Annotated in this window: 103 protein-coding genes (2 of these 103 cut by a window edge); 49 read left to right on the top strand and 54 right to left on the bottom strand. The window is 66.7% G+C overall.

Translation table 11 applies throughout. From position 1 onward, the window contains the following. From ACOGI8_RS07460 to ACOGI8_RS07440, 5 genes are all read right to left on the bottom strand, one after another. A protein-coding gene (locus ACOGI8_RS07460) for an inositol monophosphatase family protein (protein WP_419856237.1) crosses the window boundary here: on the bottom strand, nt 1-392 show its 5' portion. Its footprint begins 430 nt before the window's first position; only the first 392 of its 822 coding nucleotides appear in the window; it begins with the start codon at nt 390-392; its stop codon lies beyond the left edge, outside the window. Beyond that, nucleotides 389-2,032, bottom strand: coding sequence for a cation:proton antiporter (locus ACOGI8_RS07455; RefSeq protein WP_419856236.1), 1,644 nt, complete (start codon nt 2,030-2,032; stop codon nt 389-391). Before ACOGI8_RS07455 ends, ACOGI8_RS07460 begins: the two co-directional genes overlap by 4 nt. A 78-nt stretch (nt 2,033-2,110) precedes the next feature. Then, nucleotides 2,111-2,917 carry an enoyl-CoA hydratase gene (locus tag ACOGI8_RS07450; RefSeq protein ID WP_419856235.1) on the bottom strand — a complete coding sequence of 269 codons (807 nt, stop codon included), beginning with the start codon at nt 2,915-2,917 and terminating at the stop codon, nt 2,111-2,113. A gap of 43 nt (nt 2,918-2,960) precedes the next feature. Continuing rightward, the gene (locus tag ACOGI8_RS07445; RefSeq protein ID WP_419856234.1) at nt 2,961-3,437 is read right to left on the bottom strand and encodes a peptidylprolyl isomerase; all 477 of its coding nucleotides are present in this window, start codon (nt 3,435-3,437) and stop codon (nt 2,961-2,963) included. 65 nt (nt 3,438-3,502) lie between these two features. Beyond that, nucleotides 3,503-5,221, bottom strand: a complete 1,719-nt coding sequence (locus tag ACOGI8_RS07440) for an N-acyl-D-amino-acid deacylase family protein (protein ID WP_419856233.1) — start codon at nt 5,219-5,221, stop codon at nt 3,503-3,505. A gap of 151 nt (nt 5,222-5,372) precedes the next feature. Between ACOGI8_RS07440 and ACOGI8_RS07435 the strand changes: the two genes are divergently transcribed. Then, nucleotides 5,373-6,074 (top strand): hypothetical protein, encoded by a 702-nt coding sequence (locus ACOGI8_RS07435; RefSeq protein ID WP_419856232.1) that lies wholly within the window; start codon nt 5,373-5,375, stop codon nt 6,072-6,074. A gap of 61 nt (nt 6,075-6,135) precedes the next feature. Here the strand turns inward: ACOGI8_RS07435 and ACOGI8_RS07430 are convergent, their stop codons facing one another. After that, the gene (locus ACOGI8_RS07430; RefSeq protein WP_419856231.1) at nt 6,136-7,500 is read right to left on the bottom strand and encodes a M20/M25/M40 family metallo-hydrolase; all 1,365 of its coding nucleotides are present in this window, start codon (nt 7,498-7,500) and stop codon (nt 6,136-6,138) included. 87 nt (nt 7,501-7,587) lie between these two features. On the opposite strand from ACOGI8_RS07430, the gene ACOGI8_RS07425 reads away from it, so the two are divergent. The 4 genes from ACOGI8_RS07425 (at nt 7,588) to ACOGI8_RS07410 (ending at nt 12,345) form a co-directional block, all read left to right on the top strand. Then, on the top strand, nt 7,588-8,736 hold the full coding sequence (locus ACOGI8_RS07425) for an acyl-CoA dehydrogenase family protein (RefSeq protein WP_419856230.1): 1,149 nt from the start codon (nt 7,588-7,590) through the stop codon (nt 8,734-8,736). A gap of 74 nt (nt 8,737-8,810) precedes the next feature. After that, complete coding sequence (locus ACOGI8_RS07420; RefSeq protein WP_419856229.1) at nt 8,811-10,133, top strand: cytochrome P450; 1,323 nt, start codon at nt 8,811-8,813, stop codon at nt 10,131-10,133. A 47-nt stretch (nt 10,134-10,180) separates the two neighbouring features. Next, nucleotides 10,181-11,464, top strand: coding sequence for an LLM class flavin-dependent oxidoreductase (locus tag ACOGI8_RS07415; RefSeq protein ID WP_419856228.1), 1,284 nt, complete (start codon nt 10,181-10,183; stop codon nt 11,462-11,464). Further along, a complete protein-coding gene (locus tag ACOGI8_RS07410) occupies nt 11,461-12,345 on the top strand; it encodes an alpha/beta fold hydrolase (RefSeq protein ID WP_419856227.1) in 885 nt (294 codons plus the stop codon). The genes ACOGI8_RS07415 and ACOGI8_RS07410 overlap by 4 nt, the downstream gene beginning before the upstream one ends. 24 nt (nt 12,346-12,369) lie before the next feature. On the opposite strand, the gene ACOGI8_RS07405 is transcribed toward ACOGI8_RS07410, so the two are convergent. From ACOGI8_RS07405 to ACOGI8_RS07385, 5 genes are all read right to left on the bottom strand, one after another. Continuing rightward, the gene (locus ACOGI8_RS07405; protein ID WP_419856226.1) at nt 12,370-12,795 is read right to left on the bottom strand and encodes a type II toxin-antitoxin system VapC family toxin; all 426 of its coding nucleotides are present in this window, start codon (nt 12,793-12,795) and stop codon (nt 12,370-12,372) included. Then, on the bottom strand, nt 12,795-13,037 hold the full coding sequence (locus ACOGI8_RS07400; protein ID WP_419856225.1) for a type II toxin-antitoxin system prevent-host-death family antitoxin: 243 nt from the start codon (nt 13,035-13,037) through the stop codon (nt 12,795-12,797). Before ACOGI8_RS07400 ends, ACOGI8_RS07405 begins: the two co-directional genes overlap by 1 nt. Nucleotides 13,038-13,081: 44 nt before the next feature. Further along, nucleotides 13,082-13,987 (bottom strand): alpha/beta hydrolase, encoded by a 906-nt coding sequence (locus ACOGI8_RS07395; RefSeq protein ID WP_419856224.1) that lies wholly within the window; start codon nt 13,985-13,987, stop codon nt 13,082-13,084. A gap of 48 nt (nt 13,988-14,035) precedes the next feature. Next, a complete protein-coding gene (locus ACOGI8_RS07390) occupies nt 14,036-16,321 on the bottom strand; it encodes a penicillin acylase family protein (RefSeq protein ID WP_419856223.1) in 2,286 nt (761 codons plus the stop codon). 123 nt (nt 16,322-16,444) lie between these two features. Then, nucleotides 16,445-17,368 (bottom strand): TIGR01777 family oxidoreductase, encoded by a 924-nt coding sequence (locus tag ACOGI8_RS07385; protein ID WP_419856222.1) that lies wholly within the window; start codon nt 17,366-17,368, stop codon nt 16,445-16,447. A 115-nt stretch (nt 17,369-17,483) separates the two neighbouring features. Between ACOGI8_RS07385 and ACOGI8_RS07380 the strand changes: the two genes are divergently transcribed. Continuing rightward, nucleotides 17,484-19,682 carry a beta-propeller domain-containing protein gene (locus ACOGI8_RS07380; protein WP_419856221.1) on the top strand — a complete coding sequence of 733 codons (2,199 nt, stop codon included), beginning with the start codon at nt 17,484-17,486 and terminating at the stop codon, nt 19,680-19,682. Nucleotides 19,683-19,752: 70 nt separating this feature from the next. Here the strand turns inward: ACOGI8_RS07380 and ACOGI8_RS07375 are convergent, their stop codons facing one another. Beyond that, nucleotides 19,753-20,535 (bottom strand): enoyl-CoA hydratase/isomerase family protein, encoded by a 783-nt coding sequence (locus ACOGI8_RS07375; protein ID WP_419856220.1) that lies wholly within the window; start codon nt 20,533-20,535, stop codon nt 19,753-19,755. 195 nt (nt 20,536-20,730) lie between these two features. Here ACOGI8_RS07375 and ACOGI8_RS07370 point away from each other — a divergent pair, with 195 nt between their 5' ends. Continuing rightward, entirely contained in the window at nt 20,731-21,498 is a 768-nt protein-coding gene (locus tag ACOGI8_RS07370) for a DUF169 domain-containing protein (protein ID WP_419856380.1), read from the top strand. A 27-nt stretch (nt 21,499-21,525) separates the two neighbouring features. Here ACOGI8_RS07370 and ACOGI8_RS07365 read toward each other — a convergent pair whose 3' ends face one another. Continuing rightward, nucleotides 21,526-23,271: a DUF262 domain-containing protein gene (locus tag ACOGI8_RS07365; protein WP_419856219.1), complete on the bottom strand. Its 1,746-nt coding sequence runs from the start codon at nt 23,269-23,271 to the stop codon at nt 21,526-21,528. 241 nt (nt 23,272-23,512) lie between these two features. Here ACOGI8_RS07365 and ACOGI8_RS07360 point away from each other — a divergent pair, with 241 nt between their 5' ends. The 3 genes from ACOGI8_RS07360 (at nt 23,513) to ACOGI8_RS07350 (ending at nt 25,244) form a co-directional block, all read left to right on the top strand. Further along, the gene (locus ACOGI8_RS07360) at nt 23,513-23,923 is read left to right on the top strand and encodes a VOC family protein (protein ID WP_419856218.1); all 411 of its coding nucleotides are present in this window, start codon (nt 23,513-23,515) and stop codon (nt 23,921-23,923) included. Between the two features lie 483 nt (nt 23,924-24,406). Next, on the top strand, nt 24,407-24,640 hold the full coding sequence (locus ACOGI8_RS07355) for a hypothetical protein (RefSeq protein ID WP_419856217.1): 234 nt from the start codon (nt 24,407-24,409) through the stop codon (nt 24,638-24,640). Nucleotides 24,641-24,800: 160 nt separating this feature from the next. Next, nucleotides 24,801-25,244 carry a rhodanese-like domain-containing protein gene (locus ACOGI8_RS07350; RefSeq protein ID WP_419856216.1) on the top strand — a complete coding sequence of 148 codons (444 nt, stop codon included), beginning with the start codon at nt 24,801-24,803 and terminating at the stop codon, nt 25,242-25,244. 42 nt (nt 25,245-25,286) lie between these two features. Here ACOGI8_RS07350 and ACOGI8_RS07345 read toward each other — a convergent pair whose 3' ends face one another. The 3 genes from ACOGI8_RS07345 to ACOGI8_RS07335 all read right to left on the bottom strand — a co-directional run bounded on the left by ACOGI8_RS07345 (nt 25,287) and on the right by ACOGI8_RS07335 (nt 26,567). Continuing rightward, complete coding sequence (locus tag ACOGI8_RS07345; protein WP_419856215.1) at nt 25,287-25,835, bottom strand: DsbA family oxidoreductase; 549 nt, start codon at nt 25,833-25,835, stop codon at nt 25,287-25,289. Nucleotides 25,836-25,923: 88 nt separating this feature from the next. Further along, nucleotides 25,924-26,226, bottom strand: a complete 303-nt coding sequence (locus ACOGI8_RS07340) for a helix-turn-helix domain-containing protein (protein WP_419856214.1) — start codon at nt 26,224-26,226, stop codon at nt 25,924-25,926. Beyond that, complete coding sequence (locus tag ACOGI8_RS07335; RefSeq protein ID WP_419856213.1) at nt 26,223-26,567, bottom strand: type II toxin-antitoxin system RelE/ParE family toxin; 345 nt, start codon at nt 26,565-26,567, stop codon at nt 26,223-26,225. Before ACOGI8_RS07335 ends, ACOGI8_RS07340 begins: the two co-directional genes overlap by 4 nt. Nucleotides 26,568-26,672: 105 nt before the next feature. Here ACOGI8_RS07335 and ACOGI8_RS07330 point away from each other — a divergent pair, with 105 nt between their 5' ends. Next, nucleotides 26,673-27,929, top strand: a complete 1,257-nt coding sequence (locus tag ACOGI8_RS07330; protein WP_419856212.1) for an acyl-CoA dehydrogenase family protein — start codon at nt 26,673-26,675, stop codon at nt 27,927-27,929. A gap of 94 nt (nt 27,930-28,023) precedes the next feature. Here the strand turns inward: ACOGI8_RS07330 and ACOGI8_RS07325 are convergent, their stop codons facing one another. From ACOGI8_RS07325 to ACOGI8_RS07300, 6 genes are all read right to left on the bottom strand, one after another. Next, the gene (locus ACOGI8_RS07325) at nt 28,024-28,446 is read right to left on the bottom strand and encodes a MaoC/PaaZ C-terminal domain-containing protein (RefSeq protein WP_419856211.1); all 423 of its coding nucleotides are present in this window, start codon (nt 28,444-28,446) and stop codon (nt 28,024-28,026) included. 53 nt (nt 28,447-28,499) lie between these two features. Beyond that, nucleotides 28,500-29,039, bottom strand: coding sequence for an FAS1-like dehydratase domain-containing protein (locus ACOGI8_RS07320; RefSeq protein WP_419856210.1), 540 nt, complete (start codon nt 29,037-29,039; stop codon nt 28,500-28,502). Between the two features lie 196 nt (nt 29,040-29,235). Further along, a complete protein-coding gene (locus ACOGI8_RS07315) occupies nt 29,236-30,066 on the bottom strand; it encodes an alpha/beta fold hydrolase (protein ID WP_419856209.1) in 831 nt (276 codons plus the stop codon). A 4-nt stretch (nt 30,067-30,070) separates the two neighbouring features. Beyond that, nucleotides 30,071-31,366 (bottom strand): O-acetylhomoserine aminocarboxypropyltransferase, encoded by a 1,296-nt coding sequence (locus tag ACOGI8_RS07310; RefSeq protein WP_419856208.1) that lies wholly within the window; start codon nt 31,364-31,366, stop codon nt 30,071-30,073. A 43-nt stretch (nt 31,367-31,409) separates the two neighbouring features. After that, nucleotides 31,410-33,758 (bottom strand): xanthine dehydrogenase family protein molybdopterin-binding subunit, encoded by a 2,349-nt coding sequence (locus ACOGI8_RS07305; RefSeq protein ID WP_419856207.1) that lies wholly within the window; start codon nt 33,756-33,758, stop codon nt 31,410-31,412. Nucleotides 33,759-33,808: 50 nt separating this feature from the next. Continuing rightward, nucleotides 33,809-36,052, bottom strand: coding sequence for a CoA transferase (locus ACOGI8_RS07300; RefSeq protein ID WP_419856206.1), 2,244 nt, complete (start codon nt 36,050-36,052; stop codon nt 33,809-33,811). A 135-nt stretch (nt 36,053-36,187) separates the two neighbouring features. Between ACOGI8_RS07300 and ACOGI8_RS07295 the strand changes: the two genes are divergently transcribed. Next, on the top strand, nt 36,188-36,982 hold the full coding sequence (locus ACOGI8_RS07295) for a class II aldolase/adducin family protein (RefSeq protein ID WP_419856205.1): 795 nt from the start codon (nt 36,188-36,190) through the stop codon (nt 36,980-36,982). Nucleotides 36,983-37,000: 18 nt separating this feature from the next. Here the strand turns inward: ACOGI8_RS07295 and ACOGI8_RS07290 are convergent, their stop codons facing one another. The 5 genes from ACOGI8_RS07290 to ACOGI8_RS07270 form a co-directional block, all read right to left on the bottom strand. After that, complete coding sequence (locus tag ACOGI8_RS07290) at nt 37,001-38,467, bottom strand: NAD-dependent succinate-semialdehyde dehydrogenase (protein ID WP_419856204.1); 1,467 nt, start codon at nt 38,465-38,467, stop codon at nt 37,001-37,003. A 117-nt stretch (nt 38,468-38,584) separates the two neighbouring features. Then, a complete protein-coding gene (locus tag ACOGI8_RS07285) occupies nt 38,585-39,574 on the bottom strand; it encodes a hypothetical protein (protein WP_419856203.1) in 990 nt (329 codons plus the stop codon). Next, the gene (locus tag ACOGI8_RS07280) at nt 39,574-40,059 is read right to left on the bottom strand and encodes an HIT family protein (protein ID WP_419856202.1); all 486 of its coding nucleotides are present in this window, start codon (nt 40,057-40,059) and stop codon (nt 39,574-39,576) included. The genes ACOGI8_RS07285 and ACOGI8_RS07280 overlap by 1 nt, the downstream gene beginning before the upstream one ends. A 30-nt stretch (nt 40,060-40,089) precedes the next feature. Next, entirely contained in the window at nt 40,090-43,359 is a 3,270-nt protein-coding gene (locus ACOGI8_RS07275; protein ID WP_419856201.1) for a DUF499 domain-containing protein, read from the bottom strand. 202 nt (nt 43,360-43,561) lie between these two features. Continuing rightward, entirely contained in the window at nt 43,562-43,738 is a 177-nt protein-coding gene (locus ACOGI8_RS07270) for a hypothetical protein (protein ID WP_419856200.1), read from the bottom strand. A 47-nt stretch (nt 43,739-43,785) separates the two neighbouring features. Here ACOGI8_RS07270 and ACOGI8_RS07265 point away from each other — a divergent pair, with 47 nt between their 5' ends. After that, nucleotides 43,786-44,079: a hypothetical protein gene (locus ACOGI8_RS07265; protein ID WP_419856199.1), complete on the top strand. Its 294-nt coding sequence runs from the start codon at nt 43,786-43,788 to the stop codon at nt 44,077-44,079. A gap of 87 nt (nt 44,080-44,166) precedes the next feature. On the opposite strand, the gene ACOGI8_RS07260 is transcribed toward ACOGI8_RS07265, so the two are convergent. Both ACOGI8_RS07260 and ACOGI8_RS07255 read right to left on the bottom strand, forming a co-directional pair. Next, complete coding sequence (locus tag ACOGI8_RS07260; RefSeq protein WP_419856198.1) at nt 44,167-44,448, bottom strand: hypothetical protein; 282 nt, start codon at nt 44,446-44,448, stop codon at nt 44,167-44,169. 233 nt (nt 44,449-44,681) lie between these two features. Beyond that, nucleotides 44,682-47,495 carry a DUF1156 domain-containing protein gene (locus ACOGI8_RS07255; protein WP_419856197.1) on the bottom strand — a complete coding sequence of 938 codons (2,814 nt, stop codon included), beginning with the start codon at nt 47,493-47,495 and terminating at the stop codon, nt 44,682-44,684. 380 nt (nt 47,496-47,875) lie between these two features. Here ACOGI8_RS07255 and ACOGI8_RS07250 point away from each other — a divergent pair, with 380 nt between their 5' ends. Beyond that, a complete protein-coding gene (locus ACOGI8_RS07250; protein WP_419856196.1) occupies nt 47,876-48,619 on the top strand; it encodes a DUF6338 family protein in 744 nt (247 codons plus the stop codon). Between the two features lie 133 nt (nt 48,620-48,752). Here ACOGI8_RS07250 and ACOGI8_RS07245 read toward each other — a convergent pair whose 3' ends face one another. Then, complete coding sequence (locus ACOGI8_RS07245) at nt 48,753-50,258, bottom strand: RNA-directed DNA polymerase (RefSeq protein ID WP_419856195.1); 1,506 nt, start codon at nt 50,256-50,258, stop codon at nt 48,753-48,755. Nucleotides 50,259-50,469: 211 nt separating this feature from the next. Between ACOGI8_RS07245 and ACOGI8_RS07240 the strand changes: the two genes are divergently transcribed. After that, nucleotides 50,470-50,715, top strand: coding sequence for a hypothetical protein (locus ACOGI8_RS07240; RefSeq protein ID WP_419856194.1), 246 nt, complete (start codon nt 50,470-50,472; stop codon nt 50,713-50,715). Beyond that, nucleotides 50,712-51,026 carry a hypothetical protein gene (locus ACOGI8_RS07235; protein WP_419856193.1) on the top strand — a complete coding sequence of 105 codons (315 nt, stop codon included), beginning with the start codon at nt 50,712-50,714 and terminating at the stop codon, nt 51,024-51,026. The genes ACOGI8_RS07240 and ACOGI8_RS07235 overlap by 4 nt, the downstream gene beginning before the upstream one ends. A 36-nt stretch (nt 51,027-51,062) precedes the next feature. Here the strand turns inward: ACOGI8_RS07235 and ACOGI8_RS07230 are convergent, their stop codons facing one another. Together ACOGI8_RS07230 and ACOGI8_RS07225 are read right to left on the bottom strand one after the other, a co-directional pair. Further along, the gene (locus ACOGI8_RS07230) at nt 51,063-54,632 is read right to left on the bottom strand and encodes a helicase-related protein (protein WP_419856192.1); all 3,570 of its coding nucleotides are present in this window, start codon (nt 54,630-54,632) and stop codon (nt 51,063-51,065) included. Nucleotides 54,633-54,735: 103 nt separating this feature from the next. Next, nucleotides 54,736-55,182: a hypothetical protein gene (locus ACOGI8_RS07225; protein WP_419856191.1), complete on the bottom strand. Its 447-nt coding sequence runs from the start codon at nt 55,180-55,182 to the stop codon at nt 54,736-54,738. A gap of 101 nt (nt 55,183-55,283) precedes the next feature. Here ACOGI8_RS07225 and ACOGI8_RS07220 point away from each other — a divergent pair, with 101 nt between their 5' ends. Then, nucleotides 55,284-55,883 carry an HhH-GPD-type base excision DNA repair protein gene (locus tag ACOGI8_RS07220; protein WP_419856190.1) on the top strand — a complete coding sequence of 200 codons (600 nt, stop codon included), beginning with the start codon at nt 55,284-55,286 and terminating at the stop codon, nt 55,881-55,883. Nucleotides 55,884-55,904: 21 nt separating this feature from the next. Here the strand turns inward: ACOGI8_RS07220 and ACOGI8_RS07215 are convergent, their stop codons facing one another. Next, complete coding sequence (locus ACOGI8_RS07215) at nt 55,905-57,527, bottom strand: AMP-binding protein (RefSeq protein WP_419856189.1); 1,623 nt, start codon at nt 57,525-57,527, stop codon at nt 55,905-55,907. Between the two features lie 109 nt (nt 57,528-57,636). Here ACOGI8_RS07215 and ACOGI8_RS07210 point away from each other — a divergent pair, with 109 nt between their 5' ends. Continuing rightward, nucleotides 57,637-58,557 (top strand): PfkB family carbohydrate kinase, encoded by a 921-nt coding sequence (locus ACOGI8_RS07210; protein WP_419856188.1) that lies wholly within the window; start codon nt 57,637-57,639, stop codon nt 58,555-58,557. Here the strand turns inward: ACOGI8_RS07210 and ACOGI8_RS07205 are convergent. Further along, nucleotides 58,550-59,416: a methyltransferase domain-containing protein gene (locus ACOGI8_RS07205; RefSeq protein ID WP_419856187.1), complete on the bottom strand. Its 867-nt coding sequence runs from the start codon at nt 59,414-59,416 to the stop codon at nt 58,550-58,552. The two genes, ACOGI8_RS07210 and ACOGI8_RS07205, sit on opposite strands and share 8 nt — an antisense overlap. Between ACOGI8_RS07205 and ACOGI8_RS07200 the strand changes: the two genes are divergently transcribed. The 4 genes from ACOGI8_RS07200 (at nt 59,415) to ACOGI8_RS07185 (ending at nt 65,157) form a co-directional block, all read left to right on the top strand. Beyond that, complete coding sequence (locus ACOGI8_RS07200) at nt 59,415-61,853, top strand: xanthine dehydrogenase family protein molybdopterin-binding subunit (RefSeq protein WP_419856186.1); 2,439 nt, start codon at nt 59,415-59,417, stop codon at nt 61,851-61,853. The two genes, ACOGI8_RS07205 and ACOGI8_RS07200, sit on opposite strands and share 2 nt — an antisense overlap. A 130-nt stretch (nt 61,854-61,983) precedes the next feature. Continuing rightward, nucleotides 61,984-63,219, top strand: coding sequence for a TauD/TfdA family dioxygenase (locus tag ACOGI8_RS07195; RefSeq protein WP_419856185.1), 1,236 nt, complete (start codon nt 61,984-61,986; stop codon nt 63,217-63,219). Beyond that, nucleotides 63,212-64,099: a 3-keto-5-aminohexanoate cleavage protein gene (locus ACOGI8_RS07190; protein WP_419856184.1), complete on the top strand. Its 888-nt coding sequence runs from the start codon at nt 63,212-63,214 to the stop codon at nt 64,097-64,099. The genes ACOGI8_RS07195 and ACOGI8_RS07190 overlap by 8 nt, the downstream gene beginning before the upstream one ends. Then, nucleotides 64,096-65,157: a 3-hydroxyacyl-CoA dehydrogenase NAD-binding domain-containing protein gene (locus tag ACOGI8_RS07185; protein ID WP_419856183.1), complete on the top strand. Its 1,062-nt coding sequence runs from the start codon at nt 64,096-64,098 to the stop codon at nt 65,155-65,157. Before ACOGI8_RS07190 ends, ACOGI8_RS07185 begins: the two co-directional genes overlap by 4 nt. 107 nt (nt 65,158-65,264) lie before the next feature. On the opposite strand, the gene ACOGI8_RS07180 is transcribed toward ACOGI8_RS07185, so the two are convergent. After that, nucleotides 65,265-65,465 carry a ferredoxin gene (locus ACOGI8_RS07180; protein WP_419856182.1) on the bottom strand — a complete coding sequence of 67 codons (201 nt, stop codon included), beginning with the start codon at nt 65,463-65,465 and terminating at the stop codon, nt 65,265-65,267. A 153-nt stretch (nt 65,466-65,618) separates the two neighbouring features. Here ACOGI8_RS07180 and ACOGI8_RS07175 point away from each other — a divergent pair, with 153 nt between their 5' ends. Both ACOGI8_RS07175 and ACOGI8_RS07170 read left to right on the top strand, forming a co-directional pair. Continuing rightward, nucleotides 65,619-67,997, top strand: coding sequence for a molybdopterin-dependent oxidoreductase (locus tag ACOGI8_RS07175; RefSeq protein WP_419856181.1), 2,379 nt, complete (start codon nt 65,619-65,621; stop codon nt 67,995-67,997). 50 nt (nt 67,998-68,047) lie between these two features. Further along, the gene (locus ACOGI8_RS07170) at nt 68,048-68,581 is read left to right on the top strand and encodes a hypothetical protein (RefSeq protein WP_419856180.1); all 534 of its coding nucleotides are present in this window, start codon (nt 68,048-68,050) and stop codon (nt 68,579-68,581) included. 235 nt (nt 68,582-68,816) lie between these two features. Here ACOGI8_RS07170 and ACOGI8_RS07165 read toward each other — a convergent pair whose 3' ends face one another. The 3 genes from ACOGI8_RS07165 to ACOGI8_RS07155 all read right to left on the bottom strand — a co-directional run bounded on the left by ACOGI8_RS07165 (nt 68,817) and on the right by ACOGI8_RS07155 (nt 72,572). After that, entirely contained in the window at nt 68,817-70,067 is a 1,251-nt protein-coding gene (locus ACOGI8_RS07165; protein ID WP_419856179.1) for a hypothetical protein, read from the bottom strand. 63 nt (nt 70,068-70,130) lie between these two features. After that, nucleotides 70,131-70,676 carry a hypothetical protein gene (locus ACOGI8_RS07160; RefSeq protein ID WP_419856178.1) on the bottom strand — a complete coding sequence of 182 codons (546 nt, stop codon included), beginning with the start codon at nt 70,674-70,676 and terminating at the stop codon, nt 70,131-70,133. 534 nt (nt 70,677-71,210) lie between these two features. Beyond that, a complete protein-coding gene (locus ACOGI8_RS07155; RefSeq protein WP_419856177.1) occupies nt 71,211-72,572 on the bottom strand; it encodes a hypothetical protein in 1,362 nt (453 codons plus the stop codon). A gap of 241 nt (nt 72,573-72,813) precedes the next feature. Between ACOGI8_RS07155 and ACOGI8_RS07150 the strand changes: the two genes are divergently transcribed. The 3 genes from ACOGI8_RS07150 (at nt 72,814) to ACOGI8_RS07140 (ending at nt 74,751) form a co-directional block, all read left to right on the top strand. Next, a complete protein-coding gene (locus ACOGI8_RS07150; RefSeq protein WP_419856176.1) occupies nt 72,814-73,860 on the top strand; it encodes an HNH endonuclease in 1,047 nt (348 codons plus the stop codon). A 196-nt stretch (nt 73,861-74,056) separates the two neighbouring features. Then, nucleotides 74,057-74,341, top strand: coding sequence for a hypothetical protein (locus ACOGI8_RS07145; protein ID WP_419856175.1), 285 nt, complete (start codon nt 74,057-74,059; stop codon nt 74,339-74,341). A gap of 17 nt (nt 74,342-74,358) precedes the next feature. Next, nucleotides 74,359-74,751, top strand: a complete 393-nt coding sequence (locus ACOGI8_RS07140; protein WP_419856174.1) for a type II toxin-antitoxin system VapC family toxin — start codon at nt 74,359-74,361, stop codon at nt 74,749-74,751. 28 nt (nt 74,752-74,779) lie between these two features. Here the strand turns inward: ACOGI8_RS07140 and ACOGI8_RS07135 are convergent, their stop codons facing one another. From ACOGI8_RS07135 to ilvD, 4 genes are all read right to left on the bottom strand, one after another. After that, entirely contained in the window at nt 74,780-75,532 is a 753-nt protein-coding gene (locus ACOGI8_RS07135) for a dihydropteroate synthase (RefSeq protein ID WP_419856173.1), read from the bottom strand. 119 nt (nt 75,533-75,651) lie between these two features. Continuing rightward, nucleotides 75,652-76,200, bottom strand: coding sequence for a thioesterase family protein (locus ACOGI8_RS07130; protein ID WP_419856172.1), 549 nt, complete (start codon nt 76,198-76,200; stop codon nt 75,652-75,654). A gap of 74 nt (nt 76,201-76,274) precedes the next feature. Then, entirely contained in the window at nt 76,275-77,774 is a 1,500-nt protein-coding gene (locus tag ACOGI8_RS07125) for an MFS transporter (protein WP_419856379.1), read from the bottom strand. An 88-nt stretch (nt 77,775-77,862) separates the two neighbouring features. Next, the gene (gene ilvD, locus ACOGI8_RS07120) at nt 77,863-79,698 is read right to left on the bottom strand and encodes a dihydroxy-acid dehydratase (RefSeq protein ID WP_419856171.1); all 1,836 of its coding nucleotides are present in this window, start codon (nt 79,696-79,698) and stop codon (nt 77,863-77,865) included. A gap of 159 nt (nt 79,699-79,857) precedes the next feature. On the opposite strand from ilvD, the gene serB reads away from it, so the two are divergent. From serB to ACOGI8_RS07075, 9 genes are all read left to right on the top strand, one after another. Further along, on the top strand, nt 79,858-81,138 hold the full coding sequence (gene serB, locus ACOGI8_RS07115) for a phosphoserine phosphatase SerB (protein ID WP_419856170.1): 1,281 nt from the start codon (nt 79,858-79,860) through the stop codon (nt 81,136-81,138). Nucleotides 81,139-81,320: 182 nt separating this feature from the next. Further along, on the top strand, nt 81,321-81,602 hold the full coding sequence (locus ACOGI8_RS07110) for an ArsC/Spx/MgsR family protein (RefSeq protein ID WP_419856169.1): 282 nt from the start codon (nt 81,321-81,323) through the stop codon (nt 81,600-81,602). A gap of 19 nt (nt 81,603-81,621) precedes the next feature. After that, nucleotides 81,622-82,764, top strand: coding sequence for a glycine cleavage system aminomethyltransferase GcvT (gene gcvT, locus ACOGI8_RS07105; RefSeq protein ID WP_419856168.1), 1,143 nt, complete (start codon nt 81,622-81,624; stop codon nt 82,762-82,764). Between the two features lie 69 nt (nt 82,765-82,833). Further along, a complete protein-coding gene (gcvP, locus tag ACOGI8_RS07100; protein WP_419856167.1) occupies nt 82,834-85,743 on the top strand; it encodes an aminomethyl-transferring glycine dehydrogenase in 2,910 nt (969 codons plus the stop codon). 86 nt (nt 85,744-85,829) lie between these two features. After that, a complete protein-coding gene (locus ACOGI8_RS07095; RefSeq protein ID WP_419856166.1) occupies nt 85,830-86,546 on the top strand; it encodes a hypothetical protein in 717 nt (238 codons plus the stop codon). 26 nt (nt 86,547-86,572) lie between these two features. Further along, nucleotides 86,573-87,499: a nucleoside hydrolase gene (locus ACOGI8_RS07090; protein WP_419856165.1), complete on the top strand. Its 927-nt coding sequence runs from the start codon at nt 86,573-86,575 to the stop codon at nt 87,497-87,499. Between the two features lie 63 nt (nt 87,500-87,562). Then, entirely contained in the window at nt 87,563-88,696 is a 1,134-nt protein-coding gene (gene selD, locus ACOGI8_RS07085; protein WP_419856164.1) for a selenide, water dikinase SelD, read from the top strand. Nucleotides 88,697-88,722: 26 nt separating this feature from the next. Beyond that, nucleotides 88,723-89,361 carry a hypothetical protein gene (locus ACOGI8_RS07080; protein ID WP_419856163.1) on the top strand — a complete coding sequence of 213 codons (639 nt, stop codon included), beginning with the start codon at nt 88,723-88,725 and terminating at the stop codon, nt 89,359-89,361. A gap of 8 nt (nt 89,362-89,369) precedes the next feature. After that, nucleotides 89,370-90,347, top strand: a complete 978-nt coding sequence (locus tag ACOGI8_RS07075; protein ID WP_419856162.1) for an isopenicillin N synthase family dioxygenase — start codon at nt 89,370-89,372, stop codon at nt 90,345-90,347. A 15-nt stretch (nt 90,348-90,362) separates the two neighbouring features. Here the strand turns inward: ACOGI8_RS07075 and ACOGI8_RS07070 are convergent, their stop codons facing one another. The 3 genes from ACOGI8_RS07070 to ACOGI8_RS07060 form a co-directional block, all read right to left on the bottom strand. Beyond that, the gene (locus tag ACOGI8_RS07070; RefSeq protein WP_419856161.1) at nt 90,363-91,799 is read right to left on the bottom strand and encodes a mycothione reductase; all 1,437 of its coding nucleotides are present in this window, start codon (nt 91,797-91,799) and stop codon (nt 90,363-90,365) included. 44 nt (nt 91,800-91,843) lie between these two features. Continuing rightward, complete coding sequence (locus ACOGI8_RS07065; RefSeq protein WP_419856160.1) at nt 91,844-93,148, bottom strand: serine hydrolase domain-containing protein; 1,305 nt, start codon at nt 93,146-93,148, stop codon at nt 91,844-91,846. Nucleotides 93,149-93,215: 67 nt separating this feature from the next. After that, a complete protein-coding gene (locus ACOGI8_RS07060; protein WP_419856159.1) occupies nt 93,216-93,857 on the bottom strand; it encodes a hypothetical protein in 642 nt (213 codons plus the stop codon). A 289-nt stretch (nt 93,858-94,146) separates the two neighbouring features. Here ACOGI8_RS07060 and ACOGI8_RS07055 point away from each other — a divergent pair, with 289 nt between their 5' ends. The 6 genes from ACOGI8_RS07055 (at nt 94,147) to ACOGI8_RS07030 (ending at nt 100,031) form a co-directional block, all read left to right on the top strand. Next, the gene (locus ACOGI8_RS07055; protein WP_419856158.1) at nt 94,147-94,530 is read left to right on the top strand and encodes a hypothetical protein; all 384 of its coding nucleotides are present in this window, start codon (nt 94,147-94,149) and stop codon (nt 94,528-94,530) included. Between the two features lie 73 nt (nt 94,531-94,603). Further along, nucleotides 94,604-95,284, top strand: coding sequence for a histidine phosphatase family protein (locus ACOGI8_RS07050; protein ID WP_419856157.1), 681 nt, complete (start codon nt 94,604-94,606; stop codon nt 95,282-95,284). 77 nt (nt 95,285-95,361) lie between these two features. Further along, on the top strand, nt 95,362-96,408 hold the full coding sequence (locus ACOGI8_RS07045) for a peptidase M29 (protein WP_419856156.1): 1,047 nt from the start codon (nt 95,362-95,364) through the stop codon (nt 96,406-96,408). 45 nt (nt 96,409-96,453) lie between these two features. Further along, on the top strand, nt 96,454-98,013 hold the full coding sequence (locus ACOGI8_RS07040; RefSeq protein ID WP_419856155.1) for a class I adenylate-forming enzyme family protein: 1,560 nt from the start codon (nt 96,454-96,456) through the stop codon (nt 98,011-98,013). Beyond that, nucleotides 97,991-98,884, top strand: coding sequence for an NAD(P)-dependent oxidoreductase (locus ACOGI8_RS07035; RefSeq protein ID WP_419856154.1), 894 nt, complete (start codon nt 97,991-97,993; stop codon nt 98,882-98,884). The genes ACOGI8_RS07040 and ACOGI8_RS07035 overlap by 23 nt, the downstream gene beginning before the upstream one ends. Nucleotides 98,885-98,948: 64 nt before the next feature. Continuing rightward, nucleotides 98,949-100,031 carry a pyridoxal-phosphate-dependent aminotransferase family protein gene (locus ACOGI8_RS07030; RefSeq protein ID WP_419856153.1) on the top strand — a complete coding sequence of 361 codons (1,083 nt, stop codon included), beginning with the start codon at nt 98,949-98,951 and terminating at the stop codon, nt 100,029-100,031. 33 nt (nt 100,032-100,064) lie between these two features. On the opposite strand, the gene ACOGI8_RS07025 is transcribed toward ACOGI8_RS07030, so the two are convergent. Both ACOGI8_RS07025 and ACOGI8_RS07020 read right to left on the bottom strand, forming a co-directional pair. Further along, complete coding sequence (locus ACOGI8_RS07025; RefSeq protein WP_419856152.1) at nt 100,065-101,243, bottom strand: aromatic ring-hydroxylating oxygenase subunit alpha; 1,179 nt, start codon at nt 101,241-101,243, stop codon at nt 100,065-100,067. Nucleotides 101,244-101,283: 40 nt separating this feature from the next. Continuing rightward, complete coding sequence (locus tag ACOGI8_RS07020) at nt 101,284-102,162, bottom strand: enoyl-CoA hydratase/isomerase family protein (RefSeq protein WP_419856151.1); 879 nt, start codon at nt 102,160-102,162, stop codon at nt 101,284-101,286. A gap of 108 nt (nt 102,163-102,270) precedes the next feature. Here ACOGI8_RS07020 and ACOGI8_RS07015 point away from each other — a divergent pair, with 108 nt between their 5' ends. The 3 genes from ACOGI8_RS07015 to msrB are packed head-to-tail and all read left to right on the top strand — an operon-like array spanning nt 102,271 to nt 104,221. Next, a complete protein-coding gene (locus tag ACOGI8_RS07015) occupies nt 102,271-102,666 on the top strand; it encodes a hypothetical protein (RefSeq protein ID WP_419856150.1) in 396 nt (131 codons plus the stop codon). Nucleotides 102,667-102,695: 29 nt separating this feature from the next. Further along, nucleotides 102,696-103,763 (top strand): LLM class flavin-dependent oxidoreductase, encoded by a 1,068-nt coding sequence (locus ACOGI8_RS07010; protein WP_419856149.1) that lies wholly within the window; start codon nt 102,696-102,698, stop codon nt 103,761-103,763. A 32-nt stretch (nt 103,764-103,795) separates the two neighbouring features. Further along, nucleotides 103,796-104,221: a peptide-methionine (R)-S-oxide reductase MsrB gene (msrB, locus tag ACOGI8_RS07005; protein ID WP_419856148.1), complete on the top strand. Its 426-nt coding sequence runs from the start codon at nt 103,796-103,798 to the stop codon at nt 104,219-104,221. 5 nt (nt 104,222-104,226) lie between these two features. Here msrB and ACOGI8_RS07000 read toward each other — a convergent pair whose 3' ends face one another. The 6 genes from ACOGI8_RS07000 to ACOGI8_RS06975 form a co-directional block, all read right to left on the bottom strand. Continuing rightward, the gene (locus ACOGI8_RS07000; protein ID WP_419856147.1) at nt 104,227-104,814 is read right to left on the bottom strand and encodes a MerR family transcriptional regulator; all 588 of its coding nucleotides are present in this window, start codon (nt 104,812-104,814) and stop codon (nt 104,227-104,229) included. A gap of 174 nt (nt 104,815-104,988) precedes the next feature. Beyond that, nucleotides 104,989-105,513 carry a bifunctional nuclease family protein gene (locus ACOGI8_RS06995; RefSeq protein ID WP_323673568.1) on the bottom strand — a complete coding sequence of 175 codons (525 nt, stop codon included), beginning with the start codon at nt 105,511-105,513 and terminating at the stop codon, nt 104,989-104,991. A 52-nt stretch (nt 105,514-105,565) separates the two neighbouring features. Then, nucleotides 105,566-106,561: a MerR family transcriptional regulator gene (locus ACOGI8_RS06990; RefSeq protein ID WP_419856146.1), complete on the bottom strand. Its 996-nt coding sequence runs from the start codon at nt 106,559-106,561 to the stop codon at nt 105,566-105,568. Beyond that, nucleotides 106,558-106,935, bottom strand: a complete 378-nt coding sequence (locus ACOGI8_RS06985; protein WP_419856145.1) for an FHA domain-containing protein — start codon at nt 106,933-106,935, stop codon at nt 106,558-106,560. The genes ACOGI8_RS06990 and ACOGI8_RS06985 overlap by 4 nt, the downstream gene beginning before the upstream one ends. 80 nt (nt 106,936-107,015) lie before the next feature. Beyond that, a complete protein-coding gene (gcvH, locus tag ACOGI8_RS06980) occupies nt 107,016-107,417 on the bottom strand; it encodes a glycine cleavage system protein GcvH (RefSeq protein WP_419856144.1) in 402 nt (133 codons plus the stop codon). A 37-nt stretch (nt 107,418-107,454) separates the two neighbouring features. Next, a complete protein-coding gene (locus tag ACOGI8_RS06975) occupies nt 107,455-108,069 on the bottom strand; it encodes a CDP-alcohol phosphatidyltransferase family protein (RefSeq protein WP_419856143.1) in 615 nt (204 codons plus the stop codon). Between the two features lie 50 nt (nt 108,070-108,119). On the opposite strand from ACOGI8_RS06975, the gene ACOGI8_RS06970 reads away from it, so the two are divergent. Beyond that, nucleotides 108,120-108,515 carry an HIT family protein gene (locus ACOGI8_RS06970; RefSeq protein WP_419856142.1) on the top strand — a complete coding sequence of 132 codons (396 nt, stop codon included), beginning with the start codon at nt 108,120-108,122 and terminating at the stop codon, nt 108,513-108,515. On the opposite strand, the gene ACOGI8_RS06965 is transcribed toward ACOGI8_RS06970, so the two are convergent. Next, a complete protein-coding gene (locus tag ACOGI8_RS06965) occupies nt 108,512-109,276 on the bottom strand; it encodes an SOS response-associated peptidase (protein WP_419856141.1) in 765 nt (254 codons plus the stop codon). The genes ACOGI8_RS06970 and ACOGI8_RS06965 overlap by 4 nt on opposite strands. 125 nt (nt 109,277-109,401) lie before the next feature. Between ACOGI8_RS06965 and ACOGI8_RS06960 the strand changes: the two genes are divergently transcribed. From ACOGI8_RS06960 to ACOGI8_RS06950, 3 genes are all read left to right on the top strand, one after another. Continuing rightward, nucleotides 109,402-109,602: a hypothetical protein gene (locus ACOGI8_RS06960; RefSeq protein WP_419856140.1), complete on the top strand. Its 201-nt coding sequence runs from the start codon at nt 109,402-109,404 to the stop codon at nt 109,600-109,602. A gap of 145 nt (nt 109,603-109,747) precedes the next feature. Next, nucleotides 109,748-114,400 carry a type ISP restriction/modification enzyme gene (locus tag ACOGI8_RS06955; protein WP_419856139.1) on the top strand — a complete coding sequence of 1,551 codons (4,653 nt, stop codon included), beginning with the start codon at nt 109,748-109,750 and terminating at the stop codon, nt 114,398-114,400. Next, nucleotides 114,397-114,502 carry the 5' portion of a type ISP restriction/modification enzyme gene (locus tag ACOGI8_RS06950; protein ID WP_419856138.1) on the top strand. The gene runs 734 nt beyond the window's last position, so the window shows 106 of its 840 coding nt (coding positions 1-106); the start codon lies at nt 114,397-114,399; its stop codon lies off the right edge, out of view. Before ACOGI8_RS06955 ends, ACOGI8_RS06950 begins: the two co-directional genes overlap by 4 nt.

Below are 114,502 nucleotides of genomic sequence, written 5' to 3'. Positions count from 1 at the left end.
TCGATGACTCCCACCAGCGGCCCGTGCGGATCCACCAGCGCTACGAGCGTCGCGTACAGAGGGACACCCCGCACGAAGCCCCGCGTCCCGTCGATGGGATCGACGATCCATGTCCGGCCCTCGGGCCGGATCGCACCGCCCTCCTCCTCGCCGAAGATCGCGTCATCGGGAAACTGCTCACCGATCCGGTCCCGGACGAGGCGTTCCGCCGCCCGGTCGGCTTCGGTCACCTCGGTGCCGTCCCGCTTCCAGGTGACGCCGAGATCGCGACGGCCGAACCATCGCAGCGTGAGCGCCCCCGCGTCCGCGGCGATCTCGCGTGCCGCCCCGACCAGCGCCTCAGTGGCGTCCGGTGGACCCGCTCCTGCCGGTTCGCCGGCTGGCTGGTTCACTCGCCCCGCCCCGGGCTCTGCCACGGCAGCCGGCGAGGCCGGGGCGGCTGGTCGTCCTCCGGCAAGTTCAGCGGGAAGGTGAGCACCGGCACCGGAAGCTGGCGCGCAATGCGCTCAGACGGCAGCAGCACGAGCCGGGAGGCGCCGGCCGGGGGGCGCGGGGCGAACAGGACGACGAGGTCCGCCTGGTGCTGGCTGCGCGAGCGCACCACCGCACCGGTGAAGCTCTCGTTTCGCAGCGAACGGAACTCGAAGTCGACATCGCGGCTCCCGCAGCGCTCCCCGATCTGTGCCGCGTGGGGCTCATCTCGCTCCCCTGGCATCAACACCACCAGCGACGAGCGCCACCGGGCCGCCTGGTCGATCAGCCATTCGGGCAGCTCCACCGGGACCGGAGCTGCCACCAGCACACGTGCGGGCAGCTCGAACTCTTCGGGAGCAGTGCCGGTGTCGTCCTCCTCGGACGACCAATCACGCAGGTCCCGCGCAACGAAGAGGGGCCCGATCAGCTCGAACAGCACCACGGCGCCGAGCACCACGGTGGCGGCCTCGACGCCGGCATCGGAACCGACGTCGCTCAAGCGCTCGGAAGCGAGGACCGCAAGGCCGACGGCCACACCCGCCTGAGGCGTCAGGTTGACCCCCAGCCGAAATGATCGCCGCCAGCCGAGGCCCCCGGTGAGGCCGCCGGCGAGGCCGCCGACGATCTTGGCCGCCACGCGCACGACGATGTAGGCGACGCCGACCAGCCCGACTTTGGGAACATCGGAGAGGTGGATGGACGCACCGGCCAGCGCGAAGAACAGCAGGTAGAGCGGCTGCTCGATGGTCTTGATCGTCCTGAACAGGCGCACCGAGAATGCCTGCGGTGACACCGTCGCCGCCGTGGCGCCTGCGACGAGCGCTGCCAGCGGCAGCGAGATCTCGGCGAATCCGGCAACGGTCCACGCGATCACGATGTGCACCAGCACAAACAGCAGCAGCTCGCCCGATGTCTCGATCTGGAATCCGAGCCGCGAGATGAACCAGCCCAGGATCAGTCCCAGCACCGCACCGCCGATACCCAGCTGGACGAAGTTCACCAGGGCGCCGCCGATATCAGCAGCTTCGTCTGACAGCAGCAGCGCAATCGGGAGCACCGCAGCGAAGGTGGTGGTTGCGAGCGCGTCCGACACTGCGTGGGTGCCGACAATGCCAGTGGGATAGCTGCCGCGGGCACGTACGGAGGTCACGATGTGCGCGATCGTCATCGGCGCGCCAGCACCGGCGAGCGCGCCGAGCACCAGCGCGACCGGACGGTCGGCACCGAGCCTGCTCGTCACCCAGAACACCGCGACGGCGCTCAGTGCGAACTGGATGACGCCGGTCGTGAGCGTCCATCTCGCGGCTCTCAGTGCCCGCACCGAGACTCGCTCGCCGATCACGAACATGAGCACCGCCAGCGCCACCTCGGTGACGGGGCGCAGCGCGATCAGCGACGGCTCGTCGATCAGCTGCATGAACGGCGGCCCCGACGGGCCCAGCAGCGCACCGACGATGAGGAAAGCGACCAACTCGGGCAGGTGATGTCGCGCCAGCAGCCGGCTGGCCAAGTACGCCAGCCAGGCCAGCACGGCGAACGCGACGAGCGTGTCGTTCACAGTCGTGTCACCGCCCCGGCAGGTGCCAGAACCATGTGGGCAGGGAGTCGATCAGCTCCCAGATGACTCAGACCCAGATCAATCAGAGGCAGCCGAGACCGGCTCGAAGTTGGGGTCGCGCTGCTCCACGAAGCTCTGGACGCCTTCCTTGAAGTCCGGTCGTGTGAGCGATTCCCGCATGAGCGCGTTGGACTCCTCCAGGGCGTCGCTGCGTGCCTCGTCGAGCTGTCCCCACACTTGGCGCTTGATCTGGGCCATCGACCACGGAGCGCTGAAACGTCCCAGGTCACGCGCGTAGCTGATGGCCTCGTCGAGCAGCTCGTCGGGCGGGAAGACTCTGCTGACCACGCCCATGTCCTTCGCCTCGTCGGCCAGGAAGACGCGGCCCGACATGAGAATGTCGAGAGCATTCGACGGACCGACCACGCGGGGCAGCATCCACGAGACGCCATGCTCGGCGATGAGGCCGCGGCGCACGAACGCACTCGTGAACTTGGCGCCCTGAGCCGCAAACCGGACATCGCACATCATGGCGTGCACAAAACCCAGCCCGGCGCATGCCCCGTTGACCGCCGCCACAACCGGCTTGGGGATGGACAGGGCGTAGTCGTGGCGCTCGTTGCGCAGGCGGGCCGGGGCCTCGTCGGAGCCTTCGCCTTGGCCGCTGCTGATTCCCTGCAGGTTGTCCATGTCGGCACCGGCGCAGAATCCCCGGCCCGCTCCGGTCACCACGATGGCGCGGACGTCAGGATCGGCGGCAGCCCGATCAAGGGCGTCGAAGTAGCCGGTACCCAGCTCGCCGGTCCAAGCATTCAAGCGCTCGGGACGGTTCAACGTGATGACCGCTACGCCGTCATCGGCCTCGTACAGCACTGTGTCATTCATCCGGCTTCTCCTTGCTGGTGCCGCCGCGGCCACGCTACTCGCGCTAGTTGCGAGGCATCTCTTCGACGGTCACCGTGTCCATCGTGTCGCCGACGGCGATGGAGAGGGCCACGTCCATTCCCTCGGTCACGTAGCCGAACAGGTTGTACGCGGGCTGCAGCTTGGCGCGGCAGTCGTCGATGCAGATGAAGAACTGACTGCCGTTGGTGTCCGGCCCGGCATTGGCCATCGCGACGGCGCCCAGCGTGTATTCCGCCTTCACGGGCTCGTCGGCGAAGCGATACCCAGGGCCCCCGCGTCCCGAGCCCTCCGGGCAGCCGCCCTGAATGACGAAGTCGGGCACGACTCGATGGAAGGTCAGCCCCGTGTAGTAGCCGTCCTGGGCCAGGTTGACGAAGTTGTTCACCGTCACCGGCGCAAGCTGGGGATCGAGGTCCATGACGATGCGGCCCTTGGACGTGTCGAGCGTGACACGCCAGATCGCATCGGTGTTGATGTTCATTGCAGGTGCAGAAGCCATGAAGCAGCGACGCTACCTGCGATGGCCCTTTTCGGGCGAACGCCGGCGAAGCTTCGGCGTTCGCACTAATCAGTGGAGCGCAGTGTCTTTCCGGTGAGCGCACCGGTGTGGGTGCCGTCGCGCATGAACATCTGCCCGTTCACGAGCGTGGCGTCGTAGCCGGCCCCCCGCTGGATGTAGCGGCCCGCACCGCCCGGAAAGTCGTACACGTACTCAGGACCCGACAGCGACAGGCCCTCGACGTCGATGACGTTGATGTCGGCGAACCGCCCGGCTTCGAGCCGCCCCCGGTCAACCAGCCCGAACAGGTCGGCGGTGTCGGAGGTGATCCGGCGTATGCCCTCGGGCAGCGAGAAGAACCCGTTGTCCCGCACCCAGTGACTCAAGAAGAACGTGGGCTGGCTGGAGTCCATGATCTGCCCGACGTGAGCCCCTGCGTCGGCGAGGCCCATCACGATGGAGTCGTGGCTGAGCATCCGCTCGATCGCGTCGAAGTCCTGGTTCAGCACCGGCAGGCTCAGCATCACGGTCCCGTCGGAGCGATCGGTCGCATCCAGGAACAGCTCCACCGGGGTCACACCGGCGGCCGCGGCCTGAGCCTCGAGCGTGCCGTCGGGCCCGATCCGGTAGTTCGGATTGACCGCATCAAGCAGGTACAGCCGGCTCAGGTCGACGAGGGAGTTCGCCATGCCCGTCGAGTTCTTGTCCGACGAGTTGGCCTCCGCCACCAGCGCCGCACGGGTCGCTGGATCGCGGATCGCCTCGAGGCGACCGGCCACGTCGAGGTCGCGCAGCGATCGCCACGTCTCGCCCGCCCGATCCCACGGAGTGCGGTGCTGGATGCCGAGCACGACGCCGATGGCACGGCAGGTGGTCTGCGGTCGCAGGTTCGCGCCGACGGCGTTCTGCTCGGTGACGTAGCCGAGCACCAGGTCGCTCATCTCGGGCTTGCGCGCCGAATACACCAAGCCGAATGTGCTGGGCTGGCCGCTGCGCCGAGTGATCTCGCCGAGCACCTCGATCTCGTGGCGGCCTCCGGCGAAGTCCGGCCCGGCAGCCTCGAAGCGAGGTGCCGACTCGAACACGCCGCGGCCATGGCGGCCCAGGACATCGCCGAAGGCGTACAGCTCGTTGTCATCGGCAAACGTGCCCGGGATCGGGCGTCCGTCAGGCGTGCGATGGAGCAGCGTGCGCGAGGTCGAGAAGCCCAGCGCGCCGGACCCCATCGCCTCGTCCACCAGCTCGCACATCGCTGCGATCTGGGATTCCGATGCGGGACGCTCGTCGAGGCTGTCAGGGCCCATCGTGTGCCAGCGGACGGCGACGTGGCCGACCATGCCGCCGACGTTGAGCCCCTTGGGCATGCCGTCCAAGAAGGCCAAATACTCGCCGTAGGAACGCCAGTCCCACGGAAGGCCCTGCATCATCGACTTCTTCGGGATGTCCTCGACGGACTCCATGACCTCGGCGATGTACTCGATGTCCTCGGTCTTCACGGGAGCGAACGTGACACCGCAGTTGCCCATCACCACTGAGGTCACACCGTGCCAGCACGAACTCGAGCCGATGGGGTCCCAGGCCAGCTGCGCGTCGAGGTGAGTGTGGATATCGACGAAGCCAGGCGTCACCACCTTGCCCGCGGCGTCGATCTCGGTGCGTCCGGCGTCGGGCACCTCTCCGACCGTCGTGATCCGCTCGCCGTCGATGGCGACATCGGCAACCTTGGCGTCGCTGCCGGTCCCATCGACCACTAGGCCGCCTCGAATGACCGTGTCGTGCGACATCGCGCGCTCCCCTGCTCGTCCCAGTTCGCGACAGCCGAGCTTAGAGCCGCATCGGGCCATCACGCTGTTGTCTCCCCCCTCGTGCGTGGGCTTCGGTACTCTGCATTGGATGCCGACTCCCCACCGGAGCGCAACTGGAAGGGCGAATGCCGTGCACCAACTCGACTCCCGCCTCGGAAACTTTGCCGCGCGCTGGCGTGTGCTGGCTGCAGCTGCGGCCATCGCGCTGCTGGTCAGCGCCTGCGGTCTGTTGAGCGACGACGAAACGGACGCGACGACGACCACTGCCGGTGAAGACGGGGCCATGACCGAGACAGAGGCCGACACCCCCACCATGGTCACTGCCGCTCCGACGACGACTGCGGCCGATGACGCGATGGCAGAAGACGAGCCTGACGGCCCCGATGTGACAGTCGAGTCGAAGCTCTCGACGGCCGGATTGGGCCCGGTGCAGATCGGCCATTCCCTCGATGACGCCCGCACCGCTGCTGGAGCACTGCTGATCGCCGTGCCCGGGGGCAGCGACGCGTGCCGTTACTACACAGTTCAGAACGGCCCCGAGGGCGTCCGGTTCTTGGCCGTCAACGCCGAGATTGTCCGGGTCGACATCGAAGCCGGTCCGATCACGACGATCTCGGGCTACGGCATCGGCTCCACCCGGAGCGAGATCGTCGAGGCCTTCGGTGACAGGATCGAAGACGGGCCCGGCCTCTCGGCGATCCAGTACGTACCGGTCGACGCCCCCGACATCGACAAGCGGGTGGTGTGGGAAGTGGATGAGGCTGGCGCGGTGATCTCGCTGCGAGCCGGACGGCTCCCCCACATTGAGCCAAGGGTGGCCTGCACCGGCTGATCGCAACAGGTCACAACAAGCTGACCGGAGCTGTTCCGGCTCGAGCTGGCTGGCTCGCGGCTCAACTGCTGACGGCGTCGCCCAGGTTCTTGACGACGTCGATCCATAGCTGCGTGGTGAGCGCCAGCGAATCGACATCGACGCGCTCGTCGTTGCCGTGGAACCGCAGCATGAAATCGTTGGAGTTCACCCGGTTGCTGAACAACCCCGCGCCATAGGCCACGGTGCCCTTCAGGCGAAAGAAACGGGCGTCGGTCGCGCCGACGATCAGCTGGGGGATCACCGGCGCACCTGGGTGAGCCTTCGCCATCAGCTCGCTCAGCAGCTGCCACATCGGCGTATTGGTCGGCGAGAAGCTGGCCGGGTCGTCGTGGAGGTGCTCGATCTCCACCTCGTCGAATAGCTCGCCGAGCGCCGCCTGCAGGTGCTCGTTCACGGCGACGGGATCGCCCGGGGCAGTGCGGATGTCCACCTCGATCTCGACCTTGTCGGGGATGATGTTGGTCTTGTTGCCGCCGCCTACGACATTCGGGCTGAACGTGGTGTGGCTGCACGCGTGCAGGTGGCGCGCCAGGCCCGGTGAGTCGATGCCTGCGACAGCGTCGTAGACGCGGCCCGGGTCGAGCAGCGCTTCGCGGGTCTCGTCGTCGACCCTCAGCGTCGAGACGTGGTGCTGCCACATCTCGGTGAGCTGAGGCGCCGGCCGGTACTCGGCGATGCGGCGCACGATCTCGGCTGCCTTGATGAGGGCGTTGTCGGTGCCGAACGGCATGGAGCCATGGCCGGGCGTGCCGCGCACGGTGAGCCGGCGCCAGCCGATCCCCTTCTCCCCCGCCGCCAACGTGATCTTGGTGCCCTGCGGCGTGTGATTCGGCATGCCGCCGAACTCGGTGAGCACGTAGTCGCACTCGATGGCGTCCCAGTGGTGCTCGGCCATCCACTTGGCGCCGTAGGTGCCGCCCGCTTCCTCATCGGCGACGCCGAAATAGATGACATCGCCCTTCGGCCGGTAACCGCTGCGCACGATGTGACGGAACGCCACTGCCATCGACGAGGTCAGGTTGAGCATGTCGACCGCGCCGCGTCCCCACACCTCGCCATCCACCAGCTCGCCGCCGAAAGGTTCACGGCTCCAGCCGTCGGCGTTCACCGGCACCACGTCGGTGTGGCCCATCAGGCACAGCTTGGGCGCCGACGGATCGGTGCCTGAGATGCGGGCCACCAGTGATCGGCGCCCCGGCTCGGACTCGAAGCTCTGCATGTCGACGCCAGGACCTTCCAGGTACGTCTCCAGCAGGTCGCTGTTGCGGACCTCCTCGCCCGATTCGACCCTCCCGTCGTTGACACAGGCATTGCGGATCATCTGCTGCAGCAGATCGATGGTCTGGTTGGTCAGCGCTGGATCGGTGTGGTCGAGGTCGCCCATATGGCGATGTTACGACTGCGCCTGCACACCAGATGGCGAGCCGTCGATCTTGGTCACAGGTGCACAGCCACGGCTACGGTGAACGTCATGAACGCGGCAACTGACACCTTCGCTGGCCCATCGACGGCGTCCGATCTGGAGACGTTCAGAGAGACGGCGGCTGCGTTCCTGCGCGACGCCGTCGAAGCGGGCGTGGCGTGTCCCGCGTACGGCGCCATCCTGGTGCCTGCGCTGCATGATCAGGCCCGTGTCTGGCAGCGCTACTGCTACGACCACGGCTGGGCCGGGCTGCATTGGCCGACCGAGCACGGCGGTCGTGGGCTGACCCGGGCGCATACCGGCGTGTGGATGGAGGAGTGCGAACGCGCGAGCGTTGCCCCCTACCTGAACCTGCAGGGGATCGTGCTGGCGGGCGAAGCCATCATGCGCACCGGCACCGAGCGCCAGCGTGAGCAATTCCTGCGTCCGATCCTGACGGGCGAGGTGCTGTGGTGCCAGCTGTTCAGCGAGCCCGGCAACGGCTCAGACTTGGGCGGGCTCACCAGCGCTGCAGTGCCCGACGGCAGCCATTTTGTGCTGAACGGCCAGAAGGTGTGGTCGTCGAACGCCCAGTTCGCCGAGTACGGCATCTTGATGGCCCGCACCGAGCCCGATGCCCCCAAGCACCGCGGCATCAGCTTCTTCCTGCTCGACATGACGCTGCCCGGCATCGAAGTGCGGCCGATCAAGCAAATGACCGGCGACAGCGAATTCTGCGAAGTCTTCTTCGACGACGTCGCTATGCCCGCGGATGCGCTGTTGGGCGAGCGCGGCGGCGGCTGGGGCGTCGCGATGGCAGTGCTGGAAGACGAGCGGGGCGGCGCCGGTTCCTCCGGGGTCATCAGCCTTCGCAAACGCCTCACCAAGATGATCGAAGCGGCAGGCGATGCGGGACCGCTGGGTCGGCAGTCGCTCGCTGAGCTGCACGCTCGGGGAAATGCCCTGGCGGCGCTGATGGAGCTGCACGGCGCCGATCCGCGCATGGCGCCAGTGGCCAAGCTGGCGAACAGCGAACTCGGTTACGACGAGGTCGCCATCGGCGCCAGCCTGCGCGGCGCAGACGCCATGTTGGCTTCAGACGAGACCGAGGCATTCCTGTACGCGCCGGGCATGCGCATCGCCGGGGGCACCAGCGAGATCCAGCGCAACATCATCGGCGAGCGGGTGCTGGGCCTGCCACGCGAACCCTCGCCGTAAAGTTGGCGGGCCGGTTGGCGTCACGCGGCCGGAACACAGCCCTGCGCAGAGCACAGAGTGGCGAGGGAGCCGGCATGGCGATTGCAACCGAGGCTGAACGGGAGGAATGGCGGGCCGGCAGCGCGGTGAATCCCGACCGAGAGCAAGCGCACTTCGGCGCGGGCGTCCCACCCGCCGCAGATCTCGCCATCGATGAGATCAACCCGCTGAACCCTCATCTGTTTCGCGAGGACCGCTGGCACGACCACTTCGCACGCCTGCGTCGGGAAGATCCCGTCCACCTCAACGAGCTGGGTTCGGCAGGACGTTATTGGTCAGTCACGAAATGGGCCGACGTCCGCGACGTGGAGAGCGACGACGAGACGTTCTGCTCGGCTCACGGCATCACCATCGGACCGCCCACAGACACTGATCTGCCTGCGACGCCACCGCTGAACTCGTTCATCACCATGGACGCGCCCGAGCACCGCCGCCAGCGCCGCACTGTCCAGCCGATGATGGCCCCGACCAACCTGCGAGACCTTGAGTCGCTCATCCGGGAACGCGCGACGAAGGTGCTCGACTCCCTGCCGGAGGGCGAGACGTTCGACTGGGTCGACACGGTGTCGGTCGAGCTGACCACGCTGATGCTGGCGACCCTGTTCGACTTCCCGCTGGAAGACCGCCGGAAACTCACCCGATGGTCCGACCTGGTCACCACCATCCCCGGCCCGGACGGGATCGTCGAGACCAGCGCCCAGCGGCGCGAGGAGTTCGCCGACTGCCTCCCGTACTTCGAGCGGCTCTGGGAAGAGCGGCGGACCAACCCCGGCAACGACATGATCTCGATGCTGGTCCACGGCGATGCCACCAGCCACCTTCCCGCCGCAGCCCACCTCGGCAATCTGATCCTGCTGATCGTGGGCGGCAACGACACCACACGCAACACCATGTCGGGCAGCGTGTATGCGCTCAACAAGTACCCCGATCAGTACGACAAGCTCATCGCGAATCCCGATCTCATCGCCAACTTCGTCCCGGAGATCATCCGCTGGCAGACACCGCTGTCGTACATGCGGCGCACTGCCACGAAGGACTGCGAGGTCGGCGGCAAGCAGATCCGCAAGGACGATCAGGTCCTGATGTGGTACGTGTCAGCCAATCGAGACGAGGACGTCTTCGGCGACAATGCCGACGACCTCGACATCGAGCGTCACAACGCCGCCAGCCATCTCTCGTTCGGCTACGGCTTCCACTATTGCCTCGGCAGCCGGCTGGCCGAACTGCAGCTGCGGGTGCTGTGGGAGGAGATCTTGCCGCGCTTCGGGCGCATCGAAGTCCAAGCCGAGCCCCAGCGCTCGCTCTCGTCGTTCATTCACGGCTACACCTACCTCCCCGTCCAAGTCACCCGGCGGTAGCCGCAACCGTTGCTTCGCCCGAGCCCAAGCCCCGAAGGAGTCCCCACATGACCGTGAAGTTCTGCTGGTTCAACCTGATGCCGTGGCCCGATCTGCCCGACGACTTCAAGACCGAGCATCGGTCGGTCTGGGTCGACATCGACGGCTCGCTGTTCGACCCCGAGCGCGCCAACGGCGTCTACCACGAGTACATGGATCAGCTCGAGTTCGCCGACGAGCTCGGCTTCGACGGCATCGGTGTCAACGAGCATCACCAGAACGGCTACGGCATCATGCCGAGCCCCAACATCATCGCTGCGGGCCTGGCCCGGCGGACCTCACAGGCGGCGATCTGCGTGATCGGCAACTCGATCGCCCTGTACAACCCGCCGCACCGCGTGGCTGAGGAGTTCGCCATGCTCGACTGCCTCAGCGGCGGCCGGCTGGTGGCGGGCTTCCCGGTGGGCACGCCGATGGACACCAACTTCACCTACGGGCAGATCCCCGCGCTGACCCGTGAGAAGTACTACGAGGCCCACGACCTGATCATGGAGGCATGGACCAACCCCGACGTATTCGCGTTCGACGGCAAGTACACCCAGCTGCGCTACGTGAACTGCTGGCCCAAGCCGATCCAGCAGCCGCACCCGCCGATCTACATCCCTGGCGGCGGCTCGATCGAGACGTGGGACTTCTGCTTGGAGAACGACTACAACTACTCCTACCTCAGCTTCAACGGCTATCTGGCGGGCCAGACGCTGATGGACGGGTACTGGAACCGTGTCGGCGAGCTCGACAAGTCCATGACGCCGGGGCGTGCGGGGTTCGCGCAGATCATCTGCACGGCGGCGACCGACGCCGAGGCCGAGGAGCTCTACAGCGAGCACATGCTGTATTTCTTCAACCGCTGCCTGCATGTGTTCCCCGGATTCGCCGACCCGCCCGGTTACCGGACGGTCAAGACCATCCAGGCGGGCAAGCTCGACCAGTTCCGCAAGGAGAACCAGGCGCTGTTCAAGCGGCTGACCTGGAAGGACTTGGTCGACGGCGGCTACGTCATTGCGGGCTCGCCCGACACCGTGCGCGAGCGCATGGAGGACATGATCAAGCGGCTGCGGGTGGGCACGGTGTTCTGCCTGCTGCACATGGGGAACATGCCCGACTGGAAGACCCGCTATTCGAGCCAGCTCTTCGCGGAGAAGGTGATGCCGGGCTTGCGCGGCATCTGGGGCGACGAGTTTGCCGACGCGGAGGACTGGTGGTGCAAGCCGATGGATGAGCGGGTGCGTCCCGAGGACACCATGACCGACGCCCGCCGCTACCCCGAGGCACCCCGGGGTCCGGCGGCATGAGCGCCACCGAGACGGCGCCTGCGCCGGCCTTCGAAGAGGTCGTCGTCACGACGCGGCGGGACGTGACGGCACCAGTGCGCGTCTACGAGCCAGCCGAGGTTGATGCGGCTGGGGCTGACGCCGCGACGGTCATGGCGCTTCACGGCGCAGGCGGCTGGCTGGGCGACGAACCGGTACTCGCAGGCCTAGCCGCTGCCGGGCTGCGCGTGGTGGCACCCGTGTGGCCCGCGTGGAGCGAGCACACCGACGAAGACCGCCTGTCCGACATGCTGGACTTCGCGCTGCACGGCTGGGACGTTGCGACCGAGATGGGCCTGCTGGATACCGGCGGCCCCAGCAACGGCGCCACGGGCGGCGGCCTGCACCTGATGGGCCACTCGATGGGCGGCATGATTGCCGCGGAGATGGCGGCGCTGGCGCCCCAGTCGGTGGCTCGGATGGCCCTGCTGTGCCCTGCGGGGATGTGGCTGGGCGACCACCCGATTCCCGACATCTTCGCGATGCTCCCCTACCAGCTTGCCGAGGTGCTCTTCGCTGATCCCAACGTCGGCGAAGAGGTGCTGACCGGCGGTGCCGACTTCTCCGACAACGCCACGCTGACGCGCTTCATGGTGGCGCGGGCCCGCCAGCAGGGCATGGCCGGCAAGATCCTGTTCCCGATTCCCAACCGGCGCTTCTCCGAGCGGGCCTACCGGGTGACGGTGCCCACGCTGCTGGTGTGGGGCCGCCAAGATCGGCTGATCCCGCCCGCCTATGCCGACGCATGGCAGGCGGCCCTGCCCGACGCGACCGTCGAGCTGGTCGACGGCGCCGGCCACATGCTCCCTTACGAGCAATCCGAAGCCGTCGTCGCGGCCGTTACGTCCCATTTGCACGGCTGAGCACCGAGTCCCGGCAGACGTGAACTAATCCTCGATCCAGGGGTTAAGCACGTCCAAGCCGTCGAAGCGGCTGAAGTCGCTGGTGTTGCGTGTGACGACGGTCATCGAATGCGCCATAGCGGTCGCCGCGATCAGGGCATCACTCACTGGCGCAGGGTCGGGAACGTGCAGTTGTGCTGCGATCCTCGCCACCTCGATGTCCACCGGGAGCGTGCGGCCCTCGAACGCAGCCCGCACATCGTCCTCCAGCCATCGCCGCAGGATCACGCCTGACGGCTCGTCGCGCCGCTCGACGAGTTGCACGCCGATCTCCAGTTCCATGAAGGTCACCACGGAGATGTACGTGAGCGCTGGTTCGACGCGTAAAGCCCACTGGATGACGCGTTGCTCGGCTCGTCCGGACGCGGCGCGGCGGATCTCCGACACCACGTTGGTGTCAAGCACGTACATCAGTCGAGTTCAGCCGGCTGAGCGAGCTCAGTCCGGTCGGGCAACCGAAGGTCGATGTCGCCGGCGCCAAGCGTCGTGCCCAGCAGGTCGACCAGCGACCGGCCGCCGCCGACGAGCAACCGGTAGTCCTCGTAGGTCACCAGCACATGGGTCGGCCGGCCGCGGTTGGTGACGAACACCGGCCCGCGGTGCGCGGCCGATTTGGCCTCACCGGTCGCCTGGTTGAATTCCCGGCTCGTCATCTGCCGCCCCGCCGCGTGTGAACTGCTCATAAGTAGCAATATTACTACATTTCTGCCGGGGTGAGTTGTGCTGCCAGGAAGGCAGCGGCTTCGGCGAGGGCTTGATCGGCCTCGGGCAGGTCGTGGTAGTGCCACGTGTGCCACATGTGCTCCCAGAGGTCGAGCGTGACGTCGACGCCCGCGGCCGCGGCCTTGCGCTGGAACTCGCGGGCTTGGGCCGCAAGCGGCTCATCGGCCCCTGCATGAACGAGCACGGGGGGCAATCCGCTGAGATCAGCGCGTAGCGGTGACAGACGAGGATCAGCAGGGTCGACGTCGCCGGCGTAGCAGTCGATGAGGCGGCGTCCCTCGTCGTCGGCGAGCGGGTTGCCGGGCACGGAAACGTGGTCCAGCAGAGGGCTGAACAGAGCGATCGCGGAGGGCCGCAGATCCTGACCTGTCGCAGTCACCGCGGCGCCGAGAGCGAGCGCTCCCCCGGATGAGTCACCGGCGAGCGCCACTGGGGTGTCTCCGGTGGCGAGCGCGAGGTAGACGGCCAGGACATCGTCGAGTGCCGCGGGAAACGGGTGCTCGGGCGGTTGGCGGTAGTCCACCGAGACCACGCGCAAGCCAGTGGCTGCGAGGCGTGCGGTGATCGGGATCGCCACAGCCGCGCTGCCCAGCACATAGCCACCGCCGTGTGCATAAACCAGGATCGGCGCGCCGGTGGGCGGGCCGGCCACTCGACAGGCGATGCCGCCGATGACCTCTCGGCCGTGAGGCACCGCTGGGTCGTCGTCGTCTCCCCACAGCGCATTGGTTTCGGCACGCCAGCGCTCCACCGCCGCATGGTCGGTCAGATCGGGCATCTGGATCGGCACCGACGGCTTGCGTCGGGCCTTGTAGGCGGAGGCCTCGGGAGACAATCGGTGCCGACGAAGGAAGGGCGCAGCGTCCCGGTTGGAGCTCACAACGACCCGATCGCAGCGCGCCTGCAGCGGCAGTGCTGGGACGCCGGATTAGAGCTCGTGCTCATGCACGGTGACTGAGGCCACTGCTTGCGGGCTGTACGACATCGGCAGCAGCTCGCAGTTCAGCCAAGCTTGACGCTGGTCGAGATCGTGGCCGCTGCCGCGCACGCCCGACACGCCATGTGGGACTACCCAACCGGAGCTGTCCCAGTCGCCGAGGTCGAATGCGTAGCGGGCAACCGAGCCGTGGATGGCCCGTTCGCCCGTCTCGGGCGCGGTGCCGCCTTGGCGGACCGTGTCGCCGTCGCCGGCGCAGCCGTCGACTGGCGGGTGCAGATCCCGCGCCGTCATGAGCGCTGACGCGAGCGGGTGCGGCGAGGCCATGCGATGCACCTTCCCCCACGTCCACGCGTGCGGATCGGGGCCGAGCCGCTGAGTCAGCTCGGCCGCGGTCTCGTCAACGCAGGCGCTGGTGGCCATGCGCCGACCGATGGGGTTGTCGAGCCCCGGGACCACGTCGAGGTTGCGCTCGCAGAGCATGCGCGTGGCGGCGCCCGCCGCCATCCGGCTGGCTTCTGCGGCGGGCGGCCATCCCGCCGCGCCCAGCTGGGCGCCGACGATGCCGAGTCGTTCGATGATTGCCTCGATGAGCCGCCGCTTGATGACCGCGTAGATCGTCGCCGGCGCCGAATCGGCGGTCATGCGCTGGTCCCAGTCGGCGAGCATGTCGAGCAGCGTGTGCGAGAGCTCGTGGCCGCATTCGACCGCGTACTCGGTGATCAGGCCGAGAACGTTGGAGGCCACCAGCGACGTCACATCGCCGTGGACGGCGCTCATGTCGGCCACCGTGGCACCCGTCATCGGCGTCACCAGCTCGCAGATGCGGTCGTGGCGGCTCGGGCCGGCGAAGTCCAGCGAGATGTACGGGCCGCCGTCGGCGGTGCGGTTGTTGGCTGTGACGAGGAAGCCGCGTTCGGGGTCGGTCCATTCCGGCAGGTCCTCGAACGGCACCGGTTCGAGGCCATCCCATGCGAACTCATCGGTGCCCGGCACCGGCGTCCAGCGGCTCGCCGGCTGGCGTTCGACCACACGTCCCCGGATCTTGAAAGCAATCGACCCGGCCCGGTCGGCCGCCAGCAGGTTGTTGACCGGCAGCACCCACGGCCTGACCGCCTCGATCAGCTCGGCCGTCGATCCCGAGACAAGCATCGGCCACAGGGCATCCAGCGTCGTGTCGGGGCCGAACATGCCGGTCCACTGCATCGACAGTGCAACGCCGTCGGCAGGATCGCCGAGCACCACTGGACCCCTCGGCGTGGAGCCGCACAGCACCTCGACGGTGCCCTCGCCCCGGATCTGGAGCTGCTCGATCCACCACGGCTCGCCCAGCGTCGAGCCAGGCTCGAAGCGCTCCACGAAGACGTCGGTGTCGTCGCACATGCCGTGCGTGATGCCCCACGCCACCTCCGCGTTGTGGCCGAAGTGGGGAAAGCCGGGCACGCCGGGAAAGCCCATCCCGATCGCGTCGAACTCGTCGCAGCGCAGGTGGCACTGGTGGTACACGTTCGGGAACTCGATGCCGCGGTGCGGATCGCCGGCCAGCAGCGGCCTGCCGCTGGCGGTGCGCTCCCCGCTGAGCGCCCATGAGTTGGACGCTCCGTCGGAGTCCATCGCTGCCGCCAGCCCCGCCATGTCGGCCGCGCACGCATCGAGCACGTTCGCTGCGTCGGCCAGCAGATCGGGGCGAGGTCCCTCTCCCGGCACCATCGCCGCATCGGCCTCGGTGTCGCCGACCGTGGCCATCACAGCTTCGGGGCCAGCCTGGGCCATGATCCGCCCCCGCCACAGCTTGCGGGTGAGGGTTCCCATGAAGATGTGGCGCAGCTTGTACACGGCCACGCAGTGCCACGGCTCCCAGGGCTCGGGCGGGGCCGGGTGGTGCTCGAATTCGGCCGGCAGCGCGTCCTCGTGTGTGGCGAGCCATCGGTTCACACCGCGCGCATAGTCCTCGCACATCGCCTGGGTGCGCCCGTCGAGCGCCGCGTAGTCGGCTTGGGAGATCGCGGCCAGCCCGAGCCGACGGAAGAAGGCGTCCTCACGGGCGCCGACCATCCCAACCACCTCGGCCCAGCGGCCCATGGCCCGGCGCCTATCCCACTCCATCTGCCAGATCCGGTCGTCGGCCGCCACCCATCCCTGCGCGGCGAACGCAGCCTCGGCCGACGACGCCTCGACATGAGCGATCCCCCACCGATCGCGCCGGACGGTCACGCCCAGCGCGCCAGCGGCGCCGTTGCCACCAGCATCGTTGCCAGGACCATCGCTCTGTGCCATGCCGGTCACGCTAGAAGCCCAAGCATCCCGCGTGACCGGCTGCGCACGATCAATCGAGCACACCGCGAGCGCTCGTACGAACCGGATGTGCTGCTCACGGCCATCGGCCAGCGCAGCGATCGGTCAGACAGCGGCGGCGAGAGCGCCTGCGAGGTCGAGGTGGCTGAACTCGAAGCCGTCCTCGGTGAGGGCGTCGGGCATGACCCGTGTCGAGTCGAGCAGTAGCGCTTGGCCCATCTCGCCGAGCGCTGCTCGGATCGCGAACTTCGGTGCCGACAGGAACGATGGGCGTCCTAGCGCCGCGCTCAGCGCACGCTGGAAGTCGCGCTGACGGACGGGATTGGGCGCTGTCAGGTTGTACGCCCCGCTGGCATCGCTGTCGATGAGATGACGGATAGCCCGCACCTCGTCTTCCAGGCTGATCCAGCTCCACCATTGGCGACCGGATCCCAGCGGGCCGCCGGCACCGAGCCGCGTGATCTTCGCCATCCGCTCAATGGCCTCGGCACCGGGCCCCACGACGAGACCGGTGCGGATACGCACCAATCGCACCCCGGCATCGGAGATCGGCACCGCGGCGCGCTCCCAGCGCATGCACACGTCGGCTAGGAAACCGTCGCCCGGCAGCGACCGTTCGGTCAGCTCCTCGTCGCCCCGGTTGCCATAGAAGCCGATCGCCGAGCCGCATACGAACACCGATGGCTTGACTTCGAGCTCACGGATGACCCCGGCAAGCAGCCGGGTGGAATCGACGCGGCTCGACATGATCGCTGCCTTGCGCGCAGCAGTCCACCGCCCGCCGATGCTCTCCCCCGCCAAGTGGACGATGGCGTCGAGCCCCTCAAGTGCAGATGCGTCGATGGTCCCCTCAGCCACGTCCCACGCGACCGTCGACTGGCCAGCCCCGTCGGCGGCGCTCGAAGCATCAACCGAGCCGGGCCGTCGCGAGATGCCGACCACCTCGTGACCGTCCGCGCGCAAACTCGCGGCGAGTGCGCCGCCGATTAGCCCTCGAATACCGGTGATCGCGACTCGCATGCTGTCCATAGCTCCCATGATGTCGCGCCCAGTGGCCGCCCTGAACACGATTCACAGGGCTGGCATGAGATCATGATGATTCAGCATCCCGGTTCGACCGGCACGGCGGCGGGGGACACACGACATGCGGCGTTTGCACCGGACCCCCATCGCTCTCGCCTGCGCGGTACTGCTCGCCACCGCGTGCACCGGGACGTCTGATCCCGGCAGCAGTCCTGATGATCCCGCCGGCGATCCCGATCTGCCGGTGGTCGTGCTCGGTGAGGACGACATCGTCCTCACGGCTGCGCTGGTGCACTTCGACGACTGCGGTGCACTGCTGGAGCACCTGCGTACTGAGTACGCAGCACGGGTCGGCCCGTGGGGCTTTGGCGGCGGCGGCTGGTTCGGCCTCGACGAGGACATGGCTGACGAGGAAATGGCCGATGGCGACAGCGGCGCCCTCTCTGCGACTGCACCGGTGGAGGGCGTCGACTTCTCGGGCACCAATGTGCAGGAACGAGGTGTCGACGAGGCCGATTTCGTCAAGACCGACGGTCGCCGTATCTTCACACTGTCAGGCGGCGAGCTCGTCGTCGTGGATGTCGCTCGGCGTCAGGTCATCGACACGATCACTGTGGCCGAGGGTTGGTCGCCGGAGCTATTCATCGACGGAGACAGCCTGCTGCTGATCGTGCGCTTCTTCGACGACGACTTTCACGTGCCCCAGACGGTGCTGCAGCGCATCGACCTCATCGACGGCCGGCTGTCGATCGTCGACACCATGCGAGTGGAGGGCGACTACCTCAGCGCTCGCAGCGTCGGCGGCATCGCACGCGTCATCATGCGCTACGACCCGCATCACAACTTCTCGTTCGTGTACCCGCAGAGCTCCCAAGGCGAGGACACCGCCGAGCGGGTGAACCGCAGGGCAGTGCTGAACTCGACGCTCGATGACTGGCTGCCCCGCTACGCCACCGGCAACGGCGAGGTCGCCGGGGGGCAGCAGCTCACCGACTGCGCCGATGTGCATGCCCCGTCGGTGTTCTCCGGCTTCGGCATCAGCACCGTGATGAGCGTGCCAGTCAGCGGCGACATCGACCCATCGTCGTCGACCGCTGTCACTGCCCCCGGCGACACGGTGTACGCGTCAGTGGATTCGCTGTACGTCGCGACGACCCGCTGGTTCGACCCCGAGCAGTTCGCCGACGACGAGGACGGCTGGAGGCGTGCCTGGCAGGAGCGCCGCACTGCCCTGCACCGGTTCGACATCTCCGGTGACGGCAGCGCCAGCTACGAGGCGTCGGGCGAGGTGACAGGAGAGATCCACAACCAGTTCTCGCTGTCCGAGCACGAGGGCTACCTGCGGGTGGTCACCACCGTGCGCAACCCGTGGGGCGACGAGTCGGAGTCGCATGTGCGGGTGCTCGAACAGCAGGGCGACGTGCTGGTCGAGATCGGCAGCGTGGGCGACATCGGCCGGGGCGAGAACGTCCAGTCGGTGCGCTTCGCCGGCGACATCGGCTACGTGGTCACGTTCCGCCAGATCGACCCCTTCTACACCGTCGACCTGTCGGTTCCGGCCGACCCGCGCGTGATCGGCGAGCTGAAGATTCCCGGGTTCTCCAGCTACCTGCATCCCATCAGCGACGATCTCGTGCTCGGCGTGGGCGCCGATGCGGATCTCGAAGGGCGCATCACCGGCGCGAAGGTGTCGCTGTTCGACGTCAGCAACCTCGCCGATCCCCGCGAGGTGTCGGTGTGGGCTGCACCCGACGGATGGCACGACGTCGGCTGGGACCACCGAGCGTTTCTGTGGTGGGCGCCAGAACGGCTCGCTGTGGTGCCGGTGACGGTGTGGCAGGACTTCTCCGGGGCGGTGGTGCTGCGTGTCGAGGACCGGTCCATCGAGGAGTTCGGCCGTGTGTCGCATGCTGATCCCGACGAGCGCCCCGGCATCACCGATTGCCGCAAGCTCACCGTCGACGACCTGCCGTCAGCCGAACGCAGCGAGTTCTCCTCCGACATCGAGTACCTGATCGTCGAGACCGGCAGCGGCGTGCTGGCCTGCGAGCCCGGCGAGGCGGGCATGACCGGCTTCGACTGCTACCACGATCCCTCCTTCGAAGGCGAGGCCGCGAGACTGGGTCTGCTGCGGGGCGACGAGTCGATCTCGGTCTGCTGGCCGAACCACGAGCCGCGGAGGATCGTGCGCAGCATCGTGATCGGCGACGAGCTGTGGACGCTGAGCTTCAAGGGCTGGGGGTTCGATGCGAGCCGTCGCGGCCGGCTCGAAGTCCACGACCTCGCCACCCTCACGCACCTCGCCGGAGTCGACTTGTAGCGAGCCCTCCTTCGGCCTAACGGCCCAGGGCCTATTGCTCGGCCTAGCGGCCCAGGGCCTATTGCTCGGCCTAGCGGCCGACGAAGTTGCCGGGGCGGCGTTCGCTGACGGCCTTCATGCCCTCGCGGGCGTCTTCGGTGCCCGACAGGCGCAGCTGTTCGGCTGCCTCGCGCTGGGTGACCTCGCGCACCTTGTCACCGAGACCGAGTCGAAGCGTGGCCTTGATGGCCCGCACCGCCAGCGGCGCATTGGTCGCGATCTCACGTGCCACTTCGATGGCACGGTCGCGCACCTGATCGGCGGGCACGCACTCGTCCGCCAAGCCCAGGTCCACCGCCTCGTCGCCCTTGTACCGCTTGGCGCCCAGCAGCACCTTCGCGGCACGCTCAGGCCCGAGCAGCAGCGGCATCGTCACGCTCATGCCGAAGCCTTGGTGGATGCCCAGCGAGGCGAAGTTGGCGCAGAACCGGGCCTCGGGGCACGTGATGCGGATGTCGGGCACCATCGCCAAGCCCAAGCCGCCGCCGATGGCGGGGCCATGAATCGCCCCGACGATGGGCAGCGTCACATCGAAGAGCCGGCCCGACCCTTGGTAGAGCTGCAGCGTGGCGCTGCCGCCGACCTTCTCTTCGGTACCGCCGCCGACGCCTTCGCCGCCCAAGTCGGCGCCAGCACAGAACGAGCGGCCCTCGGCGGCCAGCACGGCGCAGCCGATGCTCATGTCCTCTTCGAGTTCCACCATGGCGTCGGCAATGTCGTGCACCTGGCGGTAGCTCAGGAAGTTGTGCGGCGGGCGATCCATGATCACCAGCCCGACGCGCCCGTCCCGCTCGACCCTCAGTCCGTCTGCCATTGCCCCGTCTCCGATCACCCGATCTGCTGACCCGGTCTCTGCTCGCTCGGCGGCTCACGCTAGTGGTCGCCGAACTAGCGTGACCTCCCGAACACCGCAGCCGGAAACTCCGGGAACTTCATGGCTGCGGTGGACAAGGGGGAAGCCGTGACTCAGACCGACACCGCCGAGGCAAGCACCGAGACCGCAGCGCACGTGCGCACCGAGTCCATCGACTGGGACGAGCTGCTGGCGCGGCTGCAGGCCGTGCTGCGCATCCGCACGACACCCATCGGTATGAAGCTCTTCGAGACGGTCGAGGCGATGAACGAAGTGCCGCGGGTACGCCGCCCGAAGGCCATCCACACCACCGACCAGATCGTGGGGATGGCGTGCCGGCTGAATTGGACCGTCGGCATCACCATGGACGACCTTGTGGGCGCCCAGTGCGGGGCGGTCATCGGGCTGCACCCCCAGGACGACAAGTGGCTGTCGGGCGACCGCATGGCCGGGGTGTGGTACGAGACCCTGGAAGACGCCTCGGCGCACCAGCACGCTATGGATTTCGTGCCCTACGGCACCTATGAGGCGATGGTGGTCTCGCCGCTGTCGTCGAAGCGGCTTGACCCGCCCGATGTCTGCATGATCTACGCCACCCCGGCGCAGATGATCATCTTCATCAACGGCCTGCAGTGGCGGGAGTACAAGAAGCTGGAATGGGGCTGCGTCGGCGAATCGGCCTGCGCCGACTCGTGGGGCCGGGCACTGCGCACCGGCGAGCCCAGCGTGTCGCTGCCCTGCTTCGCCGAGCGGCGCTACGGCGGCGTGATGGAAGACGAGCTGCTGATAGCGCTCACGCCCGAGGACCTGGTGGTGGCAGTCGAGGGCATGGAGGCACTGGCGCGAAACGGCTTGCGCTACCCGATCCCGCCGTACGGCATCCAGACCGACGCCCGCGCCGGCCTCGGCGCCAGCTACGACTGACCACGCCGCCGACTCGGGTGCTGTGGGTCATCGACGGCCAAGCACCTCGATGATGCGCTCCTTGAGCCGTTCCCGTCGTTGCTCATAGAACAATTCGAATTCAGCGAGCGACGACGGTACGTCGCCGAGTAAATGTCGCATGCGGTACTCGCGGGCTTCGCTCGCTGCGAACCTTGAAGCCAACCACTCGTGGGGCATCGTTGCGCCCTTCTCACTGTTGATACGGCCCTGCAACAGCTGGAGATTCGCAAGACGATCGCATTTGCTCTGATACTCTGCGTGTAATTCCCAAGGGAGGCCCGCATCTCTCAGATTCTGTGAGCCAAATGCATGCTTCGGGAAGACATGGTCTAGGTGAAAATGGTCGTTGAGGTCCACGAAGGGAAAGATCAGCGAGAGTAAGGCGAACGTGAGCCGATCACTATAGCGAACATCGGCAAGATCCTCGATTTCTTCATCGACGAATGTCAGTGATTTGCCAAGCGAAGCCATAGCAGATTCCAGGTCTGCAACCGGAAACGAGGCATCGCTCGAATCTCTGATAACGTTTCGTAGTTGCGCCAATAGAGTGTCAACCGCGCTGCCCCATATCCCTGCCTTGAGCAAGCTTCTCATGAGCCATTCACGGATTGCCGTGCGATCGGCAGCGAAACTACCATGAGTTAGAAATGCATCGGCACCGTCTTTGCGGTGCAGGTAGTACGCAATAGGCAGGAGTGAGTTATGCGACGCTAGATTCTGCCCGTTGAACCCGAATGATTCAGCCAGCTGAATCGTTAGAGCAAGTGAGGACTTGATCTGATTCCAGGAATCTTCGAATGTAGCCATGTTCGATCGATTGAAATTGTTGACTTGAAATCGGAGGCTTCCAACATCGCTGAGCATCAGGCCCGCTTTGAGGACGAAGTCTTTGGAAAAGCGGAATCCAGTGCCAATTTGGTTGAGTTCATCTACTAAGTCATGAATTTCCTGTCGAGCATCATGGCGTTTCCATTGGGCAACAGCGATGGACAATAACAAATCAGAGAACGACAGTGGAGTCCCACCGTCATTCATCCGTATGAAAATCTGAAGCGCCTTGTCCAGATCTTGGTCAGTTTCCTCGTAATAGGCGATTAGAGGATTGCTGTGTACCACCTGATAGAGTTGAAACAGCACGCTATGCGCACGCGGCAGTTCATCTGGGGATACGCGATCCACTAGCCACGCTGTCATTGCGGGTCCAGGGTCTGCGATAGACAAAATTTCGCCCACGCGAAACCAACACGCTCGAGTTCGGCCGGATCCGGCCTGACGGTCGGTAAGGAAACTGAAGCGATAGTTGACTCCGACTTCCTCGTCGTCATCAGGTTGCCATAGCAGATCGATGTGGAGCCTCGTCTTGGGAAATGCGAGGGGATTGTTCCACCATAAGCGGGGTTGTTTGGTGGCCATCGAGCCATGCAGTCCGATATTCAGAGCAGTAAGACGTTGTTGGCCATCCAGCACGGCTGTCAGTCGACGGTTGTGCTGCTCGGGCAGTGGAGGGCAATGTGGATTGTCGCGTTGGTGATAGTCACGGACGAAGTCGAAGAACCGAAACTTACTACAGTTATCTGGTTCAACTCTCCAGTATAGAAAAGTGCCAAATGGATAGCCCTGCATGAGACTGTCAAAGAGTCGGCAGATCTGCTCCGGCTGCCAAACAAATTCCCGCTGAATGGCCGGTAGTACCAAATCGTGCCGATGTATCTCTTCCAGTGTCTTCTTGATCGTTTGCCCTGTTTGGAACACTTCACATCCCCCGGCGCCTGCTGAAGCTCGCGTGCAAGCAGTTGAGCGTAGCGATCATGGGCTCCAGCGATCGATGTGGTGCGCCTAGCAGCGCCGAGCGTTCGTGGGCACGACCAGGGACGGCCGGACTCTCATTGACGGCGACGATGCACTGTCACAGCGAGTCTTGCCATTTCGCCTAACGGGGTTGCATGCCCTACGCTCACTGCCTGAGATCACAGCCCGACGAGAGCGAGACAACGTGGCACTGCAACCGACCAAGGAGGGCTTCGACCTCGGCATCGTCACCACCAACGGCGACGAGATGCTCGCGTTCTACCGCGACGTGCTCGGACTGAAATTCGAGGCGACGCTCAACATGGAGCAGGTGGGCATCGCCCAGATGCACCGGCTGTGGGCAGACAAGAGCTTGCTCAAGCTGGTGGTGCCCGTGGCCGACGTGCCGACGGGGGCCACGGGCGGCATAACCGGTGCCACCGGGCTGCGCTACTTCACGTTCAACGTGGGCAACTTCGAGGAAGTCATGACCGCCTGCGAGGATGCCGGGGCCAACATCATCTGGCGACGGCTCGAAGCGCGGCCAGGCGTGGTGGTCGGCATGGTGGAAGACCCGGACGGCAACTGGGTGGAGTTCATCGACAACCCGGCCTGACTTCAGACATCGGCGTTACGGTGCTGTCTAACTACGATGCGGGATCGAGAAACTTGGTTCCCTCCTGTGGTCGGCCCGGTACCTGAAGGCACAGAACCCGACTTCCGCTAAGAGGACACCGCCATGTCAGACCCTTGGGCCGACTTCTGGCTTCAGGCGTTGCCGTTCGTGATGGTCGCGCTCTTCGTAGTGCTCTTCTTGGTGTTGCGGTCAAGGAGGACTGCGCAGGCCGGACGAAGAGAGCGCGAGCAAGAACGAAGGAGGGAGAGCGCAGCCGTGAAGGGCAAGGTGACAGCGGCAGTCACGCCTTGCCCTATCTGCGGATCGACGGCAGTGAAGTTCAGGCACTCCCGCGGGCGCAAGGTAGCGCTGACGTGGTGGCTCTGGGCCATGAACAAGAAGCCGTACTGCGCTCAGTGTGGAACGCTCAGAACGGTTTGACCTAGTTAGCGTTCGTCTCAGACGCACAAAGCGAGAGATGAGATGAGCGAAGAAGCGGACGCTCTGGTGCAGCGGCAGGCAGCGTTTCAGGACGGCTACGGGGACGGCGCGTTTGGCCCTCCGGTTGAAGGCCATGTGATGTGGGCCAGCAATCCCGAGTCGGCATTCTCCAAGGATGAGAATGGGATCGTGACTGACAACATTCACGATTACGTCGAAGGGTGGAAGGCCGGTTGCCGAGATCGCGAGCGACGGCGCCTCTTTGGCTCTCTGTAAGGCGCAGACAAGGCACAAACCGCCCTGGCCAGGCCCAAAGGCCCCAGCAACAATGCGCTTGTCAGGAACGCAGCTGTACATCGACGGCGGACCGGCGGGCCTTGGGGCGCGGCAGTGCGTCTTAGGATCGCTGGCAGAACGGCATGGGGAACTTTGAGCAGTGCCTGAACCTCAGCGCAAGACGATCAACCAACTGCTGGACGAGGCGCGCTCGGGACTGGAGCGTGTCGCTCCTGCTGAGCTAGCCGAGCTGATGGGTGCCGGGAGCGGCGACGGCGAGCCGCAACTGCGTGTCATCGACATACGGCCACGAGATGACAGGGAGAGGACCGGTGTCATCGAGGGCTCCGAGCACATCGGGCAGCTGGTGCTGGAGTGGCGCCTCGACCCGGACTCGGGCGCGTCGGAGGGAACCGCGGCGGATCTCGACGACCATCTGGTCATCGTCTGCAACCAGGGCTACAGCTCGAGCCTCGCCGCGGCCCAACTGCAGCAGCTGGGTTTCGCACGGGCCACCGATCTGGACGGCGGCATCGAGGGCTGGATCGGGCACGGCTTGCCCGTAGCGCCGCCGCCGGATGCCGGCGGCCGACACGGCGCCTAGCAGCGCAGCGCCCCACTCGGCATCGAGGCCGTCGAAGCAGTTTCAACCGGTGGGCGGCGCGGGTCGCTCGCGCAGCCGGGTGATCACATCCGCCATGAAGTCGTCGTCTTGCGCTCCGGGGATCACGAGGCGACCGTCGAACAGCCAGCTGGGTGTCGCGCTGATCCCCCACTCGTTCGCTCGAGCCATCGACGCCCGCAGCGCTGGCAGCAGCTCGTCGTTGGCGACCACGCGCCGCAGCACGTCTGGGTCGATGGCCACGTCTGCCGCCAGGGTGACCAGCACGTCAGGATCGGCGACGTCGAGCTCGTCTTCCCAGTAGGCCGCGTACAACCGGTCGTGGTAGCGCTCGGCAGCGTCGGAGTCGGCATGCTCGACTGCCAGCGCAGCTTGGTGCGCTTTGGCGCTGTTGCGCAGGCGCTTGGGCACCACAAACGTGATGCCCTCAGCCTCGGCCAACGAGGCAATTCGCTCGAAGCTCATGCGAACCTCGACGCCCTCGAGCGGCACCTCGGGATGGATCTCGTACGCCAGCCAGGTGATGTCGAGATCGTGCCGTTCAGCCAGGCGGACCGCCCGGGCCCGTGCCAAGTGGCACCACGGTCACAGGTAATCCGACCACACCAACACCGACATCTTCATTGCTGTTGCATCCTCCCGCGCGTCCACGCCCAGACCGCTAGCGCCGCACGGCGCCGAGCCGTTCCTGAATAATCCCGGGCTGCTGGTCAAGCAGTGCCAAGAGCACGCGAGCGGGCCCCTGGGGGCGACGGCGTCCCTGCTCCCAGTTTCTCAATGTGCTCGGCGCGACACCGATGCTGCGAGCGAACGCATCCTGCGAGAGCCCAGTTCTGGCACGGATCGCTCTGACATCTGGCTCGGCGACCACCACCTCGTGAGTCACGAAACCGCTTCGCTCGCCGTCCAGATACGCCTCAGCGTCACGGAGGCCAGCCTTGATCTTGTCAAATGCTGACTTCATTTCAGCCCCCCATCGCCAGCAGACAGGCGCCTGCCGATGTCGACGAGTGCTTGACGTTCCTTGGGCGTGAGGCCGGCCTTCTCATTCTTCCTAAACGCAGCTAGCAGGATGATCGGCATCTGGTCGCCTCCAAACAGGAACACGATCCGGGCGCCACCTCGCCTACCGCGTCCTGGCAGTTTGACGCGCATCTTGCGGATGCCCCCTCCGAGCGAAACCCCCTCAGTCGGGTTGGCAGCCACACGGTTGACAATTTCTTCACGCTCCGTCTCAGACAGAAATGCCGTGGCGTCCGCAAGATACGTAGGTGTTTCTACGACCGTGTACAGGCGTCCATCCATCGCCGATGGTATACGCCATTGGCGTAGTTACGCGCACATCGTTTTTTTGCGCGGGCGGCGCGCCGGGTCGGCGGGGGCCGCAGGCAGCCGGGTAGCTTGCCGCGCATGGACTTCACCATCCCCGGCGACATCGCCCAGCTGCTCGACGACCTGGACACGTTCATCGACGACGTCATCAAGCCCATCGAGAACGAAGACGACAACATCCGCTTTTTTGACCACCGGCGGGAGGACTCGCGCACCGACTGGGAGCGCGACGGCTTGCCCAATGCGGAATGGGAAGCCCTGCTGGTCCGCATGCGAAAGGAGGCCGACTCGGCGGGCTTCCTGCGCTGGCACCTGCCCGAGCGCTTCGGCGGCAGCAACGGCACCAACCTGGGCATGGCGATCATCCGCGAGCACCTGGCCCGCCGCGGCCTCGGGCTGCACAACGACCTGCAGAACGAGAACTCGATCATCGGCAACTTCCCGACCGTGCTGATGATGGAGCGCTACGGCTCACCGGCCCAGCAGGAGTACTGGATCCCCAAGATGCTGGAGGGCCAGGCGCGCATCGGCTTCGGCCTCACCGAGCCGCTGCACGGCTCCGATGCCACCTGGATGGAGACCACCGCCGTGCGCGACGGCGACGAGTGGGTGATCAACGGCGAGAAATACTGGAACACCGGGCTCCACCACGCCACCCACGACTACATCTTCGCCCGCACCTCGGGGAACCCCGGCGAGGGGCACGGCATCACCTGCTTCATCGTGCCGGTCGACACGCCCGGCTTCGCAGTCGAGAAGTTCATGTGGACCTTCAACATGCCCACCGACCACGCCCATGTGCGGCTGACCGACGTGCGGGTGAGCAACGACGACATCCTGGGCACCGAGGGCCGGGGCCTGCAGACAGCGCAGCTCTTCGTGCACGAGAACCGGATCCGCCAAGCGGCGTCATCGGTCGGCGCCGGCCTGCACTGCATCGACGTGGCGGTCGACTATGTGAAGAACCGCACCACGTTCGGCAAGCCGCTGGCGCAGAATCAGGCCATCCAGTTCCCGCTGGCGGAGCTGTACACCGAGGCCGAGATGGTGCGGGCGCTCATCTGGAAGACCGCCTGGGAGATGGACGAGGGCGTCGATCACATGGAGATCACCGACAAGGTGGCCATGTGCAACTACCGGGGCAACCGGTTCTGCTGTGACGCGGCAGATCGGGCCATGCAGAGCTGCGGCGGCAACGGCTACGGCCGCCACATGCCCTTCGAGCACATCTACCGGCACCACCGCCGCTACCGGATCACCGAGGGCTCAGAGGAGATCCAGATCCGCAAGGTCGCCGGCAAGCTGTTCGGCTTCGCCGGCCGCGCCAAGGGTTAACGCCGCTCCGGAAGGGCGAAGGGCTAGCGGCTTGCACCGCGTCCGACGGGCGAAGAGCCAACACGGCGCCCAATGGGCGAAGGGCTAGCGCCGCTCAGTCGTCGAGGCGGGCCGTGGCTTGGCCGGTGAGGACTGGCCGGTCGTCTTGGTTGGTGGTGGTGATGGTGAGATCGACCAGCTTCTGGCCGTCCTCGTCACGGATGTCGGCAACCTCGGCCTTGGCGGTGAGCGTGTCACCGGGCCACACCTGGCTGGTGAACCGCACGCCGTAATAGGTGAGGCGGCCGTCGCCGACGTAGTTGGTGACCATGCGCCCGGTCATGCCCATGGTGAGCATGCCGTGGGCAAACACCGTCGGGTAGCCGGCCACCTCGGTGACGAACTTCTCATCGGTGTGGACCGGGTTGTAGTCGCCTGACGCGCCGGCGTACTGGACGATCTGGGTGCGGGTGAGGTCGTCGACGATCTGCTCGGAGTAGCTGTCGCCGACGTTGAGCTGCGATGCGCTGAGTGCCATGTCTGTGTGCCTTCCTGGGTGGTGAGTGCTGCGTTCGTGGCCTTGGCGAACCGCTAGTTGTCAATGACCTTCTCGGTGACGACGCCGACGCCCTTGGCCGTGATGACCAGCTCGTCGTCCTCGTCGCGGTACTCGGTGACGGCCTCGGAGAACTTGAGGATGCCTGCCCGCTTGGACTGCTTCTCCCAGCGCTCGCCGTCGTAGGTGACCGTGTGCAGCACGTCGCCGGGCTTCAGATGCCGGTGATAGGTGAAATGCTGCTCGGCGTGCAGGCCGCCTGCCGCGGCGCCGGACTGCTTGTCGTCCTCACGCTCGTCGGCGACGTCGTCGCCGTCGGATTCGGACAGGTCGCGCACCAGGGTGCCCGAGGCGGTGCGGCCGCTGCCGAACCACTTCTTGTCGGGCTTGGGGCGCAGGAAGTAGTCGGGGTCGAATTGCGCGCTCGACTGCGCGAACGTCGGCGGCGCGATGATCGAGCCGACCTCGGTGCCGGCGGCGTACGCCGGGTCACTGTAGATCGGGTTCGTGTCGCCGATCGACCTCGCGAACATCAGGATGTGCGAGGCCTCGACGGGAAATCGCTCGACTGCCATGTCCGGCTCCTTCTGCGGCAGGTCGTGTCACATTGCCGCCGGCACATGATGGCAGCCGTGCGAGGGCCGCGCACAAACAGCACCGCGCGAAGCGCGCACGGCATGCACAGCGCGAACCGCAGATGCCGCAGCGACGAGCACGGCAACGAGCGCCGCAGGGCGCCGCACTCCCGAAGTTCGTCGATTCCGGCTGCCGTCAGGCGAGGGCAGCGGCCAGCGCTCGGCGCACCGCGGCGGGATCCTCGTTCATCATCATGTGGCCAGCCCCGGCGAGATGGATCACATCGCAGTCGGCGAAATCGGCGATCAGTGGCGCTGCAGCCCGCGGCGGGGTCATCTTGTCCTCGCTGCCCACGATCACCGTCACCGGGCACTTGACCCGGGCGGCGACATCACCGGCCTCGTAGGCCGCGCAGGCAGACAGGTCGGCGTGGATCACGCCGTCGTCGGCTCGTTCCAGCAGGGCCACGCTGCCGCCGAGCATCCACAGCCCGGGCGTGGGGTTGGTGGCGACATGCGCCCGGTTGCCGTGTCCCCATGCGGTCATGAGCTCCGGTGCCAGCAGCTCGTTCTTCTCCGCAGCGCCCAGCAGCGCCGGATGCACAGGCATTCCCGCTGCGGTGCCCATCAGCACCAGGCGAGCAATGCGATCACCGTCGGCGGCCGCCGTCTCGGTGCAGACCAGCGACCCCATCGAATGGCCGACAAGACGCACCTGGGCGCAATCCAGCCGCTCCCCCACGGCGGTGATGGCGTCGCCGAGCCAGTCGGCCATCTCGGCCACCGATCCGAGCGGCTCGCCCTCGCTGTTGCCGTGACCCGGCAAGTCGATGGCGAGCGGTGTGTAGCCGTGGTGCGCCAGCCAGCGGGTCTGCAGCTGCCACACCGTGCGGTTCATGCCTGCGCCGTGCACGAGCAGCACCACCGGCGCCTCGGCCGCCGACGCCGCATCGGGCACCACTCCCCCGGCGGCCACACCGACGGCATGGTCACGGACATCAAGCGAAAACGTCTCGGTCGCTGTCATCGGTTCAGCCCTTCTGCGATGCCCGCAGGGCGCGGGACAGGTCCGAGATGATGTCGCCCGGGTGCTCGAGGCCCACCGACAGCCGCACCAGGTCCTCGCCGACGCCGGCGGCGACCAGATCCTCAGCGCTCATCTGCTGGTGGGTGGTGCTGGCGGGATGGATCACGAGCGTCTTGGCGTCGCCCACGTTGGCCAGATGCGACGCCAGCCGCACTGCTTCGATGAACCGCCGCCCGGCCTCGCGCCCGCCTTCGACGCCGAAGCTCAGGATCGCGCCGGCGCCCCGCGGCAGCAGCCGCTTGGCCAGCTCGTGGTCGGGGTGCGACGGCACCGACGGGTGGCTCACCCAGCTCACGGCATCGTGAGAGGTGAGGAACTCGATCACGGCCTCGGTGTTGGCGACATGGCGGTCCATGCGCAGCGGGAGGGTCTCGACGCCCTGCAGCAGGTGGAACGCCACCGCCGGGCTCATGGCGGCGCCGAAGTCGCGCAGCCCCTCAGCTCGGGCCCGCATCGAAAGCGCCTGCGGCCCGTACTCGTCGGTGAAGGCGATGCCGTGGTAGCCCGCATAAGGCTCGCTGAGCGTCGGGAACTTGCCCGACGCGGCCCAGTCGAAGCGCCCGCCGTCCACCACGACGCCGCCGATAGCCACGCCGTGGCCGCCGAGGAACTTGGTGGCGCTGTGCATCACGATGTCTGCACCCAGCTCGATGGGCCGCATCAGGTGCGGCGTGGTGAACGTGGCGTCGAGCATCAGCGGCAGGTCGGCCTCGTGGGCCACCGCGGCGACGGCCGGCACGTCGAGCACCTCGATGTTGGGGTTGCCCAGCGTTTCGGCGAACAGCACCTTGGTGTTGGGCTGGATGGCATTGCGCCACGCGTCGAGATCGCGGGGATCGACGAATGTCGTGGTGATGCCGAAGCGGGGCAGCGTCAGGCTCAGGATGTTGTGGGTGCCGCCGTAGATGTTGCGGCTGGCCACGATGTGGTCGCCCGCTGAGGCGATCGTGGCGCATGCCAGGTGGAACGCCGCCATGCCGCTGGCCGTGCAGACCGCGCCGACGCCGCCCTCGAGCGCGGCGATCCGCTCCTCGAGCACGGCAACGGTGGGATTGGAGATGCGGCTGTAGATGTGGCCGGGGATCTCGAGGTTGAACAGGCTGGCCGCCTGCTCGGTGTCGGTGAAACTGAACGATGTGGTCTGGTAGATCGGCACGGCTCGCGCCCCGGTGGTCGGGTCGGGCCGCTGGCCGGCGTGCAGCGCCAGCGTATCGAAGTGCAGGAAATCCGGCTCGACCATGGGTGCCTCCGGGGTCGCTTGCCTGCATTCAAGCACTGCTTTGCTATTGAGCGGCTCGAATCGCTTCCCAGACGCGCTGGGGTGTGAGCGGGATGTCGATGTGGGTGACGCCGAGGTGGGCGACCGCGTCGATGACGGCGTTCTGCACGGCGGGTGGGGCGGCGATGGCCCCGTTCTCACCGATGCCGCGGGTACCGAGCTCGTTGCGCTCGGTCGGCGTGCCGAGCCGGGCAGTGTCGATGGAGGGCACATCGGCTGCGGCAGGGATCAGATAGTCGACGAGCGTGGTGGTGCGGGGGGTGCCGTCGGCGTCCCACTGCCCTGCCTCCATCAGCGCTTGGGAAATGCCGGCAACCGCGCCGCCGTGCTGCTGGCCCTCGACAGATGCCTCCGACAGCATCCGCCCGCAGTCGTCCACCGCGGCGAACGCCAGCAGCTCGACACGGCCTGTCTCCGCATCGACCTCGACGACCGCGGCGTGGGTGCCGTAGGGATGGGTCACCTCGGCGCTGCGCTCGGTGACGGTGGCGCTGATTCCCTCCGGTGCGGCTGCGGCAATGTCGGTCCAGCTCGTCAGCCGGGACGGCACGCCGGCTACGTGCGCACCGTCGGGGGTGAGGCTGATGTCTGCGGGGCTGGCCTCAAGCAGTTCTCCCGCCACTTCGCAGATGCGGGTACGCAGCTCGGTCGCGGCTTCGGCGATCTGGCTGCCCAGCACCGTCGCGGTGCGCGAACCGCCGGTCACCCCGCCGTAGGACGACGTCACCGAATCGGCGTCGTTCACCCGTACGGCGCCTTCGGCGATCCCGACCCGGGCGCTGGTGATCTGGGCCCACAGGCTGTGATGACCCTGGCCGTGGCCGTGACTGCCGCAAGTGACCAGCACGCTCCCGTCGGTGCCCAGCTCCAGCGAGGCGTAGTCAGGATCGTCGCCGCTGCCTGCGCTCTGGCTGTAGCAGCCGTACCCGATCCCGATCAGTGCCGAGCGACCGCCGGCTGCTCGGCGCTCGACTGCCAGCGCCTGCCAGCGTTCGGCGTCGATGAGCTCCTGGGCAGCATCGAGCGCGCGATGCGGGTCGCCGCTGTCGAGCACGATGCCGGTGCCCGTGTCGAACGGCAGCTCGTCAGCACGCAAGAGGTTCCGGCGGCGAACGTCGGCAGGATCTAGGCCGAGCCTGCGGGCGCCGGCGTCGATGGCCCGTTCGAGCGCTGCGTTCACCTCGGGCTGGCCGGCGCCGCGGTAGGCACCGGTGGGCGGGGCGTTCGTGACCGCGGAGCTGATGCGGTAGCGCAGCCGCGGCACGCGGTACAGGCCGGTGCTCTGGCGGTAGCTGGCCGCGGTCAGCATCGGTGCCATGTGCGGGTACGCACCGGCGTCGCACCACATGACCACGTCGATCCCGACGATGCGGCCGTCGGGGTCGAAACCCATCCGGATGCGGTGCCGCTGGCCCCGCCCGTAGGGCATGGAGACGAACTGCTCCTGGCGGCTCTGCACCCAGCGAACCGGGCGTTCGAGCAGCTGGGCGGCCCGGGCCACCACGAAGAACTCCGGCATGGGGTCGCCCCGGCCGCCGAACCCGCCGCCGACCTGCGGTTCGCGGAGCCGCACCGCGGTGACCGGGATGCCCAGCAAACGCCGGTACAGGTACGGCGCGCTGTGCACGCCCTGGCCGGTGCTCCAGATGTCCAGTTCGCAGTCAGACGAAGCACCCTGCGCCAGCGGCGTGCCCCGGAGCAGCTCGAAGGGCGTCGCGACGATGGCGCACGGCTCGATTGGCAGCGAGGTGAGCCGGTCGTTCTCGCAGACCAGCTCCACGACACACTGCGCGCCGTCGCAGGGATCCTCACCGGGTTCGGCAGGAGGTGCAGCTGCATCGTCAAGTTCGGTGGGCGGTGACAGGAAGCCGCCGCCGTCGGGCGGATCCAGCGGCCGCACTACGTTCGTTCCCGCATCGGGGAACAGCAGCACGTCGCCGGCTGCAGCCTGCTCGGCGTCGACGACCGCCGGCAGATCGTCTGTCTCGACAGCGACCAGTTCGGCGGCGTCGAGCGCGTGGCTGGGCGAGTCGGCCAGCACGACGGCAATCGGCTCACCGACGAACCGGACGCGCTCGGTGGCCAGCAGCGGCCGGGCCATCTGGCCGCCGAGCGTGGTGGCCCGGTAGTACTCCAGCGGCTCCAACCCCAGCCCAGCCGCTTCGAAGACGGCGACGACGCCTGGCGCCTGCTCGGCCTCGCGCAGATCGACGCTGCGCAGGTCGCCGTGGGCCACCGTCGAGCGCACGAACGCTGCGTGCAAGCAGCCCTCGGGCAACGGCAGATCGGCGGTGAAGGCTGCCGTGCCGCGCAGCATCGGCAGATCCTCGGAGGCAAGTCGCGCCATGGCCATGGGCTCACCGTAGTGACGCAGATTCCGCTGTTCGAGCCGAGTCGGAACCTTCAGTCGGCTGCCGCAGGCTGCGTGCCGGAGTCCCCGGGCGTGGCGAGCTCGGCGGTGATCTCTGCTCGGTGCTCGTCCAGGTAGGGGGCTCGGCGCATTGTCACGTCGATGCCGCCGACGAGGGAGCCGAGCTGGATCATCGGGCCCCACTCGGTCTCGGGCAGGTCGACGACGTGGCTGTTATCGACGGCGACTGCGGACCCCACGAAGCCGCGCCGCTCGACCGGCAGGTCGCTGGTGCCCTCGGGTGTCGTCTGGCGCCAGACCCACTCGGGACCGTCGGCATCGGGCACCTCGAGGTAGGTGCGCTCGGGGCCGGCGCCCCGGTAGTCCATGCCGCCCATCTCGGCAGGCGGCCGCCCTTCGTACTGCACGAACTCGGCTGCCTGTGCTGCCATGACCGTCTGGGTGAGAGACGTGCGCACCGTCCTTCCGTGGCCGTCGGCCTGCCGCCGGTACAGCGAGCACAGCACGCCGAACGCGGCGATCATCGGCGTGGCGGCGTCGTGCACCGGCACCGTCAGGAACACCGGCTCGTCATCGCCGCCCTGCGCCGCCATGATCCCGCCCAGAGCCTGCAGCAGCGGATCGAAGGCCGGCACGTCCGCCATTGACGAGTCGCGGCCGTAACCGGGGCTCTTCACCAGCACCGCATCGGGGCGGATGCGCCGCAGATCCTCATCGGCGACGCCGAGGCGTGCCGCGACGCCGGGGCGGAAGTTCTCCACGATGACGTCGGCGCCGGCCACGAGCTGCGCCATGACGACGTGATCGGCAGCGTCTTTGAGGTTGAGGCAGATCGAGTGCTTCGATTGGTTCCAGCCGTTGAAATACGGGCCGAGCACGCGGAACGGATCGCCGCCGGGCTGCTCGATCTTGATGACCTCGGCACCGAGCATCGCCAGATGGCGGGTGATGACCGGTCCGGCGATGAACGAGCTGAGGTCGACAGCGTTGACGCCGAGCAACGGTGCGGTACCCGGCACCCAGGGGTCCGATACCGCTTGGGCCGGCCATGCACCGGCTTCCAGCTCGGCTTCGACTGCGGCGGTGTGCTCGCCGAGGCGCGGTGCTGGCTGCAACGCAACCTCGTCGGTGCCGTCGATCCACATCGGCTGGGGCGGGGTGCGCACTGTCCCGAGTTCGGGGTGCTCAACCACAGTGTCGAGCCCGTTGACCTGCGCGAGCGCCGAGCCCACGAACTCGTCGCGGGTCTGGGTCGGCTGGCAGGGCACATCGTGCACTGCGAAGACCTCGAGCCACTCGGCAAGCGTGCGCTGGGCGAACGCCTCTTCGAGGATCGGCGTGATCTCCGCCAGCGGCTCGAGATCGAGCAGGCCCCACGGCGGGTCCGGGAACCGCTCATCGCCCAGCAGGTCTTCGCGGCCGAGGGCTCGCAGCATCGCCACGTAGAAGGGATAGGTGCCGCAGGCCACGAACATCCAGCGGTCGTCGGCGGCCCGGAACAGCCGGTACACGGGAAGCCGGCCGGCCGAGCCGAGCGGGCAGGAGCCGTCGCGGTCGAGGTCGGCCATCTCGGGCACTTCGAAGTCGCCGATCTGCATGGCACCCGAGCCGGACACCTCCGAAACGGTGTAGGTCGGTGCCGACCCGTGGGCTCGCCGTGCGTACAGGCCCGCTGCGGCTGCCATCGCCCCGAGCATTCCGGCCCCGTATGAGGCCAGCGGCACCACCAACTCGACGGGGCCTTCGGAGTAGCTGATCTGGTTCCAGCCGATGCCGGTCACGGCGGCCACCTGCGACGGGGTGCCTGCACGGGTCGCGTACGGTCCCCGGTCGCCCCAGGTCGGGCACGAGATGATCACCGCGCTCGGAGCATGTCTTCGAACGGCCGCAGCGGTGGGACCGTCGGGCACGAACACGACATCGGCGCCAGCGAGCAGTCCACCCAGCGGCGGCGTGGCCATCGACGACGACGCCGGCCGCAGGATGCCGGGCAGAGACGCCGGCGGTCCGTCGACATCGGCCGGGAGCGGGGCTCGTTCCCATTCGACGCCGTCGGGCACCGCCGAGCGCTTGTTGCGGCTGACCGCCTGGAAGCCCGGGTCGGACCGGTACGGGTCGCCGCCGGGCGGCTCCACCTTGACCACTTCCGCGCCCTGATCGGCCAGGAAGCGCGCCGCGTACGGCCCGGCGATGCCTGTGGTCAGCTCCACCACCCGTACGCCGCCAAGGCACCGCACGGGCGCGCCGCTCGCTGCACCAGCGTCGTCCCTGCTCACCGGGTGGACACTACGCGGGTGCAGTCGCAGTAGCCGAATCACGGCCGAAGTCACGACCGCGATGCCCGGCGTCCTTTGCGAAGACGCGGCACAGCTCCTCGGTCACGGCGGCCCGAGCGTCGTACGATGGCCCTCGTGACGACGACTACTGACTCCGCCGCCGACCCCTTCGCCGAGATCCCGATGCCGCAGGCGCCGACGTTCGACACGATCGAGGCCGAGCGGCAGCACCGTAAGGAGCGCCTCGCCTCGGTGTACCGGGCGTTCTCGCTGTTCGGCTTCGAGGAGGGCGTGGCCGGCCACGTCACGGCGCGCGACCCCGAATGGACCGACCATTTCTGGGTCAACCCGTTCGGCGTGGGTTTCGGCCAGATCAAGGTGTCCGACCTGCTGCTGGTGGATCACGACGGCAACATCGTGGAGGGGCGCTACCCGCTGAACCAGGCGGCCTTCGCCATTCACAGCGAAGTGCACAAGGCCCGGCCCGACGTGATCGCCGCCGCCCACACCCACTCGCTGTACGGCAAGACGTGGTCGAGCCTCGGCCGCCTGCTCGACCCGCTAACCCAGGACGCCTGCGCCTTCTACGAAGACCACGCCCTGTTCGACGACTTCACCGGCGTGGTGCTCGACACGTCCGAAGGCAAGCGCATTGGCCAGGCGCTCGGCAGCTGCAAGGCGGTGATCCTGCAGAACCACGGGCTGCTCACCGTCGGCAACACCGTCGACGAGGCTGCGTGGTGGTTCATCACCATGGAGCGCACCTGCCAGAGCCAGCTGCTGGCTGAAGCCGCCGGCACGCCGATCTCGATCCGCCACGAGTCCGCCAAGCTCACGGCGTCGCAGACGGGCAGCCCGCTGGCCGGCTGGTTCAGCTACCAGCCGATCTACGACAAGGTCGTCGAGCGAGATCCCAGCTTCCTCGACTGAGCGCCTGCGCCGAGCCGCTTACCACTCGGCGGCGATGTACTGGGTCTCGCAGAATTCGTAGATGCCCTCGCTGGCACCCTCGCGGCCTAGGCCCGACTGCTTCATGCCTCCGAAGGGAGCCGCCGGGTCAGACACAGCACCACGGTTGAGGCCGATCATGCCGGCCTCGATGCGCTCGCTGACTGCCAGGCCTTTGGCCAGGTCCTGCGTGTACACGTAGCCGATGAGGCCCATCTCGGTGTCGTTGGCGGCGGCGATCATGGCGTCGGTGTCAGTGAAGCTGGAGATGGGTGCGACGGGACCGAATATCTCCTCGCGGGTGATGGGCGCGCCAGGCTCCACGCCGCCGAGCACCGTCGGCTCGTAGAAGAAGCCCGGGCCGTCGATGGCCGCGCCGCCGGTGACAGCGGTGGCGCCCCCGTCGACTGCCGAGCGCACCAGCCGATCGATGTTCTGCACCGAGGCGCCGTTGATCATCGGGCCGCAGGTGACGTCGGGATCGCTGCCGTTGCCGACCTTCATCGCGCCCATCTCCGTCGCCAGCCGCTCGACGAACTCGTCGTGAACCGGTGCCTCCACGAAGAACCGGTTGGCTGCCGTGCAGGTCTCGGCTGAGTGGCGCATCTTGGCGACCATGGCGCCGGACGTGGCGGCTTCGAGGTCGGCGTCGGCGAACACGACGAACGGCGCGTTGCCGCCGAGCTCCATCACCACCTTGAGCACCCGGTCGGCGCAGCGCTTCAGCAGCACCCGGCCGACTTCGGTGGAGCCGGTGAACGACAGCATCCGCACCGCTCGGTGATCCACGACAGCGTCGAGCCAGGCGCCCGAGTTGGCCGTGGGCACGAGATTGACGACGCCCGGCGGCACCCCCGCCTCAGCCAGCAGCTCGGCGACCCGCAGCGAGGTCAGCGGGGCTTCCCGAGGCGGCTTGATGGCCACCGTGTTGCCGGCGGCCAGTGCCGGGGCGAGCTTGCGGGTGATCATGGCGGCCGGGAAGTTCCAGGGCGTGATCATGGCCACGACGCCGACAGGCGGGTGGCGGGTGATGATGCGGTTGGCACCCGAGGGCGCGACGCTGATCGAGCCGTGGATGCGCACGGCTTCCTCGGCGTTCCAGCGGAAGAACTCAGCGGCGTAGGCCACCTCGCCGACGGCGTCGGCGCGGGGCTTGCCGTTCTCCAGCGTGATGAGGTCGGCCAGTTCGTCGGTGTGCTCGATCAGGATGCGGTGGGAGTCGCGCAGGATCTCCGAGCGGACACGCGGTGCGGTGGCCGCCCACCCAGGCTGCGCTGCAGCAGCCGCGTCGCACGCGGCCACTGCATCGGCTGGTGTGCCTGCTGCGACGCCAGCGGCAACGTCGCCGGTGGCAGGATCGAGCACGTCGATCAGCTCGCCGCTAGCGGCGCCTCGCCAATCGCCTCCAATGAGCATCTGCGTTTGCATCGCGCCAGCATCGCAAATCGACCGGTCGCTGCGCGCCATCGCAACCGGGCCTCGACCCTGCGACCATTCACGCTTCGGCACTACCGCGGGGTTGCCGCTCAACCGATGGATCGCTCGCAGTGCCGCAACAACCGACGCCGCTGCGAGTTCGGCCGGTCAGTCGCCGTAGTGCAGCAGGCCCTTCTCGCCAGCGCGCATCTCTTCGACGGCACGCTGAGCGTCACCGATCGCGTTCTCCAACTCAGCGATGACGGCGTCGCGATCGGAGGTGAACTCCAGCTCGTCGATCAGGTGTGCCAAGCGATCCTTGCTCCGCCAGGCCGCGAACTTGGCCCACTCGGTCCACAGCACCTCTGGGTCGTCGATGCCGATCAGGTCGGACGTGCGACTCTGCTCGTCGACCGCGGCGCCAGTCGCCACGTAGCCGTTCACCATCGAGATGCGCTCGCACATCTCGTCGAGCGGGCCGGCGCGGTGCACCACCATGTCGCCGTGCAGCGCGACGGCATAACCGGGTCCGGGAAACTCGGGAGCGACCGACCGCTCAGCCGAAACCTGCTCGCCGGCATCGGCCAGCGCGGCGGCCTCGTGCTTGGTGCCCCCGAACCACTCGAAACGCCCGCCGGCAACCCGCGCGGGGTCGGTCACCGCCAGCACGTAGTCGAGCGGCAACGTGTCGTGATGCCACTTGTCGATGCCGACATCGATTTGCGACGGCTCGTAGTTGATGTGGCCGAGGTGCACCGGCATCGGGTGCGGGGCGATCTCGATGCCGTAGATCGCTTCGAGGTGCGCTGTCGCTTCGGGGCTGAGGCAGAGGTCACGCAGCCAGCGTGAGCGATAGCAGCCGCCGCGCACGGTCCGCTCGATGCGCTCCCCCGCCGGGCGGGTGAAGCAGCGCAGCCGCCGGGCGGTCTCCAGCATGATCGCCGAGCCCTCGTCGCTGAGCATCCGGAACGGCGACGACAGCGCCACCGGCGTGGCCTTCGTCGCAATCTCGGCTTCGTCGTAACCGAGATCGGCCAGCATCAGCACCTCGGCCGGATCCTCAAGCTGCAGATGCCGCTCGGCATCGAACGCCGGCTCGCCCTCCAGCCACTCGTAGCCCAGCGGCTGGGTGGCCGGAAACGGAACTGCTTCGCCCATCAACGCCTGCCCTGCGAGTTGATCTTGGCGGCAACCGCAGCCAAGTGTTCGTCGTCTGCCCGACTGGCCGCGATCTCGGTGGTCACATAGCCGGGATACGCCTCAAAGTACTGGTCACCACGAGCCGTCGTCCCCGACTCGGGACTCGGCTGCACTCCGGCCGTCCGATGCAGCGGGATGACCTTGGCGTGCAGGTGATCGATCATCATTCCCTCGAACACGATCGCGCAGCGATCCACGTCCTCGTACGCAGCAGCGATCTTGACGGCAACCCGGCGCGCAGCCTCAAACAGGCCCGCAGCAACATGGCCGTCTACTCGTGCGATGTCGCTAGGAAGACACTCCTTCGTCATCACCACGCTGAACGCCTCGGTATTCGGAAAGATGTCCAAGAAACCAAGATGGCGTTCGTCCTCATAGACGAGGTGGCACGGCTCAGCGCCAGCCACGATCCGACAGAAGACGCAGCTATCCACAAGCGGCATTCTGCCCGTCAAGGACCCGCAGTGATCCGGCTATTCGAATTCGGCGGCTTGGGCATTGAGGCTTTGGGCGTTCTCGCTGACCGTTCGGCGGGTGCCGTCGTCGTATCCGTCGGCGTTCCGAGCGCGTAGCTCAAGCTCGAGCTCAACGTCAGGCCCGAGGTGTGCGGCGATGTGTTCGAGGATGTCGCTGAGCTGCTGGATTCCTCGAAGGCTGTCGAGATGGAACTGGGCGTAGAACTGGGTGGGGCTGGGACGATCGTCGCCGCCAGGGTCCGGATCTTCTGCGCCTCCGCCCGGTGTCTTCCGACCGCCAGGTGGCGCCACGCCGCCGGGATCGGTCGGCTCGTCCTCGCCGGACTCCTCGGGTCGAGTTGGTTCAGGAGCAAAGTCAGGGTGAATGAGCAAGCCACCGGCCGACGGCACGATGTGCTGTGCAGTGCGGACGCCAACCCAGCTGTCGCCGTCGTGGGCCTCGGCATAGGCGAAGGTTTCTTGCTGCCAGTTCAACTCTGACACGCCCTTGCTGACTGCCTGTTCGAGCACATCGCGCGACATGAGGCGGGGCATGTACGGATAGCGGGCGTAGGCCTCCCACAGGGCTCCGAGAGAGACATCGCCGCGCTTGGTCCAGAGGCTGTGCTTGTCGAGGTCCATGCGAACTCGCACGCCGGCATAGCGGCCGATCAGCTTCTCCTCCGTTCCCAGCTTGCGGCTGATGCGCTCGCCGATGTCGCCCGTCGTGGAAGCCCGGGTGAATTGCCAGTCGATGTCGGCGGTACCGGGGGCCCGAGATGGCACCAGCACCTGCGTGAACGTCTCTGCAATCAGGCTGTCGACCTGCTTGGACGCATCTGCCAGCTTGGTGTCGGCCTGCTGCTTCTGCTGGGCGGTGAGATCTAACGGCACGTGTTCCGCAACTATCGATTTCCAAGCGAGGAACGACCGGACTGCGCCGCGCAACTCAGCGAGTCGATTCGCGGCCGCAGCCACGAAGACGAGCAGGTTCTGGTTCAACCTGGGGCCGGCGTCTCTCTGAGTGACGATGCGCTCGGCCAGCTTGACGGCCGGCGAGTTCTGGTCCCCAGCCGAGTGGGTGGCCTCGGGTTCGAGTACCACCAAATGGGTGCCGTCGTCGTTGTCGGGCACGTCCCCTGGTCCGGCAGCGAACGGGTGCACAGCCACGAAGTTGCCTCGGTCTCGTTGCGCTGCGATCCGTTCGCGAACTACGTCGTCGGCGTCGCGATCGCTGAAGTTGGACGCAGCCCTATCGGCAGCGATGCGCGTGACATTCGGAATCAGCGAGTACCAGTACTGCGAACCGTCGACGTAGAGGTGCGTCGCCTGATCTGACAACCGACGCAATGCGTCAGCGAACTGTCCCGTGGGCTCGCCGGGCTGAACGCAGCCCAACACCACCGACTTCACGTCAACGCCACGCTTGCCGTCAGGCCGTGGTGCCGAGCCCATGTAGACGGTGCGGGCCGCACGTCTGGTTGCCGACAACCGGCCGAAGTGCGAAAACGCTTTGTCAATGCTCAGCGGCAGCGCGTTAGGCCCGTCAACGTCCGATTTGATGACTGGGTCCCAGCCTTCCTCCAAGTACTTCTTCAACTCGCTCGCAACCCCAGCAGAGTCCATCGGCAGGTTGCCCGGCATGATCAGCAGCGACTGGTCGCCGCGCTGCCACAGCTGCGAGATGGCGATCGCCATCAGCCGCAACACCCCACGGGTCCGCTGGAACTTGTCGAGCGCCGACCAGTCCTCGAAGAGACGGTCGAAGAGCTCTGGATGGATCGGGTACGAGAGCTCCATGCGCCGCCGGTAGTCGGCTTCTCCCTTGCCAAGCGGGAACTCATCGGCGGCGCCGTGGTACATCTCGCTGAAGGCCCGGATGACGCCGTCGCGCACCCGCGCGTTCTCCGGCGAGATGGGGTCGAACAGCCGTCGCCTCACGATCTCGAAGGATTCGTCCGCTGAAGCCGGCTGCCACGGGGTTGCAGTGCGGTCGACGACGTTCTTCAGCCGTTCCATCGCCGTGTGGCCACGCGGTCCGCCGGTCTCGATGTCCGATGCGGGAATCGTCACCAACACCACGACGTTGTCGGACGCTGCCGCCGCCTCGGTGAGCGCCTGAGCGAAGGTGAACTGGGTGTCGAAGTCGCCTGCGGCCACGCGCCGACTGTCGGCGCCTGCGTCGGGCAACTGCCGGGCATACGCCACCCATTCGTCGATCAGCACCACCGCAGGGCCGTAACGCCGGAACAGCTCGCGCAGTTTCTCGCCTGGGTTGGTGCCGGCTTCGTCGTCGGTGCGTACCAGCTCGTAGCCCTCCTGGCCTCCGAGCTGGTAGGCGAGATTCCCCCACATCGTGTGCAATGCCGTGTCGGCGCTGACCCGTTTGGGGTCGGCCACCGACATGACCTGCCCCACGAGCACGGCCCGATTGACCTTCGGCGGCAGATCGACGTCGGCCTCAGCCAGCATCTCCGAGACGCCTGACAGCCTTGTTGCCGGCACACCTGACGCGAGATGGTGCAGCGCGATCATGCTGTGGGTCTTGCCGCCGCCGAAATTGGTCTGCAGCTCGATCACTGGCGTGCCGCCGTTGCCAGACAGACGCTGGGTGGCGCCGACCAGCAGTTCCCGCAATCCGACCGTGAGGTACGTGCGAGCGAAGAAGGCCTCAGGGTCCTGGTACTCGTGATCAGCGGTGCCTTGGGATACCTCGTACAGGTCCGCGGCGAATTCGGCTTGGTCGAACCGGCCTGTCTGCACGTCGCTGTGGGGTGTGATGACCTCTCGCCACGGTGTCAGCCCTGCTTGTGGCTGCCCCTCGGTGGGTTTGGCAGCGGTGCGGCGCCGCTCAGAGCGCGCTTCCTCGTCGAACATCTGCCGCATGAGGTCTCGGCGCGAGTTGCGAATCTGCTGACGCTGCTCGGTGTCGCCAAACGCCTCAAGGAGACGCTCCATCGAGTCGAGCGCCCGGACGGTGTCATCGGAGGAGAACTGCTGCTTGTGCGCCCAATTGTTGCGAGTCTCTCCAACTTCGAACACGAGCGACCTGATCGAGGGTGAGAAGCCATGCCCGAAAATCTCGTTCCAAGTGGCCTTCATGCCGCTCAGCAGGAAGGCAATATCGCTCACATCGCCGGAACTCTGGGGGCCGCGTAGCTGCCGCCGCAGTGCGGCCAGCCAGTCGTCCCCGTAGTAGCCCTGCCAGGTCTGCTCGCACTTGGGCCGCAGACCGTCGCTCAACAGGTCAAGCGCCTTCGAGACCCGCTCCACGTTCGCCATCACCATGGAATGCGCACCTCTCGACGACCGACAGCACAGACAGCCGCCACATCATTCCACCGGGCTGTGACATCTCGCGCCGCGACGATCAGAACATCTGGCCCGCGACAGCGTGCCTCCTGCGGGGAAAATAGCTGGCGTCGCGCACCTTGGGTTCGTACGTTGCACGCTGGTGAGCTGGCAAGCGACTCAGCCCGAAATCCGTCCGTCAGCTCACCGTCACGGCATCGGCGTTGCTGACATTCTGCATGCGTACCGTCGGCCGGATGTCGTGGTCCTCGAGAGGGAGAACTTCGACATGCTCGTCGGCCCAGGAGCCGACGGACTCCCCTTGGAAATAGGCGTGCTGTACGATCCGGAGCACGATGTCGACATCATCATTCACGCGATGCGCGCACGCCCGAAATACGCGCGACTCTGGCGGGTAGCACGATGAAGTGGACCCACGCTGACACCGTCGACCGGTGCGACGAGATCGCCGACCACATGGAGTCGTTCGATCCGTCCGAGGGAGAGGTCGTGCCGGGTGTGGAGTACCTGCTCATTCGCGCCGCTCGTCGCCGATCTGCCGACGCCGCTGAACTTGCCGAATCGGTAGCTGAAGCCCGAGCTGCGGGCACCACTTGGGCACGCATCGGCGAGATTCTCGGCATCGATGCAGCCGCAGCCGAGCAACGCTACGGACATCAGGACTCTCGGCATCAACCGGCATCGCACGCGCGCTAGCCGGGGCGACGACGGCGGCTAGCGACCTCAACTCGCGCTTGCAGTCAGAGCGCCTGGTCGGCGACGGGCACTGTGGCGCGGGCGGCTTCAGCGAAGTGGCTGATCGTTGGCAATCCTCAGGTCACCTGGTTCGACACGTTGCGAATGCAGAGGGACCACGTTGTCTGGGATGTCCTGCGGCTGGCCGCCGTCGGGGTCTCCGCCATCGGGATCATCATCGAAGAAATCGTATTCCTCGATGACCACGACATGAACCGGAGACCGCCGCGGATACTGAGGCTCGGCGAGCCATCGGCCGATGCTGGCGACGATGTACAACAGGCTGCCGCCGAGCGCGGCGAGCGTCACGAAGCCGATCACACCAGCCACGTTCAGCCCTTCTTGCGACACGGCATGCGAATTTGGCATCTCATGGTGTTGCGTTCCCCTTGAGCTGTGATCTCATGACGAAGATCCCACCAGGGGGGTGTCACAACGATGCCGGTGCCCTGTTTCGCCAGCACGACACGGAGCGACTTGGGCCAGCTGTCGCGTGGGCGATGGCTGCCGGTGTTTCTTGCGTGCGGGCTCGACGCCGGGATACCCGATGATCCGATCGGGCGTCAGAACATCTGACCCGCAAGCGGCGCCGCAGCACGGGCTGCCGCCACCAATGCTCCTTCGCACAGTCCGGGCCAGGCTGTGATGAGGGTGTTGTACGCATTGGCCTCGGCTGCCCAACCCCTGTCGTTCGCCTTCTGGTACAGCAGGTAAGCGAGCTGTCGAGCTCGGTCACCGTTGCCGCCGAGGGTGTGTAGCAGGTCGGCAGCCTCGCTCTCGGAACGCTCCAAGGCAGCGACGAGGTACTGCAGCGCCTCCCAGATCGTAAACCGATCATCTTCGGCCGGCACCCAATCGGGATCCAACTCGTCACGCTGATAGAGCCGAAACTTGCCGGCTCGGGCTTCGCCAATGCCCGACTCAGTGAGACCGCTGAGCGAAGTATTCTTGGCCTTGGCAACGCTTTCCGCATCGCCTGACGACCCGGGTTTGTACTCGTGTTCTGCAAACCACGTGAGTGCAAACCTCGTGTCACGGTCCAACTCGGCTTCTTCGCCATCTAAGACCTCGCCCAGCACGTCATTAATGATTGATAGCGCCGACGAAACACGCATCGCAGTACCGTCTGCCTCGACAACTCTGGCGTATCGAGAGAACACTTCGATCCCTGGTCCGATAGTGGATTGCGCCATGTCGACGGGTGCAATGTTGCCCGACTGCAAGAGCCGCATTGCCTCAGGTAATTCGTTTCGTAGGGTGGCGATAAATTCTCCGCGAGACGCCATCGGTGCATTCGCCGTCCGCGGCCTACATGCGATCACTATTGACGAAGCTAAGGAATTGATGCCAACCTTGAGGCCAGCAGTCAGTTCGGTGCGCATTGGCCAAGTGGCTGTCACTCTGAGTCCTGAATCAACGATTGCTTGCAGGAATGTATCCCAGCCGGTCGATCGGATCTCGCCATCGCGCGATTCAGTCGCCCGGTAGGCGTAGTAGATGGTCGCCGGGACATCTGAATGAGTGCGTACAGCTAGCCTACTCATGAATTCGGCCATTCCTGATTCGAAGTGGGCTTCAGCTGACTCCTTGGAACCAGTACGGTACCGATTTGCGATGAGTTCTTCAGCTTTCGGCGTTAGAACGGTCGAGCATTCATCTGGCCAGATATCAAAAAGGTTACGCCTCAACCACACGTAATAGAAGTCTGCCAAGTCGGCGTATGAGATGTTGTCGTAGTACGGTGGGTCTGTTGAAATTGCCGATATCGCGGCGCCATCTAAGCGGGCACGCGCATCCTCTTGAGATACTTCTGCGGGACCTCCGCGCGAAATTCCAATGCTCCTCAGTCCCCTAAGGGAGTTCGCAAGGCAAGTCATGAATGAGCCGGAACTTCGGCTAAAGGGGTTCGCTTCTGCAAAATCCCATGTCATCGGAATCGCTTGACGCCGAAAAATATCGCGAGGACATTGAGCGACTGGTTCCCAGACAACTAGGGTGTTTGAGAGCTCCGCGAGCTTGTCTATGGCAAATGCGAGATAGGTTACGACCGCATCTGAGTAGGCATCAGCGCCAGCACCTCCGTTACGCAGGCGCCTTCCGTCGCTGGCCATCCCCGCCGTTTTCGCATCAGATCGCACCATATCGGCCACTTCGGTGAGTAAGTCAGAGAATGTCGTAAGCGCCACGAGTTGTCGATCTGAGAAGTAATCCGCGAATTCGAAAAAGCCGTAGTAGCGACCTTGGGCATTGCCTCCGAACGTTCCCCTTGTTGTCCCGCGAGGCAGCTTCGAAATGTCGACTGAGGCCTTCGCTGAGGCCGCAACCTCAATGGCATCTAGTTGAACGCGATCGATGTCCAGATACTCTCGTCCTTTGAGACCCTCGACGGCTATCGCCATCGGAACGGCACCCATTAGGCCTTGCGAGGCCGCGTGGTCAATGCTTGAACCGGGAATCGCAGCGCCCGTCGCGAGACAAGTTCCATTTGCAGCTCTTACTGTGCGCTCATGTGAAGGCTCGCGGCCTTTTCGGACCTCGTAGCTGATAGTTTGTGTTTCGCGATCAATGATCGGTTCGACCCACACCTTGGGCTTCCCGGGCTTCTTCGACAACATCCACGAGGCGACCAGCGGCACACATCCAGACCAGCTCGGGTCGGGCGATTCGACCGTTCTCGCCCAGATCCATGCGATAGGCGTTCGCCGCTCACCATCAGCGCCTATCGCATCGGGGTACAGATGACCGATACGCCGCTCGGCTTCGTCGCGCATCCAGCGCCCATATGCCTCCACATCGGCTGCGATACCTAGCGTTTCTTCCCACGTTGTCAAGTCCTTGTCAATGCCGGGATGCACTGGCGCGCAGCCGCCAAATCGGGGCGGAATCTCGATCATCGCCTTGGTAATGAGCACCGCGACCGGGTTCAAATCCCCCGCTAGGGTCGTCAGACCGAGTCGCTGCGCCTCGAGTGGAATGGCCCCGCCGCCTGCAAACGGATCAAGGATCGGCGGCGGTCCCTCTGGGAATGCGCGGTCGATTTCGGCTCGAGCTGCCTCAAGCACGTCCACGTTGCTGGAGTTTTCCCGCTTGACCAATTGTTCCAAGACCCCGAATAGCCGTTGCCGCTCCGCTTCCTGCGCCTCCTCCGTCAGGAGCAGGTTGCCGGCTGGATCCCGGTACCCAACGGCAGAGGGATCGTCCACCAGCGACGCCCAGATCACCGCCCGCGCCGTCGCCAACGGCCTTCGTGCCCACCACTGATGAATGTTTGATGGATGCCCCGAACGGATCTTCTTTTCTTGCGCCGAGGCGGCGTTGATGGTCGCCAACGGCAACGCCACTTCGATCAGCTTTGGTCCTCGGCCGATTGCGTTCACGACGGGTGACCGTAGCCGCTCCCATTTGTTGGGCTGGCTCTCGCCGATCGAGGCCTGAGAGGGTTGAGTGCCGCGTCCTTCGCTGCCTCTCTGGCTACACAACTGTAGTTACAGAGAGGCAATTTCCAATTGACGCACGAGGTAGGATGCACAACCTCAGAAACCCGAGAAAGACCATCGGAGGTCAGAAACCTCATGACTCGACGCAAACCGCCACAGTCGCCGCGGCCACAACCCGCCCCGAGTACTCCGCAGGAGTTGCAGCGCGACTCTTCGAAAGTCCCCCAAGCGAAGCTGCCGACGCCTAAGCCCGTCGCTCCTGAACAACTCGGGGAGACACCACCTCCAAGCGACGCTCCGCCGCCTTCTGACTGAACCCCATGTTGGCGACGGCGCTAGTTGCCGCGGCCGTTGTCGCCGCCATCTCAGCACCAGGATTGGTCTACCGGCGAGTTGTACAGGTCCGGCTTCGAGTGCCTGCAAGCGTGCGGCATCGGGAGCCCAGCACCGCCGTTGTCTTGGCGATTGGCGCGGCCGCATCGGTATCAGCGGCATGGGTGTTCGCAGCCATTCGGGCCGCTACCCCAAGCCATACCCCAGACGTCGGCGGTCTCCTTGACGACCCAGGCGTGTATCTCCGCGCCGAACTGCCCTATGTCGCGGCCTGGATATGTCTGACCTATGGAATCGCGATCGCGGTTGCGGCGCTCATGGGCTACTTCGCGACAGCGGAGTGCTTCCGAGAGAAGGTCGACCGTGATGTCTCGGTGTGGTGGAGGGTGTTTCGCGAGGGCGTGGACGAGTCGCGGGCATCTTGGACCAGGCGGCTCGTGGCACGTGGCAAAGCCACCGACCCAAATGCGCTACCGCCGACGGTCCGGATTGAATTGCTCGGAGGGGGCTGCGTCGAAGGCGAACTCGTCTTTCACAACTCAAGTCATGAAGACCATCAGAATCGGGACCTAGCGTTGACGAGTCCTAGATACATCGTGCCGCCGCCGAATTGTGAGCCACTTGACGAGCCCGGGTACATCGTTGTCTCTGCATCGCAGATCAAACTGATGACCGTCACACACCGGACAGTGATCAAGAGCGCCCGCGACGCTGAAGAGCCCGCTACCTAGGTCGCCGCTCAAGTGCCGTCGGATTTGAGACCGATGGCCTACTCCGTGCGTAGCCTCCCACTAGACCAATCGTCCCGATCTCGGAATGCTCACCGCTTGCGACGAGGGCAAGTGCCGCGGCGCGACGTTGATGTCACAGCAGCCGTTGAGCAACCGGCTCGAGATCGGCGTCTGCGGCGAGCAACCTGCGTCGCCATTGAGAACGCTTCCGGGAGGTGGATGCGTCAGCGGGAATCGTGGCTGTGAAGGCACGACGCACAGAGAAATCTCCGAATTCGCATGCGTATTCGACGGCGCGACCAGGTCGGTGGGCACGGGATGAGCCCCAGGCGGTCGCGGCCCACGTTCGCAAAGGGACGTACCGCTGCAGGTCGGGGTCGGTCGCCAAGGACTCCATTTGTTTGCCGTGCGCCTTGCTCAGCTTGAGCCGGCTGGCTGCGCGGCAGGCCTGCAGCCGACCCGCTACCTCTCTTGGCCGACGGGGACCAGTCGCATGCTCTGTCAGCCAATCATGGTCGATCGAGCGACGTGCTTGCTTGTCGACAGCGAGTTCTCCGAGATATGCCCCAGCTTGCCTCGGCAATTCGCGCATCACTGCCGGGTTCTCGTAGATCGAGGCCAACGCGCCCGTGTGCCGGTGAAACCTTAGATTGCCCAGCAAGAAACCACATATCGCCCAGTCGGGCCGCTCAGATGCCACCCGATCGCGAAACTCCGCTGCGACCCAGTTAGGCGGACGGTAACCAGCTTCGCCCGACGTCAAGTAGGCGATGCGTTCGTGTTGCATCGCTCGTTCCGCTGATCCATCGGCCTTGGCGTGTATGCCCACTTTCGCGGTGTTGATGTCCAAGCCACACTGGGAAGCTGCTTCGCGATACTGCTCGAACACGGCTCGCCAATCGCCGATTGACCGCATGTACAGCCAGCTGTCGTCGGTGTACCGAACATGCCCGACGACCGAGAACGCAACAGCGTCGTCAACCGGAAGCATCGCTACGTTGCCGAGCAGCCCGGATGCCTCGGGGCCGATCGGCAGGCCCTTGGGTGCTCCCATGGTCTCAAGCTCACGCAGAAAACCCTCAAGGAGGCTCGCCGCGCCGGTCGGCGCGCAGATGTGCTCGAGAACTTCGGTGAGCAATTCCGGAGTGATCGAGGGGAAGTAGTTCCGTATATCGGTGACCATCAGCGCCGTGCAGTCGCGATTGGCGAGCAGTTCCGCGCCGCGCTCTGTTCGCAACCGGAATGCCTCTTTGATGTCACGACACGACCAGGCCGGTTGGTCACGTTCGAGTCGGTAGCTCATTACGTCTGGGCTCAGGGCCGCATCGATGGCTGCCGCGACACGTCCCGTGATAATGCGGAAGTAGAGAGCGTCGTAGACGTCCAAGAACGCCATGCGCCGCTGCTCGTCCTTGCCAAGTTTCGGGTACGGGAAGTCGCTGACCAGTGCAGGACACCGCCCCTCCCACAGCCGGGTCGAGAGGCGCTGATGCACCAGTTCCGGCGCAGCACAGAGATCGCGCCAGGCGAGATTGTCCGGAAGATCGCTACTGCCCGCAGCCGCCGCGCCGGCGCGCACGTTGGCTTGCACCTCGGTGAGTGTCGGGAGATGCGCTCCGAGTGGGCGAGCTGCCTTCATGGCTGCTTCCAAGGGTGTAACTACGGACTTGTAGGGAACAAGCATCGTACCCGACGCGCTCACATCGACTCCAACCAATTTGTCCTCCTAGCGCCCGGGCGCTGGTGCACTGGAAGGAACGCTCAAGTTGGGATGCCGGCCGGCCCGCAATATTGAAATTGACTGAAAATAACTTTTGGGCGAGATCTCCCGCCACTAGCTTCCGTCGGCGATGTCGGATGACGTTCCCATTCTCGACAGCGCCCGCAGACACGGGATTTCCGATGCCGACATCCACCACGCCTACCGGAATGCCATTGGGGCGTTCTACCTCGACAATGGATCAGAGATGATCGTCGGAGCCGACTACAGCGGCAGGTACCTCGAAGTCGCCCTCGGGTACTCTGATGATGACGAAGCCGAGGCCATCTTTCACGCCATGCCCGCAAGAGAGCAGTACCTCAGGAGAGTGCTATGAGGCTCACTCGCGAGCAGATCGTCGAGAGGTCAGAGGAGTTGGCGGACTACGCCGAGTCGTTCGATCCAGACAAAGCCGAGCAGGTGCCGATCGCCGAGTACCGCCTCTGGCGCGTGGTGCGCAATCGCTCTGCCGACGAGGCACTGATGCTCGACGCCATCGCTGAAGCTCGTGACGATGGCGTTTCGATTGACCGAATCGCCGAGATTGTCGGCGTGTCTGCCGACGCCGCAAGGGAGCTTTGCGGCAAGTCTGTCGACCAGCGCCGATCCCGAGAGTCGAAGCCCAGAAGCCGCGGCCTTGGGATCTAGAGGCGAGCTTCCTTGGCAGAGTGAAGCGCGGTCAGATCAGCGGGGAGGACCAGCGTCGGCGAGTAGCGCCGCCACCTTCAGCGCGACCTTCGTCATGGCAGTTGGCATCGTCGTGCCAGCGAAAGGCTTGACCAGGTAGCGAACCTGGGGCTCGGCGTCGGGGTTGTCGGGCACCGAGACCACGGCGAGCCGCCAGCGGTCTGGGTCGTTCTGGGCTTGGCGTACCTGGCGGGCGCTGACGTGAATCTCGTCGGTGCGAGGCAGGTGGCCCTTCACCTCGATGAAGTAGTGGTTGCCGGTCACAGGGTCGACAGACATGATGTCGAAGCCGGGATTCGCGTGTTCCTGTTCGGTCGGTTGACGGCCCAAGGAGCGCTCGGCGGCCATGACGGCTGCCACGGCTCGTCGATCGGTCTCCGCCTTGTCGGCCGCAGCAGTCGGGTCGGGTGCGGCCCCGGCCAGTTCTTCCAGCAAGCCTTGGGGCACGATCACCGCGGCGGCGACCACCGTTGGCGGGCTGCTGTGCAAATCGGCTTCGGATGCAAGTTCCGCACGGCGGCGCAGCAGCCGCGCGGCGAGCTCGTCGGCTCGCCTCCGGGCGAGGCCTGAATTCAGCTTGGGCTTGCCGCCCGCAATCTCCTGCGTCTTGATCTCGTTCGTGCGTCGGTCCCAGTAGCGGATCTCAGACTCCAGCCGAACCCGAACGGCGTCACTCACTCGCTCCACGCGGTCCTGCACCACCGCGGCAACCGACTCAAGGTGCGGCCCTGCCAGGTGCTCGATCGCCCAATCGCGGGCAACCGATTCGGCCGCGGGGCCTGCCCATGCGGTGTCCAGCTGTCCGGCCAGCAGCACCTGTTGCTCGGCAGTCAGTGACGCATATTCCAGGTACGGCTCGGCGCCCGGGTCGCTGGCAGTGCCTTGCTGGTCGACCTCCACGTACTGGAACCGGCGTGACACCACCTGACGGGCACCGTTCACCAATCGGCCGTCGGTCACCACGTGGTCCAGGTAGACGAGCAGTCGTGGTTCTGTCGAAGGGTCACTGCTGTCCACCAGCACGGCGCCGTTGTGCAGCGTGTGGCCGTGATCATCGAGCACCTTGCCGGCCACCGCCGACAGCAACGCACTGCCGGGTGAGATCAGCTCGGCCCTGTCGCCGGCTGGACCCGGGGTGCGAGTTGCTCCGGCTTCGGGCTGCATGTGGTCCTTGTCGAAGGTCACCCGCGCGTAGCGATCCTGCACGGGGCCGAGAGCGGGATCGGCAGTGGCTCTCACTGTCGCGGGCACTCGGGTGATCTCGTAGCGGCCTCGCTCCCGGCCCGAGATACGCCCGCCGTACAGCTGCAGCGCTTGGGTGAAGAAGTCGTGCACGAACCACGGCTGCAGCCGGCGAGCCCGGGCTTCCTCCATCCGGCGACGCACTTCGTCGTTGGCCGCGGGATCAGCCAGCCCTGCCACGAGCGCCCGTTCCTCGAGCACTTCGCGCAGCTGCTCTCCGATCTCGCCGTCGATGACGGTGTCCATCCACTCTGCATGCGCAGGGTCGGTGTCGGCCTGGATCGCCCGCATCAGCAGATCCCGCAGCGACACGTTGATCTGCGCGTCGCCGAGCACGTCGTACACCTGGTCGCCGTACACCTCGCGCTGCTGCTCGATCTTGGCGAACAGCCGCTCGAAGACTTGGCCTTCACGCGTCTCGTGCGCAACGAGGTTCCAGAGATGGCACGGCCTGCGCTGACCGATCCGGTGGATGCGTCCGAAGCGCTGCTCGATGCGGTTCGGGTTCCACGGCAGGTCGTAGTTGACCATCATGTTGGCGACCTGGAGGTTCACGCCCTCGCCGGCTGCGTCGGTGGCGACGAGCACGGACACGGTGGGATCGACACGGAACCGGTCTTGGGTGTCTCGGCGGTCCTGTCGCCGCATGCCGCCGTGGATGGTGACGACGGCATCTGGCCGGCCGAGTTCTGCGGTGATGCGACCTGCGACGTAGTCGAGGGTGTCTCGATGCTCGGAGAACACGATCAGTTTGCGGGCGCTGCCTCCGTCATCAGGGTCGGCGCCGAATTGCTCTGAACCGAATTGCTCCGCACGCAGCAGGTCTCGCAATCGGGTCCACTTGGCGTCCACGCCGCTGTTGCGAACGCCGTCGGCCAGTTCCACCAATCGGTCCAGGATTCGCACTTCGGCATCGAGTTCATCGGCCGTGGCGGCCGCCGTGGCGGCATCGACCGTCAGGCTCTCCAGCTCGGCAAGCTCCGATTCGTCGAAGTCGTCGAAGTCGAAGTCCTCCAGATCGGCGATGCGGACTCCCTTAGGCAGTTCGGGCACGGGTATGGGCGCGCCCGTGGCAGCGAGCTGCCGAAGTTCCGCTGCCTGGCCGGCCAAGCGATCGCGCCTGCGCCGCAGTGAGTGGTAGATCGCTGCCGGGGAAGACGCGAGCCGACGCTGCAAGCCAGCGAGCGCGAATCCGACGATCACACCGCGCTGGGCGTCGCCTTCGGCCGTCATGCGAGCGGCCCGGTTCATCTCGTCGCGGACGTAGGCCGTGACGGCTTCGTACAGCTCGTTCTCAGGTTCTGACAGCTCGAACTGCAGGCTCTGGGCGTAGCGCTTCGGGAACAGCGGCCTGCCTTCGAAGGTCCGCAGGTTCTCCTTCACCAGCCGACGCATCACGTCGCTGACGTCGGGCACTTCGCTGGGCCCGCCGCTGCCGTTCGTGGCTCGCAGGCGCCCCTCGAACCGCTCGGGGTCGATCAGCGTCATGAACGCCAGGAAGTCCTCGTTCTTGCCGTTGTGGGGCGTGGCCGTGAGCAGCAGGAAGTGGCGGGTGCACTCGCGGAGTACTTCGCCGACCTCGAAGCGCTTGGTGCGGCGCAACTCGTCGCCGTAGCGGTGAGCCGACATCTTGTGGGCTTCGTCGACGATCACGAGATCCCACTCGGACGCCGCGAGGCGGGCACGCAGTTCGTCTGATCTGGCCACCTGGTCGATGCGAGCGACCAGCAGGTTTCGCTCCACGAATGGATTGCCTGTGCGGGACGCCTCAACGCTCTCTCGCGACATCAGGTCGAAGCTGAGGCCGAACTTGTCCCACAGCTCGTCCTGCCACTGCTCGACGAGGCTGCCTGGGGCGACGATGAGGCATCGAGCCACGTCGCCGCGCAGCATCAGATCGCGGATGAGCAGCCCCGACATGATCGTCTTGCCGGCACCAGGGTCGTCGGCCAGCAGGAACCGCAACGGCTTGAGCGTCAGCAGGCGGTTGTAGACGGCGTCGATCTGGTGCGGGTAAGGGTCGATGTTCGACGTGTCCACCGCTGCAAACGGGTCGGCGAGGTGGGCCATCTGCATGCGCCGGGCTTCCGAGGCCAGCTTGAACATCGCCCCGTCCGCATCGAAGGACCAGTGGCTCTCCGCTACCTCGCTGACATCGGCGAGATCGGCCACCGTGATGAGCCGCTCACCGAGCTGGCCACCCGCGGTGCGGTAGGTCAGCGTGGCGGACACCGTCCCGTGCATCTGAACAGCCACGACGGTGACGTCGCTGCCCGCCACCACGCCTGTCAGCCGCGCCCCCGCCTCGATGTCACTGAGGTCCATCACCTTGCCTTCGCCCGTTGGCTAAGTGTCATTCGTTCTTCTGTGTCAAGACTGCGCGGCGGACCTCGATAAAGGCGTCGGGACCGTTCGGGCCAGTGGCTGTCTATGCGGTTGCGATGGATGCCTGCAGCACGTCCAGCCGGTTGACGATCGCTCTGACGTCTACACGCATCTCGTCGATGCGCCGGTCGATGCCGTCAATGCGCTTGTCCAGCCCCTCGAACCGGTGGTCCACCCCGTCGAACCGGTGATCCACCCCATCGAAGCGGGCATCCACGGACTCGAACCGGTGGTCGACCGCATCGAACCGGTGGTTGATTGCGTCGAACCGGACATCCACGGACTCGAAGCGGTGGTCGACCGCGTCGAAACGGGCATCAACCCGGTCGTTCTGGTCATCGAACCGGAAGTTGACGAGATCGACGACCCCATCGATGCGGTCCGTGACTCCCCCGAAGCCCCACTTGATCACGGCCCACACGCCACCGGCGAACGCGATGGCGATCGGAACGAACACCGTCAGCGTCGGCCCCACGTTCGACCACTCCATGCCCTGACCATACGCGGAACCGTGCGCGCCGCAAACTCATTTCCTGTTCCGGCGAACTCACCAACACCGTCGCCAGTTCCGTCGCAGTAGCGTGCGGCTCCATGGCGAGCAGCGCGGGTGACATCGGGGGGACGCTGGCGGTCACGGGCGATCCTGAGGCCGATCAGCTCGTGCGGGACGACCCGTTTGCACTGCTGCTGGGGATGATGCTCGACCAGCAGATCCCGATGGAATGGGCCTTCAAGGGCCCGATCCGGCTGGCCGAACGGCTGGGCGACCGCTTCTCGCCGGCCGCCATCGCCGAGATGGATCCCGACGAGCTCGAAGCCGCCTTCAAGACCAAGCCGGCCTTGCACCGCTTCCCCGGATCGATGGCGAAGCGCTGCGGCGAGCTGTCACGCCACATCGTCGAGCACTACGACGGCGATGCCGGCGCCATCTGGGCCGACGTTCGCAGCGGCAAGGCGCTGTATGACCGGCTCCGGGCACTGCCCGGGTATGGCGACGAGAAGGCCAAGATCTTCGTGGCGATCCTGGCAAAGCGCTTCGGCGTAGCACCCCGCGGCTGGAAGGCTGTGGCCGGCCCGTTCGCCGACCGTCAGCCGCGTTCAGTGGCCGACATCGACGGCCCTGATGCGCTCGCCGAGGTCCGCATCTGGAAGAAAAACCAGAAGGCCGCCGGCAAGTCCAAGCAGGATTGAGCGGCTGGACCGACCGGACACTCAGCCAGCCAGCTCCGCGCCCAGACGTTCGGCGGCCAGCTCGCGCAGGTCGGTCTTGAGCACCTTGTTCGACGGGTTCAGCGGCAGCGCCTCCACATTCCAGAAGTGGCGAGGCACCTTGTAGTTGGCCATCTGCTCGCGGCACCAAGCCCGCAACGCATCGGCTTCAGGAGCGCCAGCCGGCGACGGCACCACGAATGCGGCGCCGACCTCGCCGAGCCGCTCGTCGGGCACGCCGATGACCGCCACTTGACCGATCAGCGGATGCTCGGACATCACGTTCTCCACCTCGGCGGGGTACACGTTGAAGCCGCCGTTGATGTACATGTCCTTCTTGCGGTCGGTGATGTCGATGTAGCCGAGCTCGTTCATCACGCAGATGTCGCCCGTGTGCAGCCAGCCATCGGAGTCGATGGTCTTGGCGGTCTGCTCGGGATCGTCGAGGTAGCCCGTGGTGACGCAGTAGCCGCGCACCAGCAGCTCCCCCGGCTCGCCAGCAGTCACGTCGTGACCGTCGTCATCCACCACTCGCAGCTCGATGCCTGCCAGCGCCTTCCCGCTCGTGGACGCCACCAGCTCCGGCGGGTCGCCGGCCGAGCAGATCGTGGCCAGACCGTGCGTCTCGGTCATGCCGAACGCGGTGATGACCGTCTCGAAACCGAGCCGTTCGCGCATCGCCACCACCGTCTCCACGGGAATCGCCGCCGCTCCGGTGATCGCCGAGCGCAGGCTGGAGGTGTCGTACCGGTCGAGGCCCGCTGAATTGACCATCGACTGGAAGATTGCTGGCGGGCCCGGCAGCACGGTCACCCGTTCGGACTGGATCCGCTCCAGCACGGCCTCAACCTCGAATACGGGATGGGGCAGGATCGTGGCCCCCTTCACGATGCACGGCGTGATCGAGCCGCAGAATCCGAATGCGTGAAAGAACGGGTTGATCACCAGCATCCGATCGCCGGCGCGCATGCCCAGCTCGTCGGCGTACTGGCTGAAGCTGCGGATGATCGACGCCGGTCGGATCATGACCCCCTTGGGCAGCCCGGTCGTGCCGGAAGTGAACATCACCAGGCCGAGGTCGTCGCCCGCGGCAGCGGCTGCGCGCCTCGCAGCTTCTGCGAAGCCGTCGGGAGTGGCTGCGGCCACGAACTCGTCGAACGAGGTGGTGCCCGGCGGCGTGTCGCCGCGCAGGATCACTGTGCGCTCGAGCGAATCAATGGTGTGACCGTCTGAGGAGGCGGCCTCGAGGTCAGCCACGTAGTCGTACCCGAGGAAGCCGACCACGGTGAAGAGCAGCTTGACCCTCGCCCGCGACAGCACATACGCGGCCTCGCGACCCCGGAACCGGGTGTTGACCGGCACGATGACACCGCCGGCGCGCAGCGTGCCCATGGCTGCGACCACCCACTCCCATGCGTTGGGCGCCCACAACCCGACTGCATCGCCAGGTTGGAGACCATTCGCCACCAGCGCTGCCGCGCACGCCTCGGAGCGCTCCGCCAGTTCTGCGAAGGTCATCGACATGTCGCCGTCGCGGATTGCCTCGGAACCGCCGAACAGTCGGGCCGCCCGGTCGACGAGAGCGGGATAGTTGTCGGGAACGGCAACCGGCGTCGCAGCAGACATGGCCGACAGTCTTGCGGGCGCAGCGCCGAGTCGTCATCTGGCTGCGCCCGCGGGCGAGACTGCCGTAGTGGGGGCGTTGGCATGACGGCGGCGCGGTGAGGGCAGCCGGATGATCGTCTGCTGCGGCGAGGCGCTGGTGGACGTGCTGGGCGGTGACGAGCCCGTCTCGGTGCCCGGCGGTGGGCCGATGAACGCGGCGATCGCCGCAGCCCGGCTGGGTGCGCCGAGTGCATTCATCGGACGGGTGTCGACCGATGCCGACGGCGAGCTCATCTGGAAGCACCTTGAGCGCAACCGGGTCGACCTGCGCGCAGCCGAACGAGGTCCCGAGCCCACGGCACGCGCCATCATCAGCCTGACGCCGAGCCCATCGTTCCGATTCGAGGGAACCGACACCGCCGACACCGCGCTCGGATCGGCCGACCTGTCGCCGATCGGGGCCGGCCCGCACATCGTGCACGGCGGGACGCTCGGCATGTTCCGCGGGCGCACGGCCGATGTCCTGGCCCGGCTCGCGGAACGTCACGACGGCATCGTCTCGCTGGATCCCAACGTCCGACCGGCGGTCATCTCAAGCCGGCAGCGCTGGGACCACTTCCATCAGTGGTGGCTGCAGGCCACCGACCTCTACCGGGCCTCCGACGAGGACATCGAGTGGATCTGGCCCGGACGCTCCGCTGAGAGCTGCGCCGGGGAACTGCTCGACGGGAGAGCCGCCGCGGTGATCATCACCCGCGGCGCCGAGGGAGCTGCGGTGTATACCGCCGCCGGCGCCACCGATGTGGCGGCGCCGGCCGTCGACATCGTCGACACGGTCGGCGCCGGAGACTCGTTCGTGGGCGCTGTGCTGGCTTCGCTGTGGGAACTGCTCGGCGCCGACCGGGCTGCGTTCGCCGCGCTCGACTTGCGGCAATGGCGAGCAATCGCCGAACGTGCGGCCGCAGCCGCCGCAATCACCTGCACCCGTCCGGGCGCAGACCCGCCCGACGACGCCGAGCTAGAGACTGTCCTGGCCGAGTCGCTCAGGTGACCTGCGCCAGCGCCTCGCTGTGAATGAAGTGGAAATAGCCGTCGGGATCGTCGGCCCATGCTCGCCAACCGGCGGCGATCTGTTCCATCTCGTCTGATGTGGCATAGCCGTATTCGACGGCTTGACGAGCGAAGCTCGTGTGCAGGCAGCGATCCGCCCACGAGTAGCCCCAGTTGCGGCGCGTCTCGGGAGTCCAGAACTGCCACACCGACGCCGACATCTGTACATCGGGCAGCCCGGCAGCACGGAACCACGCATACATGTGGCGGCCGGCGTCGGGCTCGGCGTCGTTGTGGCGGCAGACCTGCCGGTACACCTCTCGCCAGCGGGTGATCTCGGTGCTCGAGGGGTAGCCCCGCATGGTCGAGTAGTCGGAGTCGCGCACGGCCACCCAGCCGCCGGGGCGCACCACCCGAGCCATCTCGGAGATCGCGGCCACTGGATCGGACAGGTGCTGGCAGACCTGATGCGCGTACGCCACGTCGAACGTGCCGTCGTCATAGGGCAGCTCGTACACCGACTCGTTGGCCAGCGTCACGTTGCCGACGCCAGCCTCTGCCACCGTGGCTGCCGCGGTCGCCAGGATCTCATCGGTGACTTCGATGCCGGTGACGTGACCTCGTTCCGCCCAGCGGGCGAGGCCGACGGTGATCGACGCCGGTCCGCAGCCGACATCGAGGATCCGGGCATCGGGCTCGATCACGTGCCGCGCAAAAGCCGCACAGTCCTCAGCGGTACGCCGCGCGTGCTGTGCCACCACCGCAGGCTGATGGCCGTGGGTGTACACGTCGCCGCCGGTCACGGCGGCAGCGTAACGAGCCGGATGGCGCAGCGGCCCGTCGCTAGCCTCGCCGCCCATGGCCGGATCGATCCTGGGCAACGAAGTCCGACGCAGCGAAGACCCCGAGCTGCTCACCGCCGGCGGGCGCTACGTGTACGACCACTCGGCGGCCGGCATGTGCCACGCGGTGTTCGTCCGCTCCCCCGTTGCCCATGCACGCATCGGGGGCATCGACACCGGCGAGGCACAGCAGGCACCGGGCGTGATCGAGGTGCTCACCGCAGCGGAGCTCGGCGTGGCGCCGCACCATGGCTTCGTCGCTGTGGCCGACGAGTTCGCCCGTCCCCCGCTGGCGGTCGGCAAGGTGCGCTTCGTGGGCGAGGCGGTCACCGTCGTGGTGGCCGAAACCCTGGTGCAAGCAGTCGATGCCGCCGAGCTGGTTGCCGTCGACTACGAACCGCTGCCCGCAGCACCCGATGCCGAGGCGGCGCTGGCCCCTGGCGCTCCAGCTCTCTTCGACGAGCGGCCCAACAACGTGGCCACAGAGATCACCGACCCGCCCGGCACCGATCCGCTCGACGGCGCCGATCACATCGTGCGGGGCCGCTACGTGAACCAGAAGATCGCGGCGGTGCCGCTCGAGCCGAATTCGTGCGCCGCTGTGCCCGGCGACGACGGCCGGATGACCGTGTATTGCGCCACCCAGATGCCGCACCTCACGAAGATGCAGCTCGCCGACGCACTCGGCTGGGACGCCGGGCGGCTGCGCGTCATCGCCCCGCACGTCGGCGGCGGCTTCGGCGCCAAGGCCGGCCTGTATCACGAGCACACCGTGGTGGCGGCGTTGGCGGATCGGCTGGGTCGACCGGTCACCTGGACGCCGGGACGCAGCGAGGACATGACCACGCTGGCGCACAGCCGCGCGCAAGTGCAGTACGTCGAGCTCGGCGTGCGGCACGACGGCACGTTCACCGGGCTGCGCGTGCGTCTGGTGGGCGACACCGGCGCCTACCCCAACATCGGAACGATGCTGCCGGCAGGCACCAAGCGCATGTCCAACGGCACGTATGCCTTTCCGTCCATTCGGTTCGACGTGGCCACGGCAGTCACCAACACGACGCCCACCGGCGCATACCGGGGTGCTGGGCGACCCGAGGCAGCTGCCCTGCTCGAACGGCTGGTCGATCAGGCCGCCATCGAGACCGGCATCGATCCCATCGAGATCCGGCTGCGCAACTTCATCTCGCCCGACGCCTTCCCCTTCGACACGCTCACCGGCGTCACCTATGACAGCGGCGATTACGCCCTGCCCCTGCGGCGTGCCGTCGAGCTCGCCGGCTACGACGATCTGCGGGCCGATCAGCGCGCCCGGCGCGAGCGCGGCGACGTGCGCCAGCTCGGCATCGGCATCGCCAGCTTCGTCGAGATCACCGCCGGCGGTCTGACCAGCGAGTTCGCTGCGGTACGCATCGAGCCCGACGGCGGTGCCACTATCCGCGTCGGCACCAGCGCCCACGGGCAAGGTCATCACACGACCTTCGCCCAGATCGTCTCGGCCCGCACCGGCATCGATGTGGAGCGCATCGGCTTCATCCAGTCCGACACCGACCTCGTGCCCCGCGGCGGCGGCACCGGCGGCTCCCGGTCGGTTCAGGTGGGCGGCTCGGCCGTTGCCAACGCCACCGACGTGCTCATCGATCGAGCCCAGCGGTTAGCGGCGCACCTGCTCGAAGCCAGCGTCGACGACATCGTGCTCGACGCTGCGGTGGGCACGTTCAGCGTGGCTGGTGTGCCGGCTCGATCCGTCGACTGGGCACAGCTGGCCACGGCGGTCGACGATGCACCGGACGGGCTGCTCGGTGACCCGACCGAAGCCGAGAGCACTGCGGCCGAACGGGGCGAGCCCATCGACCCGGGGCTCGCAGCGCAGCTCGACTTCGACCAGGGCGAGGCCAGCTTCCCGTTCGGCGCGCACATTGCAGTCGTAGAGGTCGACACCGACACGGGAGAAATCCACTACCTGCGACACATCGCGGTCGACGACGCGGGCACGGTGATCAACCCGCTGCTTTTGCAGGGCCAGCAGCACGGCGGCATCGCCCAAGGCGCTGCGCAGACGCTGTACGAGGAAGTGGTCTTCGACGACGACGCCAACCCGCAGACCGGCACGCTGATGACCTACCTGTTCCCGTCGGCCGCCGAGTTCCCCAGTTTCGAGGTGCACAGCACCCAGACGCCCTCGCCGCTCAATCCGCTGGGAGCGAAAGGCATCGGCGAGGCCAGCACCATCGGGTCGACACCGGCGCTGCAGAACGCCGTCATCGATGCCGTGGCGCATATGGGCGTGCGGCATATCGACATGCCGATGAGCCCCCAGCGCGTGTGGGAGGCCATCGAGGCGGCCAGAGCCGGCAGCCTGGCTGATCCTTGGCAGGAACCGCCCGAGATCTTTGCCGCCATGGTGGCCGGCCAGGACGTCGACCCGGAAGGTCTCGCAGCCGCCGAAGGGATCTAGGCAGGCCGCACGCCCAGTTTCCCGACGTCTCGCTGGCACGCCGGATAGCACGTGCACCGTGCACCGGCAGCGGCCAAGACGGCCTTCGGATGTGCCGGGATACAACCGAGGCTGTGAGACAATCTGCCCAGTGACCGAGCGGGTTCATGCCCATCCGCCCACGCTGGATTGCCCCGCTGCGGACTGCCCCACTCCGGACTACTACACGTACCCGTGGGCGGCACTCGCTTCGGCCTGCCTCACCGCGAGTGGCACCGCGGCGCTGGAATGGCCCGACGGGACCACGCTCGAGTGCCATCCGAAGTGGTTGCGCGAGAACGCGCCCGGTGCCGGCGGCATCGACCCGGTGACCCGCGAGTGCGAGCTCGACCCCGCCCATATCGATGCTCACCTGTGCCTCGGCCGGATCGACCTGGACGGCGGGGCGCTCGCGGTGACCTTCGAGCCCGAGCATCGCGACGCCACGTTCCATCCGGGCTGGCTGCGCCATGTCGCGGACCAGATGCACCGACCCTTCGCGGTCGTTCCCGCTCCCGTGCCGTGGACTGCGGCTGAGCACAGTGAACCGGTCACTCACGACGGTCCAACTGTGCTCTGTGACGACAGCGCGCTCGCTGCGGCACTGTGCGATCTTGCGTGCTACGGGCTCATTCGCCTTGCCGACTGCGGGACCGGTCCCGACACGGTTGCACAGACGGCGGGACTCATCGGCGCCATGCGCGACTCCAACTTCGGACTGACCTGGCACGTCGATGTCGACATCACGCCGACCTCGCTGGCCAACACCGGGCAGCGGCTGGCGCCCCACACCGACTTGCCGACCCGGGAGGTTCCGCCGGGACTGCAGCTGCTGCACTGCGTGGAGAACAGCGTGGAGGGCGGACGGTCGACCATGGCCGACGGCCTGGCCATCGCCGAGCACCTGCGGGCGGTTGAGCCCGATGCCTTCGAGGCGCTCACCACGCTGGAGTGGGTGTTCTTCAACCGTTCGCCCGAGCACGACCATCGCTGGCAGGGCCCAGTCATCGACACCGGCGACGGCAGGGTTCCGTACACCTACCGGGCGTTCCACCCGGTGAGGGCTTTTCCGGCCATGCCGACCGCCGAAGTGAACCGTGCGTACGCAGCGATGCGCTTGCTGAGCGAGACGGCCGGCTCAGAGCTATTTCAGATGCGGTACCCGTTCCGGCCCGGTGACATCGTGGTGTTCGACAACCGGCGTGTGCTGCACGGGAGAGATGCCTTCGAACCGCATCCGGGGACGCGCCGGCGGCTCATCGGCACCTACATGGACACCGACGAGTTCTATTCGCGGCTGCGCGTACTGCTGCGCCGCGCTGCAAGGGAGGATCCCGCTGATGCCTGATGTCTTCATCACCTGTGCTGTCACCGGTGCGGGTGACACGGTCGACAAGTCCGACAAGGTGCCTTACACGCCTGCCGACATCGCCCAGAACGTGATCGACGCCGCCGAAGCAGGCGCTGCGATCTGCCATGTGCACGTGCGCGATCCGATCACCGGCGACGCAGGCCGCGACGTCGACTGCTACCGCGAAGTGGTGGAGCGGGTGCGGGCATCGAGCACCGACGTGGTGCTCAACCTCACAGCCGGCATGGGCGGCGATTTCGTGATCGGCTCCGTGGAGCAACCGCTGCCGCCCGACCCGCTGCGCTCCGACATGGCCGGCGCCACCGAGCGTCTGGCCCACGTTCGCGAGCTGCGGCCGGAGATCTGCACGCTCGACTGCGGCACGATGAACTTCGGCGAGGGCAACTACGTGGCCACCAACACGCACGACACGCTGATGGAGATGGCCCGCCAGATCCAGGCGCTGGGCGTGCGGCCCGAGATCGAGGCCTTCGACACCGGTCAGCTCTGGGAGGCCAGATCACTGGTGGAAGCCGGGGTGATCGAGGCGCCAGTGATGGTGCAGCTCTGCATGGGCATCCGCTGGGGCGCTCCGCCGGACCTGAACACCTTCATGGCGATGGTGAACAACGTGCCCGACGACTGGACGTTCTCGGCGTTCGCACTGGGGCGCGACCAACTGCCGTACGTGGCCTTGGCAGCGGTTGCCGGCGGCAATGCCCGGGTCGGCCTCGAAGACAACCTGTATCTCGAACGCGGGCGTCTGGCCACCAATGCCGATCTGACGGCGCGGGCCAAGCAGATCCTCGAAGCCATGAACTACCGGGTCATCGGCCCCGAAGAAGTCCGCGACAAGCTCGAGCTGAAGCGGTCTTGACTGACCCGTGCCCCACCGGCCACGCGGACGCTGCCGACGGCGAACTCCCCGGCAGCGTCGCGGTCGTGGGTGCGGGAGTGATAGGCGCGGCGTGGGCTGCTCGCTGGGCGCTCTGCGGCGTCGACGTGGAGGTCTACGACCCGTTGCCAACTGCGTCACGTCAGGTCGAGTCCACCCTTGAAGCGGCGCGAGCCGCCTGGGAACGCTTGGGGCTGCTGAGTCGCGAGACCGGCGAGCGAAGCGAGCGAGCGCACGCCGTAGCGCTAGGCGAGGTCATTCTCACCAGTGAGGTCGGCGACGCCGTGATCGACGCTGTTCTGATCCACGAGTGCGTGCCAGAGCGAGTGAAGATCAAGCAGGCCGTCTATGCCGAGGTCGAGGCCGCTGCTGCGCCGGATGCCGTCATCGCGTCCTCCACTTCGGGCATCCGCCCGAGCGAGCTGCAGGCGGAAATGCAGCACCCGGAACGGCTAGTCGTCGGCCACCCGTTCAATCCCGTGTACCTGCTGCCGCTTGTCGAAGTTGTGGGAGGCAGCCAAACTTCCGAGCTGACGATCGAAAGGGCGATGGGCTGGTTCAACGCGGCAGGGATGGCGCCGCTGCGGGTGCGCTCTGAGGTCGACGGCTTTGTAGCCGATCGGCTGCTCGAAGCCCTGTGGCGGGAGGCGCTGTGGCTCGTCCACGACGGCGTCGCCACCGTCGCCGAGATCGACGACGCCATGCGCCTCGGGTTCGGGCTGCGCTGGGCGCAGATGGGGGTGTTCCAGACTTACGCCACCGCAGGCGGCGAGGGCGGCTTCCGGCACTTCATCGAGCACTTCGGCCCGGCCTTGCAGCAGCCGTGGACCAAGCTCACCGACGTGCCCGAACTGACCCCCGAGTTCATCGCCACGCTGATCACCCAATCCGACGAGCAGTCAGGCGATCAACCAGTCGCTGAGCTGTGCGCGGCACGAGACCGCAACCTCGTCGACCTGCTCCTGGCACTGGAGGCCAACGATTGGGGCGCTGGCCGCAGCCTGGCCGCCCTGCGTCGACGCATGTCAGCAGCCGGCTAGATGGCACTGCGGCGTTGGCCGCGATCAGCACCGAGGTTGCTGCCCGGGACGCACACCGAGTCGGCGCAGCCCGCCCACCCCTGCTCGTGTCGGCCAAGCTCGCGGGGCTACTCCTCGATCAGCACCGCGTACTCCGGGCAGTTGGCAGCAGCAAGGCGAGCCTTGTCTTCCATGCCTGCGGGCACCTCGCCGTCGCCGGCCGCGGTGGCGTAGCCGTAGTCGTCCACATCGAACAGTTCCGGCGCCAGCGAGTAGCAGCGGTTGTGGCCCTGGCACTTGTCGGCATCCACACTGATCCGCACGGGCATTCCTTCCTGCAGGCCGCTGGGGCCAAATATTGGCGGGGCGCGGCGGTGCCCCGGATGGCCCGAAGCTAGCGCGGACGCGCGCTCGACCCGGCGAGCGGGCCACGGCGTCGCCTCGGTTCCCGGCAGCGGGCCCGGTCGCGCCGTAGCCTTGTCGTGTCCACGCCGCCTGCCGCCGAAGGAAACACCATGTCCGATGCCAACGCCCGACTTGCAGCACTTCGAGCCAAGCGCACAGGCGCTCCAGCCGCCGCTGCGGCGACCAACGACACCGAGGAGGACCCCACCAAGGTCTGGCACAAGACCGCCTGCGTGCTGTGCTCCAACAACTGCGGCATCGAGGTGCGGCTCGACGGTCGCAAGATCACCCGTGTGCGCGGCGACAAGGAGCACCCCGCCTCGAAGGGCTACACGTGCGAGAAGGCCCTACGGATCGACTACTACCAGAATGGGCGCGACCGCCTCACTACCCCGCTGCGCCGCAACGACGACGGCACCTTCGAAGAGGTGTCGTGGGATGTTGCGATCGCCGAAGTCGCCGAGCGTCTGACCGGCATCCGCGACTCGGTCGGCGGCGACAAGATCCTTTACTACGGCGGCGGCGGGCAGGGCAACCACTTCCCCGGTGCGTATGCCCGCGGCGTGCTGCAGACGCTGGGCGTCAAGTACCGCTCGAATGCGCTCGCCCAAGAAAAGACCGGCATGTTCTGGGCGCAGGGCAAGATGTTCGGCAAGCAGAACCTCGGTGCCATGGGCGACTTCGAGCACACCGACTGCGCGGTGTTCATCGGCAAGAACCCCTGGCAGAGCCACGGTTTCCCCGAGTCGCGCAACGAGCTCAACAAGATCCGCAACGACGACAAGCGCAAGCTCGTAGTGATGGACCCGCGGGTGTCCGAGACGGCGGCGATGGCTGATCATCACCTGCGCGTCCGCCCCGGCACCGATGCGTGGGCCTTGGCGGCTCTGCTGGCGATCATGGTTGAGGAGGGGCTGACCGACGAGAAGTTCCTCGCGGAGCAGTGCACCGGCTGGGACGAGCTGCGCGACCTGATTTCGGGCGCCGACATCGCCGACTGTGCTCGCAAGTGCGGCATCGACGAGGCCGAGCTGCGTGCCGCCGCACGCACCATGGGCACCGCCAAGTCGCTGTCCACCGAGGAGGACCTCGGCATCGAGATGGCGCCCCACTCCACGCTGAACAGCTGGCTGCAGCGGCTGCTGTACCTGGTGACCGGCAACTTCGCCAAGCCGGGCGGCATGAACCTGCCGCTGCGGCTCGCTCCGATCTGCGGCCACTCTGGCGAGGGCGAGGTCGATCCCGTCACCGGCAACGCCATGCTCTCGGGCCTCGTTGCCTGCGCGGCGATTCCCGACTGCATCGATACCGATCACCCGAACCGCTTCCGGGGCATGATCGTGGAGTCGGCGAACCCGCTGCACACGCTGCCCGACTCGAAGCGGTTCCGCGAGGCCTTCGCCAAGCTGGAGTGCCTGGTGGTGATCGACGTGGCGATGACCGAGACGGCTCGGGCGGCCGACTACGTGCTGCCGGCCTGCTCGCAGTACGAGAAGCCCGAGGCGACGTTCTTCGCCGGCGAGATGCCTGCGAACTACTTCCAGGTGCGACACCCGATCCTCGAGCCGCTGGGCGAGTCGCTGCCCGAGGCCGAGATCCACAGCCGGCTGGTGGCTGCTATGGGCGGACGCCCCGCAGGCACCGATGGGCTGGCCGATGCGGCGCAGCAGGGCCGTGAGGCGTTCATCGAGGTGCTGGGACAGGCGTCGTCGTCGGATCCTGATGTGGGGGCCAAGCTGCCGGTCGTTCTCTACGACTCGCTGGGGCCGACGCTGGGCAACATGGCGCCCGCGGCGATCATGTTCGGCTCTGCCATGCAGGCTTCGATGCGCTATCCCGACGAGGTGCGGGCCGCGGGCGTCGAGGGCGAGGGGCTGGAACTGGCCAGCAACCTGTTCGACAAGCTCGTCAACTCGCCGTCGGGGATGATCTACAGCGTCAGCGAGTACTCCCAGACGTGGGACCGGATCGCGCACCCCGACGGCAAGATCCACCTGTACATCGAGGAGCTCGAGGACGAGTTCCGGTCGCTGGCCGACGAGGAGCCGGCCATCGGGCAGGACCGCTTCCCGTTCGTGCTCTCGGCGGGCGAGCGCCGGTCGTCCAACGCCAACGATGTGATCCGTGATCCCGAGTGGCGCAAGAAGGACAAGGCCGGCTCTCTGCGGATCAACCCCGACGACGCCACCACGCTCGGCGTGGTGGACGGCGACCGGGTGCGGATCGTCTCCAAGCGCGGCGAAGCCGAAGCACCCGCCGAGGTCACCGACACGGTCATGGCCGGCCACGTGACACTCCCCCACGGGTTCGGCACCGAATATCCCGACGAAGACGGCGAGCACAAGATCCACGGCGTGGCCGTCAACGAGCTCACCGACATCGAAGACCGTGACTGGCTCTCACTCACCCCCCACCACAAGCACGTCCGGGTAGCCCTAGAACCCGTCGCCGGCTGACCCAGCTCCTGCCCTCCACCGATACGCCACGACTTCACTAGGGAACCGTGGTGCAAAAGTTCGCGGCCAGCCTCGTAGCTCTGCTGATGCTCGCCAGCTGTGGCAGCGACCCCATCCAAGCCGAGGCGGACAGGACCGCGTCGGAGGTGCCCGCTTCTAGTGAGGCAGATGTTTCCGTTGCCGTCACGACGACTTTGACCACGACCGCTTCGACGACAACTACGGAGACAGCAACTTCGACGATGACAATCGCTCCGACCACGAGTACCGCAGCCCCCACGACTACGACCGAAGCTCCAGGAGTGACTCTTGAGCAGTGCCTCAAGATGTTGGCCACCTTGCTGCCCTCCGGTGTCGACCCTGCCCGTTTCGCAGATGCAAACGAAGAACGGTGCCGCAGGGCCATGGCGGTTCCCTGCCCTGAGGCAAAGGAGAACTACAGGAAGACGATGTCCGAGGCAGCGAAGACGGCTGAGGAAGACGAGCAATTCAAGGAGTTCTTGCCCGCTACCCAGAGAGGCGCTTCTGTGGCTCTGGATGTTTCCTGCGGCGTCGGCACAGCAGCGACGATGGCTGAGCGCTAGTTGGCCTGGTTACTCAGATGGCCACTGCGCCAATACGACGGTCAACGTGGACAATCAGTGGATCTAGAAGACAATCGGCCTCGAAGAGCGCGATAGTTGCCGGCGCATCTGACGGGGACCGCAACCGGCGCTCACTCACCCCACACCACAATCACGCCCAGATAGCCCTCGAACCTGCTGGCGACTGGCCTCTGCCGCTGACCAAAGCGCCAAACCACCGGAGAACCGCCGAGGCCTAAGGGAGCGGTTTAACGTCGGCCTCCCAGGTCAATCCCGCGACTTCGGTCATCCGCCTCATCTCTTCCAGCTTGGCAGCGTTATTCAGATTGGTGAGTATCCACCAATCCTCATATGCACGCAGTGGCGTGAACCACGCCTGACTCTTCTCGCTGCGCAGCAGCTCGTGGCCGGAGCGAACGGCACGCGGTCGTTTGAGCCTGCCACTCGGGTTGTAGGCGGCCCATCGTTCAAGGAAGTGAGGGTCCGCAGCCGCCAGTGTCTCGACGAGGCGCACCAATGTTGCGCTGCCGTTTGGTGCTGCGAAGGTCTCTCCGCGGAACACGAAACCTCTGAGACTCGTCTGCGAAGTCGATGTTGCCGGAGGCGTCGAGGGCATGTCGAATGCCTCGTCCAGTACAGCGCCTATCGCCGGGCCCTTTCCGCGAGTTGCTGCCGAGCGCCGTCGACGAGCTTCAGCGCGCCCGGATGTCGATCCCGTATCCGGCTTGGGCGGAGACGCTGATGAGCCGAGCCGGTCAGCCAACCCTGCGAGAAACGCATCGACATCCTCGGCCCATGGACGCGAACCAGTGCGTTCCTCGACCCGGTCGATCAACAGCTCACGCAGAAGATCATCGCCTTCCTGCAGGAGCGACAACCACCCCGAAGCCAGTCCCCGTTTGCCCTTGAGGCGGTCATTCACCTCTGCAAGCCGTTGCTGTGCTGCAAAGTTCGCCTGCTGATTCACCACGGCGTCGCGCTGCAGGAATCTTGAGAGGTCTTCGGCGATCGTGGCCATGTCGCCGCTTTGGGTCAGTTCAACATGCGCGAAGCGACGCTCATGGGGTTCGCCAGCTGCCATGGCCAAGTACAGATCCCAAGTGTCTCCATCGGTCAACACCAGCATTGGGACGCCTTGCTTGGCTGCGTAGTCGAAGAGCTGCTCTTCAGCCTTCGCGCTCAGGTTGCCGTGCTTCTTGGCTTCCACGAACACCAGCGGCATACCCGAATCGCTCTTCAACGCATCGTCAACCCGACCGCTCGGTACCGGCATTTCCGGAACCCACTGCTTTGGATCGGCAGGGTCCCACCCGAGCGCCGTCAGCACTGGCACGATCACCGCGAGCCGGACCGCAGCCTCGCTGTGAAGATCACCCGATTCGAGTGTGGCCCGCGCCTTGACGAGCGCTTCCTCCAGTCCCACGAATCCTCCCTGGTTACCGACGAGCGCACGACGGTTGGGAGGATCGTAGATCAGGGCCGGCACGACACGGCCATGTCGAGTTGACTTGCTTGCGTTGGTGGCCGCGGACGAACTTGATGCTGTGCCTCAGTCGAGCCAGTCGGTGTTCACGCTGAGAGACAGATCGACAAGCAGCGTGACAATCTGGCCTGCCACTGCTCGATTCTCGGCCCAGTCGCTGCGGCGCACTGGGAAGCCGTTCTGCTGCATCCGCGGACCCCGTATCAACAACAAATCGGGCAGCGCTTCGAATTCGCCCGTGTAGGCAAACGTGCAGTCTGGCTGTTGCTCGACCACCGGGAACAGAATGCCGATGATGTTGTTGGTTTGATCGACCAGTGAGTAGGTAGCGCTCGGCACGTTGTCGAAGCTCTTGCCGGGATCGGTCGCTCTACTGCACTGACGGTCGCTGAGAGGACGGAAGCGCTCTTCGTCGAACAGGGTGACAGTCAGCGCGTAGGTGGTCGTGGACGGCACGGTCGTGGTAGGAGCCACCGTGGTGGTCGGCATTGTCATTGTGGTGGGAGCCTCTGTCGTGTCCGGCTCGGTGCTCGAGGCATCTGCCTCGCGGTCGGTATTGGCACAACTGACGAGCAGCATCATGGCAACCGCGGCGGCGATGATTCTCGGCATGGTGGGTCCCTCCGGTGGAGAAGTCTGTGTGTCACGCACGGGCTCATCACGCCCGAAGGGACCCGGCTGGGCCTCTCCACTGGTGATGAACCGCCCCAAGGCATGGGGCTATGTGCGTGACAACCGTGACCGTAGCCGAGCCTGCGAGTGCCGCCAACGGCTTGTGCGAGGCGACGCTGCTGCGAAGCGGCAAGTACAAGCCGGCCGCAACCGGACCGCAGGAGCCATGCCGTCTTGCACGAGAGGCCGGTCGTGAGGGTGCCTATGCGGCGAACCGACTGCTTCCGTGTGCGTCGGCCGTCGGCGTCGCATGGCCCAGTGAGAGGCGGCGCAGTGACTTGCAACTAGCCGGTATCGCGCTTGGCCACTGACCTCGTCGCTGCGGCGCGTGGCGTCCTCCTTGAAGACCCCGGAACCGTCCCTGCTACGGCAAACAGCCGGGGTTACGGCTTTTCGCCGGTCGTGCTTTCCGTCGCCCCTCTCGACGGGGCGTTGCGTGCCGGCGACATTCAGCGGGAGCGGTGCCTGCGCCCGTCAGAACCAGTCGAGGCACTCGACCAGTGCTTCTACGAGGTCCTGCTTGCTTCGGCCGCCTGGCCGGACCTGAAGACGCTTCGCGAATTGTCGAAGTTCCGCCATCGGCATGGCTTCGAGATACGTCTGCTCATCGTCGTGTTCCTCGGCGGCTTCACGGATCTCATTGGCAGCAGTCGCCCAACCGTCGTGGGTGCGCTGTGCAGCCAGCACGAATTCAACGACCTGGCTCGAATCATCCGAGGCCGAATCGGACTCTGCGGGCTCGTCCAGCCCCCACTCGGCCCACCATTCGATGACGTCGGACATCTCTTCTGGCGATAGGTGGTCGAGTTCGTCCTGGGTGTAATCCGTTCGGGGCAGGTCGTCTGGGAACAATTCGTCGTAGGTGTACGGCCGCAGTGAGGCTGGTGTCGGGTCGTCTTTCGGCAGCGCATGCGCGCTCTGTTGACGAAGAAAGTCGGTGAGTTCAGCAGCCGGGGGCCGTTTGCCGATTTCTCGTTCGACCCTGTCGGCGATCAACGACCGCAGAGACTTGTCGCCCGCCTCCAGCAACCTCTGCCACGCGGCCGCGATGTCGCGTCGCCTCTTGCCGCGTGCCGTCTCTCGCTTCAACCGCGCACGGGCGGCACGTAGGGAGTCGCCTTGGAGCATGGCGTCCCGACTGAGATATGTGCGGAGATCGGAAGCCGCTTGCTCGATATCGACGGGCTCTGTCAGGGTCAGCCGCAGGAAGCGACGCTCTGCCGGCGGTCCTGGAGCCCGGCGGAGGTAGAAGTCCCACGTCTCGCCATCGGTGAGCAGCAGGATCGGCACCTCTCGATACCTGGCGTAGCGAAAGATCTGCCTCAGCGCCTTGTAGTGGCGGGTCACATCCTTCAGGTGACCTTGCTTCTTGGCCTCGACGAAAACCAACGGGCTGCCAAACTCGTCGAGAAGTGCTTCATCGACGCGGCCGTATTCAGTCTTGAACTCGGCTCGTAGATGCGAAGAATCAGCATCGTCCCATCCCAAGCTGCGCAGGATGGGGCGCACCACCTTGACTTGCACGTTCGTCTCGAGCCCCAGATTTCCGGGCGACAACTCGGTGCGCGCCTTGGCAAGTACGTCTTCCAACCCCACTGATCCTCCCGGAGACCCGCCGACCACGCGGCACGTCGGAGGATCGTAGGTCAGGCCACGATCGGTGCAGCGCTGTCGGGTTGGGGTAAGCGTCGTGACCCTGTCACACCCCCCTCGTACGGTTGTTCCCATGTTAAGGAACGGCGTCGAGACCAATTCGGGGCACAGCGGCGCACCCGCGACAGCCGCCCTGCCGGTTGCGATCCCAGCGGGCGTCGCCGGGTCCGGCTCAACGGGCAAGGGCGCTCAAGCCGGGGCCACAGCCTCCGCCGCTGCACCGTTCCACGATGCCAAGACTGCCTCAGAGCGCGAGGGTGCTCTCTCGGGAGCCGCGGCCTCTGCTGCCGCTGCGTCCGGTGAGAGCGGAGCGGGTTCTGGGGCTGAGGGTGCGTTGGGCGGGGTGTGTGTGGTCGGGCTGTGCGGGTCGGATCTGCGTGCCCGTTTGGGTGAGATCACTCGGGCAGAATCGCGTCTGGCAGCGATGAAAGCCGACGCGCTGGGCGAGATCGCTCGCCGCAGCGGCGACGGCGCTGCTGCGCATGCTGCTACCCACGAGATGGCGGTTTCGGGTCGCAGAGCGCGCGGCGAGGTCCGCGACGCTGTGCGGCTGGGCGATCTGCACGCCACACGGGCCGGGCTCGCCGCGGGATCGGTGCCGGTGGGTCACGCGCAGCTGATCGCCCGCACCGCCGGCGACGCCCCGATCGACGAGGCGATGCTGGCCGCGCGGGCGCAGCGGGAGGGCTATGACGAGTTCCGCCGCACCGTCGCACGCCATGTCGCCGACGTGTCCTGTGACCACGGCGCATCGGTGCTCGAGCGGCAGCGCCAAGCACGCACTGGCACGATCCTGACTCGTCACAGCGACGGCATGACCGTCGTGCACCTCGAAGTCGACCCCCTCACCGGCGCACAACTCGGCACCGCCATCGCCGCCGCCGAGCGGCGGCTGTTCCGCAACGAAGACCGCGCCAAACGGCGCACTCCCCCACAACGCACCGCGGACGCCATCACCGAGCTCATGTTGGACCCCGACGCGAAGCGTCCTGCGGGCGCGTCGCTGATCGTGGTGGCCGACTATGACACCCTCAACCGCCGGCTCGCGAATGGGCGGCTGGCTGACGGCACCCCGATCCCGATCGGGGAGATCGCCAAGATCGCCGTCGACGCCCAACTGCTGCCCACGATCTTCGAAGCCGCCACCGGTGATCTGCGCATGGGACGCACCAGCCGCAGCGCCACCGACATGCAGCGCGCAGCCCTCGCGCTCAGGGACAAGGGCTGCGTCGGCTGCGGCATTCCGCCCGAACGCTGCCAGCACCACCACATCGACCACTGGCAACACGACGGACGAACCGACTACGACAACCTCGTCACCGTCTGCCCCGACTGCCACAACGACAAGATCCACCAACAGGGCTTCACCGTCGAATGGAACCCCGACACCCCCGGCTTCGCACTCCAACCGCCGACCACGCCCCTGGGGCCCACCAATGGCCAATCCGAGGCCCGAGCGTCACCGCACTGATCCACTGGGGGCAACCCGGTAACGGCACCACGGTCTTGCCCCTCTGCCGGTAGTCGATTGTGTGGGCTCGTGGGGACGGCACTCGGGTCACGTGCAGGTCACCCGGGGCGTCATGTGATGGCTTGCGGTGGCCGCGACAACAGGGACCGATCCGGCTTCGAATTGTGCGCTGGGCGGTTGTATGTATATTGGGCGTATGCCCCGGATGCAGGTGTATCTCTCCGACGAGCTCTACAACATTGTCAAGTCGCAAGGACTCTCGGCGTCGGGCCTGTTGCAGGATGCCGTGCGAGCACACTGCGAACGCCAAGAGAAGATCCGTGCGGCGCAGGAGTACGTCGAAGAGGTCTTCGCCGAGTTGGGGCCACCCACCGCCGAGGAAACTGAGTGGGCTGAGAACAAGGCTCGGGAGATCATCGAGTCGCTGCGTGCCGGTGCGGAAGCTGTTGCGGCGCGGCAGGCCAGCCTTCCTGAGGACTGACGGCTTCGGCGAGCATCATGACGTCGTTGGTCTTGGACTCGGGCGGGTTGAGCCGCCTGGCCGAATCTGGGCGCAGGCGTCAGAGCGCAGAACTGATCGACTTCCTGATGCAGGGTTCTACCTGGCCACCAATCGTTCCGACCGTCGTGCTGGCCGAGTCGCTGAGCGGAAGGCCGCAAACCGATGCAGCGGTCAATCGCTTGCTGAAGTCATGCACCGTGGTGGAAGAAGTCTCTGAGCCGCTGGCACGCCGGGCCGGTGTGCTGCGAGCGTTCGCCCGGCGCGGCTCAGCAGTGGACGCTCTGGTGGTGGCGACGGCCGAACCCGGCGGCACCGTGCTCACCGGCGACATCGACGACCTCAGCGCGCTCGCCGACTACGCCGACAACGTCACCGTCACGCGAGTCTGACAACGACACTGCCGTATGGGACGCGGCCCTAGCTGGTGGTGGTGAGAGCTGCGTGGTGTTCGCGGACTTGGGCGGGGCGGTGGGCTCGTACGTAGTCGGGCTCTTGGGAGAGCGCCAGGTCGAGCAGTTCTAGGCGGTCGGGTGTCTGCAGCCAAGGCACGGGCACGTACAGGGGCAGGTCGAAGCGGCGAAGTTCGCCTAGGCCGCTGTAGATGGCGTGCTGGTACGCCGCCCGTTCGGGCCAGTCCATGTCGTGCGGGCCGAAGCCCACGCCGCAGTCGAGCAGCAGCTGCTGTTTCACGCCCGCCTCGCGCAAGCGTTCAATCCGCGAGGCGAACCACTCGACCATGACCGTCACCGGGTCACCGCGCACATCGCGGACGCTTCGGAAGTCACGCCCCAGCATGAACGGCAGCACCACGGTGACCTCGCGCTCGGCGGCGAGCTCGATCATCTCGGGTGACTGCAAAGCGTCGCCCGCGTTCAGCACGGTTGCGCCGGCGTCGAGGGCTCGGCGCGCCACCTCGGGCTTGCGGGTGTCGATCGCCACGTCCGCGCCCAGCGACAGCAGCCCTCGCAGCGGCCCTTCGACCCGCTGCCACTCATCGTCGGGGCTGACCTCGTCGCTGCCTGGCGTGGAACCTTCGCCGCCGAGGTCGAAATGATCGGCGCCCTCCGCCAGCAGCTCGGCCCCGCGGGCGGCAGCTTCGGCGCAGCCCTCTACGACGGAGAATTTGGCCTTCGAGTCTGGAGAGGCGTTCACCACGCCGAAGATCTCCACGGCCGCAACATAGTCAGGGCGCCGCGGGCCGCACCGAGGCTGTTGCGGGACTGGGCGGCGCGACGAGGCAGACGCCAGCACACTCCACGCGATGCCGCTGCTTCGGTCGTGTGCGGGCCTCAGGCGAGGTCGGGGTGCAGCGAGGCCTCGTCCGAGGGCCGGATGTTGATCACGTGACCGACCTGAGGCGGCAGTGGCAGATGCTGGTGCACCTCCCAGATCTCGCCGAGCCGACGGTAGGGCTCGTCGGCCATCAGCCCCACACGCCGGGTCGGGCCGTCGATGTGCAGCGACATGACCTCGCAGGTGGCGACGAGGTAGTCGTCGCGAGTCTGGGTCATGACCTGGAATGCGTGCACTCGCTTGCGGTCGAAGCCCAGCAGCTGGACCGAGATCACATACGGCTCATCGGGTCCGATCTCGCGCACATAGGTGATGTGGTTCTCCGCGGAGAACGTCGTGATGTCACGCACCTCACGATGGGCGGTGCCCATGCCGATGTAATCCATCCACGGCGCGATGGCGTCGTCGAAGGCCACGAGGTAATAGCCGGCGTTGAGGTGGCCGTTGTAGTCGATCCACCCCTCCTGCACGGTGCCTCTCAGCACGGGGACCGGAGCTCGGGACACAGCGTCGGTCGGCTGCGGTTCCAGTGGTCGGTCGCTCACGCCGTTCGTCTCCGAGGTCATCGCGTCTGCTGTATCTGCCAGTTCGTGCCGAGCAAGTGAACCAGCGATCCAGCTCAATTGCTGCGGGCCAGGTCCGCCACGGCCACCGGTGCAGTTGCGCCGTTCTGTTCGCTTGCGCCCTCAACCAGCGTCGGCCAGAACACCTCGGGCGGAGCGCCGCGTAGCGCAGCCGAGAGCGGCAGCGATTGTGCGGCCGTCAGCGGGTCAGCGACCGGCCTGATCATCGGCGCGACGGTTTCCCCATTCGGCCCGCGCATGACCGACTGCGGCGGCACCAGCGGCCGGGGAGGCGAGGCAGCGAGCGGAGCGGGACGCGGCGGCGACACACCGGGTGGTCCCACATACGTCGGCAGCGGAACCGGGTGGCGCGTCATGGGCAGCAGTACCGCAACCCCCACTGCCGCGATGAGGCCAGCGATGACGATCGGCAGACCGATGCCGCCGGTGGCATCTGCTGTGAATCCCATCAGCGGCGGACCGAAGAGCGCGCCGGTGCCGGAGCTGAAGAACAACATGCCCATGACCGCACCGAGGCCCGCCAAGCCGAATAGGTGAGCGGTGACGTCGCCGAGCAGCGCCACGAAGCCGCCGTAGGACACCCCAAGGATCGATGCGAACACGATCAAAAGGACGAACTTCGCCTCCAGCCCACCGACTCGTGTCGTAAAGAACCAAACCGTGTATGCGATGGGCAATCCGAAAAAGGCGATCTTGAGCAGCCGGACCGAACCCAGCGGCCTGGCCAGGCTGGTGAGCGCCATGCGCCCCACGATGCTTGCGAAGCCGATGATGGTGAACAGCGCTACCGCCGCTCGTGCCGGAAGGCCATCGTCTTGGGCAAACGTGACCACGGAGCCCAACGAACCGATGACCGCCACCGTGAAGAAGATGCCTGCGATTGCCATCTGCCAGAAAGGTGCGGAACGCACGACGAGCGCAACATGACGAGCGGCATCACCCATTTCCATCTTTGGCGGCCGCTTGATCATGAACAGCGCCGTCACAAAGATCCCGGCTGCCACAATCGCGAGCACCCTCATGCCGCCACGCCATCCATGGATCTCCAGCAACCACTGCGCCAGCGGCGCGAAGAGCATCGTTCCCAATCCCGAACCGGTGGCGACGAGCCCTTGGGCCACAGCTCGATGACGAGCGAACCACATCGCCGTCAGCGCGAACAACGGTGCATTGAAGAGACCGCCGCCGAAGCCCAAGCCGACGCCGAACAGCACGTATCCGTGCCACAGCACCGATACGTGCGACATAGCGAAGAGGCCGCCGCAGAACATCGACCCGCCTATAACCAGGAGGGGCGCGATACCGAAGCGGTCATACAAGCGACCGGAAACCACAGCACTGCCGAAGAACAAGAACACCGTGATGCCGAATACAAGGCTGATCGGTCCGTGGCCGGTACCGAACTCGGTCGCCATGCTCTTGGCGAATGCGTTGAAACTGTAGATGGTCCCGAACGCCGCCATGACGCTGAGGGCCGCGCCACAGGCCGTGACCCAGCCGCGCGCCGAGTCGAGATGTGTCGGGCCGCCGGCCATCACGCGTGCGAGGTTACGGCGACAGCATCGGCTCTGCGGAGGGAACCCTCAAGCGGGTCCCTGGCAACGCCGACCTTCAGCGTTAGTTTCAGCCCAGCAGGGACAGGTCGCGCACTGCGCCCCTGTCGGCGCTGGTGGCCATTGCCGCGTAGGCCCGCAGTGCGGTGCTGACCTGGCGTGGGCGCGGCTCGGCCGGCTGCCAGCCCGCCTCGTCCTGCTCGGCACGACGCTGCTCCAGCTCGGCATCGTCAACTGCGAGATTGATGGTGCGATTCGGGATGTCGATCTCGATGATGTCGCCACTGCGCACGAGCCCGATGAGCCCGCCTGCTGCCGCTTCGGGCGAGACATGGCCGATCGACAGGCCCGACGTGCCGCCCGAGAAGCGCCCGTCGGTGACCAGGGCACACGCCTTGCCGAGACCCTTGGACTTCAGGTACGACGTCGGGTACAGCATCTCCTGCATGCCAGGGCCGCCTCGCGGACCCTCGTAGCGAACAACCACCACATCCCCGGCGACGACCTCGCCCTCGAGAATGTGCTCGACCGCTTCGTCCTGGCTCTCGACCACATGGGCCGGGCCGGAGAACACCCAGATCGACTCGTCGACCCCGGCGGTCTTCACGACGCAGCCGTCGGGGGCGAGGTTGCCGTAGAGGATCGCCAGCCCACCGTCGGCGGAGTACGCGCAGTCGACCGAGCGGATGCAGCCCCGCTCGCGGTCGAGATCCAGCGTGCGATAGCGCTCGGACTGGCTGAACGCGACCTGGGTCGGGATGCCCGCCGGGCCCGCCCGGAAAAACTCGGCAAGCGACGCGTCGTCGTTGGTGGCCACATCCCAGCTGGAGATGGCATCGAACATGGTCGGCGAATGCACCGTCGGCACCTGGTTGGCGATGAGGCCCGCCCGGTTCAGCTCGGCCATGATCCCCATGACGCCCCCGGCGCGATGCACATCCTCGACGTGGAAGAACTCCGACGCAGGCGCCACCTTGCAGATGTTGGGCACCTTGCGCGACAGCCGATCGATGTCGGCCATGGTGAAGTCGAGCTCTGCCTCCTGGGCCGCGGCCAGCAGGTGCAGGATCGTGTTGGTGGACCCGCCCATTGCAATGTCGAGCGTCATGGCGTTCTCGAACGCCTCGAAGCTGCCGATCGAGCGCGGCAGCACCGATGCGTCGTCTTCCTGGTAGTAGCGGCGGCACAGCTCGACCACCAGCCGCCCCGCCTCGAGGAACAGCTCACGGCGGTCTGCGTGGGTCGCCACCACCGTCCCGTTGCCGGGCAGCGACAGGCCCAATGCCTCGGTGAGGCAGTTCATGGAGTTGGCCGTGAACATGCCCGAGCACGAACCGCACGTGGGGCAGCCCGACCGCTCCATCTCGGCGACGTCCTCGTCGCTGACCGAGTCGTCGGCGGCCACCACCATCACGTTGATGAGGTCGACCTTCTGGGTGGCCAGCTTGGTCTTGCCGGCTTCCATGGGACCGCCGGAAACGAACACGGTCGGAATGTTCAGCCGCATCGCGGCGTTGAGCATCCCCGGGGTGATCTTGTCGCAGTTGGAGATGCACACCAGCGCATCGGCGCAGTGCGCATTCACCATGTACTCGACCGCGTCGGCGATGAGGTCTCGCGACGGCAGGCTGTAGAGCATCCCGTCGTGGCCCATGGCGATGCCGTCGTCGACGGCGATGGTGTTGAACTCCTTCGCCACGCCCCCGGCGGCTTCGATCTCGCGGGCGACGAGCTGGCCGAGGTCTTTCAGATGGACATGGCCGGGCACGAACTGGGTGAACGAGTTGGAGATGGCGATGATCGGCTTGCCGAAGTCGTCGTCGGTCATGCCGGTGGCACGCCACAAGGCTCGAGCCCCGGCCTGATTTCGGCCTGCTGTAGAGGTGACAGATCGGTAGCTCGGCATACGTTCAGCCTACGCCCCGGTGGTCTGCTCGCTTCACCCGGAGGCACGAATCGGACTCAATGTCCCACGACAACACCGTGACACGTGGTCGGCGTTCATGATCTGCATTCAAGGCTCGATCCTGGCCCGATTCGAAGGCCAAGTAGCCTGCGCGATCCGATGGCCCCACAGGACGATGCTGCCGACGAAGCCGCGGACGATGCCTTGGACGATGCAACCGGCGCCGCGTCCAGGGACACGATCCTCATCCGGGTGACCGGCCCCGACGGCCCGGGCATCACCACCGACCTGCTGGCGCTGCTCTCCAATGCCGGCGCGGAAGTGCAGGACATGGAGCAGGTAGTCGTGCGCCGCCAGCTCACGCTCGGGCTCGCGATCACGGTTCCCGCAGGCCGGGACCTGGTCAAAGAGGTGCTGCTGTTCGGCTACGAGCGGGGCTTGGAGATGAACTTCGAGGTTGTCGACGCCACGCCGACCAAGCACGCGGAGCGCCTCGTGGTCACCGCATTGGCGCCCGAACTGAAGCCGGCGGACCTGTCGGTCGTGACCGGGGCCATCGCCACCAGCGGTGGGAACATCGACCGCATTCACCGGCTCTCCCGCTTCCCGGTGTGGAGCTACGAATTCCTGGTCGAGGGCGCGGAGAGCGACAAGCTGCGCACCGACCTGATCGAGGTGGCCGCTGAGCGCCGGATCGACATCGCCGTCCAGCCTCACGGCTTGTCACGGCGCTCGACCCGCATGATCGTGATGGATGTCGACTCGACCCTCATCCGCAACGAGGTGATCGACCTGCTGGCCGCCGAGGCCGGCCACGAGGCTCGTTCGGCGGAGCTGACCGCCGCCGCCATGGCCGGCGAGATCGACTTCGAAACATCACTGCGCAAGCGGGTGCGGCTGCTGACCGGCCAGCCCGTCTCGATCATCGACACGGCCATCGTGCACATGAATCTCACAAGGGGCGCCCGCACCTTCGCCCGCACGCTGAAGCGGCTGGGTTACAAGGTGGCGATCATCTCCGGCGGATTCACGCACTTCACCGATCACCTGGCGACGCGGTTCAAGTTCGATCACGCCTACGCCAACGAGCTGGAGATCCGCGACGGCCGCCTGACCGGCGAGGTGGTCGGCGAGGTCATCGACGCCGAAGCCAAGGCGCGGCTGCTGCGACAGCTCGCCTACATCGAGGGCGTGCCGCTAGAGCAGATCGTGGCGGTGGGCGACGGCGCCAACGATCTCCCCATGCTGACGGCGGCGGGGCTGGGCATCGCCTTCAACGCCAAGCCGGTGGTGGCCGATGCGGCAGACACCACCGTGAACGTGCCGTACCTGGACGCGATCCTGTTCATGCTGGGCGTCACACGCGAGGAAGTCGAAGCCGCCGACGCCTCGGCCACGCCGCTGGGCGCTGAGCGGCCGCTGTCGACGCTGCTGCCCTGATCCCCGGCTGGCCGATGGGCTGGCTGACCGGCTGGCTGACTGGCCGGCAGACTCCCAGGCCGCCTGTCCAGACTTGGGCGTCTCGCGCAGGTAACTTCGGCCTCATGGCCGAGGTGACGATCTACCACAACCCGCATTGAAACTCTTCCCGGAACGCCTTGGCGGTCGCCGAGGAAGCTGGAGTGGAGGCCGATGTCGTCCTCTACATGAAGGCGCCGCCCGACCGGGACACGCTCGAACACTTGGTGTCGATACTGGAGGACCCCGTCGAAGACCTGGTGCGTAAGGACTCGCAGTTCAAGAAGCTGAACCTGAACGCAGACGACTACGTCGACAATCCCGACGCAGTGGTGGAGCTGCTGAGCCAGCGCAAGGCGCTCATGCAGCGCCCGGTGATCGTACGCGGCAACCGCGCCATTGTCGGACGTCCGAAGGGTCGCATCGCCGAGCTCTTGGCCGACTGAAGCTGAGCCGGACCGGTTGATGACTGACGCCAACGGCGGCGTACGTACCCCGCTGTTCGACCTGCACACCGAACTCGGCGGCCGGATGGTCAACTTCGGCGGTCATGCGCTGCCCATGCGCTACGGCGACGGCACTGTTGCCGAGCATCGCGCCACACGCACGATGGCGGGGCTGTTCGACGTCAGCCACATGGGCATTGTCGAGCTGCGCCCCGCGGCCGGAGACGACGTGCCCGATGTGGCGGCCTGGCTGGAACGCCGCGTACCGGGCGCTATCACGAGCCTCGCACCGGGACGGATGAGGTACACGCAGTTCACGACGGCTGCAGGCGGCGTGCTCGATGACCTGATCGTGTCGTGTCATGCCGATCGTCTGCGCATTGTGGTCAATGCGGTACGCACCGACGCCGACCTGTCGATGCTGCGGGAAGCCAACGGCGGCGCCGACGACGGCCGTGTGCGCATCGAAGTCCGCACCGATCTGGCGCTCATTGCGCTGCAGGGGCCCGCAGCCGTCGATGTGCTGGATCGCTGGGCGCCGGCAGCCGCAGACCTAGCGTTCATGTCGACATCCACGCTGCCGATCGACGGGGTCGAGTGCGAGGTGTCGCGCTGCGGGTACACCGGCGAGGACGGGTTCGAAGTCGCCATGCCTGCGAGCGAGGCGACCCATATCGCACGGCTGCTGTTGGGAAGCGACGAAGTGTCGCCGGCAGGGCTCGGCGCCCGCGACACGCTGCGACTCGAGGCGGGCCTGCCACTGGTCGGCCACGAACTCACCGAGGCGGCGACCCCGGCCGAGGCCGGACTGGGCTGGTCGATCCCGAAGCGCCGGCGCGCCGAGTCCAGCTTCCCCGGCGCGGAGATCATCACTGCGCAGCTACGTGACGGGCCGCCGCGCCAGCGGGTCGGCATCGCAGCCGACGGCCGTCGGCCGATTCGCGACGGCGCCGCTCTGAGCACCTCCGACGGCACCAGCGTCGGCATGGTCACCAGCGGCGGCTTCGGCCCTACCGTCGAAGCACCGATCGCCATGGCCTACGTAGCGGCCGAGCACTCGGCAGACGGCACAGAGCTGTTCGCCCAGGGCCGCAAGGGTCCTGAGCCGTGCCAGGTCGCCCCACTGCCGTTCGCGGAGCACCGCTACTGGCGACCGTCGTGATGACAGACGGAGCTATGGCACTGACGATGAACGAGACCGCACGAGGCCCCTTGCACGGAGGCATGGCGCATGAGTGAACCCCCGGTACCTACGAGCGCAGAAGGGGCATTTGCAGCACGTCACATCGGCCTGCAGCCCGACGACGTCGCCGTGATGCTCAAGCGGCTCGGGTTCGGCTCGCTCAGCGACCTCATCGATGCCGCCGTACCTGCCGAGATCCGGATCGACGAGCCGATCGTGCTCGACGGCGTCGACCGGCCCCTCACCGAGACGGAAGCCACCGCCGCGATGCGCTGGCTGGCCAACGCCAACACGCAGGTGCACTCGTTGATCGGGCTGGGCTACTACGGCACGCTCACGCCCGCCGTCATCCGGCGCGGCGTGCTGGAAGACCCGTCGTGGTACACGGCGTACACGCCGTACCAGCCCGAGATCTCCCAAGGGCGGCTCGAAGCGCTGCTCAACTACCAGACGATGGTGTGCGACCTGGTGGGAATGGAGATCGCCAACTCATCGCTGCTGTGCGAGGGCACCGCGGCTGCTGAGGCGATGGCCATGGCGCGGCGCATCACACGCAGCGGGCCGGACTGCTTCTTCGTCGATGCCGACTGCCATCCCCAGGTCATCGACGTGGTTCGCACGCGTGCGCAGCCGCTCGGCATCGACATCGTGGTGGGCGACCCGGCAAACGATCTGGCGCCTGCCGAGGTGTACGGCGCGTTGCTGGCCTACCCCGGCAGCAGCGGCGCCGTCCGCAACCTTCAACCGGTGATCGAAGCTCTGCACAGCACGGGCGCCGTTGCGGCCGTCACCGCCGACCTGCTGGCGTGCTGCGTGCTGCAGCCGCCCGGTGAGCAGGGAGCCGACATTGTGGTGGGCAGCTCGCAGCGATTTGGTGTGCCGCTCGGTTTCGGCGGTCCGCACGCGGCGTTCCTGGCAACCAGCGAGAAGCACCGCCGCTCGATGCCGGGGCGGCTCGTGGGCGTCTCGGTGGATGCGGCCGGCAGGACCGCGTACCGGCTGGCACTGCAGACCCGTGAGCAGCACATACGGCGCGAGAAGGCCACCAGCAACATCTGCACCGCGCAGGTGCTGCTTGCGGTGATGGCCTCGATGTATGCGGTCTGGCACGGCCCCGACGGCCTGACCGGCATCGCTGAGCGTGTGCACCGGCTGACCGCAGCGCTCGCCGCCGGCCTACGCAACTTGGGCTCGCGCGTACGCAACGACACGTTCTTCGACACGCTGACGGTGGAGGTCTCCGGTGGTGCCGACGACGTGCTGGCCGCAGCACTCAGCGCCGGCATCAACCTGCACCGCATCGACGGCGACACCGTCGGCATCTCACTCGACGAGACCTGCGACGAGGGCACGGTCGCCGCGGTGCTGGATGCGTTCGGGACTCTGGGGGGCAGCGAGACGCACGACAGCGAATCGGTCGGAGCACTGGCGGCTTCGGCGCCGTCGGGCATCACGGGCGAGCTGCGGCGCACCAGCGAGTTCCTCACGCACCCCACCTTCGGTTCGTATCGCTCCGAGACCGAGATGATGCGCTACCTGCGCCGTCTGGCTTCCTACGACGTGGCGCTCGACCGGTCGATGATCCCGCTGGGCAGCTGCACGATGAAGCTCAACGCCGCAGCGGAGATGACCCCGGTGACCTGGCCGCAGTTCGCCGACATCCACCCGTTCGCGCCACCCGAGCAGTGGGAGGGCTACCGCCAGATCATCGCCGACCTCGAACGGTGGCTGGCGGCGATCACCGGCTACGACGCCGTGTCGTTGCAGCCCAATGCCGGGTCGCAGGGCGAACTGGCAGGGCTGCTCGCCATCCGGGGCTACCACGACGACCGCGGCGACACCCACCGCACCGTGTGCCTCATCCCCTCCTCCGCGCACGGCACCAACGCTGCGTCTGCGGTGATGGCCGGCATGCGGGTGGTGGTGGTGGGCTGCACCGACGACGGCGATGTCGACCTCGACGACCTCGACGCCAAGATCGCCGAGCACGGCGATCAGCTCGCCGCGTTCATGGCCACCTATCCCTCCACCCACGGCGTCTACGAGGACGGCATCCGGCAGGTCTGTCTCAAGGTGCACGAAGCAGGCGGGCAGGTGTACGTGGACGGTGCCAACCTCAACGCCCTGGTCGGCCTCGCCGCACCGGGCACCTTCGGCGCGGATGTCAGCCATCTCAACCTGCACAAGACGTTCTGCATTCCCCACGGCGGCGGCGGGCCGGGCATCGGGCCGGTGGCATGCCGCCTGCACCTGGCCAAGTACCTGCCCAACCACCCGCTGGCGCCCGACGCCGGCCCCGACACCGGGCCGGGTGCGATCTCATCGGCGCCGTGGGGCTCTGCGGGCATCCTGCCGATCCCGTGGATGTACATCGCCATGATGGGCACCGAGGGGCTCACCCAAGCCACACAGACGGCGATCCTGTCGGCCAACTACCTCGCCTCGCGACTCGGCGAGCACTTCCCGATCCTGTACCAGGGCCGCTACGGGCTGGTCGCGCACGAGTGCATCGTGGACCTGCGGCCATACTCGGAGTGGGCCAGCGTGGACGACGTGGCCAAGCGGCTCATCGACTTCGGATTCCACGCCCCGACGATGTCGTTCCCGGTTGCGGGGACGCTGATGATCGAGCCCACCGAGAGCGAATCGCTGGCGGAGATCGACCGGTTCTGCGATGCGATGGCAACGATCCGATCCGAGATCGACAAGGTTGCGGGCGGCGAGTGGCCCGCCGACGACAACCCGCTCGCCAACGCACCCCACACAGCGATCGACGTGCTGGCCGACGAGTGGGAGCACCCCTACTCGCGCACCGAGGCCGCGTACCCGGCGGGCACCAAGGTGCCGACGCTCGTGGCCGACAAGTACTGGCCGCCGGTGAGCCGCATCGACGGGGCCTACGGCGACCGCAACCTCATGTGCGCCTGCCCCGACCCTCGCGCCTTCGAAACTGACTGACCTCGGACTGGCTGGTGCCGAGCCCCGCCGACCCGGTGCGGTCCAGCACCCCGGCTCGACGGTGGGCAGATCGCTAGCGTTCGGGCATGGCACGAGTCGATCCTTCAGTGCTGGAGATGCCGGCCGACGACGCGGCCGGCACGATGCCGTACTTCTCCCACATCGACCTGTGGCTGCGCGCCGAGGTCGACGGGCTGAGCGATGCGCAGATCGACCTCGACGACCAGTCCCCCGACCGCGAGCTGATGTGGTGGTCGATCCGGCGGCAGGTCAGCCACATCGCCTGGGTGTCGCTGATCTTCGCGAAGCGGCGTTGCGGGATGCTACTGTGGCCCGACGGCGACATTCCCGAACCGATCGTGTGGGCCGAGCATCACCAGGGGCGCAACAACAAGCACGGGCTGCGGCTGGATCCTGAGCTGTTCTGGGACGTGCCCGATCTGCTCGACAAGCTGGACCTGGGCCTGAGCTGGATGCGCTACGTGGTCGCGTCCCATCCGATCGAGACGTTCCGCGAGATGGTGGAATCACGTCACAGCACGCTCTTCTGGGATGACGCCATCACGGTGCTTCCCCGGGGTGCTTGGCATGATCCCGACGACGAGCGCATGATCGTGAACACGCTCGAGTGCGCGATCTGGATGCTGTTCTACGAGATGGCCTCGCACATCCGCTCCATCCAGCGGATCAAGGAGATCCAAGGGCTGCCATCGGCCATCGAGCTGACGCGCTTCGGCTACCTGCGTCTCCCCCACTACTGGGGCGAGACCGACGCCCCCGCGCCCAGCATCACCAAGCTGTAGCCCGCGCAGACCCCGAAGCAGTCGATATGGCGACACCGAAGATCATTCTCGACTGCGACCCAGGCCACGACGACGCGGTGGCGATCCTGCTGGCAGCCCGACAGTGCGACGTGCTGGCCATCACCACGGTGTCAGGAAATGCCCCGCTCGAGATGACTACGGCAAACGCGCTGCTGATGTGCCAGCTCGCCGGGCTCGACCTTCCGGTGCATGCGGGCGCGGACCGGCCGCTGCTGGTGCCCGCAGCCCATGCGCCGCGTGCCCATGGGGCAACCGGACTCGACGGGCCGCCGCGCCCCGACGTACACCTCGAGGCAGCGAGCAACGACGCAGTCGACGTCATCATCAACACAGCGCGAGCCCACGACGATGTGTGGCTCGTGCCAGTCGGGCCGCTCACCAACGTTGCGCTGGCCATCCGCCAGGCACCCGACATCGTCGAGCGGGTGGCCGGAATCTCGCTCATGGGCGGCGCTGTCGGCCCCGGCAATGTGACGCCGACCGCCGAGTTCAACATCTGGGCAGATCCCCATGCCGCCCAGATCGTGTTCGCCACCGGGGCGCCGCTGGTGCGCATGGCAGGGCTCAACCTCACCCACCAGCTGTGCGTCGGGCCCAGCGAAACCGCCGCTCTGCGGGCGCAGGGCGGCATCGTGCCCGAGTTCGTCGCGGGCCTGTTCGACTTCTACCTCGCCGGCTACCGCGAGCGCGCCGGGCTGGATGCAGCGCCCATGCACGACCCGTGTGCGGTGCTTGCCGTGACCCACCCTGAGCTGTTCACCTTCGGCGCCCGACATGTCGAAGTGGAGACGAGTGGCGACGTGACCCGAGGAATGACCGTCGCCGACGAGCGGCCAGGCACCGACGCCACGCCCAACTGCGAGGTGGCCTACAGCATCGACGCCGCGACCGCGCTCGAACTCATCGTCGACGCCATCCGCAGCTATGGCTAGATTCCGTCGCTCGAGACGGCAACGAGACACACCATCGGGGACGATCTCGGTACCGTTGCCGCTGTGCCGACCGACAGCACTGCGAACAGCCCGGCGTTCCGGCTGAGCCAGTACAGCCACGGTGCGGGCTGAGCGTGCAAGCTCGGACCCTCCGAGCTGGCGCAGGCTCTGCGCCATCTGACCCCCCCATCGCACCCGGACCTGGTGGTCGGCACCGACACCAGCGACGATGCCGCCGTGTGGCGGCTCGACAGCGACCGGCTGCTGGTGACGTCGACCGACTTCTTCGCGCCGATCGTCGACGACGCGCGCACATGGGGGCGCATCGCTGCCGCGAATGCGGCCAGCGACATCTACGCCATGGGTGCCAGCCCGCTGTTCGCCCTCAACCTGGCGGCCTGGCCCCGCGATGTGCTCCCGCTGGACCTGCTGGGCGAGGTGCTCGCCGGCGGCGCGGATGCCGCGGCAGACGGCGGCTGGGTGGTGGCCGGCGGTCACACGATCGACGGGCCCGAACCGGTCTATGGCATGTCGGTGACTGGCACCATCGCTGCTAACGCTGGGGAAGCGGGCCTGCTCACCAATGCTGGCGGGCACGCGGGCCAGGCGCTCGTGCTGACCAAACCGCTCGGCACCGGCTTGCTCGCAACCGCGCTGAAGCGTTCCGGCCCTGAGGCCACCGAGCCGGGCGGCGATCTGCACGCGGCCTACGAGGCCGGCGTGGCCGAGATGTGCCGGCTCAACGACGCAGCCGCCGCCGCAGCCATCAGGGCAGGAGCCACCGCGGCCACCGATGTCACCGGGTTCGGACTGCTGGGACACCTCGCGGAGCTCGCCGCAGCCAGCGAGGCGAGGGCCGTGGTGGATGCCGGCGCAGTGCCGCTGCTGCCCGATGTGGTCGGGCTCGCCACCGGCGGCTTCGTGCCCGGAGGTACCGGCCGCAACCTGGATCACCTCGCCGAGCGCCTCGACGGCGGCGACGACCTCACCCGCACCGTGCTCGGCGATCCGCAAACCTCGGGCGGCCTGCTGTTCAGCTGCGATCCCGCACGCGCCCACGACGCCGTGCGCGAGCTGCGCAACCACGGCCACGACGCCGCAGTGATCGGCGAACTCGCCGACGGCAGCAGCGGCACGGCGGGATCGATCGCGATCGCCGGTGCCGTCGCCGGAGACACCGCAACAGACGCAGGCTGAGGTTCGCAGTGGTCGCTTCGCAGGGCATGGCCGGCGACTCCGCAGCGACAGCGACCTCGGCGGCAGGATCATCATCGTCGCCGGCACGTGCGCGGCGGCGGGGGGTGTTTCCCGGCTCGTTCAACCCGCCCACCACCGCCCATCTGGCCATCAGCGAGGCCGTGGTCGGTCAGCATCGCCTCGATGTGCTGGTGTGGTCGGTCAGCCGGGTGGCACTCGCGAAGGAGGACGTACAGCGCCCGCGGCTCGCCGACCGGATCGCCGTGCTCGAAGAGGTCGCCGCGCCGATCGACTGGCTGGAGATCGATGTCACCGACGCGCAGCTGCTGTCGGACATCGCAGCCGGCTTTGACGTGATCGTGATGGGCGCCGACAAGTGGCAGCAGATCCACGACCCGGTGTTCTACGGCAACGACCCAGCACAGCGGGACGCGTCGATCGCTGCACTGCCGGCGGTGGCGATTGCCGCTCGCCCGCCGCACGATTGCCCTGCCGCACTGGTACTCGACCTGCCCGACTGGGTGGGCGCCGTGTCGAGCACTCAAGCCCGCACCACCGACCAGGCACTGATGGCGCCCGAGGCAGCGCTCTTCGACGCAGCGACCGGCGCATGGACCGACCCCGCTCGCTACGAGACCTGGCTGGCGCGCCAGCGAGAAGACTGAAGGGCGCTATGGACGAGATCCTCGACGTGGACCTGCTGGCCTTCGAGCACGGTTCGGCGGCGCAGCGCAGGGCGGTGACCGAGGGCGTCATGGCCAGCCTCCGAACCGGCTTCGTCTACACGGCGCACGATCTCTCGGGCGGCCTGCTCGACGACGCCTACGGCGTGCTCAACGGGTTCTTCGCGCTCGAACCCGACGCCAAGATGCACTACGTCGACGCGGAGTCGTTCGGCGCCCGCGGTTACACCGGTCCGCTCACCGAGACCGCCGCCATCTCCGACCTTCCCGACTGGAAGGAGATGTTCAACTGGAGCGATCAGCCCCCTGCCGGCCACCCGCTCACCGTTCAGTACGGCCGCTGGTACCGTCCGTCGATCTTTCCCGATGACGACATCGACGGCGCCGGTGCAATTCTCACCGAGTTCCACCGGCGGCTCGTCGAACTGCAGCGACGCTTCCTGCGCGTCATCGCGGAGGGTATCGGCGCCCACGAGACCTACTTCGACAGGATGACCACCTACGGCACGCACCTGTCGCGGGCCATTCACTACCCGCCGATGTCACATGCCCCAGGCGGCGGCAGCGAAGGCCACATCTGGGCCGACGAGCACACCGACATCAACCTCATCACGGCCCTGCCCCGAGCGACCGACCGCGGCCTGCAGGTGCGCATCGACGGCGAGTGGGTCGATGCCGCTCCGCCGCACGATCACGTCATCGTCAACTCGGGCATCATGCTGGAGCACGTCACCAATGGTCTGATCGGGGCCGGCTGGCACCGTGTCAAGGCCGACCCAGGCCAGCACACCAGCCGGCTCAGCGTGGTGCAGTTCTGCCACCCACGCCCGTCCACGGTCCTGGTGCCGGCGCCCTCCACAGTCACGCCTGAGCGACCGTGCCGCTACGAGGCGGTCTCCGCCGAGGATCGACTCGAAGAGGTGATCTGGGAGATCAACCTGATTCCCGACGCCCGCCGCGTGGACTGAACGCGTCTGAGCCGCCTACAGCTCAAGCAGCGCGTTCTCGATGACCTCGGTGAGCGCGGGGTGGATGTAGAACTGGTCGCGGGCCATCTGGTCGACGGTCTGTCCGAAGGCCATGCCTTGGATCAACTGCTGGATCAGGGTGGATGCCTGGGGCCCGATGATGTGGGCGCCGAGCAGCTCGCGGGTCTCGGCGTGTGCGATGAGCTTGGCGAAGCTGGCGGTGTCCTCCATCGCCCAGCCGTACGCCGTGTGGCCGAAGGGCTTGTTGGCCACCGAGATCGGCAGTCCCGCGGCCCGGGCATCTCGCTCGGTGAGACCGACCGAGGCGACCTGTGGGTGCGAAAACACCGCATGGGGAACCAGGTCTTCCCGGACTGTGCGCATAGGACCGTCCGCCTGGCCCTCGGCCACGAGCAGGTTGTGCCTGAGCGCCCGTACCTGCGCGTTGGCGAGATGCTTGAGCTGAGTCTCGCTCGACAGGTCGCCGAAGGCCCAGACGCCCGGCACCGAGGTGCGGTAGAACTCATCGGTCAGCACACGGCCGTCTTCGTCGTCCACGCCTGCGAGGTCAAGGGCGAGCTGATCGCCGTTGGGCACCCGCCCGGTGGCCACCAGCAGCACATCGGCGCTCACGGACTCGGCATGACCGCCACGAGTGAACTCGACCGTGTAGGAGTTGCCATGGGCACTGGGCGAGCCGTCGGCGGCGTACACAAACTCCGCGGCTGCACCCCCTACTGACGTCACCGTCGAGCCGAGGCGCAAGTCGAAGTGGCGCTGCGCCGCTGCCGTGAATGCCGTAGACACATCGTCGTCCTCGGCTCGCAGCAGCCGCTCACCCCGGTTGACCACTGTGACGTTGGTTCCCAGCGCCGAGAACACGTAGCCCAGCTCGCAGGCGATGTACCCGCCGCCAAGCACGATCATCGACTCCGGCAGCGAATCCAGCCGCATCACCGTGTCAGAGGTGTGGAACGGCACGGTGCCCAGGCCGCGGTACGGCGGCAGGAACGCCCGAGCGCCGGCGCCGAGCACCACGTGGCGCCCGGACACCGATTCAGTGCTGCCATCGGCCATACGCACCGCCAGGCGCCGATCGCTCACGAAGCGGGCATCGCCCTCGAACACGGTGATGTTGGGGCATTCGACGCCGGAGCGGTAGTCGCGGCCCCCGCTGGCGATGGGATCGATGCGGCCGAAGACGCGATCCCGGATGGCAGGCCAATCGGCGCTGTCAAAGCTGGCAGCGATGCCGTAGTGGCCTGCCGTCGCAATGGTGTCGGCCACATCGGCCGCGTACACGAACATCTTGGAGGGAATGCAGCCCACGTTCAGGCAGGTGCCGCCGAACGTGCCGCGCTCGACGATCGCAATCGACCAGTCGTCGAACTCGGGGCCGGGAATGGAATTGGCCGAGCCGGTGCCGACAATGACCAAGTCGAAATCTGCCATGTGCGCAGTCAATCAGCGCTCCTCGCGAAGAGCAGCGAACCGCCTCACGCCAGCGCCTGGTAGACGAGGGCCTTGAGCTCTGGGCGGATCGGGTGGACGCTGGAGGGCAGCAGCTGCGTCAAGAAGACGAGCGTGATGTCTTCGACCGGGTCCACCCAGAATGCTGTCGACGCAGCCCCGCCCCAGGCGAACTCGCCCTTGCTGGACACGACCTTGGCCTTGGCAGGATCGAGCACGACCGAGAAACCCAGCCCGAAGCCGACACCGTCGAAGGCCGCCTCGGAGAACAATGCCCGGCCACACTCGGTGAGATCGGTGCCGCCAGGCAGGTGATTGCTGGCCATGAACTCGAGGGTTCGCCGGCCGATGACGCGGGCGCCGTCGAGCTCGCCCCGGTTGCGCAGCATCTGGGTGAAGCGGTGGTAGTCGCCCATGGTCGACACCAGGCCACCGCCGCCGGAAAGGATCTTGGGCGGTCCCAGATAGGCCGACGTGCGCGGGTCATCCATCAGCGTGCGCGCCAGGCCCGGGTCGTCGGGCCGGTAAGCCGGGGGCGCCGGCCCCGTGTTGCCCGGTGCCTCGCGTGCCGCCAGCGTGGCTGTTGTGTAGTTGGCCGCAAAGCGCTCGACGTCGGCGGGTGGCACCTGAAAGCCTGTGTCGGTCATGCCGAGCGGCCCGGTCACGTGGTCGACGAGGTACTCGTCGAGCGACTGACCCGAGACGACCTCGACGACACGGCCCAGAACATCGGTGGAGTAGCTGTAGTTCCACTCGGTGCCCGGATCGAACAGCAGCGGGAGCGATGCGAGCGCTTCGCAGGTTTCCTCGAGGTTGCCGGGGGCACCCCAGTTGAAGCCATTGGCCCGGTACAGCGCGTCGACCTCGTTGGCGAAGTGGAAGTCGTAGGTGAGGCCGGAGGTATGGGTCAGCAGGCTGTGGACGGTCACTTCGCTCGCCGGTTCTCGCGTCTGGTACTGCATCACGTTGCCGCCGGCGAAGACGCGTGCGTTCGCAAACTCCGGGATCCAACGCGAGACCGGATCCTTCAACTGGAAGCACCCTTGCTCGTACAGCTGCATCGCGGCGATCGACACGATGGGCTTGGTCATCGAGTAGATGCGATAGATGGTGTCGGCGGTGACCGGCAGCGACCGCTCACAGTCACGCTGGCCGTAGCGGTGTGTGTAGGCGGTCTGGCCGCCGCGCGTCAGCAGCACGGACACGCCCGGCAGGCGCCCGTCGTCGACATACCGATCCAGATGAGCGGCAATGCGCTCCAGCCGACCGGCGTCGAAGCCCACCTCGGCCGGATCGACGGTTGGCTCGATGTCTGAGGTGATCGATCCCATCACAACCTCCGGTGTTCGCTACTCGCCGTCCTGCAGGCTACGGCTCGGGAATCGGCCGAAGGCTCTGTCAGCGGCGCTCGGAAAGGTTCAGGACGCAGCAGCTGACGGTGGCCGCGGCCGGGAGCTGTTCAGTGGTCGCGATGCCACGCTCGACGACCGCCTCGGCGAGATCGGGGTCGGACCAGCTTGCGACAGTCTGGAAGCCTCGCTCCTCGTAGACCTCGACGGGTTGACCGCCCATGAAGCCCATCACCGGCCTCAACGACGGCGACGCCTTCGCGACCACGGCCGCCGCGCCGGTGGCGGACGCCCACTCCAGCATGCGGTCGAGCAGCCCGGCCCCGATGCCCCGACCGAAGTAGCGGCTATCGCGGTCGTCGGTGTCGTCAAGCTGGCCGACGTGATAGCAGAAGACGCTGATCGTGCCGGGGGGAAGGGTCGGTGCCCGGCCGTCGAAGTCCATCCAGTACACCGGATCCCAGATGTTGTTGGGGCTTCGCTGTCCGGGGATGTACCTCCGGAACTGCAGCTGCCCGACGTGGCGGTCTCCCTCGAATGCCAGGATCGCAGCGGATCCAAGGCTGGCGATCCGCTCTGCCAGTTCGTCGGGTTCGCCCATGCACCCCACAGGAACCGAGCCGACGTCGGAGGCCACCATCGCTCGATAGGCGATGTGCTGCGGCGTTGACATCCCCGTGTCACCTGTCATCGGGCCGCATGCTACGGCCCAGGCACTTTCCGGTCGCGTCGGCGCGGCGCTCCAGACTGTCCCGCTAGCGAATGCACGCCCGCTACGGCGTGCGGGCCGGCGGCCACCCCGAACAGATTGCCAGAGACAGATTCCTAAACTACACGGAAAATATGGAAATTATTTGAAACTAAAGCTCTTGACGGTAGATAAGCAATCGCTACTAGAGTGCCGCAGACCGGCCGGACGCTTGGCCATGCGACCACGGCTTCCGGCATCAAGCGATGCAGCGAGAGGTAACGCGCCTGTGATGACCACGCATGAATTCTGTTTGTTTGTCGACGGCGCCGACCTAACCGTTGCTTCGACGGTCGAGCGGCTGGAAGGCGCCGGCTACTCCCGCCCGGCTGCAGCGGCCCACGACGGCGTCCAGGCGCTTGTGTTCTCGCGTCAATCGGGTTGCCTGGCCGACGCGGTTGCCGATGCGGTCGCGGCGGCCGAGCACATTCCCGGCACGCATGTCGCTCGCGAGGCGCGCAGTGGAGCGGTGGCAGTCTTCGACCCTTGCTCTCTCAAGTTCACCGCCCTGCACGACGTGGCCCCGTCGGCCGATGCCGCAGACGCCCCGCGGAAGCGCACGTCACGCGGGGCGGACGGCTCGCAACACCGCAGTTCGACAGCCACGGTGAGCTAGCACAGTGCCGCTCACCGGGCCGCTCGGGCTCAGCACCTAGAGTCTTCCGGTGTGGATGTCGGCAGCAGGCGATATGGCTGACGAGCAACTGCTCTCGCGGCTGCTGATCGTCCGGCACGGCGAATCCGTCGCCATGGCCGAAGGAATCGTCGGCGGACCCCAGGGGTGTCGGGGCCTCACCGACCGGGGCCGCGCTCAAGCGGCGGCGCTGCGCGACCGGTTCGCTGGCGGCCGCGAACCCGAGGTGCACGTCGTCTACTCCTCGCCGCTGCCCAGGGCCCGCGAGACCACCGACATCGTGCTGCCAGTACTCGGCAGCGGGCCCGAGCGCGGGAATCTCGACGTCCATCTCCACGATGACCTCGAGGAAATGCGGCTCGGACCTGCCGACGGCATGACCTGGGAGGCGGCGCGCGAGCGCTTCGGGTTCATCCAGCCGATGGACCAGCCATACGCGCCCGTGGTGGACGGCGGTGAGAGCCGCGCAGGCTTCCGCCACCGAGTTGCACAGGCGCTCAACGACATCGCCGCAGCCCATGCGGGAAAGACGATCTTTGTGGGGTGCCACGGCGGCATCGCCTCTGCGGCCATGGCGATGGCCTTCGGCATCCCGCCCAGTCATCGGGGCGTCGGCGTGGTCACCTCGGTGACCGCCATCACCGAGCTGGAGCTGCTCGATTTCAACGGGCGGCGCCTCTGGCAGGTACGACGGTTCAACGACGCCGCCCACCTCGCCGCCGTCGAAGCAGCCTGACACCCAACGGCCGCGGCGCTCCGCACAGCCTCTAACTTGGCGCATAGTCAGCAGACTGCGGGAATCTGGAGGACCAGATGCTGGTCGAGCGAATCGAAGCGAAGTGGATCGACGCCTTCTCGTCGGTTTTCGAGATGTGCGGCGTCGAACCGCCCCAGACAGCAGCGATCCTGTCCGAGAGCCAGAGCAGGGCCGTGAACGTGAACCTGGCCGAACTGGCCCTGGACCGGCTCGGCACGCCGCCGGTCCACGTCGTGGTGCCGACGCCTCGCCAGTCGGCGCCGGTGCCGGTGAGGTCGACGGGCGCGTCCGACGCCATCGCCGGCTCAGCGGCAGTGCTCGCGGCCCTCGGTGCGGTGGATTTCGTGGTCGACTGCACGGTGGAAGGGCTGCTGCACGCTCCGGAACTCCCGAAGATCCTGGGCGAGGGAACCCGGATCCTGATGGTGTCCAATGAGCACCCGGAGGCTCTCGAGCGTCTTTCGCCAGAGCCGGACCTCGAGCCGAAAGTCAAGGTCGGTATCAAGAAGCTGATCGCAGCTTCGCAGATGCACGTCACCTCGGCAGCGGGCACCGATCTGGTCGTCGACGTCGACGGAGCGCCGTGCGGCGGCGGATGGGGCTACACCGCCCGGCCGGGCACGATCAGTCACTGGCCTGGCGGGCTCTGCCTGGCCTTCCCCAAAGCCAACACTGTGAACGGCACGATTGTGATGGACCGTGGCGACATGAACCTCACCTTCAAGCGGTACATCGAGTCGCCGGTCACGCTGAGAATCGAGGACGACTATGTCGTGGACGTCGAGGGAGTCGGCACCGACGCGGCGCTGTTCCGCAGTTACACCGATGCCTGGGGCGACCGCGAGGCGTACGCGACCAGCCACGTGGGTTGGGGCATGAACCCCGGCGCTCGGTGGGACACCCTGTCGATGTACGACCGGAGCCAGACCAACGGCACCGAGCAGCGAGCCTTCGCCGGCAACTTCCTCTACTCGACGGGCGCCAACGAGCACGCCGGGCGCCACACGCTGGGGCACTTCGACCTGCCCATGCGCAATCACAGCGTGTTCCTCGACAGGGAGGCTGTAGTGATCGAAGGCGCCCTGCAGGGCGACCTGGCCTGAGCCAGCTAGCCCGCAGCCGGCACCCATCCACATCTTGCAGGCACCGTGAGCGATCCCGGACCACTGTCCGCTGGGGCCGATCTTGCCGCGCGTGTCGAGCGGTGGGCCGACCGGCAGCCGTCTGCGACCGCCGTCGCGTTCGAAGGCGTCGAGCACACGTACCGCGCATTCGCAGACCAGATCGCCGCGACGGCCGGCTGGCTGGCCGGTGCCGGCGTGGGCGAGGGCGACCGTGTGGCGTGGCTCGGCCCGAACCGGCCGGCCGCGCTGCGGCTGATGCTCGGATGCTCCTGGCTCGGCGCCATCTACTTGCCGTTGAACTCGCGCCTGGCGCCGCCCGAGCACCGGTGGATCCTCGACCACGCTGGACCCAGCCTGCTGGTGGTGGATTCGACGTTCGAGCGGCATGCCGAATCGATCGGTGCGGGGTGCGAGATCCGGGTGCTGCCTGACGAGCCCGAGTGCCCCAGTGCCACGAGCGCCGTACCGCCACGTCGGGGCACCCCCGCCCATCCGGTGCTGCTGGCCTACACCTCGGGCACGACGGGGCATCCCAAGGGGGCTGTGCTGGACCAAGCGGCGATGGCTGCGAACGCCGTCAACTCAACCCACGCTCATGACCTCACGAGCCGCGACCGGGTGCTCACCACGATCCCGCTGTTCCACGTCGGCGGGCTGAACATCCAGACGCTCCCTGCTGTGCTGGGAGGTGCGGCGGCGCTCATCGAGCGGGCCTTCGACGCCGGGCAGTTCCTCGACGACGTGGAGCAGTGGCAGCCGACGTGGACCGTGCTGGTGCCCGCCGCCTTGACCGCCGTTGCCGCCCACCCGCGATTCGCCACCGCCGATCTCGGCTCGCTGCACGGGATCATGACCGGGTCGTCGCCCGTGCCGGCGGCTGCCACCCGGCCCTTCTTCGATCGGGGTGTGCCGGTTGGGCAGATCTACGGTTCCACGGAGACCGCCCCGATAGCGGTGCACCTGCGCTGCGACGAAGCAGCAACCCGTCCGGGCTCGTGCGGCAAGCCCTCGACCATGTGCGAAGTGCGCATCGTCACCGATGACGGCAGGGACGCGGCGCCGGGCGAGCGCGGCGAGCTGTGGGTGCGGGGGCCGAGCGTGCTGCGGGAGTACTGGCGCGATGCCGAGGCCACTGCCGAGGCGCTCAGCGACGGGTGGTTCCGCACCGGCGATGTCGGGCACGCGGATGACGAGGGCTGGATCTTCATCGACGACCGGCGCAAGGACATGATCATCTCGGGAGGCGAGAACATCTACCCCGCGGAGCTCGAGGAGGTGCTGGCCCGCAGCGATCTGGTCGCCGAAGCAACCGTCGTGGGCGTGCCCGACGAGCGATGGGGCGAGGTGCCCGTCATCGTGGCCGTGCGGGCAACCGGGCCGGCGGCCGCTCCTAGCGTCGCGGACGACACCGAGATCGAGGACGCCGATCTCCTGCGGCTGTTCGACGGGCAGCTCGCACGCTTCAAGCATCCCAAGGCAGTGTTCTGGACCGATCAGCTCCCCCGAACGGCGCTCGGCAAAGTACGCAAACACGAGGTACGAGCAATGCTCAACGAGAACCATGGAGTCCACCGTGCCGGTTGATGTCGGATTCATCGGGCTCGGCGTCATGGGCTTCCCCATGGCGGGCCACCTCGCTGCAGCGGGCCACCGCGTGGCCGTCTTCAACCGAACCGCGAGCGTCGCGCAACGGTGGTCAGGCGAGCACCAAGGTCGGGTGGCTGCAACGCCGGCAGACGCCGCCGATGGCGCAGCCATCGTGTTCATGTGCGTCGGCGCCGACGACGACGTGCGCGCGGTGACCTACGGCGACGACGGCGCGCTGGCGGCAATGGTCGAGGGCTCGGTCCTCGTGGATCACACCACTGCTTCGGCCGACATGGCCCGTGAGCTGGCCACTGCGTGTTCCGAGCAAGGGATCGGCTTCGTGGATGCACCCGTGTCCGGCGGCGAGGCGGGCGCGCAGAACGGCGTGCTGACCGTCATGTGCGGCGGCGCTGCCGAGCACTTCGAGCGGGCGCGACCGGTCATGGACTCCTACGCGCGGGCGGTCACGCTGATCGGCCCAGCCGGCGCGGGACAGCTCACCAAGATGGTCAACCAGATCTGCATTGCCGGTCTCGTCCAGGCACTGTCGGAGGGACTCGAGTTCGGTCGCCGTGCCGGTCTCGATCTCGACGCCGTGCTCGACACCATCTCTCAGGGCGCGGCGGGGTCGTGGCAGATGTCGAACCGCGGCACAACGATGGCCGCCGACGAGTTCGATTTCGGTTTTGCCGTGGACTGGATGCGCAAGGACCTCGGCATCGTGCTGTCGGAAGCGCAACGCAACGGTGCTCCCCTGCCGGTCACCGCCCTCGTGGACCAGTTCTACAAACGCATTCAGGAGCTCGGTGGTGGCCGCTGGGACACCTCCAGCCTTATCGCCCTGCTGCGGCCCCTCGAATCGCGCTGACGTCATCTGCACCGACGCTGCGGAACCGAACGTCATCGACATGCGGCCGGTACCGTGCGGGCCCGTGACCCGCAGCGACCGCATCCTGATGGGGCCGGGACCCTCCAATCCCTACCCCGAAGTCATCGAAGCCTTCACCCGGCCCGTGCTGGGCCACCTCGATCCCGAGTTCATCGCCCTGCTGGACGAGATCAATGAACGCCTGCGCGCTGTCTGGCAGACCCAGAACCTGCTGACCTTCCCCGTCAGCGCTACCGGCTCGGCAGGCATGGAAGCTGCGTTCTGCAATTTCGTCGAACCCGGCGACACGGTGGTCATCGGTGTCAACGGCGTCTTCGGCACACGCATGTGCGACGTGGCAGCCCGGTGCGGTGCAGACGTCGTGGCGGTGAACGAGGACTGGGGCAGTGCCATCGATCCGCAGCGACTGATCGACGCCCACCCCTCGCCGAAGCTCATCGCCGTCGTGCATGCGGAGACATCCACCGGCGTGCGCAACGACATCGCGCCGCTCGGCCAGGGCAAGGGCGATGCCCTGCTGCTCGTCGACTGTGTGACGTCGCTGGGGGGCATCGATGTCGACATCGACGGCTGGGCCGTCGACATCGCCTACAGCGGCACGCAGAAATGCCTCGGTGTGCCCCCCGGCCTCGCGCCCCTCACAGTCAGCGATCGGGCACTGGAATCGCTCGTCGAACGGCCCCAGAGCTGGTACCTCGACCTGAACATGATCCGGGCGTACGTCGTGGGCGAGGGCGCCCGCGCCTATCACCACACCGCGCCGATCTCGATGCTCTATGCGCTGCACGCCGGCCTCGGCGCCGTGCTCGACGAGGGACTCCAGAACGCCTGGGCTCGCCACCAGGCCTGCGGCGACGAACTGCACGCGCGCCTGCCCGAGCTCGGTTTCGAGCTGTGGGCCCAAGAGGGCCACCGCCTGCCCGAGCTCACCACTGTCACGCTGCCGGACGGCCTCGACGACGCTGCCGGGCGCCGTGCTCTGCTGGAGCGCTACGGCATCGAGGTGGGCGGCGGGCTCGGACCCGTCGCCGGCAAGGTGTGGCGCATCGGCTGCATGGGGCACACGGCCCGGATGCGCAACGTCAGGATGCTGCTGGGAGCGCTCGAAGAACTTGTGAGCGGCTGAGCGCCCGGCGGCCTGTTGGGCCGCGACACCCGCTCAAGGGGTCGAGTGCAGTGGCAGCAGTTCCTGGCCCAGCGCAGCCCGGTAGGTGTTGTGGAAGTGATGCAACGCCGGCTCGTTGCGGCCGAACACCACGTGTTCGAGCGCGCCGCCATTGGCTGAACGCTGCTGGCTGGCGCTCATCACGTAGTCCTCGTCGCGGATGACGTTGCTGAATGCACGCGACGCCTCAGCCATGAAGTCGAACTCGGCGTCGTCGCGAGCAATGCCGGGCCGCAGGTAGAAGGAGATCTGGCTCGTGTGACGGCCGGGCTCGGTCGGGTGGGGATAGGCCCGCACCAGGAACAGCACCTCGCGCGACGGGATGAGCTGCACGTTCGGGAACAGCCAGTACACCGGCAGCCCGTAGCGGGCGATGTCCCACTCCGACGGCGGCCGCTCGCGTGCGTCCTCGATGGAGCGACGGCACAGGATCAGCCGGTGATGGCGCCCGAACTCGTCGTAGCACTGCACGTTGCCGTAGAAATCATTCGACAGCGTGTCGGAGTGCAGCACGGGGAAGTGGTAGGTCTCGCCGAACGTGTCCATGGCGAGCTTCCAGTTGCAGCCGACCTCGTAGGTGTCACAGCCCAGCCACTGCAGCTTGCCGAAGTCCCAGCCCGCGAAGTCGGCGGCAAGCTCGTCACCCAGCAGCGCATCGGGGTCGAGCGCGCCACCGGGCCGCGGATGCACCCACAGCAGGCCGTGGCGCTCGACTGCCGGCAGCTCCACCAGCCCTAGGTCGTCGCGGTCGAGCTCGCCGAAGTGATCCGACTTGGGCAGGCCGACCAGCGCACCGTCGGCGTCGTAGGTCCAGTTGTGAAACGGGCAGGCGAAGCGGCGCTTGCGACCGCGCGGCTCGGTCTCGACGACCACGCCGCGATGGCGGCAGGAATTCACGAACGCCCGGAACCGGCCGCTCGGCGATCGCACGAGCAGCATCGGCGTGCCGAGATCATCTTGGGTCATGAACGAGCCCGGTTCGGGTAAGTCGCCCGACAGACCCACCATCTGGGGGTGAGTGTCGAAGAACTCCCGCCGCTCGATCTGTGCGAGTTCGCGGTCGGTATAGGAGGACGTGGGGTTGTAGCGCACGCCGCCGGCATCCACGTTGGTGCCGGAGTCGAGCCGCGCCAGCAGTGTCTTGATGTGGCTGACCTGTTCAGCGTGCTCCACGGCGGAAGTATGCCACCACCCGCAGCGCGGGCAACGGCGCTCAGCGAAGCCAGTCGTTGAACTCGGGCTGCCGCTTGGACAGGAAGGCCGAGACGCCCTCAGCAGCATCGGGCAAGTGATCGGTGATCGCCGTCTTGGAAGCGATCTCGTCGAGCGACTGCTCCCACGTCATCTCGGCAGCCAGCAGGATCGATCGCTTGAGCATGCGCATGGCCACCTGCGGTCCGTCGGCCATTTCGGCTGCGAGTTCGGCGGCCGCAGCGGGAAGCTGCTCGTCGTCGACCACCTCGTGCACCAGCCCGAGCTCGTGTGCGGTGTCGGCGTCCACGATCCGCTTGCGCATCATGAAATCGGTCGCCCTGGCGACGCCGAGGTGCTGCACCAGCAGCCACTGGCCGCCCTCGTCGGGCAGCAGGCCGAAGCGAAGCGTCGCCGATCCCATCCGGGCTGATCGTGCCGCGATCCGGAAATCGCAAGCAAGGGCGAAGCTGAAACCCGTCTGGATGGCGAAGCCGTTGATGACCGCGACCGTCAGCTTGTCCAGACGGCGCACTGCGGTGTTGACGGCCTGGGAGATCGTCCGCAGGCTGTTGTACGTGCCAGCGGCGTTGTGGTGCCCGCCGAAGATCTCCGGCGTGGCCGAGGGATGTTCCGCCTCGTAGCTGCCCAGGTTGTCTCCGGCCCAGAACGCCCGGCCCTGACCGGTGAACAGCAGTACCCGCACAGCGTCATCCATCTGAGCCTGGGTGATCAGCTCGATCAGGTCGCGCTTCATCGAGTGGGTGGAAGCGTTCATTGATTCGGGCCGGTTGAACGTCACCGTCAGCACTCCGTTCGAGCCCAGCGCCTGCTCGAATCCGAAGTACTCGGTGTCCAAGTAGCCAGCTTGCTCGCTTGACCGGGCTTGTTCGCTTGACATGGTTCGTTACCCCCTGCGCCAGGTGATCCGCTCCGAGGCGGGTCGCATGCTGAACCTAGTGAAAAGGCGGACCGATGCGCCGATCTGCCGCTCGGTACGCTGCCCGCCGTGGTTCCCGAGTCCGCCGAAGCAGGCGAGGCGCCGCTTGCGCCCATTGCCCCGTTCGCTCCGTTTGACGGCGTGCTCATGCTGCGACTCGACACCGAGACGCCTGCAGGCGACCGCACCTACTACGTCACACCGTTTGTCACCGATGGCGGCCGGCTGTTCGTGTTCGACGAGCCGGGTGATCGGAGCGATGCCCTCGAAGAACTGCTCGTGGGTAATCGCACGATCATCAGTTCCGCCTCCACCGGCGAGTTGAGCATCGGCGCCGTCGGGCGCTCCCCGACGTCGGATGAGGAGGCATGGGCGCGTGACGCATGCTCAGCGCGCTTCTTCTACGACCAGGCCTTGCAGGACCTCGCGCAACTCGGCGGGCTGGTGACCCTGCACCCCGCCTGAGCCTCCACTAGCGATCTAGGGTTCCGAGCGTGCGCACAGCCATCGGATTCGGAGGACCGGCGTCGGGAAAGCGGCGCGACTGGGACGAACAGGTCGAGTTCCTGCGAGAGGCCGACCGCCTCGGCGTGGACATCCTGTGGTCTGCCGAGGCATGGGGCATGGACGGCGTCAGCACGCTCGCCTACCTCGCTGCGGTGACCGAACGCTGCCAGCTCGGCACGGGCATTTTGCAGATCTCGGCCCGCGCTCCGGTGATGACCGCGATGACCGCGCTCTCGCTGGCGGCCATGACCGGAGACCGGTTCATCCTGGGGCTCGGCGTCAGCGGGCCGCAAGTGGTCGAGGGGTTGCACGGTGTGCGCTTCGCCGATCCGCTGGGCCGGCTGCGCGAGACGGTCGACATCTGCCGCCAAGCCTTCGCCGGCGAGAAGATCGCCTACGACGGCCGCCACCATGTGCTTCCCCTGCCCGACGGGCAGGGCAAGTCGCTGCGCCTCGCGCAGCCCGCCAACGACTCGATCGAGATCTGGCTGGCCACGCTCGGGCCGCGCTCGCTGCGGTACACTGGTGAGGCCGCCGACGGCTGGGTGGGCGTGTGCTTCGTGCCGAGCTGCCCGGAGGCCACCTGGGGTCACGTGGCAGACGCCGCAGCAGCGGCCGGCCGCCCGCCGGGCTCGGTCGCCTGCCAGGTCGGGGGCGCCGTCGAGTTCGGCGACGACCTCGAGGCTCTCATCGCGCCCCGACGGCCCGGCATCGCCTTCACGCTGGGCGCGATGGGGTCGGCGACTGCCAACTTCTACAACGATGCCTACCGCCGCGGCGGCTTCGAGGAAGAATGCCGCGACGTGCAGCGTCTGTGGCTGGACGCCGACCGGGCCGCAGCAGCGGCCGCAGTTCCGGATCGACTCGTCACCGAGACCAACTTCTTGGGCACCCACGAACAGGTCATGAACCAGGTGCGGGCGTACCGAGACGCCGGCGTGGACGTCCTGCGCCTGCAACCCGAAGGGCCGACCGCCGCAGCCCGGCTGGACACGCTGGCGGCGATGATCGACATCGTCCACGCCGTCAACGCCGAGCCCGCCGGGGCGACCTGACTCGGGCCGGCCGTGTCACTACCGTGGTGCCCATGGCTGGGCAATCTGAGACAGCACGCGCTGTCACGTTCACCGAGTCCGAGCTGCGCGGGCGGCTGACGCCGATGCAGTACCACGTCACCCAGGAGGCAGGAACCGAGCGCCCCTTCTCGGGCGACACCTGGGACAACCACGACGTCGGCGCGTACCACTGCATCGTGTGCGGTGCCGAGCTGTTCGACTCAGCGACGAAGTTCGAGAGCGGTTCGGGCTGGCCCAGCTTCACCCAGCCTGTTTCCGGCGAGGCAGTGGACACCGAGGTCGATCGCTCGTACGGCATGATCCGCACCGAGGTGATGTGCAAGGCCTGCGGGGCGCACCTCGGCCACGTGTTCCCAGACGGTCCCCGTCCGACCGGTGACCGGTTCTGCATGAACTCGGCGTCGCTGCAGTTCGCGCCCGCCGAAGACCCGGGCTGAGTTCGCTATTCCAAGTCGAGGCTGAGCTGGGTGGCGATGGGCTCGTCGGGCAGCAGCTTCACGACGTCCGCGTCGAGTTCACGTCGAACGCCCGCCACCGGCAGCACGGTCAGCATCGCCGCCTGACCCTGGCGCAGCAGGCTGAGCACCCGGTCGTCGTCAGCCCACAACACGTCGCTGCCGCTGATGACGATGTTCGCCGAGGCAACCTCGCCGCCGAGTTGGTTGCGCAGATAGTCGAACGCTCGGGCAATCGACTTCAGGTCGATGCCTTGGTCGCGCATCTTCTTCGCGATCTTGAACTCGACGAGGTCGTTGTAGGAATACCGGCGCCGAGAGCCGCTGCCCTCGGCCTGGGCGACTGATGGTTGCACTAGGCCCTTGCGGGCCCAGTGATCGAGCTGGCGGTAGCTGATCCCGACGATCTTCTCAGCCTGCTTGCTGGAGAATCCCTCGACAATGGCTCCTGCCACCTCCGGCGCGGCCTCGCCAGACACGTCGGCACTCGCCGAGGTGGCGGCAGGCTGTGACGGCGCATCGGCTTCTTGCGACGTCGTCGGCACAGGGTCGGAAGCTGGTTGCTGGCCTGCCATCGGTATCTCCTCTCCTGCGTGGGTCACGCGTAGCAAATCACACCCTGCGAACTACCGGGTTGTGATCTGCACGTTCACAAAGCGTACGGGGACCAGTCGCGCCAGCGCAAGAGGCCCCTCAGGACGAGCATCGAACAATCGATCGGGCCGCAGCGGCGGTGGGGCCGCCGTGCCTCACTCTTTTTCGCCGGCCTCCGCCGCAGGACCGAAATCGTCGGGCTGCACGTCGTCCAAGAACTGCTTGAACTCGTCGAGGAGCTCATCGGGGTCGACATCGTCGGGGGGATCCGCGGGGAGCTCGATGATCTGCCCCGCTTCGTCCAGCACCGACTCGCTGGCGAAGATGGGCGTGTCGGCCCGCACGGCCAGTGCGACGGCATCGCTCGGCCGGGCGGAGATCGTGTGGGTGTCCGAGCCGATGGTGACCTCCATCTCGGCGAAGAAGGTGCGATCGCGCAGGTCGGTGACTGTCACCTTGACCAGCGTCGCTCCGAGGACGTCCAAGATGGCCGCCATGAGGTCGTGCGTGAGGGGCCTCGGCACGCGGATCTGCTCGATGCCGCGATAGATCGCCTGGGCCTCGGGCGTATCGATGACCACCGGCAGCACCCGCTGAGAACCGCCGGTCTCACGCAGCAACAAGAGCGGGCTCTGCGAGGGCATCTCCACCTGCACGCCAAGAAGCTCCATCTCGACCATGCCCGCACACTACTTCGGCCCCTGCGAGCACCGAGCCCGGAGTGACCTGGTGCTATTGCCGGTAACGGCGCAACGCCTCCCCCATCACCACCGACCGCAAGCGCTCGCACAGCGCCGTCAAACGGCCCAAGGACCGCAGCGCGTCGAGCTCCGCCGACGCACCGCCGGCATGCAGTATCGGCTGGATGCCCTGCTCGAACATGGAAGCATCCCGCGCCGCGGCATTACGGATGACACGCAGGTGGCGAGCCTGCAGGCCGTAGGTGGCGAACTCACGCGAGATGCGAGCGATGAGCAGCGCACTGCTGCCGTAGCGCGGCTCGGGCGGTTCTAGGCCCAACGAGGCCTGCACTGGGTCGGATGGTGTTGCACCGGGCTGTGGCCGCAGTAGCCGTGTCGCGTCGTCGTCGGCGAGCGGCACGAGCAACCCGAAGTCGGTCAGCTCAGCGATCTCGTCAAGGGTGAGCCCGGTCTCGGCACTCAGGTCGGCTGCGCTATAGGTGCGGGTGTCGTCCTCTGCAGCCCACGGCAGTCCAGCGCCACCAGGAGTCGGTACCTCAGCCGGTTCGCTTGCCCGGACGACGGGCTCTCGGTTGTCGAGGTCTTGGTTGTCGAGGTCTTGGTCGCCAGCATCTGGGTCGACGGCGCCGTCGTCAGCCGGCGTCCCGCCAGTCAGACCAGCTGCGTGTCCGCCAGCTTCTTCAGACTCAGGCGCTGTCTCAGCGGCGGCTGGCAACTCGACGGCGTCGGTGATCCCTATGCCCCAGATGTCCGCCAGATGCTCGCCCCGATCGATCCGTTCGCCGATGATGCTGAGCGGCAGGTACTGATCGCGTTGACGGGTGAGGATCCAGCGCAGCACTTCGATGTCGTGGGGTCCGAAGCTGCGGTAGCCCCCCGGCGTGCGGGCCGGCGAGATGAGCTTGCGATCTTCGAGGAACCGGATCTTGGAATCGGTCAGATCGCTGAACTCGGGCCGCAGCAGCGCAACGACCTCGCCGATCGACAGTCGTGCTCCAGGTGAGGAAGGTTCGGACTGGGCGCTCACAGCCCGACCGAGGCAACCAGGTAGAGCAGTTTGAACTTGCCCACCTGCAGCTCGTCGCCGCTGTGCAAGATGACCTCGCCATCGGTGCGAACGCCATTGATATAGGTGCCGTTCAGCGAGCCCACGTCGTACAGGATGTGGCCCCCATGGCCGAGCTCGAGCACCACGTGACGGCGTGACACGGTGATGTCGTCGAGGAACACATCGCTGTCGGGGTGCCGACCCACAGTGACGCGGTCGCCGGCCAATTCGAACCGAGTTCCCGAACGGTGCCCGGAAGTGACCACAAGTTCCGCCTGGCCGCTGTACGGCGGGACCTCGGTGACGCCGACAGGCGAGAGCACTTCGGTGGGTGCATCAGCCGTAGCGTCCAAGCGCGCCCCGCAGCTGGAACAGAACCGGGCGTCATCGGCACTCGACTTCCCACACACGGCGCAGACGATGGCCATGACGATCAGATGTCCTCGGCGATCAGCGCGGCATAGCCATCGGCATCGAGCAGCGCCTCCATCTCGGCCGACGCTTGAGCCGCTTCGCCGGTCGGGGCGATGACGCAGATCCACCCGTCGCCGTACGGCGATTCGTTGACCAGCTGCGGCTCATCCTCAAGGGTGACATTCACCTCGACCACCTCGCCCGAGACCGGGGCAAAGATGTCCGAAACCGACTTGGTGGACTCGATTTCGCACATTGGCTCATCGGCGGTGACCTGAGCACCGATCTCGGGCAACTCCACATACACGACATCACCGAGCGCATCCTGTGCGAAATCGGTGATGCCCACCTGCACCCCGCCATCGGCAGGGCGCACCCATTCGTGATCGCTCGAGTAGCGAAGCTCGGCGGGTATCTCCATGCTCGCGAACCTACCGGATAGCTGTCACACCGATAGCTCAGCCGCTGGCGCTGCCGGTGCGCCCTTCGCGCACTGCATCGAAGGCCTGGGGGATGTAGCCCACCGCCGACCAGTAATGGATCGGCAGGCCGGTCGCCACGAATATCCAGGCTGCCACTCCGAAGGCCTCCGCCACGCCGATGTCGCTGTGGGAAGCCAGGAAGCACGGCACGGCGAACATCATGAGAAACGTGCCGGTCTTGCCCCACCAGGTCACGTCGATCTTGCGAGCGCCGAGGGCCCCCAGCACCAGCGCCGCCACAGCGACCACTGCTTCGCGGAACAGTGCCAGCACCGCGATCCACAGCGGCAGCGAGCCGTCGGCGATCATCACGACGAGCGCGACCAGCAGCAGCAGCCGATCGGCAGTGGGATCCAGGATCTTGCCGAGCTCGGAGACCTGGTTGAAGCGACGCGCCACCCAACCGTCGACCCAGTCAGTGGCACCGAGAGCGCCGAGCAGCAGTGCGGCAAACCAGCGGTCCTCGGCACCGAACACCAGCCACACGAACCACGGCAGGCAACACAGACGAGCCAGGCTGATCAGGTTCGGCACGGTGAATGGCCGCCACCCAGGGTCGGGGACCGGCGGCGCATCGGAGGCCTCGCTCACGCGGCTCACAGTACTGAGATGCAGTCGGCTCAGCCTCTTAGGCTGCGCGCATGAGCACGATCTTCACGCGGATCATCGAAGGCGAGCTGCCCGGGACGTTCGTGTGGCGCGACGACCGCTGTGTTGCATTCCTGTCCATCAATCCGCTGTCGCCGGGTCACACGCTGGTCGTGCCGATCGCCGAGATTGACCACTGGCTGGATGTCCCGGCGGACCTGCAGGCGCACCTGTTCGATGTGTCGAGACGCATCGGCCAGGCACAGATGCGGGCCTTGAGACCCGAACGCATCGGGCTGGTGGTCGCCGGATTCGAAGTGCCTCACTGCCACATTCATGTGTGCCCGGTGAACTCGATGGCCGACATGAACTTCGCCCGACCGCTGCCCATGGCCTCGGCCGAGGAGCTGAGCGGGCCCGCCGAAGCCATCCGCGCCGCGCTGGTTTAGAAAAGCCGGTCTGGCGCCGCTTCGGTGGGGTCCGCGGGTTCGATGAGACTGGCATCGCTGTTGCGGACGTTGCCGACGGCGCGGCCGACTTGATGCGAGTGCAGAATGCCCTCGGCAGCAGGAGCGCACATGGCCGACAGCACCTCGACATCGTCGTTGGCAGGGTCGAGCCACGTCTCCCACTGCGAGCGTTCCAGCAGCACCGGCATACGGTCGTGAATCGGTGCCATGAAGCTGTTCGCGGCGGTGGTCAGCACCGTTGCCGAGTGCAGGGCCTGGCGTGGACCGGTGGGGGCATCTGCGTCCGCTCCGTCGTTTGCATCGCCGGCTGGAGGGGGTGACCAGCGTTCCCACATGCCCGCCATCGCGAGCATGGCGCCGTCAGCGCGGGTGATGTAGTGCGGCAGGGGCCGGTCATCTCGAGACGTGCCCTTCGGTGCCCGGGGCCACTCGTAAAAGCCGTCGGCGGGCACGATGCAGCGGCGCCGTTTGAACGCGCTGCGAAAGGAGTTCTTCGTCGCCGCAGTCTCAGATCGGGCATTGAACAGCGGCGGGCCCTTCGCGGGGTCCTTGGACCATTGCGGCACGAGGCCCCAGCGGAACGTCTCGATTTGGCGGGCGTGGTCGTCGGCCACCACGGCCACGATGTCGGTAGTGGGTGCCACGTTGTAGCTGCGGGGTGCGTCGAAACCCGGCAGCGGGGTGTCGAAGTGCGCTGCTATCTGCTCGAGACTGGCTGCTGAGACAAACCGTCCGCACATGCGCCGAGCGTAGAACGACGGTGGATTCCAAGTCCGCTCCGCATCAGCTCACGCGAACTCGATGAACTCAGTTGTACCTGAAAACCATTTGAACATCATGAATTTTACTTGAATGATGTCATCTCGTGGGATTCGTCGACGATCTCTGGGCCGTGCTGCTGTCCGGCGACGAAGCCGAAGAGCAGGAAGCGCTCGACCGCCTCGTCGAAGACGATGTGACGGCAGATATTGCGTTTGCCGCACTCTCGGCCGGTGGCGCAGCCACCTACCGGCAGGAATCCCGCACAAGTCCCCCGGAGGCCGATTCCGACCGCAGGCAACAGTGACATGCTGCCCCCGGCTTGCCCCACGATGAAACGCTCGTCCAGACTCCCGTCAACGGCGCGGAGGCCGCTCGCCGTGGCTGCTCGCCGGACAGGCCGGTACTGTGCGGCACGTGGGTGCAGGATCGCGAGTGGCGTGAATCGGTCGATGGCATCGACTCGAACGGCAACGACGGAGCAAGCCGATCTCTTGGCAATGCTCAGCGAGCGTTATGACACGCCTCAGGCCCGCGGCAGCGCGTTCGAGAGGCTGATGCAAGCTGCTCTGGCACGACACCCGGACCTCTATGGCCCCCGGCGCTTCAAGCACGTTTGGCGCTGGATGGAATGGCCCGACCGCGAGGCCCACGGCTACGGGGCCGATGTCGGCATCGACCTCGTCGCCGAGCAGACCCCCGAGGCAGGCGGAGGACTGTGCGCTATCCAAACCAAAGCGCACATCGAAGGTCGAATCAGCAAGGCCGAGGTCGACTCCTTCATCTCGGCATCGTCGGGCTCGGCGTTCTCCGCACGCCTGCTCGTGCTGACGTCGCCGATGACCGCGCAAGCGCGGACGATGGTCGAACAGGCATCGCCGCGGTGCGAGGTGCTGCACCGCAGCGACCTCGAGTCGTGGCCGATCAACTGGGACGAGTGCCTTGACGACCCGACCGAGTTGCGCTTCACGCCCCAGCCGCGCCATACGCCCAAGCCGTTTCAGGTTGAGGCGATAGCGAAGGTGCTCGACGGGCTCGCCGCGGGAGACCGCGGACGACTCGTACTGCCCTGCGGAACGGGCAAATCGGTCGTCTCGCTGTGGATTGCCGAACAGCAGGCCGGCGTCGGCGGGCGGGTCCTGTACTTGGTGCCCTCAATCGCCCTGATGAACCAGACGATGCGCGAATGGGCACGCCAGCGAAATCCCGACATTGCGCATCGTTACATCGGCGTGTGCTCCGATACTCGCGCCGGACACGCAGCCGAGGATGCGCCGCTGGCCGAGTTGGCAATGCCGGTCACCACTGATCCGCAGCGCATCGCAGCGCAGCTAGCCATGAGCGATTCGGACGCGATGACCGTCGTGTTCTGCACCTACCAATCGCTCAGCCTCATCGCTGACGCGCAGGCTGGAGACGGCACGGACACCCAAGTTCCCCCCTTCGATCTCGTGCTCTGCGACGAGGCCCACCGCACCACCGGCATCGAGGACACGAAGGCGCCGAAGAAGGGCAAGGCAGACAGTCGAACGATCACCCCGTACTCCTTCATTCACAACCCTGAGCGCGTGCGAGCCCACAAGCGCCTCTACATGACGGCGACACCTCGCGTGTACACCGAGGCAGCCAGGCGCCGAGCCGACGAACACGAGCGCGACTTCGACGTCTTCTCGATGGACGATCCGAGCATCTACGGCCCGGAGCTGTACCGCATGTCGTTCGGCGACGCCGTCGAGGGCGGCCACCTCACCGACTACAAGGTGCTGGTCATCGCGGTGGCCGAGAACCCGGTGCTCGATGCCTACGACAGCATCGTGATCGACGACGATCGGCCATTCAGCATCCACGACGCAGTTCGCTTCGCCGGCTGCTGGGACGGCTTGGCCGATCCCACTACCACCACCGCTGAGGGCCGTGTCACGGGCGCCGTCAACCCGCAGGACGCTGCCCAGCGAGTCATCGCCTTCACCAACCGGATCCGCAACTCCCAACTGGTGGAGAGGTATTGGAACCCCGTCGTCGAGGCAGTGGCTGCAGCGGTGCATGGTCGGACGGCGACAGGCGATAGGGCCGAACTGCTCGGCTGCGACGTACGCCACGTCGACGGCTCGAAGAACGCTCTCGAACGGGCCGACACGATTGCATGGCTGCGACAAGGCGATCCCGGCGGCGCCTGCCGCATTGTGACCAACGCCCGCTGCCTCACTGAGGGCATCGACGTGCCGGCATTGGACGCCGTGATCTTCCTCGAACCGAAGCAGTCACAGATCGACGTCATACAGGCCGTCGGCCGCGTGATGCGGCGCGCCGAACACAAAGATGTCGGCTACGTGATCCTGCCGGTGGTGGTTCCCTCCGGCGCAAGCCTGCTCGACGACCAAGTCTTGTCGGGCTCCGACTTCAAGGCCGTTTGGAAGGTCCTCAAAGCCCTGCGCTCACACGACGAACGCCTAGACGTCGCGATCAACACAGCCGACCTGACAGGACGGCTGCCCATCAGCATCCTGCCGAGCGGCGTATGCAGCACATGCGGTCGGGCCGACGCCGAGTGTGAATGCGAGCAAGACGGCGGCGACATCGACGGCAAGGTGACCCAGCAGCGTCTGCCCTTCGAGCACGCCATTGCGTCACGGCTGGTGGCCGCCTGCGGGGATCGCCAGTACTGGGACCGCTGGGGCCGTGAGGTGGCACGGATCACCGGCACCATTACTGAGCATGTGCGGACCGCTGTCGGGGCCAACCCTGACTTGGCCGCCAAGTTCGAGCGCTTCGGCGACCAGATGGAAGCCACCATCGGCGGAAGTTTGCCGTCTGGCGACCTTGCGGTGCTCGTCGCCCAGCATGTGGTCACGATGCCGGTCTTCGATGCGCTGTTCGCAGGCAGCGGTTTCGCCGACCGCAACCCGATCTCCGCCGCCTTGAACGAGTTGCTTGACGAGTTCAAGGCTGCCGACATCCGGCTTCGTGACGAGACGGTCGCATTGGACCGGTTCTACGACAGCGTCCGCAACCGCCTCTCTGGCGCGGCCGACTCTGACGCCCGGCTCAAGATCATGCTGGAGGTGTACGAGTCGTTCTTCAAGGAGGCGATGCCCGCCGAGATCACTCGGCTGGGGATCGTTTACACGCCTGTGGAACTGGTGGACTTCATGCTGCGGTCGGTCGACGCTGTGCTGCGCCAAGAGTTCGGACGAGGATTGACCTCGAAAGATGTCCACATCTTGGACCCCTTCACGGGCACGGGCACGTTCATCAACCGTCTGCTCACCCAGAAGAACAGCGACGGCGAGCCGCTGATCGCAGACGAAGACTTGGAGCGCAAGTTCGTCAACACGCACAACCCGCTGGTGCCGGGCGGCAGTGTCCAAGAGATCCACGCCAACGAGATCGTGCTCCTCGCCTACTACTTGGCCGCCATCAAGATCGAAGAGGGCTACCGGGACCGCACGGGAAGCTACGAACCATTCAGCGGCATCGTGCTCACCGACACGTTCTCGCACGACCCCGCAAGCTTGCCCGGAACGGGAACGATTGGTTACAACTCGGCCCGCGCCCGACAGCAGAACGAACTCCCCATCCAAGTCATCATCGGCAATCCCCCATGGTCGGCCGGCCAGAAGTCGGCAGGCGACGACAACCCGAACGTCGAGCATCCTCACATCGAACAACGCGTCCGCGACACCTACGGCCGCAGGCACCGCGAAGTCACCGGCCGCGGCGCCGGGCCGTCCTCGGGAAACCTGTACGTGGAGGCATTCCGCTGGGCGTGCGACCGTCTCGACACCCCAGAAGGCACTGGAGATCGCCCTGGTGTCATCGCCATGGTGCATCCGAACTCGCTCTCGAATGCACCCTCCCTTGCAGGAATGCGTGCGTCGTTGCGAGACGAGTTCACCGACATCTACGTCGTGAACCTGCTCGGTGACGCGATGAAGTCGGGCGATGAGTACCGGCGAGAGGGCGACAAGATATTCGGCCAAGGCTCCCGCAACGGCGTGCAACTCACCGTGCTCGTTCGCAACCCGAGCAGTGGCCCAAGTCCCGCCACGCTGCATTACGTCGGAGCGCCCGAGTACTCGACTCGTGACGCAAAGTTCGCTTGGCTCGCAGGACTTGGCGACGTCACCAGCGACCTGTTCCAAGCGGTCCCCGTCAATGACGCCCACGACTGGGTCAACCTCACCGACGGCTCCTTCTCGGATCTGCTGCCCGTTCTGACGGTCAGCCGGAATTCGTCGAGCGAAGCTGCCATCACCGAGGAGAGCGTCCTCGGTGCAAAGACGAACTGTGACGCCTACGTCTACGCGTTCAGCCGGGAAGCGCTCTCAACCAAAGTGGCCGCACTCATCGGGGCCTACGAGCGCGCACGCCAAGCCGTGGAACAGGGTGCATCCTTCGAGAGCATCACCGCGAACGATGACCTCGAAACCATCAAGTGGACGCACACCTTGAAGAACTCGCTCAAGCGCAACCTCGAAATCGAGTTCGACGACAGCCGCATTCGCGAGGTGCTGTACCGGCCGTTTACCAAGCTCTGGCTCTACGAGGACCATCGCATCATTTCTCAGGCGAGGGCCACAAGTGACCTCTTCCCACTGACCGAATCTGCTATAGACGCTGACGACCGACCGACCGACCGACCGACCGACCGACCGACCGACCGACCGACCGACCGACCGACCGACCGACCGACCGACCGACCGACCGACCGACCGACCGACCGACCGACCGACCGACCGACCGACCGACCGGGATCTGCATCACGGCGCCCAGCAACCGGTCAGTCTTCGGAACACTGGCGACCGATTGCATCGTCGACCTCTGCGCCGTCGGCACCAACCAGCCCGCCCGGGTCATCCCACGACGACGATCCTGATCTCAGGGGCCTCGAACATGACCTTCCAAGCACTGGCGACGAACACCATGCCCGACATCGCAGCGATAAAGGGCTCTCAACAGACGCGCGCGCTGCCGCGATGGAGGCAATCCTCTTGAGCACGCCGTCCACCCGCACGACCTTCGCCACGCTGGCAACTCGAGTGCTCCCCGATCTGCACGCTCTGGACCCAGCCGGCCGCGCCCTCCCCCGGACACAACAGCGATGACCGAGACGCTTTCCCTGCCGCTCCCCGACGCCAGCACACCAACTACCTCGGACAACGTCACCGATTGGGCGTTGGAGCAGTTCCAGGCCAAGTACGGCCCCG

The sequence above is a fragment of the Candidatus Poriferisodalis sp. genome (assembly GCF_965204195.1).
Classification (GTDB): domain Bacteria; phylum Actinomycetota; class Acidimicrobiia; order Acidimicrobiales; family Poriferisodalaceae; genus Poriferisodalis.
Note: the sequence above shows the minus strand (reverse complement) of the source record. Positions and strands in the feature narration are given on the sequence as shown.

What these genes read in the sequence shown, in the direction of transcription:
- ACOGI8_RS07450 (WP_419856235.1), bottom strand. Translation starts at nt 2,917, where the DNA reads ATGAATGACACAGTGCTGTACGAGGCCGATGACGGCGTAGCGGTCATC.
- ACOGI8_RS07445 (WP_419856234.1), bottom strand. Translation starts at nt 3,437, where the DNA reads ATGGCTTCTGCACCTGCAATGAACATCAACACCGATGCGATCTGGCGT.
- ACOGI8_RS07440 (WP_419856233.1), bottom strand. Translation starts at nt 5,221, where the DNA reads ATGTCGCACGACACGGTCATTCGAGGCGGCCTAGTGGTCGATGGGACC.
- ACOGI8_RS07430 (WP_419856231.1), bottom strand. Translation starts at nt 7,500, where the DNA reads ATGGGCGACCTCGACCACACCGATCCAGCGCTGACCAACCAGACCATC.
- ACOGI8_RS07425 (WP_419856230.1), top strand. Translation starts at nt 7,588, where the DNA reads ATGAACGCGGCAACTGACACCTTCGCTGGCCCATCGACGGCGTCCGAT.
- ACOGI8_RS07420 (WP_419856229.1), top strand. Translation starts at nt 8,811, where the DNA reads ATGGCGATTGCAACCGAGGCTGAACGGGAGGAATGGCGGGCCGGCAGC.
- ACOGI8_RS07415 (WP_419856228.1), top strand. Translation starts at nt 10,181, where the DNA reads ATGACCGTGAAGTTCTGCTGGTTCAACCTGATGCCGTGGCCCGATCTG.
- ACOGI8_RS07410 (WP_419856227.1), top strand. Translation starts at nt 11,461, where the DNA reads ATGAGCGCCACCGAGACGGCGCCTGCGCCGGCCTTCGAAGAGGTCGTC.
- ACOGI8_RS07405 (WP_419856226.1), bottom strand. Translation starts at nt 12,795, where the DNA reads ATGTACGTGCTTGACACCAACGTGGTGTCGGAGATCCGCCGCGCCGCG.
- ACOGI8_RS07400 (WP_419856225.1), bottom strand. Translation starts at nt 13,037, where the DNA reads ATGACGAGCCGGGAATTCAACCAGGCGACCGGTGAGGCCAAATCGGCC.
- ACOGI8_RS07390 (WP_419856223.1), bottom strand. Translation starts at nt 16,321, where the DNA reads ATGGCACAGAGCGATGGTCCTGGCAACGATGCTGGTGGCAACGGCGCC.
- ACOGI8_RS07385 (WP_419856222.1), bottom strand. Translation starts at nt 17,368, where the DNA reads ATGGACAGCATGCGAGTCGCGATCACCGGTATTCGAGGGCTAATCGGC.
- ACOGI8_RS07380 (WP_419856221.1), top strand. Translation starts at nt 17,484, where the DNA reads ATGCGGCGTTTGCACCGGACCCCCATCGCTCTCGCCTGCGCGGTACTG.
- ACOGI8_RS07375 (WP_419856220.1), bottom strand. Translation starts at nt 20,535, where the DNA reads ATGGCAGACGGACTGAGGGTCGAGCGGGACGGGCGCGTCGGGCTGGTG.
- ACOGI8_RS07355 (WP_419856217.1), top strand. Translation starts at nt 24,407, where the DNA reads ATGAGCGAAGAAGCGGACGCTCTGGTGCAGCGGCAGGCAGCGTTTCAG.
- ACOGI8_RS07340 (WP_419856214.1), bottom strand. Translation starts at nt 26,226, where the DNA reads ATGAAGTCAGCATTTGACAAGATCAAGGCTGGCCTCCGTGACGCTGAG.
- ACOGI8_RS07335 (WP_419856213.1), bottom strand. Translation starts at nt 26,567, where the DNA reads ATGGATGGACGCCTGTACACGGTCGTAGAAACACCTACGTATCTTGCG.
- ACOGI8_RS07330 (WP_419856212.1), top strand. Translation starts at nt 26,673, where the DNA reads ATGGACTTCACCATCCCCGGCGACATCGCCCAGCTGCTCGACGACCTG.
- ACOGI8_RS07325 (WP_419856211.1), bottom strand. Translation starts at nt 28,446, where the DNA reads ATGGCACTCAGCGCATCGCAGCTCAACGTCGGCGACAGCTACTCCGAG.
- ACOGI8_RS07320 (WP_419856210.1), bottom strand. Translation starts at nt 29,039, where the DNA reads ATGGCAGTCGAGCGATTTCCCGTCGAGGCCTCGCACATCCTGATGTTC.
- ACOGI8_RS07315 (WP_419856209.1), bottom strand. Translation starts at nt 30,066, where the DNA reads ATGACAGCGACCGAGACGTTTTCGCTTGATGTCCGTGACCATGCCGTC.
- ACOGI8_RS07310 (WP_419856208.1), bottom strand. Translation starts at nt 31,366, where the DNA reads ATGGTCGAGCCGGATTTCCTGCACTTCGATACGCTGGCGCTGCACGCC.
- ACOGI8_RS07305 (WP_419856207.1), bottom strand. Translation starts at nt 33,758, where the DNA reads ATGGCCATGGCGCGACTTGCCTCCGAGGATCTGCCGATGCTGCGCGGC.
- ACOGI8_RS07290 (WP_419856204.1), bottom strand. Translation starts at nt 38,467, where the DNA reads ATGGCGCGCAGCGACCGGTCGATTTGCGATGCTGGCGCGATGCAAACG.
- ACOGI8_RS07285 (WP_419856203.1), bottom strand. Translation starts at nt 39,574, where the DNA reads ATGGGCGAAGCAGTTCCGTTTCCGGCCACCCAGCCGCTGGGCTACGAG.
- ACOGI8_RS07280 (WP_419856202.1), bottom strand. Translation starts at nt 40,059, where the DNA reads ATGCCGCTTGTGGATAGCTGCGTCTTCTGTCGGATCGTGGCTGGCGCT.
- ACOGI8_RS07275 (WP_419856201.1), bottom strand. Translation starts at nt 43,359, where the DNA reads ATGGTGATGGCGAACGTGGAGCGGGTCTCGAAGGCGCTTGACCTGTTG.
- ACOGI8_RS07265 (WP_419856199.1), top strand. Translation starts at nt 43,786, where the DNA reads ATGAAGTGGACCCACGCTGACACCGTCGACCGGTGCGACGAGATCGCC.
- ACOGI8_RS07250 (WP_419856196.1), top strand. Translation starts at nt 47,876, where the DNA reads ATGTTGGCGACGGCGCTAGTTGCCGCGGCCGTTGTCGCCGCCATCTCA.
- ACOGI8_RS07245 (WP_419856195.1), bottom strand. Translation starts at nt 50,258, where the DNA reads ATGAAGGCAGCTCGCCCACTCGGAGCGCATCTCCCGACACTCACCGAG.
- ACOGI8_RS07240 (WP_419856194.1), top strand. Translation starts at nt 50,470, where the DNA reads ATGTCGGATGACGTTCCCATTCTCGACAGCGCCCGCAGACACGGGATT.
- ACOGI8_RS07235 (WP_419856193.1), top strand. Translation starts at nt 50,712, where the DNA reads ATGAGGCTCACTCGCGAGCAGATCGTCGAGAGGTCAGAGGAGTTGGCG.
- ACOGI8_RS07230 (WP_419856192.1), bottom strand. Translation starts at nt 54,632, where the DNA reads ATGGACCTCAGTGACATCGAGGCGGGGGCGCGGCTGACAGGCGTGGTG.
- ACOGI8_RS07225 (WP_419856191.1), bottom strand. Translation starts at nt 55,182, where the DNA reads ATGGAGTGGTCGAACGTGGGGCCGACGCTGACGGTGTTCGTTCCGATC.
- ACOGI8_RS07220 (WP_419856190.1), top strand. Translation starts at nt 55,284, where the DNA reads ATGGCGAGCAGCGCGGGTGACATCGGGGGGACGCTGGCGGTCACGGGC.
- ACOGI8_RS07215 (WP_419856189.1), bottom strand. Translation starts at nt 57,527, where the DNA reads ATGTCTGCTGCGACGCCGGTTGCCGTTCCCGACAACTATCCCGCTCTC.
- ACOGI8_RS07210 (WP_419856188.1), top strand. Translation starts at nt 57,637, where the DNA reads ATGATCGTCTGCTGCGGCGAGGCGCTGGTGGACGTGCTGGGCGGTGAC.
- ACOGI8_RS07200 (WP_419856186.1), top strand. Translation starts at nt 59,415, where the DNA reads ATGGCCGGATCGATCCTGGGCAACGAAGTCCGACGCAGCGAAGACCCC.
- ACOGI8_RS07205 (WP_419856187.1), bottom strand. Translation starts at nt 59,416, where the DNA reads ATGGGCGGCGAGGCTAGCGACGGGCCGCTGCGCCATCCGGCTCGTTAC.
- ACOGI8_RS07190 (WP_419856184.1), top strand. Translation starts at nt 63,212, where the DNA reads ATGCCTGATGTCTTCATCACCTGTGCTGTCACCGGTGCGGGTGACACG.
- ACOGI8_RS07180 (WP_419856182.1), bottom strand. Translation starts at nt 65,465, where the DNA reads ATGCCCGTGCGGATCAGTGTGGATGCCGACAAGTGCCAGGGCCACAAC.
- ACOGI8_RS07160 (WP_419856178.1), bottom strand. Translation starts at nt 70,676, where the DNA reads ATGCCGAGAATCATCGCCGCCGCGGTTGCCATGATGCTGCTCGTCAGT.
- ACOGI8_RS07150 (WP_419856176.1), top strand. Translation starts at nt 72,814, where the DNA reads ATGAAAGCCGACGCGCTGGGCGAGATCGCTCGCCGCAGCGGCGACGGC.
- ACOGI8_RS07145 (WP_419856175.1), top strand. Translation starts at nt 74,057, where the DNA reads ATGCCCCGGATGCAGGTGTATCTCTCCGACGAGCTCTACAACATTGTC.
- ACOGI8_RS07140 (WP_419856174.1), top strand. Translation starts at nt 74,359, where the DNA reads ATGACGTCGTTGGTCTTGGACTCGGGCGGGTTGAGCCGCCTGGCCGAA.
- ACOGI8_RS07125 (WP_419856379.1), bottom strand. Translation starts at nt 77,774, where the DNA reads ATGGCCGGCGGCCCGACACATCTCGACTCGGCGCGCGGCTGGGTCACG.
- ilvD (WP_419856171.1), bottom strand. Translation starts at nt 79,698, where the DNA reads ATGCCGAGCTACCGATCTGTCACCTCTACAGCAGGCCGAAATCAGGCC.
- serB (WP_419856170.1), top strand. Translation starts at nt 79,858, where the DNA reads ATGGCCCCACAGGACGATGCTGCCGACGAAGCCGCGGACGATGCCTTG.
- gcvT (WP_419856168.1), top strand. Translation starts at nt 81,622, where the DNA reads ATGACTGACGCCAACGGCGGCGTACGTACCCCGCTGTTCGACCTGCAC.
- gcvP (WP_419856167.1), top strand. Translation starts at nt 82,834, where the DNA reads ATGAGTGAACCCCCGGTACCTACGAGCGCAGAAGGGGCATTTGCAGCA.
- ACOGI8_RS07095 (WP_419856166.1), top strand. Translation starts at nt 85,830, where the DNA reads ATGGCACGAGTCGATCCTTCAGTGCTGGAGATGCCGGCCGACGACGCG.
- ACOGI8_RS07090 (WP_419856165.1), top strand. Translation starts at nt 86,573, where the DNA reads ATGGCGACACCGAAGATCATTCTCGACTGCGACCCAGGCCACGACGAC.
- ACOGI8_RS07080 (WP_419856163.1), top strand. Translation starts at nt 88,723, where the DNA reads ATGGCCGGCGACTCCGCAGCGACAGCGACCTCGGCGGCAGGATCATCA.
- ACOGI8_RS07075 (WP_419856162.1), top strand. Translation starts at nt 89,370, where the DNA reads ATGGACGAGATCCTCGACGTGGACCTGCTGGCCTTCGAGCACGGTTCG.
- ACOGI8_RS07070 (WP_419856161.1), bottom strand. Translation starts at nt 91,799, where the DNA reads ATGGCAGATTTCGACTTGGTCATTGTCGGCACCGGCTCGGCCAATTCC.
- ACOGI8_RS07065 (WP_419856160.1), bottom strand. Translation starts at nt 93,148, where the DNA reads ATGGGATCGATCACCTCAGACATCGAGCCAACCGTCGATCCGGCCGAG.
- ACOGI8_RS07060 (WP_419856159.1), bottom strand. Translation starts at nt 93,857, where the DNA reads ATGACAGGTGACACGGGGATGTCAACGCCGCAGCACATCGCCTATCGA.
- ACOGI8_RS07055 (WP_419856158.1), top strand. Translation starts at nt 94,147, where the DNA reads ATGACCACGCATGAATTCTGTTTGTTTGTCGACGGCGCCGACCTAACC.
- ACOGI8_RS07050 (WP_419856157.1), top strand. Translation starts at nt 94,604, where the DNA reads ATGGCTGACGAGCAACTGCTCTCGCGGCTGCTGATCGTCCGGCACGGC.
- ACOGI8_RS07045 (WP_419856156.1), top strand. Translation starts at nt 95,362, where the DNA reads ATGCTGGTCGAGCGAATCGAAGCGAAGTGGATCGACGCCTTCTCGTCG.
- ACOGI8_RS07035 (WP_419856154.1), top strand. Translation starts at nt 97,991, where the DNA reads ATGGAGTCCACCGTGCCGGTTGATGTCGGATTCATCGGGCTCGGCGTC.
- ACOGI8_RS07020 (WP_419856151.1), bottom strand. Translation starts at nt 102,162, where the DNA reads ATGTCAAGCGAACAAGCCCGGTCAAGCGAGCAAGCTGGCTACTTGGAC.
- msrB (WP_419856148.1), top strand. Translation starts at nt 103,796, where the DNA reads ATGGCTGGGCAATCTGAGACAGCACGCGCTGTCACGTTCACCGAGTCC.
- ACOGI8_RS07000 (WP_419856147.1), bottom strand. Translation starts at nt 104,814, where the DNA reads ATGGCAGGCCAGCAACCAGCTTCCGACCCTGTGCCGACGACGTCGCAA.
- ACOGI8_RS06995 (WP_323673568.1), bottom strand. Translation starts at nt 105,513, where the DNA reads ATGGTCGAGATGGAGCTTCTTGGCGTGCAGGTGGAGATGCCCTCGCAG.
- gcvH (WP_419856144.1), bottom strand. Translation starts at nt 107,417, where the DNA reads ATGGAGATACCCGCCGAGCTTCGCTACTCGAGCGATCACGAATGGGTG.
- ACOGI8_RS06970 (WP_419856142.1), top strand. Translation starts at nt 108,120, where the DNA reads ATGAGCACGATCTTCACGCGGATCATCGAAGGCGAGCTGCCCGGGACG.
- ACOGI8_RS06965 (WP_419856141.1), bottom strand. Translation starts at nt 109,276, where the DNA reads ATGTGCGGACGGTTTGTCTCAGCAGCCAGTCTCGAGCAGATAGCAGCG.
- ACOGI8_RS06955 (WP_419856139.1), top strand. Translation starts at nt 109,748, where the DNA reads ATGGCATCGACTCGAACGGCAACGACGGAGCAAGCCGATCTCTTGGCA.